Annotated in this window: 97 protein-coding genes and 4 tRNA genes (1 of these 101 running past the window's edge); 56 read left to right on the top strand and 45 right to left on the bottom strand. The window is 45.8% G+C overall.

The features are described 5' to 3' along the window. The 3 genes in view from OH460_RS11025 to pilM are tightly spaced (each overlapping or abutting the next) and all read right to left on the bottom strand, a layout consistent with a single transcriptional unit that may run on beyond the window. Positions 1-196: the 5' portion of a type 4a pilus biogenesis protein PilO gene (locus OH460_RS11025; RefSeq protein WP_269997070.1), read on the bottom strand. The gene continues 416 nt to the left of window position 1, outside the view; the window shows 196 of its 612 coding nt (coding positions 1-196); it begins with the start codon at positions 194-196; the stop codon falls past the left edge of the window. Continuing rightward, entirely contained in the window at positions 189-788 is a 600-nt protein-coding gene (locus OH460_RS11020) for a PilN domain-containing protein (protein WP_269997068.1), read from the bottom strand. Before OH460_RS11020 ends, OH460_RS11025 begins: the two co-directional genes overlap by 8 nt. Then, positions 772-1,797, bottom strand: a complete 1,026-nt coding sequence (pilM, locus tag OH460_RS11015; RefSeq protein ID WP_269997066.1) for a type IV pilus assembly protein PilM — start codon at positions 1,795-1,797, stop codon at positions 772-774. The genes OH460_RS11020 and pilM overlap by 17 nt, the downstream gene beginning before the upstream one ends. 151 nt (positions 1,798-1,948) lie before the next feature. Between pilM and OH460_RS11010 the strand changes: the two genes are divergently transcribed. Continuing rightward, positions 1,949-4,510, top strand: coding sequence for a penicillin-binding protein 1A (locus tag OH460_RS11010; RefSeq protein WP_269997064.1), 2,562 nt, complete (start codon positions 1,949-1,951; stop codon positions 4,508-4,510). 92 nt (positions 4,511-4,602) lie between these two features. Here OH460_RS11010 and oxyR read toward each other — a convergent pair whose 3' ends face one another. Further along, complete coding sequence (oxyR, locus tag OH460_RS11005) at positions 4,603-5,496, bottom strand: DNA-binding transcriptional regulator OxyR (protein ID WP_004737158.1); 894 nt, start codon at positions 5,494-5,496, stop codon at positions 4,603-4,605. Between the two features lie 220 nt (positions 5,497-5,716). Between oxyR and OH460_RS11000 the strand changes: the two genes are divergently transcribed. Together OH460_RS11000 and OH460_RS10995 are read left to right on the top strand one after the other, a co-directional pair. Beyond that, on the top strand, positions 5,717-6,445 hold the full coding sequence (locus OH460_RS11000) for a glutathione peroxidase (protein WP_004737157.1): 729 nt from the start codon (positions 5,717-5,719) through the stop codon (positions 6,443-6,445). Positions 6,446-6,651: 206 nt separating this feature from the next. Then, positions 6,652-8,118 carry a dihydrolipoyl dehydrogenase gene (locus OH460_RS10995; RefSeq protein WP_269997057.1) on the top strand — a complete coding sequence of 489 codons (1,467 nt, stop codon included), beginning with the start codon at positions 6,652-6,654 and terminating at the stop codon, positions 8,116-8,118. Positions 8,119-8,710: 592 nt separating this feature from the next. Here the strand turns inward: OH460_RS10995 and OH460_RS10990 are convergent. Continuing rightward, positions 8,711-9,058, bottom strand: coding sequence for a RidA family protein (locus tag OH460_RS10990; protein ID WP_004737155.1), 348 nt, complete (start codon positions 9,056-9,058; stop codon positions 8,711-8,713). 87 nt (positions 9,059-9,145) lie between these two features. Here OH460_RS10990 and OH460_RS10985 point away from each other — a divergent pair, with 87 nt between their 5' ends. Then, entirely contained in the window at positions 9,146-9,394 is a 249-nt protein-coding gene (locus OH460_RS10985) for a DUF3624 domain-containing protein (RefSeq protein WP_269997054.1), read from the top strand. 233 nt (positions 9,395-9,627) lie between these two features. Here OH460_RS10985 and argH read toward each other — a convergent pair whose 3' ends face one another. From argH to argC, 4 genes are all read right to left on the bottom strand, one after another. Next, a complete protein-coding gene (gene argH / locus OH460_RS10980; protein ID WP_004737153.1) occupies positions 9,628-11,502 on the bottom strand; it encodes an argininosuccinate lyase in 1,875 nt (624 codons plus the stop codon). Between the two features lie 346 nt (positions 11,503-11,848). Beyond that, complete coding sequence (locus OH460_RS10975; RefSeq protein WP_269997052.1) at positions 11,849-13,060, bottom strand: argininosuccinate synthase; 1,212 nt, start codon at positions 13,058-13,060, stop codon at positions 11,849-11,851. Between the two features lie 113 nt (positions 13,061-13,173). Further along, positions 13,174-13,962 carry an acetylglutamate kinase gene (gene argB / locus OH460_RS10970; RefSeq protein WP_008219686.1) on the bottom strand — a complete coding sequence of 263 codons (789 nt, stop codon included), beginning with the start codon at positions 13,960-13,962 and terminating at the stop codon, positions 13,174-13,176. 12 nt (positions 13,963-13,974) lie between these two features. After that, on the bottom strand, positions 13,975-14,979 hold the full coding sequence (gene argC, locus OH460_RS10965) for an N-acetyl-gamma-glutamyl-phosphate reductase (protein WP_269997051.1): 1,005 nt from the start codon (positions 14,977-14,979) through the stop codon (positions 13,975-13,977). Positions 14,980-15,133: 154 nt separating this feature from the next. Here argC and argE point away from each other — a divergent pair, with 154 nt between their 5' ends. From argE to OH460_RS10950, 3 genes are all read left to right on the top strand, one after another. Beyond that, positions 15,134-16,270 (top strand): acetylornithine deacetylase, encoded by a 1,137-nt coding sequence (gene argE / locus OH460_RS10960; RefSeq protein ID WP_269997050.1) that lies wholly within the window; start codon positions 15,134-15,136, stop codon positions 16,268-16,270. A 251-nt stretch (positions 16,271-16,521) separates the two neighbouring features. Continuing rightward, positions 16,522-19,158 carry a phosphoenolpyruvate carboxylase gene (ppc, locus tag OH460_RS10955; protein WP_171731011.1) on the top strand — a complete coding sequence of 879 codons (2,637 nt, stop codon included), beginning with the start codon at positions 16,522-16,524 and terminating at the stop codon, positions 19,156-19,158. Between the two features lie 349 nt (positions 19,159-19,507). Beyond that, complete coding sequence (locus OH460_RS10950) at positions 19,508-20,047, top strand: PadR family transcriptional regulator (RefSeq protein WP_008219678.1); 540 nt, start codon at positions 19,508-19,510, stop codon at positions 20,045-20,047. Positions 20,048-20,163: 116 nt separating this feature from the next. On the opposite strand, the gene metF is transcribed toward OH460_RS10950, so the two are convergent. The 3 genes from metF to OH460_RS10935 all read right to left on the bottom strand — a co-directional run bounded on the left by metF (position 20,164) and on the right by OH460_RS10935 (position 24,935). Then, complete coding sequence (gene metF, locus OH460_RS10945) at positions 20,164-21,063, bottom strand: methylenetetrahydrofolate reductase (RefSeq protein WP_269997049.1); 900 nt, start codon at positions 21,061-21,063, stop codon at positions 20,164-20,166. 276 nt (positions 21,064-21,339) lie between these two features. Beyond that, entirely contained in the window at positions 21,340-23,751 is a 2,412-nt protein-coding gene (locus OH460_RS10940) for a bifunctional aspartate kinase/homoserine dehydrogenase II (RefSeq protein WP_061033613.1), read from the bottom strand. Between the two features lie 2 nt (positions 23,752-23,753). Then, entirely contained in the window at positions 23,754-24,935 is a 1,182-nt protein-coding gene (locus OH460_RS10935; protein ID WP_269997048.1) for an O-succinylhomoserine (thiol)-lyase, read from the bottom strand. Positions 24,936-25,143: 208 nt separating this feature from the next. Here OH460_RS10935 and metJ point away from each other — a divergent pair, with 208 nt between their 5' ends. Continuing rightward, positions 25,144-25,464, top strand: coding sequence for a met regulon transcriptional regulator MetJ (gene metJ, locus OH460_RS10930; RefSeq protein ID WP_004415993.1), 321 nt, complete (start codon positions 25,144-25,146; stop codon positions 25,462-25,464). A 181-nt stretch (positions 25,465-25,645) separates the two neighbouring features. On the opposite strand, the gene OH460_RS10925 is transcribed toward metJ, so the two are convergent. Beyond that, positions 25,646-26,935, bottom strand: a complete 1,290-nt coding sequence (locus OH460_RS10925; protein WP_008219668.1) for a malic enzyme-like NAD(P)-binding protein — start codon at positions 26,933-26,935, stop codon at positions 25,646-25,648. 333 nt (positions 26,936-27,268) lie between these two features. Further along, positions 27,269-27,487, bottom strand: coding sequence for a 50S ribosomal protein L31 (gene rpmE, locus OH460_RS10920; protein ID WP_004737142.1), 219 nt, complete (start codon positions 27,485-27,487; stop codon positions 27,269-27,271). 331 nt (positions 27,488-27,818) lie between these two features. Here rpmE and priA point away from each other — a divergent pair, with 331 nt between their 5' ends. From priA to rraA, 7 genes are all read left to right on the top strand, one after another. Beyond that, complete coding sequence (priA, locus tag OH460_RS10915; RefSeq protein ID WP_269997047.1) at positions 27,819-30,020, top strand: primosomal protein N'; 2,202 nt, start codon at positions 27,819-27,821, stop codon at positions 30,018-30,020. A gap of 240 nt (positions 30,021-30,260) precedes the next feature. Further along, a complete protein-coding gene (gene cytR / locus OH460_RS10910) occupies positions 30,261-31,265 on the top strand; it encodes a DNA-binding transcriptional regulator CytR (protein WP_008219665.1) in 1,005 nt (334 codons plus the stop codon). 122 nt (positions 31,266-31,387) lie between these two features. Beyond that, positions 31,388-31,927 (top strand): cell division protein FtsN, encoded by a 540-nt coding sequence (gene ftsN / locus OH460_RS10905; RefSeq protein ID WP_032498450.1) that lies wholly within the window; start codon positions 31,388-31,390, stop codon positions 31,925-31,927. A 201-nt stretch (positions 31,928-32,128) separates the two neighbouring features. Further along, positions 32,129-32,677, top strand: a complete 549-nt coding sequence (hslV, locus tag OH460_RS10900) for an ATP-dependent protease subunit HslV (protein ID WP_004737138.1) — start codon at positions 32,129-32,131, stop codon at positions 32,675-32,677. Positions 32,678-32,733: 56 nt separating this feature from the next. Then, the gene (hslU, locus tag OH460_RS10895; RefSeq protein ID WP_269997046.1) at positions 32,734-34,074 is read left to right on the top strand and encodes an HslU--HslV peptidase ATPase subunit; all 1,341 of its coding nucleotides are present in this window, start codon (positions 32,734-32,736) and stop codon (positions 34,072-34,074) included. A gap of 189 nt (positions 34,075-34,263) precedes the next feature. After that, entirely contained in the window at positions 34,264-35,181 is a 918-nt protein-coding gene (locus OH460_RS10890) for a 1,4-dihydroxy-2-naphthoate polyprenyltransferase (protein ID WP_061033609.1), read from the top strand. A gap of 73 nt (positions 35,182-35,254) precedes the next feature. Next, on the top strand, positions 35,255-35,773 hold the full coding sequence (gene rraA, locus OH460_RS10885; RefSeq protein WP_004737135.1) for a ribonuclease E activity regulator RraA: 519 nt from the start codon (positions 35,255-35,257) through the stop codon (positions 35,771-35,773). Positions 35,774-35,868: 95 nt separating this feature from the next. Here the strand turns inward: rraA and zapB are convergent, their stop codons facing one another. Continuing rightward, on the bottom strand, positions 35,869-36,111 hold the full coding sequence (gene zapB, locus OH460_RS10880; RefSeq protein ID WP_008219652.1) for a cell division protein ZapB: 243 nt from the start codon (positions 36,109-36,111) through the stop codon (positions 35,869-35,871). Positions 36,112-36,435: 324 nt separating this feature from the next. Between zapB and glpX the strand changes: the two genes are divergently transcribed. The 3 genes from glpX to OH460_RS10865 all read left to right on the top strand — a co-directional run bounded on the left by glpX (position 36,436) and on the right by OH460_RS10865 (position 38,714). Continuing rightward, the gene (glpX, locus tag OH460_RS10875; RefSeq protein ID WP_269997045.1) at positions 36,436-37,443 is read left to right on the top strand and encodes a class II fructose-bisphosphatase; all 1,008 of its coding nucleotides are present in this window, start codon (positions 36,436-36,438) and stop codon (positions 37,441-37,443) included. A gap of 179 nt (positions 37,444-37,622) precedes the next feature. Further along, positions 37,623-38,249, top strand: a complete 627-nt coding sequence (locus tag OH460_RS10870) for a helix-turn-helix transcriptional regulator (RefSeq protein ID WP_061033608.1) — start codon at positions 37,623-37,625, stop codon at positions 38,247-38,249. 117 nt (positions 38,250-38,366) lie between these two features. Next, positions 38,367-38,714, top strand: coding sequence for a DUF3135 domain-containing protein (locus OH460_RS10865; RefSeq protein ID WP_269997044.1), 348 nt, complete (start codon positions 38,367-38,369; stop codon positions 38,712-38,714). Positions 38,715-38,779: 65 nt separating this feature from the next. On the opposite strand, the gene OH460_RS10860 is transcribed toward OH460_RS10865, so the two are convergent. Both OH460_RS10860 and OH460_RS10855 read right to left on the bottom strand, forming a co-directional pair. Beyond that, complete coding sequence (locus OH460_RS10860; RefSeq protein ID WP_269997043.1) at positions 38,780-39,202, bottom strand: DUF805 domain-containing protein; 423 nt, start codon at positions 39,200-39,202, stop codon at positions 38,780-38,782. A 63-nt stretch (positions 39,203-39,265) separates the two neighbouring features. Next, entirely contained in the window at positions 39,266-39,613 is a 348-nt protein-coding gene (locus OH460_RS10855) for a 5-carboxymethyl-2-hydroxymuconate Delta-isomerase (RefSeq protein ID WP_269997042.1), read from the bottom strand. A gap of 235 nt (positions 39,614-39,848) precedes the next feature. Here OH460_RS10855 and tpiA point away from each other — a divergent pair, with 235 nt between their 5' ends. After that, the gene (gene tpiA / locus OH460_RS10850; RefSeq protein WP_061033606.1) at positions 39,849-40,619 is read left to right on the top strand and encodes a triose-phosphate isomerase; all 771 of its coding nucleotides are present in this window, start codon (positions 39,849-39,851) and stop codon (positions 40,617-40,619) included. Between the two features lie 149 nt (positions 40,620-40,768). Here tpiA and pfkA read toward each other — a convergent pair whose 3' ends face one another. From pfkA to OH460_RS10835, 3 genes are all read right to left on the bottom strand, one after another. Continuing rightward, on the bottom strand, positions 40,769-41,731 hold the full coding sequence (gene pfkA, locus OH460_RS10845; protein WP_008219637.1) for a 6-phosphofructokinase: 963 nt from the start codon (positions 41,729-41,731) through the stop codon (positions 40,769-40,771). 316 nt (positions 41,732-42,047) lie between these two features. After that, positions 42,048-42,956 (bottom strand): CDF family cation-efflux transporter FieF, encoded by a 909-nt coding sequence (fieF, locus tag OH460_RS10840; RefSeq protein WP_269997041.1) that lies wholly within the window; start codon positions 42,954-42,956, stop codon positions 42,048-42,050. A gap of 163 nt (positions 42,957-43,119) precedes the next feature. Continuing rightward, positions 43,120-43,629, bottom strand: coding sequence for a CpxP family protein (locus OH460_RS10835; RefSeq protein WP_269997040.1), 510 nt, complete (start codon positions 43,627-43,629; stop codon positions 43,120-43,122). 180 nt (positions 43,630-43,809) lie between these two features. Here OH460_RS10835 and OH460_RS10830 point away from each other — a divergent pair, with 180 nt between their 5' ends. The 4 genes from OH460_RS10830 to trmL all read left to right on the top strand — a co-directional run bounded on the left by OH460_RS10830 (position 43,810) and on the right by trmL (position 47,129). Further along, positions 43,810-44,499: a response regulator gene (locus tag OH460_RS10830; RefSeq protein ID WP_269997039.1), complete on the top strand. Its 690-nt coding sequence runs from the start codon at positions 43,810-43,812 to the stop codon at positions 44,497-44,499. Further along, positions 44,499-45,878, top strand: coding sequence for an envelope stress sensor histidine kinase CpxA (gene cpxA, locus OH460_RS10825; protein WP_269997038.1), 1,380 nt, complete (start codon positions 44,499-44,501; stop codon positions 45,876-45,878). Before OH460_RS10830 ends, cpxA begins: the two co-directional genes overlap by 1 nt. A gap of 76 nt (positions 45,879-45,954) precedes the next feature. Beyond that, entirely contained in the window at positions 45,955-46,572 is a 618-nt protein-coding gene (locus tag OH460_RS10820) for a superoxide dismutase (protein ID WP_269997037.1), read from the top strand. Between the two features lie 77 nt (positions 46,573-46,649). Continuing rightward, positions 46,650-47,129, top strand: coding sequence for a tRNA (uridine(34)/cytosine(34)/5-carboxymethylaminomethyluridine(34)-2'-O)-methyltransferase TrmL (trmL, locus tag OH460_RS10815; protein WP_004737121.1), 480 nt, complete (start codon positions 46,650-46,652; stop codon positions 47,127-47,129). A gap of 131 nt (positions 47,130-47,260) precedes the next feature. Here the strand turns inward: trmL and OH460_RS10810 are convergent, their stop codons facing one another. Beyond that, a complete protein-coding gene (locus OH460_RS10810) occupies positions 47,261-47,785 on the bottom strand; it encodes an FxsA family protein (RefSeq protein ID WP_102426101.1) in 525 nt (174 codons plus the stop codon). A gap of 284 nt (positions 47,786-48,069) precedes the next feature. Here OH460_RS10810 and aspA point away from each other — a divergent pair, with 284 nt between their 5' ends. From aspA to OH460_RS10755, 11 genes are all read left to right on the top strand, one after another. Further along, the gene (aspA, locus tag OH460_RS10805; RefSeq protein WP_061033599.1) at positions 48,070-49,521 is read left to right on the top strand and encodes an aspartate ammonia-lyase; all 1,452 of its coding nucleotides are present in this window, start codon (positions 48,070-48,072) and stop codon (positions 49,519-49,521) included. A gap of 180 nt (positions 49,522-49,701) precedes the next feature. Continuing rightward, positions 49,702-51,009: an anaerobic C4-dicarboxylate transporter gene (locus tag OH460_RS10800; protein ID WP_239938035.1), complete on the top strand. Its 1,308-nt coding sequence runs from the start codon at positions 49,702-49,704 to the stop codon at positions 51,007-51,009. Positions 51,010-51,517: 508 nt separating this feature from the next. After that, positions 51,518-52,966, top strand: a complete 1,449-nt coding sequence (locus tag OH460_RS10795) for a YfcC family protein (protein WP_105057666.1) — start codon at positions 51,518-51,520, stop codon at positions 52,964-52,966. Between the two features lie 767 nt (positions 52,967-53,733). Continuing rightward, on the top strand, positions 53,734-54,957 hold the full coding sequence (gene arcA / locus OH460_RS10790) for an arginine deiminase (protein ID WP_061033596.1): 1,224 nt from the start codon (positions 53,734-53,736) through the stop codon (positions 54,955-54,957). Between the two features lie 71 nt (positions 54,958-55,028). Next, the gene (gene arcC / locus OH460_RS10785) at positions 55,029-55,940 is read left to right on the top strand and encodes a carbamate kinase (RefSeq protein WP_008219582.1); all 912 of its coding nucleotides are present in this window, start codon (positions 55,029-55,031) and stop codon (positions 55,938-55,940) included. Between the two features lie 141 nt (positions 55,941-56,081). Beyond that, positions 56,082-57,092 (top strand): ornithine carbamoyltransferase, encoded by a 1,011-nt coding sequence (locus OH460_RS10780; protein ID WP_004737112.1) that lies wholly within the window; start codon positions 56,082-56,084, stop codon positions 57,090-57,092. 486 nt (positions 57,093-57,578) lie between these two features. Next, positions 57,579-58,508: an aspartate carbamoyltransferase gene (gene pyrB / locus OH460_RS10775; protein WP_269997036.1), complete on the top strand. Its 930-nt coding sequence runs from the start codon at positions 57,579-57,581 to the stop codon at positions 58,506-58,508. A gap of 15 nt (positions 58,509-58,523) precedes the next feature. Further along, the gene (pyrI, locus tag OH460_RS10770) at positions 58,524-58,988 is read left to right on the top strand and encodes an aspartate carbamoyltransferase regulatory subunit (protein ID WP_004737110.1); all 465 of its coding nucleotides are present in this window, start codon (positions 58,524-58,526) and stop codon (positions 58,986-58,988) included. A gap of 327 nt (positions 58,989-59,315) precedes the next feature. Continuing rightward, entirely contained in the window at positions 59,316-59,804 is a 489-nt protein-coding gene (locus tag OH460_RS10765) for an arginine repressor (RefSeq protein ID WP_004737108.1), read from the top strand. A gap of 174 nt (positions 59,805-59,978) precedes the next feature. Beyond that, positions 59,979-61,808, top strand: coding sequence for a protein-disulfide reductase DsbD (locus OH460_RS10760; RefSeq protein ID WP_269997035.1), 1,830 nt, complete (start codon positions 59,979-59,981; stop codon positions 61,806-61,808). 210 nt (positions 61,809-62,018) lie between these two features. After that, positions 62,019-62,648 (top strand): response regulator transcription factor, encoded by a 630-nt coding sequence (locus OH460_RS10755; RefSeq protein WP_076655813.1) that lies wholly within the window; start codon positions 62,019-62,021, stop codon positions 62,646-62,648. Here the strand turns inward: OH460_RS10755 and OH460_RS10750 are convergent. Beyond that, entirely contained in the window at positions 62,645-64,396 is a 1,752-nt protein-coding gene (locus tag OH460_RS10750; protein WP_269997034.1) for a potassium/proton antiporter, read from the bottom strand. The two genes, OH460_RS10755 and OH460_RS10750, sit on opposite strands and share 4 nt — an antisense overlap. A 401-nt stretch (positions 64,397-64,797) precedes the next feature. Here OH460_RS10750 and OH460_RS10745 point away from each other — a divergent pair, with 401 nt between their 5' ends. From OH460_RS10745 to OH460_RS10730, 4 genes are all read left to right on the top strand, one after another. Beyond that, a complete protein-coding gene (locus OH460_RS10745) occupies positions 64,798-65,064 on the top strand; it encodes a DUF4212 domain-containing protein (protein WP_008219570.1) in 267 nt (88 codons plus the stop codon). A 10-nt stretch (positions 65,065-65,074) separates the two neighbouring features. Beyond that, positions 65,075-66,778 (top strand): sodium:solute symporter family protein, encoded by a 1,704-nt coding sequence (locus OH460_RS10740; protein WP_061033590.1) that lies wholly within the window; start codon positions 65,075-65,077, stop codon positions 66,776-66,778. A 202-nt stretch (positions 66,779-66,980) separates the two neighbouring features. After that, positions 66,981-67,367 (top strand): hypothetical protein, encoded by a 387-nt coding sequence (locus OH460_RS10735; protein ID WP_269997033.1) that lies wholly within the window; start codon positions 66,981-66,983, stop codon positions 67,365-67,367. Positions 67,368-67,379: 12 nt separating this feature from the next. Further along, a complete protein-coding gene (locus OH460_RS10730; RefSeq protein WP_239938032.1) occupies positions 67,380-68,765 on the top strand; it encodes a class II fumarate hydratase in 1,386 nt (461 codons plus the stop codon). 79 nt (positions 68,766-68,844) lie between these two features. Here the strand turns inward: OH460_RS10730 and OH460_RS10725 are convergent, their stop codons facing one another. Then, complete coding sequence (locus tag OH460_RS10725; protein WP_269997032.1) at positions 68,845-72,276, bottom strand: hybrid sensor histidine kinase/response regulator; 3,432 nt, start codon at positions 72,274-72,276, stop codon at positions 68,845-68,847. A gap of 130 nt (positions 72,277-72,406) precedes the next feature. Continuing rightward, positions 72,407-73,588, bottom strand: a complete 1,182-nt coding sequence (locus OH460_RS10720; protein WP_269997031.1) for a 3-phenylpropionate MFS transporter — start codon at positions 73,586-73,588, stop codon at positions 72,407-72,409. A gap of 232 nt (positions 73,589-73,820) precedes the next feature. Between OH460_RS10720 and OH460_RS10715 the strand changes: the two genes are divergently transcribed. The 9 genes from OH460_RS10715 (at position 73,821) to fis (ending at position 83,642) form a co-directional block, all read left to right on the top strand. Next, positions 73,821-75,653: a DUF294 nucleotidyltransferase-like domain-containing protein gene (locus OH460_RS10715; RefSeq protein ID WP_269997216.1), complete on the top strand. Its 1,833-nt coding sequence runs from the start codon at positions 73,821-73,823 to the stop codon at positions 75,651-75,653. Positions 75,654-75,664: 11 nt separating this feature from the next. Then, the gene (locus OH460_RS10710) at positions 75,665-76,297 is read left to right on the top strand and encodes a 3'-5' exonuclease (protein ID WP_269997030.1); all 633 of its coding nucleotides are present in this window, start codon (positions 75,665-75,667) and stop codon (positions 76,295-76,297) included. 222 nt (positions 76,298-76,519) lie between these two features. Beyond that, entirely contained in the window at positions 76,520-78,469 is a 1,950-nt protein-coding gene (gene acs, locus OH460_RS10705; protein WP_061033585.1) for an acetate--CoA ligase, read from the top strand. 319 nt (positions 78,470-78,788) lie between these two features. Further along, a complete protein-coding gene (gene aroQ / locus OH460_RS10700; protein ID WP_008219552.1) occupies positions 78,789-79,238 on the top strand; it encodes a type II 3-dehydroquinate dehydratase in 450 nt (149 codons plus the stop codon). A gap of 72 nt (positions 79,239-79,310) precedes the next feature. Then, positions 79,311-79,778, top strand: a complete 468-nt coding sequence (gene accB, locus OH460_RS10695; protein WP_061033584.1) for an acetyl-CoA carboxylase biotin carboxyl carrier protein — start codon at positions 79,311-79,313, stop codon at positions 79,776-79,778. Positions 79,779-79,793: 15 nt separating this feature from the next. Continuing rightward, on the top strand, positions 79,794-81,137 hold the full coding sequence (gene accC / locus OH460_RS10690; protein ID WP_008219548.1) for an acetyl-CoA carboxylase biotin carboxylase subunit: 1,344 nt from the start codon (positions 79,794-79,796) through the stop codon (positions 81,135-81,137). 189 nt (positions 81,138-81,326) lie between these two features. Next, positions 81,327-82,214 carry a 50S ribosomal protein L11 methyltransferase gene (prmA, locus tag OH460_RS10685; protein ID WP_008219546.1) on the top strand — a complete coding sequence of 296 codons (888 nt, stop codon included), beginning with the start codon at positions 81,327-81,329 and terminating at the stop codon, positions 82,212-82,214. Positions 82,215-82,353: 139 nt separating this feature from the next. Beyond that, positions 82,354-83,322 (top strand): tRNA dihydrouridine synthase DusB, encoded by a 969-nt coding sequence (dusB, locus tag OH460_RS10680; RefSeq protein ID WP_008219544.1) that lies wholly within the window; start codon positions 82,354-82,356, stop codon positions 83,320-83,322. Positions 83,323-83,345: 23 nt separating this feature from the next. Beyond that, complete coding sequence (gene fis, locus OH460_RS10675; protein WP_004729744.1) at positions 83,346-83,642, top strand: DNA-binding transcriptional regulator Fis; 297 nt, start codon at positions 83,346-83,348, stop codon at positions 83,640-83,642. A 129-nt stretch (positions 83,643-83,771) separates the two neighbouring features. On the opposite strand, the gene zntR is transcribed toward fis, so the two are convergent. Continuing rightward, the gene (gene zntR / locus OH460_RS10670; RefSeq protein WP_008219537.1) at positions 83,772-84,203 is read right to left on the bottom strand and encodes a Zn(2+)-responsive transcriptional regulator; all 432 of its coding nucleotides are present in this window, start codon (positions 84,201-84,203) and stop codon (positions 83,772-83,774) included. 325 nt (positions 84,204-84,528) lie between these two features. Between zntR and purH the strand changes: the two genes are divergently transcribed. Next, a complete protein-coding gene (gene purH / locus OH460_RS10665) occupies positions 84,529-86,121 on the top strand; it encodes a bifunctional phosphoribosylaminoimidazolecarboxamide formyltransferase/IMP cyclohydrolase (protein WP_004737088.1) in 1,593 nt (530 codons plus the stop codon). Positions 86,122-86,404: 283 nt separating this feature from the next. Next, positions 86,405-87,694: a phosphoribosylamine--glycine ligase gene (gene purD / locus OH460_RS10660; protein WP_116871566.1), complete on the top strand. Its 1,290-nt coding sequence runs from the start codon at positions 86,405-86,407 to the stop codon at positions 87,692-87,694. A 158-nt stretch (positions 87,695-87,852) separates the two neighbouring features. On the opposite strand, the gene OH460_RS10655 is transcribed toward purD, so the two are convergent. Beyond that, positions 87,853-88,557: a DUF1481 domain-containing protein gene (locus OH460_RS10655; protein WP_239931104.1), complete on the bottom strand. Its 705-nt coding sequence runs from the start codon at positions 88,555-88,557 to the stop codon at positions 87,853-87,855. A gap of 47 nt (positions 88,558-88,604) precedes the next feature. Continuing rightward, positions 88,605-88,877 carry a nucleoid-associated protein HU-alpha gene (gene hupA / locus OH460_RS10650; RefSeq protein ID WP_004729753.1) on the bottom strand — a complete coding sequence of 91 codons (273 nt, stop codon included), beginning with the start codon at positions 88,875-88,877 and terminating at the stop codon, positions 88,605-88,607. Between the two features lie 270 nt (positions 88,878-89,147). Here hupA and OH460_RS10645 point away from each other — a divergent pair, with 270 nt between their 5' ends. Further along, positions 89,148-90,299, top strand: a complete 1,152-nt coding sequence (locus OH460_RS10645; RefSeq protein ID WP_269997029.1) for a CNNM domain-containing protein — start codon at positions 89,148-89,150, stop codon at positions 90,297-90,299. Between the two features lie 80 nt (positions 90,300-90,379). Here OH460_RS10645 and OH460_RS10640 read toward each other — a convergent pair whose 3' ends face one another. Further along, a complete protein-coding gene (locus OH460_RS10640; RefSeq protein WP_061033578.1) occupies positions 90,380-90,967 on the bottom strand; it encodes a YjaG family protein in 588 nt (195 codons plus the stop codon). Positions 90,968-91,038: 71 nt separating this feature from the next. On the opposite strand from OH460_RS10640, the gene OH460_RS10635 reads away from it, so the two are divergent. Together OH460_RS10635 and OH460_RS10630 are read left to right on the top strand one after the other, a co-directional pair. Beyond that, entirely contained in the window at positions 91,039-91,965 is a 927-nt protein-coding gene (locus OH460_RS10635; RefSeq protein ID WP_269997028.1) for a D-2-hydroxyacid dehydrogenase, read from the top strand. Continuing rightward, positions 91,965-92,558, top strand: a complete 594-nt coding sequence (locus OH460_RS10630) for a uracil-DNA glycosylase family protein (protein ID WP_269997027.1) — start codon at positions 91,965-91,967, stop codon at positions 92,556-92,558. Before OH460_RS10635 ends, OH460_RS10630 begins: the two co-directional genes overlap by 1 nt. Before the next feature lie 106 nt (positions 92,559-92,664). Here OH460_RS10630 and hemE read toward each other — a convergent pair whose 3' ends face one another. Both hemE and nudC read right to left on the bottom strand, forming a co-directional pair. Further along, the gene (gene hemE, locus OH460_RS10625; protein WP_061034321.1) at positions 92,665-93,732 is read right to left on the bottom strand and encodes a uroporphyrinogen decarboxylase; all 1,068 of its coding nucleotides are present in this window, start codon (positions 93,730-93,732) and stop codon (positions 92,665-92,667) included. Between the two features lie 299 nt (positions 93,733-94,031). After that, entirely contained in the window at positions 94,032-94,841 is an 810-nt protein-coding gene (nudC, locus tag OH460_RS10620; RefSeq protein WP_269997026.1) for an NAD(+) diphosphatase, read from the bottom strand. Between the two features lie 165 nt (positions 94,842-95,006). Between nudC and OH460_RS10615 the strand changes: the two genes are divergently transcribed. Beyond that, positions 95,007-95,504: an Rsd/AlgQ family anti-sigma factor gene (locus OH460_RS10615; protein ID WP_032498791.1), complete on the top strand. Its 498-nt coding sequence runs from the start codon at positions 95,007-95,009 to the stop codon at positions 95,502-95,504. 267 nt (positions 95,505-95,771) lie between these two features. On the opposite strand, the gene rpoC is transcribed toward OH460_RS10615, so the two are convergent. The 13 genes from rpoC to OH460_RS10550 form a co-directional block, all read right to left on the bottom strand. Continuing rightward, entirely contained in the window at positions 95,772-99,974 is a 4,203-nt protein-coding gene (gene rpoC / locus OH460_RS10610) for a DNA-directed RNA polymerase subunit beta' (protein WP_061034323.1), read from the bottom strand. A gap of 92 nt (positions 99,975-100,066) precedes the next feature. Continuing rightward, entirely contained in the window at positions 100,067-104,095 is a 4,029-nt protein-coding gene (gene rpoB / locus OH460_RS10605; RefSeq protein ID WP_008224041.1) for a DNA-directed RNA polymerase subunit beta, read from the bottom strand. A gap of 234 nt (positions 104,096-104,329) precedes the next feature. Next, positions 104,330-104,698 carry a 50S ribosomal protein L7/L12 gene (gene rplL, locus OH460_RS10600; protein WP_061034324.1) on the bottom strand — a complete coding sequence of 123 codons (369 nt, stop codon included), beginning with the start codon at positions 104,696-104,698 and terminating at the stop codon, positions 104,330-104,332. A gap of 57 nt (positions 104,699-104,755) precedes the next feature. Next, positions 104,756-105,250, bottom strand: coding sequence for a 50S ribosomal protein L10 (gene rplJ, locus OH460_RS10595; RefSeq protein ID WP_004737075.1), 495 nt, complete (start codon positions 105,248-105,250; stop codon positions 104,756-104,758). Between the two features lie 238 nt (positions 105,251-105,488). Continuing rightward, on the bottom strand, positions 105,489-106,193 hold the full coding sequence (gene rplA / locus OH460_RS10590; protein ID WP_061034325.1) for a 50S ribosomal protein L1: 705 nt from the start codon (positions 106,191-106,193) through the stop codon (positions 105,489-105,491). Positions 106,194-106,197: 4 nt separating this feature from the next. Continuing rightward, the gene (gene rplK, locus OH460_RS10585) at positions 106,198-106,626 is read right to left on the bottom strand and encodes a 50S ribosomal protein L11 (RefSeq protein WP_026084318.1); all 429 of its coding nucleotides are present in this window, start codon (positions 106,624-106,626) and stop codon (positions 106,198-106,200) included. A 212-nt stretch (positions 106,627-106,838) separates the two neighbouring features. Next, positions 106,839-107,387, bottom strand: coding sequence for a transcription termination/antitermination protein NusG (gene nusG, locus OH460_RS10580; protein ID WP_032549909.1), 549 nt, complete (start codon positions 107,385-107,387; stop codon positions 106,839-106,841). Between the two features lie 13 nt (positions 107,388-107,400). Continuing rightward, complete coding sequence (secE, locus tag OH460_RS10575) at positions 107,401-107,778, bottom strand: preprotein translocase subunit SecE (protein WP_004737071.1); 378 nt, start codon at positions 107,776-107,778, stop codon at positions 107,401-107,403. A gap of 223 nt (positions 107,779-108,001) precedes the next feature. Beyond that, the gene (gene tuf / locus OH460_RS10570) at positions 108,002-109,186 is read right to left on the bottom strand and encodes an elongation factor Tu (protein WP_105057636.1); all 1,185 of its coding nucleotides are present in this window, start codon (positions 109,184-109,186) and stop codon (positions 108,002-108,004) included. A 95-nt stretch (positions 109,187-109,281) separates the two neighbouring features. After that, positions 109,282-109,357, bottom strand: a tRNA-Thr gene (locus tag OH460_RS10565). Positions 109,358-109,370: 13 nt separating this feature from the next. Beyond that, positions 109,371-109,445, bottom strand: a tRNA-Gly gene (locus OH460_RS10560). Positions 109,446-109,484: 39 nt separating this feature from the next. After that, positions 109,485-109,569, bottom strand: a tRNA-Tyr gene (locus OH460_RS10555). A gap of 43 nt (positions 109,570-109,612) precedes the next feature. Beyond that, a tRNA-Thr gene (locus tag OH460_RS10550) sits at positions 109,613-109,688 on the bottom strand. 210 nt (positions 109,689-109,898) lie between these two features. Here OH460_RS10550 and coaA point away from each other — a divergent pair. After that, a complete protein-coding gene (gene coaA, locus OH460_RS10545) occupies positions 109,899-110,822 on the top strand; it encodes a type I pantothenate kinase (protein ID WP_105057681.1) in 924 nt (307 codons plus the stop codon). Positions 110,823-110,829: 7 nt separating this feature from the next. Here coaA and birA read toward each other — a convergent pair whose 3' ends face one another. Continuing rightward, on the bottom strand, positions 110,830-111,795 hold the full coding sequence (gene birA, locus OH460_RS10540) for a bifunctional biotin--[acetyl-CoA-carboxylase] ligase/biotin operon repressor BirA (RefSeq protein WP_269997025.1): 966 nt from the start codon (positions 111,793-111,795) through the stop codon (positions 110,830-110,832). After that, positions 111,792-112,838: a UDP-N-acetylmuramate dehydrogenase gene (gene murB, locus OH460_RS10535; protein WP_269997024.1), complete on the bottom strand. Its 1,047-nt coding sequence runs from the start codon at positions 112,836-112,838 to the stop codon at positions 111,792-111,794. The genes birA and murB overlap by 4 nt, the downstream gene beginning before the upstream one ends. A gap of 66 nt (positions 112,839-112,904) precedes the next feature. On the opposite strand from murB, the gene OH460_RS10530 reads away from it, so the two are divergent. Then, the gene (locus OH460_RS10530; protein WP_061034337.1) at positions 112,905-113,336 is read left to right on the top strand and encodes a GNAT family N-acetyltransferase; all 432 of its coding nucleotides are present in this window, start codon (positions 112,905-112,907) and stop codon (positions 113,334-113,336) included. Between the two features lie 91 nt (positions 113,337-113,427). Next, on the top strand, positions 113,428-114,768 hold the full coding sequence (gene pssA, locus OH460_RS10525) for a CDP-diacylglycerol--serine O-phosphatidyltransferase (protein ID WP_239940706.1): 1,341 nt from the start codon (positions 113,428-113,430) through the stop codon (positions 114,766-114,768). The last annotated feature ends 575 nt before the right edge of the window (positions 114,769-115,343 follow it).

The following is a 115,343-nucleotide window of genomic DNA, read 5'->3' as shown; positions in this document are numbered from 1 at the left end:
TTGCTTTCAAGGTCTGCTCTTGTTGCTTCATCTGTTGTAGCTCATCATCCAAAGGCAAAATATAGAACCAGGTTCCCAGCCCTTGAATGAGCGCCACCAGCAATAGAATCACCAATAACTGAGGCAACAGTGGCCACTCGGTGATCTCATCGATATCAAGCTCTTGCAGGCTCATCATGCTTTGAAGGCTAGCCATGGTTAGCCCCCTTATCCTTTCGATGTGCAGTTGTGCTTTCTAATGACACTGGGCTAAACACGAAAGACACCTTGAAGGTCTGAAACTCTTTATTGAAGCGCTTACGGTTATGGACAATAGAGTGCATCTCGACTCCTTTGAGGGATTCAGAGCGTTCTAAGTTATCCAGCATGGTGGCGAGACGAGCGGTACTGTCACTGATGCCCGCCATTTCAATCTCTTGACCGTTCATCTTTATCTTGTCGACATACACGCCCTCAGGAATCAGCTCCGGCATCAAGTTCATAAAGTCGGTGGTTTTATTACGGCCGAGCTGCAAAGATTCCACCACATCAAGTCGAGTCAAAATGGCTTTGTGCTCTTGCTCTGCAACTTTTAGCGACTGAATCTGTCGGTCGAGCCCTGCAATGTATTGGTTAAGATAATTTAGGCGAGCTTGCTGTTTGGCTTGTTGATCGTGGAAATAGTTTCCGACTGCCCATTGCCCTACCCCAGCCACAATCACGCCAAGGATAACTAAATGAATAAAACGCTTTCGGTGCTGAGCACGAATCTCATCACGCCAAGGTAGCAGGTTAATTTGATGCAACATGCTTCTCTCCCTGCCATTTAAGTCCGCTCATCGCCATGCCCGCAGCAATACCAAAATGTTGCCAATCCATTTGCAGGCGGCGCTTCCTCGCGACCTTATTCTCAAACAGGGATAAAGGATTCAATGATTCACAGCTCAACTGAAAATGTCGTTCAAGCTCTTCGGCCACCATTGGTGTGCTGGCGCCCTCGCCCATTAACCAGATGCCTGAGATAGGTTGGTGAGCATTCACCGAGGAATAGAGCTGCAACTGACGTTTGAGCTTTTCAATTAAGTTAACGATAAATTGATGAGTATCCTGAGCACTGCCAAACGCAGCCTCGATATCATTGGGGTTTTCGATACTGCAAAGGTCTTGAGTGCCAAAGGCGATGTCTTTATAGAAAGGGGCTGCTCCCTGAGGAATGATGCCCATCGAGGTTTGATCAACGCCAATGTCCACCAACAGCCAATTACTTTTCTCTGGGTATAAACGTGAGGCAAGCTGCCAAACATGAAGTAAACCATGCGCCTGCGTATCTACCACCACAGGTTTAAAACCAGCCTTAGTTAATGCATCCGCTCGGCTATCAACGACTTCTTTACGAGTGGCATAAACCTGATAGCTGCTTGTCGAACCTTTACCAAATCGTTTGTCTTCCAGCTTCACAAAATCTAAACTCAGCTCCTCGATGGGAAAAGGAGATTGATGGGCGAAGGTTTGGTAGATCGAAAACTCTTTCTCTCTATCTTCGAGTTCACTCTCAATTTGCAGTACCTTGCTGATCACCGTGTTATCAGGTACCGAAATGGCGACGTTACGACAGCCGAAAGGCAGCCCTTTCCTAAGTTCTTTGAGTTTCTTAACAGTTTTCTGATACTCCAAAGTATGGTTAGCTGTAAAAATGTCGTCCGAAATCGGCAGCTCTTTGTATCCCACTAGGGCGTACAATTCCCCCACGGGTTTTAGCACCACAGCTTTGATGCTGTGGTGATTTATATCTATACCTGTAATTAATGATGAACCCATGTGACCTAGCTCCTGAAGTGCCAAGCATTTCGTTGATTATCTAGGGGTTGTGATTATTAGTTAAATAAGCGTTAATAAACGAAAGCTAGTTTTTTAGCCTAGAGTACAAGGGTTTGCTGCTTATCAGCCTTAACTAATCAGGGATTATCCGGTGAAGTTCATAAAGCGATTATTCATATTTACATTGATTTGCATGATTCTTGGAGTCAGTACAATTTTTGGGTTTTATTACTACGTAAAACCAGAGTTGCCTGATGTTGCCACTTTGCGCGACGTAGAACTCCAAACTCCAATGCAGGTCTTCAGCCAAGACGGTAAGTTGATCTCCCAATTTGGTGAAAAACGTCGTATTCCAGTGACTTATGACGAGATCCCTCGCCACTTAGTTGAGGCTTTGATTGCTACCGAGGATAGCCGTTTTTACGAACACCCTGGTATTGACCCAATCGGCATTACTCGTGCAGCTATCGTAGTAGCGATGTCAGGTTCGGCAAAACAAGGTGCGAGTACCATTACTCAGCAGCTTGCGCGTAACTTCTTCTTATCTAACGAGAAAAAGATCATGCGTAAGATTAAAGAGATCTTCATTGCGATCCATATTGAGCAACTGCTTAGCAAAGAAGAGATCATGGAGCTTTACGTTAACAAGATCTTCCTTGGTCACCGTTCGTATGGTTTTGGCGCAGCAGCACGAGTTTACTTTGGTAAAGATCTTCCGGATCTTACATTGAGTGAAATCGCGACTCTGGCTGGTATGCCGAAAGCACCATCAACCATGAACCCTATCTACTCTATTGAGCGTGCGACTAACCGTCGTAACGTTGTATTACGTCGTATGCTCGACGAGAAATACATCACTCAAGCCGAGTTTGATGAAGCAAGCAATGAACAGCTTGTATCAAAGTACCACGGTGCAGAGATCGAACTGAGCGCACCATACGTGGCAGAAGTAGCTCGTGCTTGGATGGTTGAACGCTACGGTGAAGATGCATATACCTCTGGTATGAAGGTCTACACAACCGTTGATTCGAAGCTGCAAAAAGCGGCAAACCAAGCTGCGATTAAGAACCTACTTAGCTACGATGAGCGTCACGGCTACCGTGGTGCTGAAAAAGTACTTTGGCAAACCGCTCAATCGGCTTGGGATCACGACAAGATCGTTAAACACCTTAAGTCTCAACCAACTTATGGTGACCTAGTTCCTGCAGTAGTGACTGCTGTTGATTCGAAAAGCGCTAAAGTATGGGTGAAGAATCAAGGCGAAGGCACTATCGAATGGCAAGGTATGAATTGGGCGCGTAAGTTCCTAACAGACGACCGCCAAGGTCCGGCACCTTCTCAAGCAAAAGAGATTCTTGCGGTTGGTGAACAAGTTTGGGTACGTCATGAGGCGATCACAGGTGACGAAGTCTCTGAGGAAGCAACAGAAGAGTCAGTAACAGCAGAATCTGACACTCCAGTAGTTTGGCGCCTAAGCCAAGTACCAAATGCCAACACTGCATTTGTGGCAATGAATCCGAACAACGGCGCTGTATTGTCGATGGTTGGTGGATTTAACTTCGTACACAACAAATTCAACCGTGCGACGCAATCTATTCGTCAAGTGGGTTCTGGTATCAAGCCTTTCATTTACTCAGCTGCAATTGAAAAAGGTTTAACGCTAGCTTCTCTTATCAACGATGCGCCAATCAACCAATGGGATAAGAGCCAAGGTACGGCATGGCGACCAAAGAACTCGCCACCAACTTACGTCGGCCCTACTCGTTTACGTATTGGCTTAGCTCAATCGAAAAACGTAATGGCGGTACGTGTACTGCGTGAAGTAGGCTTAGATGACACTCGTAACTACCTAACTCGCTTTGGTTTTGATATCGATGAAGTGCCTCGTTCTGAAACTATTGCGCTAGGTGCTGGTAGCTTAACGCCAATGAAAGTAGCGCAAGGTTACTCAGTATTCGCTAACGGTGGTTACTACGTTGAACCTTTCTACATCAGCCGCGTTGAGACTCCATTTGGCGAGACTGAGTTTGAAGCAACACCAAAAGTTGTCTGTAAAGAAGATTGCAAACAGACCATCACAACCGATCCAATGGCGGATGAGTTTGCCGAGCAAGATGTGGATGCGAAAGTTCAATACGCTCCTCAAGTTATCTCTGAGCAGAACGCATTCCTAGTTCGTGAAATGATGTACAGCAACATCTGGGGCGGCGGTGATTGGAGTGCGGGCACAGGTTGGAACGGTACAGGTTGGCGTGCCCAACCACTAAAACGTCGTGATATTGGCGGTAAAACCGGTACAACTAACGACTCGAAAGATACTTGGTACAGCGGCTATGGCCCAGGCATGGTTGCAACGGTATGGGTTGGTTTTGACAACCACAATCGTAACCTAGGTCGTACTAAAGCGAACTCTAACCTTGGTAAGAACCAGATTACAGGTGCGGAAGCTGGTGCTAAGACAGCAGAACCTGCATGGGTAGACTTCATGGGTACGGCATTGGCAGGCGTTCCAGCACAACGTAAAGAGATTCCAGAAAACATCGTTCGTGTTCGTATTGACCGTGATACAGGCTTACTGACCAACAAGTACGATAGCTCATCAATGTTTGAGTACTTCGAGAAAGGCACTGAGCCAACTGAGTACATCACTGAGCGTTTCAATGATGATATCTACTCCACCTCTTCAGGTGAAACGGTAGAAGAACTGTTCTAAGCAGTTCTTTAAACCTAGCAACATAAGCAAATAAAAAGGGTTGATATGAATTCATATCAACCCTTTTTTGTATCTGCTATACGGAGGTTAAGCTAAACGACCTTTTCCAACTGAGTGCGAATCGTCTCCGCCAGTTGCTCAAAGCGTCCTTTCAATGGAGAGCCCGGACGGTACGCAACCACGATACGACGTGAAGGCGTTGGGTTGACCGCAGGCACGTAGCACACGCCATCTTTCTGCTTTTCTTTTGGTACTGATAATTGAGGCAGCAAGGTAATCCCCGCGCCTGCCGCGACCATGTTACGCAGCGTCTCTAAGCTGGTCGCTTTAAAACGCTCATCATCTTTTGCACCCGCAGCAAAACAGAACCCTAGGGCTTGGTCTCTTAAACAGTGACCATCACCAAGTGCTAAGACTGTCTGTCCATTGAGTTGAAGCATATCTACCGTGTCTTGTTGAGCCCACTCATGGTCACATGGAACCGCGACACTTAATGGCTCGTCATACACATCAATCTCTTTGAATACCGCCGTTTCATCAACTGCAGCCAGTACCAAGCAGTCAAGCTTGCCATCTTCCAATTGGCTCACTAATTGATGAGTTTGCGCTTCATGCAGGTACAGTTCTAACTCGGGAAAGCTCTCTTTAAGATGAGGGACAATCTTAGGCAGAATGTAAGGACCCACGGTTGGAATGAAACCAATATGCATTGGTCCGGTCATCGCTTCACCGTGTCCACTCGCCATATCCTTAAAAGTTTTCACTTCGTTGAGAATACGCTTGGCTTGTTCAACAAGTTGTAACCCTGATTCTGTAAATATGACCTTCCTTGGACTACGCTCGGTTAACTGAAGTCCGATTTCATCTTCTAGTTTGCGTATTTGACCGCTTAGTGTTGGCTGACTGACAAAGCACGCTTCTGCCGCTTTTCGGAAGTGTTTGTGCTCTGCGAGCGCCACCAAGTATTCAAAGTCACGAATGTTCATGATCAGTATCTTACCTCAGGTTTAATAAGAACAAGGGTTTTCATAGCAACATTTAAAAGAAAAATGCTCTTGATAGAATCTACCTATCAAAACCATAACATCAAACGATTAGAGCTATCAAAGAATTTATCTAATAATGGGCTCAACAAAACGAAACAGAGCAGCGAAAAGCGTTAAGCTCTACTAGAACAAAATTAAAATATCATTTAAGGAAATCAATATGTTTGCATCTAAAGAAGGTCAATCAATCCCTCAAGTAACATTCCCAACTCGCCAAGGTGATGCATGGGTTAACGTAACAACTGAAGAGCTATTCAAAGACAAAACAGTGATCGTATTCAGCCTACCAGGCGCGTTTACGCCAACTTGTTCGTCAAGCCACCTTCCTCGTTACAACGAACTACATTCAGTGTTCAAAGAGAACGGTGTTGATGACATCCTTTGTGTTTCTGTAAACGATACGTTCGTAATGAACGCATGGAAAGCAGACCAAGAAGCAGAAAACATCACATTCATCCCAGATGGTAACGGTGATTTCACAGATGGCATGGGTATGCTAGTTGAGAAAAACGACATCGGCTTCGGCAAACGTTCATGGCGCTACAGCATGCTAGTTAAGAACGGCGTGGTAGAGAAAATGTTCATCGAAGAAGACGTACCAGGCGACCCGTTCAAGGTTTCTGATGCAGATACTATGCTGAACTACATTGCTCCAGAGCACAAAGAGCAAGAGTCAATTACAGTATTCACTAAGCCTGGCTGTCCTTTCTGTATGAAAGCGAAACAGAACCTAATCGACAAAGGTCTAAACTACGAAGAAGTAGTACTAGGTAAAGACGCTACTACTGTAAGCCTACGTGCAATCTCTGGTCGCACAACGGTTCCTCAAGTATTCATCGGTGGTAAACACATCGGTGGTAGCGAAGAGCTAGAAGCTTTCCTAGGCTAATCACTGCCAAAAGGCTAACCCACTCACTTGTGGGTTGGCTAACCCTATCGGGTGAATCAAGCTTGTGGCTCGCATTAACCACAGTCACAAGCTAAACCTAATAAAACAGAACCACAAAACTGACCCACTATCCTGACTCACTAAAAACATCGCATGAGTTGGAGGGGTTCGTTCAAACTAAATTTAGCCATTGCGAGAAAATTATTATGAAACAAGTCAATGTAGATGTAGCAGTTATCGGGGGCGGTACGGCAGGTCTAGGATCATACCGCGCTGCAAAAGCACACACTGACAGTGTCGTGATAATTGAAGGCGGCCCTTACGGCACAACCTGTGCTCGTGTTGGTTGTATGCCATCTAAACTGCTTATTGCAGCTGCGGAGAGCGTACACCAAATCGAGAAAGCTCCGGCTTTTGGCGTTCACCCACAAGGCGATATCGTAATTAACGGCCGTGAAGTAATGGACCGAGTTAAGTTTGAACGTGACCGTTTTGTTGGTTTTGTTTTAGAAGGCGTCGGTGAAATCCCAGAGCAAGATAAGATCTCTGGCTACGCAAAATTCTTAGACGACAACACACTTCAAGTTGATGACCACACGGTAATCACGGCAAAGCGTATTGTTATCGCAACTGGCTCTCGCCCTGCATACCCTGCCGTTTGGAATGAACTTGGCGACCGCCTAATCATTAACGATGACGTTTTCAGCTGGGATGATTTACCAGAATCAGTTGCCGTATTTGGCCCAGGTGTAATTGGTCTAGAGCTTGGTCAGTCGCTACATCGCTTAGGTGTGAAGACAAAACTGTTCGGTCTGGGTGGTCAAGTTGGCCCAGTAACTGACCCTGAGATCATGGCTTACGCAGATAAAGCCTTCAATGAAGAGTTCTATCTCGATGCCGACGTAAAAATCGAAAGCATGAAGCGTATTACCATTGAAACGGGTGAGCCACGAGTCGAAATCCAGTTCATCAATAAACAAGGTGAGCTAGAAACCAATATCGTTGAGTACGTATTGGCAGCAACAGGTCGTCGTCCTAACACCGACAAACTTGGCCTAGAGAATACCTCTCTTGAGCTTGATGAGCGTGGTGTTCCAATCGCTGACCACTACACGCTTCAAACATCGCTTCCATCAGTATTCATTGCGGGTGATGCAAGCAACCAACTGCCTCTATTACATGAAGCAGCAGACCAAGCACGTATTGCGGGTGATAACGCAGGTCGCTTCCCTGAGATTCGTGCAGGCCTACGCCGATCTAAAATATCAGCGGTATTCTCTGACCCGCAAATCGCGATGGTTGGTGAAACGTACAAAGAGATCACTACCCGCTTAGGCACATGTGGTTGCTTCGCAACGGGTGAAGTGTCTTTCGAGAACCAAGGCCGCTCACGAGTGATGCTACGTAACAAAGGCATTCTGCACGTTTACGGCGAGCAAGGTACAGGTCGCTTCCTTGGTGCTGAAATGATGGGACCAAACGCAGAACACTTGGCGCACTTATTAGCATGGGCACACCAAAACAAGATGACGGTTTCTGAGATGCTAGACATGCCGTTCTACCACCCAGTAATCGAAGAGGGTGTACGAACAGCGCTGCGTGACCTCAACGCGAAACTGCACCTAGGTCCAGAGATGGTGAAACACTGTCTAGACTGTGGTCCTGGTTGTTAATCTCGGTGGATTGAGACAGAACGCATAGATTAGATACTAAAAAGGAAAGCCGTTGGCTTTCCTTTTTGTTTTTGGCTAAACGCGTCAGTAAGTCAAACTCGTCATTCTAGAACTGAAGAACGAGGTATCTGAAATCTCTTACAAACATAGCCAGAGATTCCCAACTACGCTCCTTCGTCGCTATCGGGAATGACGTTGCTTTTATTACACAGCAAACCCGAAGACATATAAGAACAACGAATCAACGAATCAACGAATCAACGAATCAACGAATCAACGAATCAACGAATCAACGAATCAAACTTTAAATCGTCATTCCAGAATCGAGGAACGAGATGTCTGGAATCTCTTATCAAACATAAACAGAGATTCCCGACTACGCTCCTTCGTCACTATCGGGAATGACGTTGGTTTAGTTAAGCAACTAAACCTAAACTTAATCCGTCATTCCAGAACTGAGGGACGAAGTATCTGGAATCTCTCGTCACACATAAACAGAGATTCCCGACCACGCACCTTCGTCATTCCAGAACCGAGGGACGAGGTATCTGGAATCTCTTAAAACCGTTACTTATAGCTAAATGCGAGAGAATTACTTCTCAGCGGCAATCACAGAGATCTCAACTAATAGCGCTTCACGAGCCATGTCGCCAGTCACACATGCGCGAGCTGGAGCGTGACCTTCTGGTACCCATGCATCCCATACTGCATTCATTTCTTGGAAATCTTTCATGTCTTTCAAGTAAATGGTTGCTGACAGCATGTGCTCTTTGTCGCTACCAGCTTGCTCAAGTAACGCTTCTACTTTATCTAGCATCGTCTGTGTTTGCTCTGTAATGCCTTTTGTTGCATCCGCACAAACTTGGCCACATAGGTAGATAGTACCGTTGTGTTTAACAATACGGCTCATGCGTTGCTTGGTTTCTTGGCGCTCAATCATCGATCTTCTCTCTCTATGTCACCGTGATCCAATATCTTGTGACGTGGTATTATCAGGGCAACAAGCATAACGCGAATCAAGCCCAAGATGACATGTCTTCATTGCAATAAAAATGAAAAAATCTTCAACAAACTCGGTCGCTGCCAACGTTGTATGAATCAGCTCACAGTGTTGTCGATATTAAGTTGGGGAGTATGGTGGCTGTTTTTCAAAGAAGACCCAAAAACCATCAATGCCATCGCTTTGATAATGGCGGCTTTCGCGTTTAGTGGCTTATTGTCGCTGCATTGGATAATGAAGTTTGTGGTGCTGCCTTTAAGGAACAAAAAGCGTTAGCAGAAGTGTTTGTTGGATAGGCGACAATAGTTAGATACTAAGTTCAATTATCGAGCTCTAACCTTTCGCCAAACGGCAGATAGAAAAAAGCCCCAAAACCAATCGGTTTTGGGGCTTTCTTAGAAAATTCTAAGAAAAAGCAGTGGTACTTTAATAGACCGGGCTTTTCTTAGTTTGTTCCCAAAAAAGATCGGATTTTTGATCTTTTTTTTAGGGACCATAAAATCAATGCCTTATGCAACATTAACCTTAGCAATGATCTGCTCGACCAAGTTCACTTCCAAAGCCACTTCATCACACGCATGTTGACGAGGACACTGGTCGCAATCTTTCAGTACCTTCTCAGGTAGCAGAGATTTCGATGTTGGTAAGAAATCATGCTTCATAAAGAACTCAGGCGTACGAGTCAGTACAAACACTTTCTTAATCGCCATTTGGCGTGCTTTCTCAACCAAGTGCTGAACAATCGCGGTGCCCTGCCCTTGACCTTGCCAGCCAGCTTCGACCCCCAGTGAACGGATTTCCGCTAAACCAGAGTCATACACATAGAGCGATGCACAACCAGTCACTTCACCATGATGTTCTGCGACGGCGAAGGAGCCGATATCACGCACCAGTTCATTACGAGAACGAGGTAGGTTTTCACCCATGTTCGCCCAGTAAGCCACCATGCCTTCCAACGCTTCAATGTCAGTCAAACGAGCAGGACGAACCTTAACGATGGAGGTATCACGCTGTGCCAAACGCTTCTCAGCTTGGTCCACCGCGTAAGCCACTTGCTTCGGTGACACACCACCTAGCGCACTACGTTTTTCAAGACATGATTCAATGGTCAGGATGTCGTACACATCCTCTTCTATCACCTCAGAGAACTCTTTCATCTCTGCGATGGTTAATTCTTCTAATGCACAGCCTTTCGCGATCGCCGCAACGACGGTTACACCGACAATATGGTGAGCTTCACGGAAAGGAATGCCTTTCGCTACTAGGTAATCAGCTAGCTCCGTAGAGTTTGCATAACCTTGCTTCGCTGCTTCAAGTGTACGCTCGCCGTTCACTTTGATGCCGTCAAAACACAGCGCCGCCATTTCCATACAGTCATTCCAAGTGTCTAAAGCGTCGAACAGACCTTCTTTATCTTCTTGCATGTCTTTGTTGTACGCCAAAGGCAGTGCTTTCACTGTCATCATCATGCCAGCAAGTGACCCGTATACACGGCCTGTTTTACCACGGATAAGCTCTAATGCATCCGGGTTTTTCTTCTGTGGCATCAGAGATGAACCTGATGTCACGGTATCCGCTAACTCGATGAAGTTTGATTCACCAGAGTTGTAGAAAATCATATCTTCCGCAAGACGTGAAAGGTGAAGCATAGAGATAGAAGCGATCGACATCAGCTCCATCACATGGTCACGGTCAGATACTGAATCTAGAGAGTTGCGCGTTGCACGACGGAAACCTAAGTTGTGAGCTAACTCTTCACGGTCCATCGGGTAAGCGGTTCCCGCAAGGGCACCAGAACCCAGCGGACATGTATCTAGACGCTTAATCGCATCATTCAAACGCGAGTAATCACGCTCAAACATTTCAACGTAAGCCAAACACCAGTGAGCAAACGTTACTGGCTGAGCACGTTGTAAGTGAGTGTAGCCAGGAAGCACAGTACCTTGATGCTGAGAAGCAACATTAACCATCTGACTCTGCAGACGATCAAGCGCTAGCAGCAGTTGGTTACCTTGCTGACGACACCATAGTTTCAGGTCTGTCGCCACTTGGTCATTACGAGAACGGCCAGTGTGAAGCTTTTTACCCAAATCACCGACTTTGCCGATAAGTTGTTGCTCAACCCAGCTGTGAATGTCTTCTGCATCAGAACGTAGAATCTGTTCAGGATCTTCCATCACCTCAAGTTTTAGCTCATTCAGCGCTAACTCAAGCTTCTGTTGTTCTTCTTCTGTTAATACGTTGACCGACAGTAGAGCTTTAGACCAGGCAATTGAGCCCACAATGTCTTGCTCAGCCAATCGGTAATCAAAACGAAGAGAATCGTTAAAATCTTTGAACCGGGTGTCTGCTGCTTGGGTAAATCTACCGCCCCATAATGCCATTGTGTATCTCCTAATTGCACAGTGCTCACTGTTTTTGCAAATGATAATTCTGATTAAGATTCAGTATTTTTCTGATGGTTTAAACTTACGGCAATTCAAAATGAAAATAAAGTATTAATTCATTTTTTTCACATATTTATTCACCAAAAGACTCATCCATGATTCTTTACAGCCTAGAGCGCGAATTATATGCCATCCAATAGTAAAAACCGAAGCTGATTTATTAGGCGATTAGAAAGTAAAAAGCCCACTCACTAATCAATAGTGAGTGGGCTTTGCATAATCATGTCTGTTTACTGGCCTTCAACATTTCAGTGAAGGCTAGCTCACTAACTGATTGTTAGTATTACTTTTGGCTATTCAAAGCACGGATACGGCTTGATAGCGAGTAAAGGCGGATGAAGCCTTCAGCATGGCTTTGGTCGTAAACTTCATCTTCACCAAAGGTTGCAAACTCTTCTGAGTATAGGCTGTTGTCAGAACGCTTCTGAGTCACCGTTGCGTGACCTTTGTATAGCTTAACAACCACCTCACCGTTAACGTCTTGCGCTAGTTCTTCTGTCGCTGCAAGAATTGACTTACATAGTGGAGTGAACCAACGACCATCGTATACAAGGTGAGAAGCTTTAACACCTAGCTCTTCACGGAATTCGAATGCCGCTTTATCAAGAACCAGTTGCTCAACTGCACGCAGAGCTTCCATCATGATAGTGCCACCCGGAGTTTCGTAACAACCACGCGACTTCATACCAACAAGACGGTTCTCTACGATATCGATACGACCAACACCGTGCTTAGCACCCTTCTCGTTCAGGTAAACCAGTGCGTTGTATGGCGTCATTGTTTCACCGTCAACAGCAACCACTTCACCTTTTTCAACTTTAAGCGTTACTGTTTCAGATTCGTTTGGTGCTTGCTCAGGATCCACTGTCCAAGCCCAGCAATCTTCGTTTGGCGCATTCCATGTATCTTCGAGAACGCCACCTTCTGTAGAGATGTGCCATGCGTTTGCATCACGCGAGTAAATCTTAGTCAGAGATGCAGTACAAGGGATGTTGCGCTCAGCTAGGTAATCCAGACACTCTTCACGGCTCACTAGATCCCACTCACGCCATGGTGCAATTACCTGTAGGTCTGGTGCTAGTGCTGCGAATGCACCTTCAAAACGAACTTGGTCATTACCTTTACCAGTACAACCGTGACACAGTGCGTCTGCACCTACTTTACGTGCGACTTCAACCTGTGCTTTAGCAATGATTGGACGCGCCATCGACGTACCTAGTAGGTATTTACCTTCGTAGTAAGCGCCCGTTTTCAGCGTTGGGAAGATGTAATCAGCAACCATCTCTTCTTTAAGGTCTGCTATGTAACACTCAGATGCACCAGAAGCTTTTGCTTTCTCTTCAATGCCTTCTAGTTCTTCAGCGCCTTGACCAACATCCGCGACAAACGCCACCACTTCACAATCATAGTTCTCTTTCAACCATGGAATGATTACTGATGTGTCAAGACCGCCAGAGTAGGCTACTACAACTTTCTTTACGTTAACTTTGCTCATTTTCTTTCTCCTAGTTTCCATACTGCACATGGCGGTCAGCGTTGGAAATGACTTCATAATTATATGTTTATTTAATTTGTCTAAATTCTTTAAGTAGCGACTCGCTGTGAGACCTACTGAGGTAAAAACTGTGTTCCTATGCTTTTACCTGAAAACAGTTGAGTTAGCTTTTCTGGGTATCGCCACGTCGCGACTTCGATTGGTCGTCCAAGGTCGTTGGCTGCTTCTAGTGCGGCTTGAACCTTAACGATCATGCCGTCAGTAATTACTTTACCTTCGATAAGGTCATCAGCTTGCTGTTGGTTAAGGCTTGGAATTAAGTGACCTTTGCCATCTAGTACGCCGCTTACATCAGAAAGCAGTACCAGTTCAGCATCAAGTGCACCAGCTACAGCAACCGCAGCTTGGTCTGCATTGACGTTCATCAGCTGACCTTGTTCAGTCAAACCAATTGAGCTAATGATTGGCAGAGCGCCCGCATTAAGAATCGCTTGCAGAACGGTTGAGTCGCCCGGCTCCGCTTTTCCTACCGCGCCCAGTTCAGGGTTCAGTTCGCTCACTTTGCATAAACCACCATCTGCAAGGCTCAAACCAACGGCATTGATACCGTCTTTAATCGCCTGACCTTGAAGTAGTTTGTTGGCCGTGCCCGCTAATGCACCAGCGATCACTGGGATCTGGTCATAAGGAGTAACACGTAGCCCTTCTTTCTTAACGGTTTCGAGATTCAACTTATTCATCAAGTCATCAACAAGGTAACCGCCGCCGTGAACAATCACGATTGGTCGTTGTGCTTGTTGTTGGTAAGCAGAGATCGCACCAAATAACTTGCTAAGTGTTTCACCACAAGATAGCGCAGCGCCACCTAACTTTATGATTAATGGTTGATTATTAAGGCTCATATCTAGATTTCCTTACACTAACGCAGTTAATGGCGCAAAACCATAACGTAAATTTAAACACTGCATCGCTTGGCTAGATGCACCCTTTAATAAGTTATCAATCGCTGAAACAACGATGATGTGTTGACCTTGAACCTTCCAACCTAAATCGCAGAAAGGTGTCTGTTCTACATCTTGAATTCTTGGCAATGTCTCTTCGAGTAACCTTACGGCTGGCTTGCCTTGGTAAGCTTGTTCAAAGGCATCTTGTACCTGTTGTTCTGTCACGCCCTGAGCCAGCTTCATAGTAATGGTCGCTAAAATGCCGCGCTTAAAGTTGCCTAGGTGCGGAGTGAAAATCACATCACATCCTAAATGTGCTGCCATTTCAGGTTGATGACGGTGGTTAAATACACCATAAGCTTGCAGGCTCACTTCGCAGAAGCTGTTGACCATGGTCGCCTTACGACCCGCTCCAGTAACCCCGCTGGTCGCGTTAATCACAGGCCACTGGTTCTCGTCCAGTAACTTAGCTTCAACTAAAGGCTTAATCGCCAGTTGTGATGCCGTTGGGTAACAACCTGCGACTGCAACAAGCTGAGCTTCTTTAATCTCTTGCTCATTCCATTCCGCTAAACCGTAAGCCGCTTTATCTAGCCACTGTTCATATTGGTGTTCAAAGCCGTAAAACTCTTGGTAGAAGTTTTCGCCTTTAACTCTAAAAGCACCTGATAGGTCGAATACTTGGCAATCATTCTCTAGAAAGATAGGAGCTAGGTCATGACTCACTTCATGTGCTGTCGCTAGGAAAATCACATCAGACTGCTTTGCCACTTCTTCTGGATTCGTTAATGGCTGTACTGGCATATCAATCAAGCCCGCTAACTTACCGTGCAGTGCTGCAATAGGTTTACCTGCGTCTACACTATTGGCTGAGACATACAAACCTGATAGCGTGAGCTCAGGGTGTCTGTTTATCATTAGAGCCAGTTCTGCTCCTGTGTAGCCGCTTGCGCCAATGATCGTGGTTTTCAACATCTCAACACATCCATTTCTGAGGTAAGTTACATTTCAAAATTTGACTATTCATACTTAATTTTTAGCCTTATTTGATTTCTTATGCATTAAATATGATTTAATATGTGTTTTACCGACTTATAGTTTTCCTGTCAATAGTAGAAGTGAAGATATTATGCAATTACCGAGTTTCCTTGAGGTCTATAAAGGCCTAATTTCCACAGACTCTATTAGCTCGACCGATCCAAGCTGGGATCATGGCAACGAGAAAGTGATCGAAAAAATGGCTCAATGGTTTAAAGACGTAGGCTTTAGCGTAGAAGTCGTGGAAGTTGAGCCTGGCAAGCATAATATGATCGCAAAAATGGGCTCAGGCGAAGGCGGCTTATTGCTGGCTGGACATAGTGATACCGTGCCATTTGATGAAGGGCGTTGGAATTTCGACCCTCACGCACTGACAGAACACAACAATCGCTTCTACGGATTAGGTACTGCCGACATGAAAGGCTTTTTCGCCTTTATCTATGAAGCAGTAAGAAAGATGGATTGGAGTAAACAGGCGAAGCCACTTTATGTATTGGCAACCTGTGATGAAGAGACCACCATGCTAGGTGCGCGTCATTTCACTGAAAACGCACCGTTTAAACCGGATTACTGCATCATTGGTGAACCGACCAGCCTAGTACCGATTCGCGGGCACAAAGGCCACGTGGCGAATGCAGTGCGCGTAACCGGTAAATCAGGTCACTCTTCAGATCCAGCATTAGGCGTTAACGCTATCGAAATCATGCATGAAGTGCTGTTTGCTTTGATGCAGCTGCGCGACAAATTAATTAAAGAGTACCACCACCCAGGGTTCGCTATTCCAAGCCCGACACTAAACCTAGGTCATATTCATGGTGGTGACAGCGCTAACCGTATTTGTGGTTGTTGTGAACTGCACTACGACGTGCGCCCTTTACCGGGTATCAGCTTAGACGGTTTAGATAACATGCTGCGCAGCGCACTCAAAGAAGTGGAAGCGAAGTGGCCGGGCAGAATTGAGATTACGCCACTGCACGAACCTATCCCAGGTTACGAGTGTCAGCACGACCACCCATTTATCGGCGGCATGGAATCCGTTTGCGAAACTGAATCACAAACCGTGAACTACTGTACCGAAGCACCTTTCCTTCAAGAACTTTGCCCAACCTTAGTTCTGGGTCCGGGCTCAATTGACCAAGCTCACCAACCGGATGAATTCTTAAGCTTTGATTTTATCGACCCAACGATTGACGTACTGAGTAAATCTATTCGTAAATATTGTTTCTAGTTATTGCCACCCTTGCGATACTTTTTTATAAAAGCTGCCCTAAAAGGTGGCTTTTATTCTGTTATCCCTTCCAAAGCCTGATCTTGTAATTAAATTTCACTTTATTCCGAAGTCTTGGAAAATTTACTTCTCCCGCATTTCGAAAACTAATAATTGCAAACTTAGAATGCTTTATTTGACTAGATACAGCAGTTTTCGCTAGATTGTGTACTTAACAAGGAACAATGGATGTAATTTTTTTACGAGGCAGGATGACAATGAACGAGAAATACGCCGCTCTCAAGAGTAACGTAAGCATGCTGGGACGCTTGCTAGGTAACACAATCCAAGATGCACATGGTGACGTTATCTTAGAGAAAGTGGAAACTATCCGTAAACTTTCCAAATCCGCCCGCGCAGGCAACAAAGCTGACCGTGACAGCCTAGTTGAAGAAATCAAAAACCTGCCGAACGAACAACTCACTCCTGTTGCTCGTGCATTTAACCAATTTCTCAACCTCACCAACATGGCAGAGCAATACCACACCATCTCTCGCCACTGTGAGGAGCATGTTTGCGAACCAGACGTGCTGCAATCTCTATTTTCCAAATTAAACCAAAACGACATCAGCAAGCTAGATGCAGCTCAAGCTGTTCGCGACCTGAACATTGAGCTCGTTTTGACTGCACACCCAACAGAAATCACTCGTCGCACCATGATCAACAAGCTGGTGAAGATCAACGAGTGTCTGTCTAAATTAGAATTAAGCGACCTATCACACAAAGAGCGCGTGAAAACCGAGCGTCGCCTAGAGCAACTTATCGCTCAAGGTTGGCACTCTGATGTGATTCGTCAGCAACGCCCTACGCCACTCGATGAAGCGAAATGGGGCTTTGCGGTTGTAGAAAACTCGCTATGGGAAGCCGTGCCTGATTTCCTACGTGAAATGGATGGTCGACTTAAAGGCTACCTTGGTGAAGGCCTGCCGATTGATGCACGTCCAGTTCACTTCTCATCTTGGATGGGCGGTGACCGCGATGGTAACCCATTCGTAACGCACACTATTACCAAAGAGGTTCTGCGCCTATCTCGCTGGAAAGCGGCAGACCTTTACCTAGGCGATGTTAATGAGCTGATTACCGAACTGTCGATGACTAAGTGTAATGATGCGGTTCGTGAACTAGCCGGTGATGAACACGAAGCTTACCGTGCAATCCTGAAGAACCTACGCACTCTACTGAACAACACGCTAGAAGTGCTGGATGCAAAACTGCATGACACCGAGGTTCCGAAGAAAGAAACACTACAGAACATCGACCAACTTTGGACTCCGCTTTACGCCTGTTACCAATCGCTGCACGAATGTGGCATGGGCGTAATCGCAGACGGTTCTCTGCTTGATACTCTGCGCCGCTTAAAAGCATTCGGTGTGCACCTAGTACGTCTCGATGTTCGTCAAGAAAGTACTCGTCACTCAGATGTACTGTCTGAACTGACTCGCTACTTAGGCATTGGTGATTATGACCAATGGAGCGAGCAAGACAAGATTGCTTTCTTAACCAATGAATTGAGCTCTAAGCGTCCACTGCTTCCACGCGATTGGGAGCCATCTGAACAGGTCAAAGAGGTTTTAGACACCTGTAAGGTCATTGCTGCTCAACCTCGTGAAGCCTTCGGTGCTTACGTAATTTCAATGGCTCGCACTGCATCAGATGTACTGGCTGTTCACTTGCTACTGCAAGAATGTGGCTGCCCGTACCGCATGGACGTGTGTCCACTGTTCGAAACGCTAGACGACTTGAACAACTCAGAAGCAGTAATGAAACAGCTAATGAGCATCGACTTGTACCGTGGCTTCATCCAGAATCACCAAATGGTGATGATCGGATACTCTGACTCAGCGAAAGATGCGGGCGTAATGTCTGCAGGTTGGGCTCAATACGATGCAATGGATAAGCTAGTTAAGGTTTGTGATGAAGAAGGCATTGAACTGACTCTATTCCACGGTCGTGGCGGTACGGTTGGTCGTGGTGGTGCGCCAGCGCACGCAGCCCTTCTTTCTCAGCCACCGAAGAGCTTGAAAGGCGGCTTACGTGTAACTGAGCAAGGTGAAATGATCCGCTTTAAGCTTGGCTTACCAGACGTTGCGGTAAACAGCTTCAACCTTTACGCAAGTGCGATTCTAGAAGCGAACCTTCTGCCGCCACCAGAGCCAAAACAAGAGTGGCGTGACCTAATGGAAGTGCTGTCTCAAGTCTCTTGTGAGGCTTACCGTAACGTGGTTCGTGGCGAAGAGAAATTTGTTCCTTACTTCCGTCAAGCGACACCTGAACTGGAGCTAGGCAAACTGCCTCTTGGTTCTCGCCCTGCTAAGCGTAACCCGAACGGCGGCGTAGAAAGCCTACGTGCAATCCCATGGATCTTCTCTTGGAGCCAAAACCGTTTGGTACTTCCGGCATGGCTAGGCGCTGGTGAAGCGATTCAATACTCAGTAGACCAAGGGCATCAAGCCCTACTGGAAGAGATGTGTCGTGAATGGCCGTTCTTCTCTACCCGTCTAGGTATGTTGGAAATGGTGTACTCGAAGTGCAACATGGAAATCGCTAAGTACTACGACCAACGTCTTGTTGACGAAGAGCTATTACCGTTAGGTGAATTGCTGCGTGAACAGCTACAAAAAGATATCAAAGCAGTGCTGAATGTTGAGAACAACGAGAACCTAATGCAGAGCGACCCTTGGGGGCTTGAGTCGATTCGCCTACGTAACATCTACGTAGAGCCATTGAACATGCTTCAAGCTGAGCTGCTGTACCGTACTCGTAAGTGCGAAACACCACCAGCTGAGTTAGAAGAGGCGCTAATGGTGACTATTGCAGGCATTGCTGCAGGCATGCGAAACACCGGTTAATTAGTGATTTCTACTATAAGATAGACAAAAGGTCGCCTCGTGCGACCTTTTTATTTCAACAAAATGACCATGATGAGTTTTTTATCAGTTTTTTGGGTTATTTTATCCATGTATTCTACTTTATGCTTATTATTTAGATATACTACTGCTCCGCTGCGGAAACACTCAAAAATCATAATCTGCAGTACTTTGACCAATAAACTGGTCGACCTAGGTGATAAACGGCTTTGTAAGGTGACATAACCAACCCATGAGTTGGTACAACTTAAACATAACCAATATAACGTGCCACTAGAAGCACACTTGATGTTTAAGTATTTGTTTACTGTTTACCATTTGGATTTCAGACATGTCATTACCACACGTAATTTTAACCGTTCTAAGTACACGCGACGCTACTGGTTACGATATCACAAAAGAATTCTCTGCAAGCATCGGTTACTTCTGGAAAGCTAGCCATCAACAAGTTTACCGTGAGCTAAATAAAATGGCTCAGAACGAACAGGTAACTTGCGTGCTTGAACCTCAAGAAGGCAAACCTGATCGTAAAGTTTACTCTATCACCGATGCTGGCCGTAGTGCTCTGGGTGAATGGTTTGAACAGCCGACTGCACACCCAACGGTTCGTGACGAATTCTCAGCTAAGCTAATGGCTTGTGCTGTACAACCTTCTGACGCGTACCGTGTACAACTTTCTGAACTTGTAGAAGAATCTCGCAAATTGGTTTCTCATTACCGTGAAATCGAAGCGGCTTACTACGCAACACCAGCAACGCTAGACAAGCAAGCTCGTCTTGAGCGTCTAACGCTTCGTCGTAACCTACTTATCCGTGAAGCATGGATTGTATGGGCTGAAGAAGTACTGCTTGAGCTTGGTGCTATCGCTTAAGCAGAAGCTAGAAGCTGATAGAAAAATAAAAGGCTTGAACTCTTAGAGTCCAAGCCTTTTTTGTATCTGTAGGATTTGAATTAAACAGCGATGCTTTACAGGAGCTTAAGCTTTACTTAAAGCGCAGCAACTTGCGGACGAACACCTAACGTGTGGCAAAGTGCGTAAGTCATTTCTGCACGGTTTAGCGTGTAGAAGTGGAAGTCTTTCACACCTTCACGGCTCAGTGTACGAACCATATCAATCGCTTGGCTAGCACCAACAAGCTGACGAGTCGTTGGATCATCATCCAAGCCTTCAAATTGCTTCGCCATCCAGCCTGGTACTTTTACGTTATTCATCGCAGCAAAGCGAGACGCTTGCTTAAAGTTAGAAACTGGTAAGATACCCGGTACAATCTCAACATCAACGCCAGCCGCTACACAGCGGTCACGGAAACGTAGATAGCTCTCTACATCAAAGAAGAACTGAGTGATGGCACGGTTTGCACCGGCATCCACTTTACGTTTTAGGTTGATAAGATCTGATTGAGCGCTTTTCGCTTCAGGGTGAACCTCTGGGAATGCCGCCACTGAAATATCAAAGTCGTGACGAGATTTGAGTAGCTCAACGAGGTCAGATGCGTACATTTCTGGTGCACCACCACCTGGTGGAATATCACCACGCAGCGCAACAATGCTCTCAATGCCATTCGCCCAGTAATCGTCAGCAATTTGAACCAGCTCTTCGCGGCTCGCATCAATACACGTTAGGTGCGGCGCAGCAACTAGGCCTGTTTGGTTCTTGATTTCTTTGATGATTGAGTGGGTACGGTCACGCTCACCCGAGTTTGCACCGTAGGTCACTGATACAAATTTTGGTTGAAGCGTTTTAAGACGGTGAACAGAATTCCACAGGGTCTCTTCCATCTTTTCACTGCTTGGTGGAAAAAACTCAAATGACACATTGATGTTGTCAGAAAGCTCAGCGATATTCTGATTTAAAGCGTCGATATGACTAGCGTGTGTGTATCCCATCTTACTCTCCCTGTGGCAAAAGCAACCACTAAAATCTCAAATCCTCAAACGACGTTTAGACGTCTATATGTCCACAGAATGTATTGAATACGATTTAATGTCAACAGATCCATTATGAATTTTTTTCAAGTAGATCGTGAGTAAAACTCAAGTCGTTAGATGGGTCGCAAAGCAGAAATAAGGAAGAAAAAAGGCTGAGAAACACATCGTGCTTTCAGCCTTATTTATCTTAGTGAATAGTATGCTATTTAAGTACCATAGCAAATGATCTGAGTATTAGAACAGGCTCGACATTCGGTTCAAATCAGACTGAATTGCACCAGCCGTCACTTCGCGTCCAGCACCTGGGCCACGAATAACCAATGGGTTATCTTTGTACCATTTACTCTCAATCGCAAAGATATTGTCGCAAGGCAGCAAGTTCGCCAGAGCGTGCTCTTTCGATAACGCTTCAACACCTACGGTTGCTTTGCCGTTCTTCTCTAAACGCGCGACGTAACGTAATACCTTTTGCTGAGAATGCGCTTTCTCCAAACGCTCAGCCAACTCCTCACTCAGCACAGAAGCTTTGTCAAAGAAGTCATCCACCGATAGGTCTTGCAGCTCTTCAGGGACCAGTGATTCCACTTTTACGTTTTCAGGTTCGATATCTAAGCCCGACTCACGAGCCAGAATCACCAACTTACGCATCACGTCTGAACCATCGAGGTCAGCACGAGGGTCTGGTTCTGTCAGGCCTTGTTGCCATGCTAAATCCACCAGCTCGCTGAACGGCACCGTGCCATCAAACTGCTGGAACAACCAAGACAAAGTGCCTGAGAAGATACCCGACAGCGCAATAATGTCATCGCCACTTTCGCGCAGGTCACGTACCGTGTGGTTAATCGGTAAGCCTGCACCAACGGTCGCGTTGTACAACCAATGACGACTGATCTTAGCAAACGCATCTTGTACCTGATGGTAATACTCGCTTGATGCGGAGCCTGCCACCTTGTTCGCCGAGATCAAGTGAATGCCTTGCTGAGCAATCTGTAGATACTTTTCTGCAAGAGCTTGGCTGGCAGTAACATCCAAAACCACAGCTTCGTCGTAGCCCTGAATAGAGCCTAAACGCTCCAGCCAGTCGTTTCCATTGTTAGCAATCGCTTCGTCATCAAAGCGCTCACCGACAGAGGTTGCATCAATACCTTGGTCGTCGAACCAATAGGTTTGGCTATCAACCACAGCAACCAATTCAAAGTTCATTCCGCGACGCTTTTCGAGCTCAGCTTTTTGCTCAGCAAACAGGCTTAACCAGCTTGAACCAATGTTACCCTTACCACACAAGGCAATCGCAACACGCTTCTGCGCTTGGAATAGTTGAGAGTGAATGCCCTTCACTAGGCTCGATGTTTCACTCTTACGAATCACTGCCACTAAACTCAGACCAGAGTTCGCTTCAGAGATAAACTCAACCGATGAACTCTTTAGCTGCTGATAAAAACCGTAGCAGTGGTTCGGGTTCTTCGTTACGCCCGCACCTACAGCAGCAATAAGAGAGAAGCCCTCTTTCAGCTTAATCTCAGCTTCAATCGCGTGATCTTGCAGGTACTCTAGAGCGCCGCCAGCGATCTCTTCTGTATACGCGAGACGCAAGCAGTGTTGATCTGGTTCTAGCTCATAAGCCAGCGGCTCTAGTTGAGCACGCTTAAGCCCTTCAAGCACCTCACTTTCTAGACGGTCGAAATCGTGCCCGTGACCAAACGTCAGTTGCACAATCAGCACTTCATCCAGAGAGGTAATGATTTTTGCACCGCGACCCGATGCCAGAACACGCTCAATCTGAGTCGAACCAGATTCTGGCTGATAGCTGCAACGTAAGCTCAGATCCATCGCACTTTGCGCGACTGGCTGTAGTGTGCGGCTATGAAGCACAGGTGCGGCAAGACGAGCGAGTTCACTTGCTTCATCAAGACGAAGTAGAGGCAGTAAACACGCATCCGACACCAAGCGAGGGTCAGCACTGTATACGCCTGCTACATCACTCCAAATCGTTACGCGATCCACTTCAGCTAAAGCGCCAATCACGGTTGCTGAATAGTCTGAACCATTGCGACCAAGTAATACGGTTTCACCTTCAGTGTTTTGCGCCATAAAGCCGGTAATCACCACACGACAATGGGCATGTTGCGCTAACGCTTCTTTAATCAGAGGATAAGAACGAGCACGATCCACTTCAGGCTGAGCGCCCACTTCTGCACGTAAGAAAGCACGAGCATCTTGTGCGACTGCTTGTAAATCATGTTGGCACAACAAAGCAGCTAACAGACGTGAAGACCAAACTTCACCGTGACCTAGGACTTGTGCTTTTTGTGCTTCGCTTAGAGGAGCCGTTAGCTCGCCCAAAGCGGTAAATTCTTGTTGGATAGTCGCCGTAAGTTGCTCTGCAGGCTCACCTTCAAGCAGTGCTTCAATCAGTTCAAGCTGGAACTGGCGAAGGGTTTGTAGGCACTCATGAGCAATACGCCCATCTTTATCAAGCGCTTCTACAAACTCAATCAAACGGTTAGTGGTTTTGCCTGCTGCCGAAACAACCACTAAGTCTGTTGCTGATGAATACTCTCTAAGAATGTTGACCACGCGTAAGTAACACTCAGGGTCTGCTAAACTGCTACCACCAAATTTATGTAGCTGGCGAAAGGTTGCCATTGTTACCCCTCCCCTTCAGCGATAAAGCCTTGTGTTTTTTCAAACGCTTGCATGAGGTCATCAATCAAGTCTTCAGCATCTTCAAGGCCAACAGAAAGACGCAGCAACTGTTGAGAAACGCCCGCTTCTGCCAGTGCTTCTTCACCCATCGCACGGTGCGTCATCGACGCAGGGTGACAAATCAAGCTTTCAACACCGCCCAGCGACTCCGCCAAAGAGAACAGCTCTAACTTATCGACAAAGTACTTAAGCGCCTCGAATGAGCCCGCAAACTCAAAACTCAGCATTGAACCAAAGCCAGACTGCTGCTTCTTCGCGATATCATGACCTGGGTGTTCAGGAAGGCTTGGGTGGTAAATTGTACCAACGAGATCTTGCTGCTGCAGAGACGCCAGAATTTCACGTGAACTCTCTTCGTGAACTCGCATACGAGCACCTAACGTACGAATGCCACGTAGCGTCATGTAGCTATCAAATGGTGTGCCGGTCGCACCAATACAGTTACCCCACCATGCTAGCTCTTCAGCGTGCTCTTCTGTTTTAGTGATCACCACACCACCAATCACATCTGAATGTCCGTTGATATATTTAGTAGTTGAGTGGATAACAAAATCCGCACCCAACTCTAAAGGCTTTTGGAACACTGGTGTCAAAAATGTATTGTCGACAGCAACCAGAGCACCAACCTCTTTCGCTTTACGGCAAGTTTCTGCAATATCAACTACACGAACTAAAGGATTCGATGGTGTTTCAATTAAGATCAACTTTGGCGTAAGCGCGATCGCCGCATCCAGTGCCGCTTGATCCGATTGATCAACAAACAGAACTTTGAAGTCACCTTTTAGTGAGCGAGTGTTAAACAGACGGTAAGTACCACCATAGCAGTCGTGTGGTGCGACAATCAGATCATCACTGCCTAAGAAAGCGGAAACCCATAAGTTAAGTGCAGAAGTACCGCAGTTAGTAACCACTGCACCTTTGCCCGATTCAAGCTCAAACAGTGCCGTTTCTAATAAACCGCGGTTTGGGTTACCTGAACGGGTGTAATCGTACTTTGGCACTTCACCAAAAGCGGGAAACCCATAGTTAGTCGAAAGATAAATAGGTGGGACAACGGCATGGTGTTGCGTGTCTGACTCGATACCAGTACGTACTGCGATTGTTGCTGGCTTCCGGCTGCTCATAGGTGCTTCCTTACAAGTTTTGCGTCTGAGAGTCACAGCTGCTTGTCGGCATTTTGCGGCTGTGTTAGATATATGTTATTCACTTTACTTTCATAAACGTGAGACGTCAACACTTCTAGACGTCTATATGTCTTTGCTTATGGCGGTAAATCCCGCTAAAATCACCACTATTAATTTAATCTAACAACTAAAGTGATGAAGGTACGCAATGGCCGACTGGAATGGTGAATACATAAGCCCATATGCTGAGCATGGAAAGAAAAGCGAACAAGTAAAGAAGATTACAGTTTCTATCCCTTTAAAAGTGCTAAAGGTTCTTACTGACGAGCGTACTCGCCGCCAGATCAACAACCTGCGCCATGCAACAAACAGTGAGCTACTGTGTGAAGCTTTTCTACATGCGTACACAGGCCAACCACTGCCAACAGATGAAGACCTTCGTAAAGATCGTCCTGACGATATTCCTGCTGAAGTGAAAAAACTGATGACAGAGATGGGCATCGAGTTCGAAGCGTTTGACGAAGAATAACAATAACTCAGTCACTGCCTTCAATATTGATTCGCTTTAGCTGAATGTTCACATTACTGATTCGTCTTATCAGTATTCTGTGAATAAGAGACATAAAAAAAACCGACTCCAGATGAGTCGGTTTTTTATTATTTGTGCTCTATGGAGCAACCGCTATAACAAGCGACTACGCCATATGCTGTTATGCCATGTAGTTAGCAGGCATCTCGATACGCGCAACGCCAGATTCAACGGCCGCTTCTGCTACTGCTTTCGCTACGCGAGGAAGTAAACGTGGGTCCATTGGCTTAGGAATGATGTAACCCTTACCGAACTCAAGTGACGTCTCACCCGCTGCTTTTAATACTTCCGCTGGCACTTCTTCTTTCGCCAGTTCACGAATGGCTTTAACCGCTGCTAGCTTCATTTCGTCATTGATTTCGCTTGCACGCACATCAAGTGCACCACGGAAAATAAATGGGAAACAAAGTACGTTGTTTACTTGGTTAGGGTAATCACTGCGGCCTGTACCCATGATAAGGTCAGAACGAACTTCGTGAGCAAGCTCTGGCTTGATCTCTGGATCTGGGTTTGAACATGCAAATACAACTGGCTTATCAGCCATTAATGTTAGTGCTTCTGCCGGTAGCAGGTTAGGACCTGATACGCCCAAGAATAGATCAGCACCTTCGATAACATCTTCAAGCGTACGCTTATCTGTGTTGTTTGCGAATAGCTCTTTGTATTCATTCAGGTCGTCACGACGAGTGTGGATCACACCTTTACGGTCAAGCATGTAGATCTTCTCACGCTGAGCGCCACACTTAATCAGTAGCTCCATACAAGCAACCGCCGCTGCGCCAGCACCTAAACAAACGATCTTACACTCTTCAAGCTTCTTACCTTGAAGCTCGATCGCGTTCAGCATACCAGCTGCTGTTACGATCGCTGTACCGTGTTGGTCATCGTGGAATACAGGTACATCACAACGCTCAATCAGGCGACGTTCAATTTCAAAACAGTCTGGTGCTTTGATGTCTTCTAGGTTGATACCGCCGAATGTATCTGCGATGTTCGCAACTGTATCGACAAACTCATCGATTGTGCGGTGTTTTACTTCAATATCGATAGAATCTAAACCAGCGAAACGCTTAAACAGTAGCGCTTTACCTTCCATTACTGGTTTAGAAGCAATTGGACCAAGATTACCTAGGCCAAGAATCGCAGTACCGTTAGAGATAACTGCAACCATGTTGCCTTTACCTGTGTACTTATAAACGTTATCAACGTTCTGTGCGATCTCACGAACTGGCTCAGCCACGCCTGGGCTGTAAGCAAGTGCTAGGTCTTCTGCAGAGTTTGCAGGCTTCGTCAGCTCAATGGCAATTTTGCCTGGAATTGGGAACTCATGATAATCAAGAGCTTGCTGACGGAATTGTTCTTGAGGTGATAATTCTTGAGAGGATTGATCTTGGCGGCTGTCTTCAGACATAGGTGTAGGTTCCTAGGATATTATTATTTGGGGGATCTTGTTCATGTTAATGGATGTACTTCAAAGTTCCTAGGTGGTAAAAGCCTCTGTCTCATTAAAAAACGAGATTTCACTACTAATAAGACCAGTGAGCAGTTGAAATTACTATCGCTTGTTGAACTTTCGTGCGGATTTACAGTGGTGAGCGATAAGCCAAGAATGACCCGATAATATTCAGTTAAGCTGCTTATTGTTGAAGAGAGTGAAAGCTTGAGGTGAAAGTCTGTGTTTTATCGGATTTCAGGCAACAAAAAAGGACACCGAAGTGTCCTTTTTATGTCTAAATAGCGAGAATTACTTCTTGCTAGAAAGAGCACCGAAACGCTTGTTGAAGCGATCAACACGGCCGCCTGTATCTACGATACGTTGCTTACCAGTGTAGAACGGGTGACATTTGTCACATACGTCTAGGTGGATTGATTCTTTTGCTAGCGTTGAGTTGAACTCAAAAGTGTTGCCGCAAGAACAAGTAGCAGTAACTGCTTTGTATTCTGGGTGGATTCCAGCTTTCATGGGATAACCTCAAGTAGGCCGTGTCGCTATACGATTCTAAGCCGCACACCACACGTAGTTTAAAAAAGAAATAAAGACACCGCTCATCACTAAAGCGCGACGAAGCCATACCTTTAAGGCGCAGTATAGTAATGAATCTGTGAAGTAGGATCAACTGATTTGATACATTTTTCGCCAATATCGGCATTATTTCCTTTGCTGACTGTGATTCTTGGCTTGGCCCCAACCTCACCCGCTTCTCTGCCACATCACATTCAAACTGCTTCTCGAATTTAACCGCCTTATCCTTTAGACTGTTCGCTCTCGTCAATTCAGATAAAGCCGTCCCTTTATGCGTCCAATAATTGCCCGTGTGGCGCTGCCTGTTCCACTCGACAAGCAGTTCGATTACAAGATTCCAAACCACCTATTCCCGATTATTGGTGGTCGAGTCTCTGTGCCTTTTGGACGACAAACCTTAACTGGGATTGTCACGGCTCTGGTTAACGAATCAGAATTCGAGCTAGATAAGCTCAAGCCAATAAAAGCGCTATTGGATAACCAACCTGTTTGGCCTGAATCTGTCTACTCACTATTAATCTGGTGCAGTCAGTTCTATCAGTACCCTCTTGGCGAAACCTTTGCTAATGCCCTACCAAGTGCTTTACGCAAAGGCAAAGCAGCAGACTTCGCAACACTCGTCGAATGGCAGCTAACGCCATCAGGCCGCGACCAACTGATGCAAGGATTTGGTCGCGCCGTTAAGCAAGCCAAAGTGATGCACATGCTTGAGCACGGTCCCGTACCTCATCAAGAGTTCATTGATGAAGAAGTGGCTAGCGCCGTACTCAAGACGCTAGAAGAAAAAGGCTGGATTGAATCGGTTGAGAAAAAGCCGAAGCGCCAACCTTGGCCTGCCGACCTCGAAAACGACCAAGACAAACCTAAGCTCAATGAAGAGCAAGCCATAGCGATTGCAACAGTAAATAGTCAAAACAACTTTGGTTGCTTCCTTCTCGAAGGTGTCACAGGTTCAGGCAAGACGGAAGTCTACCTAAATATGATTAAGCCGATTCTCGACCAGGGTAAACAAGCGTTAGTGCTGGTACCAGAGATTGGCCTAACACCACAAACCATTAACCGCTTTAAGCGACGCTTTAATGTGCCTGTTGAGGTTATCCACTCAGGCCTAAACGATTCAGAACGCCTAAATGCGTGGTTATCGGCTCGCGATAAAATTGCCGGCATTGTGATTGGTACCCGTTCAGCTCTGTTCACGCCGTTTGCGGATTTGGGCATTATTATTGTCGATGAAGAGCACGATGCCTCTTATAAGCAGCAAGATAGCCTGCGCTACCATGCTCGAGATGTGGCGATCATGCGTGCGCACAAAGCGCAGATACCAGTGGTATTAGGCTCAGCAACCCCAGCTTTCGAAACACTGCACAACGCGCAAATAGGTAAGTACAGCCACCTGACTCTGACCTCACGTGCCGGTGTCGCGCTGCCAACCACCAATAAAGTGTTGGATGTAAAAGGTGAATACCTAGAAAGCGGCTTGTCTGCGTCACTCATTGCCGAGATGCAACGACACCTAAAATCTGGCAACCAAGTGATGTTGTTCCTCAACCGCCGAGGGTTTTCTCCGGCATTGATGTGTCACGATTGTGGTTGGACAGCCGAATGTAAGCGTTGTGATGCCTACTACACCTATCACCAATACAGTAATGAAATGCGCTGCCACCACTGTGGCTCGCAACAACATATTGTGCATAACTGCCAAGGCTGTGGTTCAGCAAACTTGGTTACGGTTGGTGTAGGTACCGAACAGTTGGAAGCACAACTGGGTCAGCTATTCCCGGAATACAAAACCATTCGTATTGACCGCGACAGCACTCGCCGTAAAGGCAGCCTAGAAAGCGCACTCGAATCGATTCGCAAAGGTGAGTACCAAATTCTTATTGGCACTCAGATGTTGGCTAAAGGTCACCACTTCCCTGACGTGACACTCGTGGCGTTATTAGATGTCGATGGCTCTTTATACAGCAGTGACTTCCGAGCCTCAGAACGTCTTGCTCAGCTGTTTATTCAAGTGGCAGGCCGCGCAGGCCGTGCGAGTAAGCCTGGTGAGGTGATCTTACAAACGCACCACCCAGAGCACGGATTACTGCAAGCACTGCTGCACAAAGACTATAACCACTTTGCTCAAACGGCCTTAGCGGAGCGTAAACAAGCGATGTTGCCACCTTACACCTTTATGACGCTGTTCAGAGCAGAAGCGAACGACACGCGCTTAGTGGAAGAGTTCTTACGTCAGGTACGTCATACACTGGAATCCCATCCACTGTTTGACCAATATTGCATGGTATTAGGGCCAACTCCTGCACCACTGGCTAAGCGAGCGGGTAAAGCTCGATGGCAGTTAATTCTGCAAACACAGACTCGCTCATTAATGCAGAAGCTATTAATGAGTGCCAAGCCAGCAATTAATATGTTACCCGCTGCGAAAAAAGTTCGTTGGTCACTCGATATTGAGCCGCAGGATTTGAGCTAAACCCCTTTGGGTTAAAACTAATGATAAGTTTGTTCACAAATATTTCATATTTCTCGTGAGCAAGTTCACACGAGTCATGCGATTTTTGTTAATCTAGCCGTAACTTTACGCAGATGAAACGAATAAAATATTGCAATAAAAAAAGTGTTAGCAACACTTTCATAATATCTATTCGATTACATTTATTATTCACGCCTTAGATACTTAGGCAACAAAGGAACTTAAAAGAGGGTTTAATTTATGGCGACAATGAAGGATGTTGCCCAGCTAGCAGGCGTCTCAACGGCTACCGTATCACGAGCTTTGATGAATCCTGAGAAAGTCTCAGTTTCGACTCGCAAACGAGTGGAAACAGCCGTACTTGAAGCTGGATACTCACCTAATACATTAGCTAGAAATTTACGTCGCAACGAATCAAAAACCATCATTACTATCGTTCCTGATATCTGTGACCCGTATTTCGCGGAAATCATTCGTGGTATCGAAGATGCTGCTGTAGAAAATGATTACCTTGTTCTACTAGGTGACAGCGGTCAACAGAAGAAACGTGAGTCTTCGTTTGTTAATCTCGTCTTCACCAAACAAGCGGACGGCATGTTACTACTAGGCACCGACCACCCATTCGATGTCAGTAAGTCTGAACAAAAGAACCTGCCTCCTATGGTAATGGCATGTGAGTTCGCTCCAGAACTTGAACTGCCTACAGTACACATCGATAACCTTACTTCTGCATTCGAAGCCGTGAACTACCTTGCTCAATTGGGTCATAAACGTATCGCTCAAATCTCCGGCCCAATGTCAGCAACCCTATGTAAGTTCCGTCAGCAAGGTTACCAACAAGCGCTGCGCCGTGCGGGCGTGTCAATGAACCCAGCCTACAGCACCGTCGGTGATTTTACGTTTGAAGCGGGAGCTCAAGCGGTTCGTCAACTGTTAGCGCTACCAGAGCAGCCAACCGCTATCTTCTGCCATAATGATGCAATGGCCATTGGTGCGATTCAAGAAGCGAAAAAACTCGGCTTACGAGTGCCTCAAGACCTATCCGTTGTTGGCTTTGATGATATCCAATTCGCGCAATACTGCGATCCACCGCTAACCACCATTTCTCAACCTCGTTATGAGATTGGACGCCAAGCAATGTTGATGATGCTAGACCTACTAAAAGGCAACGATGTGCAAGCAGGTTCGCGTCTACTAGAAGCCAGCTTAGTGGTTCGAGGCAGTACTGCACCACCTCGAATGTAAGTCTTCCAAATACCCATATAAATCTGCGGCACATTTTGATGTGCCGCTTCCATTTCTACACTATTATCCTCGCGCAATCTGGATTACCATGAGAGCAGAATTACCAACTACTGAATTGTCTTGTGGCTAATAGAGATTATGTGAAGCGTGGTCGTGGCACGAAAAAACCGACCAAAAAACAAGCCCCTCGCCGTAAACCATGGCGTAGTGGTCTTTTGGCGATCCTCCTTGTTGGCGGGTTTGGTTATGGACTTTACTTATTGAGTAATGATCCTGAGCCACCAGCACCGGCTCCAGTAGTGAGTAAACCAACACCGAAGCCAAAACCAGCCAAAGTGATTCCACCACCTCCAGAAGAGAAATGGGACTACGTTGAAACGCTGCCAAGTCGCGAAATCGAAGTAAAAGCCAAAGAGCAAGAGATCTCTAAGATCCCTTACATCATGCAATGTGGCGCTTACAAAACGTCAGCACAGGCAGAAGCACGTAAGTTGGATATCGCCTTCCAAGGTATCTCGAGTGAAATCCGTAAGAAAGATGGCAGCAGCTGGTACCGCGTGGTACTAGGACCATACAAGCTTAAGCGTGATGCAGAGCGAGACCGCCACAAGCTGCAGCGTGCTAAAATCGAGCCTTGCGCTATCTGGAAAGACACCGAATAATTCCAGTAAAGCAGTCGCAACAAAGACAAACAGCGAAAGCCTCCCATTGTGGAGGCTTTCTTTTATTCATCGCTTTTTCTATCTTCTTTCAAACTTACACCGATAAGTTGCACGACATCACTCGCGGTTCCTTGAATTATCCGAGCACCATCCTCATATACTTTTTATACCCAAAGATAAGAACATTAAGAGGCCCTACTCGTGACTACCATAGTATCTGTACGTCGTAATAATAAAGTCGTCATCGCGGGTGATGGACAAGTATCTCTAGGCAACACGGTAATGAAGGGTAATGCCCGTAAAGTGCGTCGCCTATACAATGATAAAGTACTGGCTGGTTTTGCTGGGGGTACCGCTGATGCTTTCACGCTATTCGAAAAATTTGAAAGCAAGCTGCAAATGCACCAAGGCCACCTGACCAAAGCTGCCGTTGAGCTAGCGAAGGATTGGCGTAGTGACCGTGCTCTACGTAAATTAGAAGCACTACTCGCGGTAGCTGACGAAACCGCTTCACTGATCATCACAGGTAACGGTGATGTTGTTCAACCAGAGAACGACCTAATCGCTATCGGTTCAGGCGGTAACTTCGCTCAAGCAGCGGCTACGGCACTATTAGAAAATACTGATTTAGATGCACGTGAAATCGCAGAAAAGTCGCTGAATATTGCTGGCGATATCTGTGTGTTCACCAACCATCACCACACTGTTGAAGAGCTAGAAAGCACTGTTGAACTGCCAAAGCCAGAATAACAAACGCTTCTACCCAAAACTTGTATCAACAGTGATTAAAGAATTAAGGAAAAACCATGTCTGAGATGACTCCTCGCGAAATTGTTCACGAACTCAATCGCCACATTATCGGTCAAGACAACGCTAAGCGTTCAGTTGCTATCGCACTGCGTAACCGCTGGCGTCGTATGCAGCTTGAAGAGAGCCTGCGTGTTGAAGTATCACCAAAAAACATTCTAATGATCGGCCCTACGGGTGTTGGTAAAACAGAGATTGCTCGCCGCCTAGCGAAGCTAGCAAATGCACCGTTCATCAAAGTAGAAGCGACTAAGTTCACCGAAGTTGGCTACGTAGGTAAAGAAGTTGAGACCATCATCCGCGACCTAACGGACGTTGCGATCAAAATGACGCACCAGCAAGCGATGAAGAAAGTGCAATTCCGCGCTGAAGAGCAAGCGGAAGAGCGCATTCTTGATGCCCTACTACCACCAGCTCGTGATGCTTGGGGTCAGAATGAGCAATCAAGCGAAGACACAACCTCTTCAAACACTCGCCAAATTTTCCGCAAAAAATTGCGCGAAGGTAAGCTAGACGACAAAGAGATCGAAGTCGATGTAGCAGCACCACAAATGGGCGTTGAAATCATGTCACCTCCAGGCATGGAAGAGATGACTAACCAGCTACAAGGTATGTTCCAAAACCTAGCTGGCGACACCAAGAAAAAGCGTAAGATGAAAATCAAAGACGCATTCAAAGCCCTAACGGAAGAAGAAGCCGCTAAGCTTGTGAACCAGGAAGAGCTGAAAGAAAACGCGATCTTCAACGCTGAAAACAACGGTATCGTATTCATCGATGAGATCGATAAAATCTGTAAGCGTGGCGACAGCTCAGGTCCAGACGTATCTCGTGAAGGCGTTCAACGTGACCTACTGCCTCTTATCGAGGGCAGCACAGTATCAACTAAGCACGGTATGGTGAAAACGGACCACATCCTATTCATCACATCAGGTGCATTCCAAGTGGCTAAGCCATCGGACTTAATCCCTGAGCTACAAGGTCGTCTACCAATTCGTGTAGAACTTGAAGCGCTTTCAGCGAATGACTTCAAACGCATCCTAACTGAGCCAAAAGCGTCTCTGACAGAGCAATACATTGCCCTAATGAAGACAGAAGGTGTGAACATTGAGTTTACTGAAGACGGCATCAACCAGATCGCTGATGCAGCATGGCGCGTAAACGAAACCACTGAGAACATCGGTGCACGTCGTCTACACACTGTGATGGAACGCCTGATGGATGAGATTTCATTCGATGCAACAGACAAAGCAGGCAGCACGCTCGTGATCGACCAAGCTTACGTAAACTCGAAGCTGGGTGAATTCGTTGAAGACGAAGACCTAAGCCGCTTCATCCTGTAGCACACGAAACTCCAACTTATTGCTCTATCTCAAAGAAATAGCAGCTAATAAGCGAATTCAAGGCCCACTTTCGAGTGGGCTTTTTATTACCTGAAAAATGGGCGTATACTCAAATCACCGCATGAAACCAATACTTACAATATAGGCGCCCTGCTAATCAAGGCGTCCTTACAACGAACTAGACTTACGATGAAACAATCTCTAATGATTTGGCTTGATGCCGCACGACCAAAAACTCTGCCTCTCGCACTCGTCTCTATTCTTACAGGAAGTAGTTTAGCGTTCGCCAACGATCAGTTCTCTTTATCGATCGCTCTGTTGGCCTTTTTAACCGCCACCCTATTACAGATTTTGTCGAACTTGGCGAATGACTACGGTGATGCCGTAAAGGGAACAGACAATGAAAACCGCTTAGGCCCAATGCGTGCCATGCAGTCGGGTGCGGTAACCGCCAAAACCATGAAGCAGGCGATCATCCTCAACATCGTGTTTACTGTGATTGCTGGTCTGATTCTGATTTTTCACGCCTTAACCTCGATTGAAAGCATTCTTTCTTTCATTGCGTTAGGTGTACTGGCCATTGTTGCCGCTATCGCTTACACAGTGGGTAATAAGCCTTATGGCTATATCGGCCTTGGCGACTTATCGGTATTTATCTTCTTTGGCTTATTAGGCGTTTCAGGTACTTACTTCCTACACACTGGTCATGTGGAACCAAGCCTCTTCCTTCCTGCGTTAGGCTGTGGATTGATGGCGGTTGCAGTACTTAATATCAACAACATGCGTGATATTGAAAACGACAGTGAATGTGGCAAACGCACAATGGCGGTTCGCCTTGGACAACGCAAAGCCAAACATTACCACTTTGCGCTACTTGGGTTAGCACTGGTCTCTTTTGCTATCTACCTACTGATTCAAGAGAAACCGGTCTGGATCAGCCTGCCATTTTTGTTGAGTATTGTGATTGTCTACAAGCATGGCAAGGCCGTTTGGGAAACCGAAAAACCAGCTCAAATAGCACCTATGATGCCTGTGATTGTGAAATGCTCGCTGGTTACTAACCTATTGTTTGCAGGGGTTGTCGTAGCTCAAACTCTATTGAGTTAATTAAGACTAATCATTGCAAAGGGATCAAGCACCGATATACTCAAAGTAAGCTCATTGTTCAAAAGGTATACTAATGGAATACAACACTTCAGCACTGTGCGACATATATTTGGATCAAGTTGATGTCGTGGAGCCAATGTTCAGCAACTTTGGTGGACGTGCCTCTTTCGCAGGACAAATCACGACATTAAAGTGCTTTGAAGACAACGCTCTGATCCGCTCGGTATTAGAGCAAGATGGTCTAGGGCGTGTGTTGTTAATCGATGGCGGCGGCTCACTGCGTAAAGCGCTGATCGATGCTGAAATGGCCCTACTTGCCGAAGACAATGAGTGGGAAGGTATTGTGGTATATGGCTGCGTTCGCGAAGTCGATGAGCTGGAAGACATGAACCTAGGCATTCAAGCACTGGCTTCTATTCCTGTTGGAGCAAGCCAAGATGGTGTCGGTGAGCTAGACGTACCTGTTAACTTTGGTAGCGTGACCTTCTTACCGGAAGATTACCTCTACGCCGATAACACGGGCATTATTCTTTCAGCCGAACCTTTAGACGTTGAGCTTGATCTCGATGCTGATGAAGAAGAAGTCGAGTAGTTCTAGCTCTTCATAAATCACTCACAATAACCAAGAGCACAAACAAAAACGCCCGCTACTGAGTAGCGGGCGTTTTTTTAAATCTGAAGAGTGAATTACTCTACTTCATCCATTTTACCAAGAAGGTTACGGATGCGATCTTGCCATGCTGAATGCTCTTCTTGCATCTGCTGAGTTTTTTGCTCTAACTCGTGACGGCTTGCTTTAAGCTCACCAGCTTCAGTTGCTAGTGCTTGTTTCTCTTCTTTAAGCTCTTCCACTTCCATTTGAAGAAGTGCAATCGTATCTACTGCTGTTTGAATTTTTGCTTCTAGTTGCTCTAGTACTTCAAAAGACATTCTGGCCTACCTTTAAGTTATCCATTTGATGGTGAAGGTTCACTCCACTTATTTCCCCATTCTACTCAGCAGAGCAAGGATAAACACTCAATATATTCGATATTTTGCGCCATTCGATGAAAAAAACAGCGCTTTTTACCGAATATTGACGTTAATTCTTACAGTCACACTCGCAAGTCAATTATTTTGATGAATATTAGTAGTTTTTCACTGCTCATTGATCAAAAGCAATCTCCAAAAAGCAAAAAGGCAAACGTTTCCTTTTGGATATGGTAAAATCCGCCGCGAAATTTCTATTCCCCCTTTGAAAATTTTGGAGTCCGCATGAAACGCGATTTAGCAATGTCATTCTCTCGTGTCACAGAAGGTGCTGCACTGGCTGGTTACAAGTGGCTTGGCCGTGGCGACAAAAACGCTGCAGATGGCGCTGCTGTAGAAGTCATGCGTAGCCTACTCAACAAAACCGAAATCAGCGGTGAGATTGTTATTGGTGAAGGTGAAATCGATGATGCACCTATGCTTTATATCGGCGAAAACGTAGGTGTAGGCGGCGACGCTGTCGACATCGCTGTTGACCCAATTGAAGGGACACGCATGACAGCAATGGGCCAATCAAATGCATTGGCAGTATTGGCTGCAGGCGAAAAAGGCAGCTTCCTTAAAGCGCCTGATATGTACATGGAAAAGTTAGTTGTAGGCCCGGGCGCGAAAGGCGTTATCAACCTAGAGCTACCACTGAAAGAAAACCTAGAAAACACTGCCAAGGCACTAGGTAAAACACTGGATACACTGGTTGTTACGACACTGGCTAAACCACGTCACGACCAAGTGATTGCAGAGATGCAAGCGATGGGCGTTCGTGTTTTCGCAGTGCCAGACGGTGATGTTGCAGCTTCTATCCTAACCTGTATGCCAGACAGCGAAGTAGACGTAATGTACTGCATCGGCGGCGCACCTGAAGGTGTAGTTTCTGCCGCAGTAATTCGCGCGCTAGACGGTGACATGCACGGTCGTCTTCTGCCTCGTCACGAAGTGAAAGGCGATACAGAAGAGAACCGTAAACATGGTGAACTTGAGCTAGAGCGTTGTGCTGAAATGGGCGTAACCGCTGGTATCGTGTTAAAGATGGAAGACATGGCTCGCAGCGACAACGTTGTATTCTCAGCAACGGGCATCACTAAGGGTGACCTGCTAGAAGGCATTTCTCGTCAAGGCAATATCGCGACCACCGAAACGCTACTTATCCGTGGCCGCTGCCGCACGATTCGCCGCATCAAATCAATCCACTACCTAGAGCGTAAAGATCCTGAAGTAGTTGGTCACATCCTGTAATCCTCATATCGAGTGAAACAGAATATTCAAAGGCTGATACCAAGTATCAGCCTTTTGTTTTATTGCCCTGTCAGGTTCTCACCATTGCGATTGATAGGTCAGTAACTGTCAAAATAGTAAATGGTTTGCTTTATAAACACCTTGCCTCATAATAGTAAGGTTCATGAGGTAGGGATAGTATGAAAACAAGCGACAAAATCTTACAGACCATTAAGCGTCAAGGCGCGGTAACGGCCAAACAGCTGTCAGAAGAGTTTGGCATGACGACAATGGGTGCAAGGCAACATCTGCAAAGCCTGGAAGATGATGGCATTCTCGCGTTTCATGATGTCAAAGTGAAAGTCGGTCGTCCGACTCGTCACTGGTCTCTTACTCAGCACGGCCATAGTCAGTTTTCAGACCGTCATGGTGAACTTACGATTCAAGTCATTGATGCCGTAGAGAATCTATTCGGAAAAGAAGGCTTAGCTAAAGTCGCTGCCGAGCGTGAACAACACACCTTAAAACAGTATCAATCTGCCCTGTCTGATTGTGAAAATCTAATCAGTAAGCTGGAAAAGCTCACCCAACTTCGTGAAGAAGAGGGCTACATGGCAGAACTGAAAGAACACGACGATCACTACATCTTGATTGAAAACCACTGCCCTATTTGTAAGGCTGCGACTCGTTGCCCGAGCTTGTGTCAATCTGAGCTCAACGTGTTCACCGAGCTACTAAAAGATGAGTGCCACGTCAGCCGAACTGAGCATATTATTGCTGGCGAACGACGCTGTACCTACACCCTAGTACCTGTCGCCACTGCTTAACGCTAAGTGATTGATCTTGTCTCAATATTGAGAAATCAAAAGATCGAACAAAATTTATACAGAAATCTTTCTTAAGCTTAAAGCATATGAAACATGCTTAATGCTAAGGAAGGAATGATGGCACATCCACAACCAGAGCAGAAACTGCCTCCTTTTGATGAACTGGTTCAACTTGCTCAAAACGATCCCAAAGCATTCAACCAATTCAAACACGATATGTGTGAACAGATGATCTGCTCCGCTTCTGAAAGTATGCAAGGCAGACTTCGAGCTCAGCAAAGCCATCTCGATTTAGTCGTCAGCCGTTGTAAAAATCCTCACCACGTCAATGTCGTGTTGATGCAAGAGCTGCGCTGCCAGGTTTGCAAGTTCCAAGACGCGCTCCAAGGGCACTGTACCTTAGAAGAGCCTCAGCCTGAAAATGTGGTTCCATTCAGACCTAACACTGAACCCAAAATGTACTAGATCAGACAGCTCCAGAAAGCAAAAAGGGAGCCTAATGCTCCCTTTATATTAACTGCTGAAAACTCTTATACTGGATCTTCACCGTAATCGTTGCGGCCTTCTGTGCCTTTCAACAAACCACATTCAATCAAAATCCATAAACCACACACTAATGCTGCAACCGTTGCCACCATGTGCATTGGTGATACCGAGTCCGCCGATGTTGCAGCGACAGGCGAAGCTAAACGCCCTAATACTAGCGGTACATTCAGTAGTAACCAGTAGTTAGACTTGTTACGGTCATGCCAACGCTTAGCGGTCACCGCTAAGTCTGGGATTACGAGTAGCAACAAGAAGATTGGCAGTAAAATATAGGAGTAGGCAGGAAACAGTGCCGAAATCCCAGAAGCAAAACCCGTGATCGCGACATAGTAGAAAATGTTCCACATCCAGTAAGTCTTACGACCAATTCTCCCTTTGAAAGAGAGCAGTAAATCTTTCATCGACATCTAAAAATACTCAAAAATTAATACACTACCAAAAAGTTAGCAGCAAATACTTTATTACACGAATCAGTTAATCACTTTCTGAAAACAACTTTTGTCCATATCGCGAATATTAACCGTTAGGCTTCGAACATGGCTCGCCTGTTCTTGTAAGATTTGCATTAACGAACGTGACAATTCCCGTTTCTGTTCTTCGGTACGCCCAGAAAGTAATTCAAAGCTGATATGAATAAAGTCCACACTGTCCTCTTCATCACCCACTAGCCAGTTATGACAACGTAGAGAGCGTGATTTCACAGACGGAATATCAAGCAAGCCACAGTTTAATGTAACTTGATGAAGATCTTCTAGTAAACCTTGGATATTCACTCGCTCGTCCACTGAATTTGAGTACTCTAGAACTAGATTTGGCATTATTACTTCCTATTGTTAACGCAAACGTTTGTCCCTTAATACCAACTAACGATGAAAAATCCGAGAAGTTAGCTATTATTCTGTCTGTCGGATCACTGATATACGATCGTTATCTACTCTGACCAATCGATAAGATCCCATAAAGACATGACCACAATCATGATCTAACGCGTTTTATCTGTTATATTCTTACGAAGATTTTTTACATTAATTGATTAAATACGGAGATATTCCTATGCGTCGTCCTGTAGTGATGGGTAACTGGAAACTTAACGGTAGCAAAGCAATGGTAACTGAGCTGCTAACTGGTCTTAACGCTGAACTTGAAGGCGTTGAAGGTGTAGACGTAGCAGTAGCTCCACCAGCACTTTACATCGATCTAGCTGAGCGTCTAATCGCTGAAGGCGGTAACAAAATCATCCTAGGTGCTCAAAACACTGACCTAAACAACAGCGGTGCTTTCACTGGCGACATGTCTCCAGAAATGCTGAAAGACTTCGGTGCAACTCACATCATCATCGGTCACTCTGAGCGTCGTGAATACCACAACGAATCAGATGAGTTCATCGCTAAGAAATTCAAATTCCTACAAGAGAACGGCCTGAAGCCAGTTTTCTGTATCGGTGAATCTGACGAGCAAAACGAAGCAGGCGAAACTGAAGCAGTATGTGCACGTCAAATCAACGCAGTTATCGACGCTTACGGTGTTGAAGCTCTAAACGGCGCAATCATCGCTTACGAACCAATCTGGGCTATCGGTACTGGTAAAGCAGCAACAGCTGAAGATGCACAACGCATCCACGCTTCTATCCGTGCAATGATCGCTGAAAAAGACGCAGCAGTAGCTGAGCAAGTAATCATCCAATACGGTGGTTCTGTTAAGCCTGAAAACGCTGAAGCTTACTTCGCACAACCAGACATCGATGGTGCTCTAGTTGGCGGCGCAGCTCTAAACGCAGCTGGTTTCGCAGCTATCGCTAAAGCAGCAGCTAAAGCAAAAGCTTAATTTAGACATCACGGTTTAAATTGAATGAAAGGTCAACTTAGGTTGGCCTTTTTTATTGTCTATCATTTCTCAAGCCTAATAAGCAGGCATAAAAAAACCGCTGATAAATCAGCGGTTTTTAAATTCGTTAAGCTTACGCTAGGCGTTGCTTAGAATAACTCTTCTGCTACGCGGAACAGCTCAGAACGGTCTGGGTTCTGCATGTTCTCGATACAGTCGATGATGTCGTGGTGAACAAGCTCTTCTTTCTCGATACCAACACAACGACCACCGTGGCCTTCTTGTAGAAGATGAACAGCGTAGTTACCCATGCGAGAAGCAAGGACACGGTCAAACGCAGTAGGACGACCACCACGTTGGATGTGACCAAGAACCGTTGCACGAGTTTCACGACCCGTTGCAGCTTCGATCTCTTTCGCCAGTTCGTTCGCGTCCATCATTAGCTCAGTTAGAGCGATGATTGCGTGCTTCTTGCCTTTAGCAATGCCATCTTGGATGTTGCCGATTAGCTGCTCTTTATCTAGGCCAGTCTCTGGAGTGATGATGTACTCACAGCCACCTGCGATTGCTGACATAAGCGTAAGGTCACCACAGTGACGGCCCATGATTTCAACAATAGAAATACGTTGGTGAGAAGAAGACGTGTCACGTAGACGGTCGATTGAATCGATAACAGTGTTAAGCGCTGTTAGGTAACCGATTGTGTAGTCAGTACCTGCGATATCGTTATCAATTGTGCCTGGAAGACCGATACATGGGTAACCCATTTCAGTCAGCTTCTTAGCACCCATGTAAGAACCGTCACCACCGATAACAACAAGTGCTTCGATACCGTGCTCTTTAAGGTTCTCGATGCCTTTCTCACGAACAGCAACGTCTTTGAATTCAGGGAAACGTGCAGAACCTAAGAAAGTACCACCACGGTTGATCACATCAGATACGCTTGAACGGTCAAGCTTCTCGATACGGTTTTCAACAAGGCCTTGGTAGCCATCGTAAATACCGTAAACTTCAATGCCAACTGATAACGCGGTACGAACTACGCCGCGAACTGCTGCGTTCATACCCGGAGCGTCACCACCACTGGTCAAAACACCGATCTTCTTAATCATGCTCACCCTCGATTTTTGGGAATCTATTATTCAATTCTTGTTCTTGCTGATTGTATATCAACAAGATTTTAAATCTATATTTGTGCGTTATGTTACATTTCCTCAACAGGAATAGCACTTAAATCGCGTAAAATTATGTAACATTTCTACTTCTGTAAGAGTATTACAGTTTTACTCAGTAACTTTGTTGATTCACATCAGAATCAACATTAATTGTTACTAAGGTGGTTTTTGAATCACCAAAGCGTTCGCAATTTCTACTCACTCTAGTTCAAAAGCCACCCACTTACCATTTGCTGCCTAGTTTTCGTGCTCATTACCACGAATGAAACTTTTGTTGTTTCTCTGGCCCAAACACCACCGAATACGGATCTTGATGAATTAATACATCAGCATCAGGGAACACAGAGATAAGCTTAGCCTCTACTTCATCAGAAATGCGATGCGCTTCAATAAGTGGCATCTCATCTTCAAGTTCTAAGTGCAATTGAATGAAGCGAATTGGCCCCGAACGACGCGTTCGTAATTGATGTACACCCAACACGCCTTCGATGCTCAACGATGCCTCTTTAATCTGTTTTAGCTCTTCATCCGGTAGCTTATGATCAAGCAGAGATTGAATCGCTTCCATCGCCATTTGATAAGCACTGTAAAGAATGTAGATGCCGATACCCACCGCGAATACAGAGTCCGCTTGGCCAATGCCAAACCAGCTCAATGCTAGGGCCAGCATGATGGCCGCGTTCATATAAAGGTCAGATTGATAGTGTAGTGAATCCGCGGCAATCGCCTGGCTGCCTGTTTTCTTGACCACGTGTTTTTGGAATCGAACCAGGCCAAACGTCATCATTATCGCAAACAAGCTGACGTAAATACCGATTTCCGGCGAGTTGAGCTCATGAGGTCTAAAGAAACGCTCGACACCATTAAGAATGAGGAAACAAGCCGAGCCTGAGATAAACATCGCTTGTGCTAATGCAGCGAGTGATTCTGCCTTACCATGACCAAAGGTATGTTCTTTGTCGGCAGGCTGAAGAGAATAGCGAACAACCAATAAGTTAACGACCGAAGCGGCGATATCCAACATTGAATCGACTACGGAAGCCAACAGACTCACCGAACCTGTCACCCACCAAGCTGCGACTTTTACTATCAACAAAATAGTGGCGATGGTGGTCGCTGCCCAAGCGGCCAGCGTAACTAAACGTGCGTATTCTTGTTTCATAACTTGGCTATAAAGTGACTAATAGCACAAAGTATAACCTGCAAATAATCAATTGAATATGACAGCCATGATGTAAGACATTCATTTTAAGAGATCAAAAAAAGCGGCACACGGCCGCTTTTTTCTAAATACTTTCATTCAAAGCTGCTTAATCAAGCTCGAATTACTTGTCTTTGTTCATGCGTTTTTCCATTTTTTCAGCACACTTAGTCATGCGCTCTTGTTGGATTTCTTTCAGTTGAGTTTTTTGCTCAGCCGTTAGTACGCTCATCATTTCATGTTGCTTCTTCAACATTGCCACGCGACGCTCAGTTTGCTTCTCAACCATTTGGCTTGCTAGATCATTTGCCGCTGCTTCATCGAAGTTGTCAGCTAGTACCAACGCTTGAACTTTCTCGTGGTGCGCTTTCATTTGCGCCATTTTATCTGACTTGTTGCCCGCGTGTTTTGCTTTCATCTCAGCACGGTTCGCTTCACGCATCTCTTTTAACTGTTCTTTTTGTGCGTCAGTTAGGTCTAGTTGACGCATCACTTTCTTGTCGAAGCCACCACATTTACCGTGCATGCCTTTGTGGTCGCCCTTGTCACCGCCGCCAAATGCGTACGCACTTGCTGTACCTAACATAAGTGGAAGTGCCGCAGCTGCTAGTACAAGTTTCTTCGTCATTTTCATAATTGTTGCCTCAATTCGGTATAATAAGTCATGTATTGCGTCTGTATCTCAGCGCTTGAATATAGATTAGTCTTTCCCTCGTAAAGTGACGTTTAGAAAGCGTAAAGAATCGTAAAGAGTGAAAGCTGACGAATAATTAGCAGTATTATTAACCTGTAACTAACCGATTAAGGCTTTCCCATGGCGAACATTCTTCTTATTGATGACGACACTGAGCTAACGAGCTTACTTAAAGACATTCTTAGCTTTGAGGGCTTCACCGTTTCTGAAGCCAATGATGGCTACGCAGGGCTCGAAGCGGTCAATGATGAGATCGATTTGATTCTTTTGGATGTAATGATGCCGCGTCTGAATGGCATGGAAACACTCAAAAAGCTAAGAGAACATTGGGAAACGCCTGTGTTGATGCTGACGGCGAAAGGGGAAGAGATCGACCGTGTTATCGGCCTGGAGCTTGGTGCGGATGATTACTTACCAAAGCCGTTTAGCGACCGCGAATTACTCGCACGTATTCGCGCCATCTTGCGCCGTACGCAAACCACGAGTACTCCAAAAGCCGCCAGCGATAGGATCCAATATCAAGACATTGAGGTCTTCCCGGGTAAGCAAGAAGCTTACTGTAATGGTCAGCTCATCGACCTTACTACCACCGAGTTTGCTCTATTGAGTCATCTGATTCAAAACCCGGGTCAAGTGATCACCAAGGAAGCGTTAAGCTTAGATGTATTGGGCAAAAGGCTTGCAGCATTTGACCGTGCGATAGACATGCACATCTCTAACCTACGTAAAAAGATTCCAGAACGTAGCGACGGTAAATCACGCATCAAAACCTTGCGTGGTCGTGGCTACCTATTGGTAGAGGAGGATTAATGCGCATCCCTAAAATCACTAGCTTATATGGACGTATCTTTGCCATCTTTTGGTTCACCATGTTACTGGTGCTTTTATCCGTACTCTCGCTACCACATCTCGACCCGCGAGTAGCGCGCGATGTGCCCGCCGATCACCTCAATAAATTAGAACGTATCGCCAAGGCTACAGAGAAACGCTACGCCAAAGAGCCTAATCTCGGCAAAATTGTCTTTCAACTTGAAGCACCACGCAGCCGCAAAGACTCTCGTGCACGTATCTATCTGACCGATCTTGAAGGTGCCGTTCTGACCTCGAAAAGACATTCAGACTACAAACTTAAGGCGATTCGCAACTTTGTAACCTCAATTGATAACCCAGAAGTGCCAAAACAGAAGCTTTACGGGCACTACATGGTTGCCGGCCCTGTACCAATAAAGTTAGCAGGTGAAGAGCTGCTGATGTACGCCGGAGTAAAATGGAACCAACCACCGCCGTTCTTGCTTAGACTATTTGATAGACCACTGCAGCTGTTGCTTGCTGTGATGCTAGCCAGTACCCCACTATTACTTTGGTTAGCTTGGGCACTCAGCCAGCCAGCTCGCCGACTTGAGCGTGCTGCACAACGTGTAGCGAAAGGCGAGTTCGAGGTCGATCCAACCCTTGAAAAAGGCACATCAGAATTCAGACAAGCGGGTGAAAGCTTTAACCAAATGGTTGAGGCGGTAAACCAGATGATCTCAGGGCAACAGCGCTTGCTTTCTGATATCTCACACGAGCTACGTTCGCCTTTAACACGGCTTCGTATGGCCAACGCACTGGCGATTCGTAAGCAAGGAGAGAGCCCAGAGCTCGAGCGTATTGATACAGAAGCGCAACGCTTAGAACAGATGATCAGTGAACTACTGACCCTCTCACGCATGCAGGTTGATAGCCACATTACTCGTGAAGTTCAGCCGATATCTAGCTTGTGGGAAGAAATCTTAAAAGACGCGCAGTTTGAAGCAGAACAGATGGGTAAAGAGCTGACATTCTCAGAAATCCCTGAGCGTTCAATTTCAGGTAATCCTAAGCTACTGATGAGTGCCTTAGACAACATTACGCGCAACGCCATTTACTACGGTAAAGACCAAGTCGATGTGCAATTCCATGTAGTGCAAGATCAGCTGACCATTTGCGTCAATGACAACGGTGATGGCGTGCCTGATGATGAGCTCGACTCTATCTTCAGACCTTTCTACCGTGTTTCTACCGCTCGTGACCGTAATTCTGGCGGCACAGGGCTTGGGCTGACCATTACCGAGAGTGCGATTCGTCAACATAGCGGAACGATTACCGCGAGCCGCAGTAAACTCGGTGGATTACAGCTCGAAATTACTCTGCCTATCCTGCCACTGTAATACCCCCACAAAGATCACAGTTGATAATGATTGTTATTATCATTATGGTAAATCCTCTAATTAAGGAGGATTTACCATGTCTCACATTTTCCCTGAACTGCCCTACGCCTACGATGCTCTAGAACCCTACATCGATGCAAAAACGATGGAAGTGCACTACAGCAAGCACCATAGAACTTACTATGACAAGTTTGTCGCTGCGGTGTCTGGTAGCGAGCTTGAACAGCAATCTCTCACTGAAATCTTCGCTAATATTTCTCAACACAGCCCCGCCGTGCGCAACAATGGTGGCGGCTACTACAACCATATTTTGTATTGGAACTGTATGTCTCAAGACGGTGGCGGAGAGCCGACAGGCGAGCTTGGTGAAGCGATTAAAAGCACATTCGGAGATTTCACAACATTCCAAGATCAGTTCGCTCAAGCCGCTATTAATACCTTCGGCTCTGGCTTCGCTTGGTTAGTCGTAGAAGAAGGACAACTGAAGATCATCTCAACCTCAAACCAAGACAATCCTTGGATGGATACGGTGGCCAGCAACGGTGAACCGATACTTGCGTTAGATGTGTGGGAACATGCCTACTACATCAGCTATCAAAACCGCCGACCTGACTACATCAACGCTTGGTGGAACGTAGTCAACTGGAGCGCAGTATCAGAAAACTACGCGCAGGCACTCTCCAACCAAGCCTAAGTGGATGGTGGCAAACTGTACTCACACAGCTTGCCACCGTATACTCTGGCTATCTTTGATTACTCTTGTGAACCAACATGTTTGATATCGCTCTATACGAACCTGAAATTGCACCCAATACGGGTAACATCATCCGCCTATGTGCCAACTGCGGCGCAAACCTGCATTTAATTGAACCACTTGGCTTTGATTTTGAAGAGAAGAAAGTTCGTCGTGCTGGCTTGGATTACCACGACCTAGCGCGAGTGAAACGTCACAAGAACCTAGAAGCTTTTATTGAGTATCTAGAGAACGAACGTGAAGGTGACTACCGTATCTTTGCGTGTACCACCAAGACCACAGGTCATCACGTGGATGCCAAGTTCCAACAAGGTGATGTGTTGATGTTCGGCCCTGAGACACGCGGCCTACCTGCTGAGTTCATCGAAAGCATGCCGATGGAACAACGTATTCGTATTCCAATGATGCCAGACGCACGCAGCCTGAACCTATCCAATGCTGTAGCAATCATCGCATTTGAAGCATGGCGACAAATGGGCTTTGAAGGCGCGGTATAACCAACCCCTTAAACACCTATTATCCGTAATCGCTAATACGCAATAAAAAAGGCTCTTACCATTATCTCTTTCTTACGAAGGATAAAGGTAAGAGCCTTTTCAGTTGTTGTCTTTCTATCCAAGTAAAAGGGTTAGTTTAAGCGGTTACGATCGTTATCGTCGTCTTTCTTCTCAAACTCACCTTCAAAGGTGTTGCCGCCTTTTGATTGGTCAAATGGGTCGCGGTTAAATGGATCATCTCCAAATGGACTCTGACCAAAACCAGCTTGTCCGCCAGCGTGGAAACCGCCAGACATGTTTTTAACGACCATTTTTTCCATCATTTTCTTAGCAATCATGGCTCTTGGTGCTGGCAACAATACCAACATACCCAGAGCGTCTGTCATAAAGCCTGGAGTCAACAGCAGTACGCCAGCCACCGCCAGCATCACACCTTCAAGGATCTGCTGTGCCGGCATCTCGCCTTGCTGTAGTCGACCTTGAACAGACATCAGTGTTTGAATGCCTTGGCTACGAACCAGCGATGCTCCGACAAATGCCGTGATCAAAACCAATGCAATAGTTGGCCACAATCCTAAGAAGCCACCAACTTGAATAAATAGCCCAATCTCAATGATGGGTACGAAGATAAATAGTAATAATAAGATAGGAAACACACGCCCTCCTTTGTTACTTTCAGTTTACGCTGAAAGGTCTACCAATCTCAAATTTATCCTGTAAATAAGCGTGTTTATTGACCCAAATTAACTTTGCAAAATATTGACTAAACAAAAGCGAAAAAGGTGATCAACTTACTATTTTTATGCGCTAGGTACAGTATCATGTGCCACATAAGTCAGGACGGATTTATCAGCCCAATATTCTAGCGAACGGAGTATTTGCACACAGAATAGGCTAATAACTAACTATATAATCAGAATTATTCTCTAAGGATCCTGTTATGGCTACTCTATCAGAAGCACAAGTTGATGCTCCTCAAGCTACTCGTCTCGAAGAAGATCTTTTAGGTCAACGTCATGTTCCGGCTGATGCTTACTACGGCATCCACACTCTACGCGCAGTTGAAAACTTCAACATCTCAAATGTAACGATCTCAGATGTACCTGAATTCGTTCGCGGTATGGTGATGACAAAAAAAGCAGCGGCTTTAGCAAACAAAGAGTTAGGTGTAATTCCTAGCGAAGTGGCTAAATACATCATCCAAGCTTGTGACCTCATTCTAGACACTGGTAAGTGTATGGATCAGTTCCCATCGGACGTTTTCCAAGGTGGTGCTGGTACTTCTGTAAACATGAACGCGAATGAAGTGGTTGCGAACGTGGCACTTGAGCTTATGGGCAAAGAAAAAGGCCAATATGAGTTCATCAACCCGAACGACCATGTAAACCGCAGCCAATCAACTAACTGTGCTTACCCAACTGGCTTCCGTATCTCTGTTTACAACAGCGTACTAAAACTGATCGATGCGATTGAATACCTTAAAGGTGCATTCGAGCTTAAGAGCCAAGAATTCAACAACATTTTGAAGATGGGTCGTACTCAACTTCAAGATGCAGTTCCAATGACGGTTGGCCAAGAGTTCCACGCTTGGGCGGTAACCATCAATGAAGAAATCAAAAACCTAGAATACACATCTAAGCTACTGCTTGAAGTTAACCTAGGCGCAACAGCTATCGGTACTGGTCTGAACGCAGCACCTGGTTACCAAGGCCTAGCAGTGAAACACCTAGCTGAAGTAACTGGTCTAGAGTGTGTTCCAGCAGAAGACTTAATCGAAGCAACGTCTGACTGTGGCGCATACGTGATGACGCACGGCGCACTTAAGCGCCTAGCAGTTAAGCTATCTAAGATCTGTAACGACTTGCGTCTGCTTTCTTCAGGTCCACGTACTGGTTTGAACGAGCTAAACCTACCTGAACTGCAAGCAGGTTCTTCAATCATGCCTGCTAAAGTAAACCCAGTTGTACCTGAAGTAGTAAACCAAGTTTGCTTCAAAGTTCTAGGTAACGACAACACGGTTTCTTTCGCTGCGGAAGGTGGTCAACTTCAACTAAACGTAATGGAACCTGTTATTGCACAAAGCATGTTTGAGTCGCTAGACATCCTAACTAACGCTTGTGTGAACCTACGCGACAAATGTGTAGACGGCATTACGGTAAACAAAGAAGTATGTGAAGCGCACGTATTTAACTCTATCGGTATCGTCACTTACCTAAACCCATACATTGGCCACCATGAGGGTGACATTGTTGGTAAGATCTGTGCAGAAACAGGTAAGAGTGTTCGTGATGTGGTTCTAGAGCGCGGTTTATTGACCGAAGAAGAACTTGATGACATTTTCTCTGTTGAAAATTTGAAGCATCCTCAGTATAAAGCGAAACGCTACGAGTAAAACTCGCGAGACAGGGCTCCAAACGGAGCCCTTTTTTAGGCTCCAATACGGTTAACCCTGTTTATTTTGTGGTTTTCTGTGTGTTGCACTTTTGCTTAATTGAATCTAAACCATAGAACTATTATCTGAACATTCGAACAACGAGTGGTCACATAATAAAATCTAAATGAGGTGTTAATTATGATTGCAGTAGAACTGTTTATCGTCCTGCTCTTTATCTTCTTAGGGGCCAGAATTGGCGGCATCGGTATCGGCTTTGCCGGTGGTGCTGGTGTTATTGCTCTTTCACTTATTCTTGGCGTTCCAACAAGCCAATCTTTCATCCCAATCGATGTCATCTTGATCATCATGTCAGTTATCACTGCAATCGCTGCAATGCAGGTTGCTGGCGGTATGGACTGGTTGGTACAAATTGCAGAAAACTTTTTGCGTAAACACCCAGAACGCATCACCTTTTACGCGCCAATCGTGACCTTTTTAATGACACTAATGGCGGGTACTGGTCATACAGCATTCTCAACTCTGCCCGTTATTGCGGAAGTAGCGAAAGGCCAAGGTGTGCGTCCTTCTCGCCCACTATCTATTGCTGTTGTTGCTTCTCAAATTGCTATCACGGCTTCGCCAATCTCAGCAGCGGTTGTGGCTTTCGCAGCAATGCTTGCACCATTTGGTGTTGATTACCTAACACTATTGATGGTTTGTATCCCAACAACCTTCATCGCTTGTATGGTTGGCGCGATTGTCGCGAATTACATGGGTAGCGAACTGAAAGATGATCCTGTTTACCAAGAACGTCTAGAGAAAGGCCTAATCAAACTAGCGACAGATGAGAAACGCGAGATCCTGCCAACAGCGAAGAAAGCAACTTACATCTTCCTAGCAGCAATTGGCTTCGTGGTTTGTTACGCAGCGGCTATCTCTAGCTCTGTTGGCCTAATCGAAAACCCTGCACTAGGTCGTAACGAAGCGATCATGTCGGTAATGTTGGCAGCAGCAGCGGCAATCGTAATGTTCACTAAAATCGATGCAGCGAAAATTTCTTCAGCACCGACATTCCGCTCTGGTATGACGGCGTGTGTCTGTGTACTTGGTGTGGCTTGGTTAGGTTCTACGTTTGTAAACGCTCACGTTGCTGAAATCAAAGACGTTGCAGGTGCACTACTGGCTGACTACCCATGGATGCTGGCTCTTGTTCTGTTCTTCGCTTCTATGCTGCTTTACTCTCAAGGCGCAACAACGGTTGCATTAATGCCAGCAGCACTAGCAATTGGCGTAGCACCACTAACAGCCGTTGCTTCTTTCGCTGCGGTAAGTGCACTGTTCGTTCTTCCAACTTACCCTACGCTACTGGCTGCAGTTGAGATGGATGACACAGGCTCAACGCGTATCGGTAACCTAGTATTCAACCACCCGTTCTTCATTCCAGGTGTGGTTACAATCAGTACTGCCGTAGCACTAGGCTTCGCATTCGGTGGTCTGTTTATCTAAAAACCACTGATGATATGACTCTAAAAGGAAGCTTCGGCTTCCTTTTTTGTTTGTGGGTTAATGTGATTTTTGATGCCCGTCAAATAACCATGACAAACTTTAAAACTCGCTCAAAAATAAAGTTTGAATAAAATTCCAAGACTATCCAACCCATTCACCATCGATACCTATCAAATCAACCCTCCCCTATTTACCAACTAACCAAACCGAATATTAATCCAAGCTAATTAACCAAAAAACCTTACGATTTTTCTCACATTTTTTAGCCCTTTTACTGGCCACTATTTTTGTGAACAGCACCAAACTTAAATGATTAAGTAAAGAATAAAATAACCGCAGCTAAATTAAATACAACTTCATCTGGATTAGTAAATATCAAATAACTTTAATTTAAAGCCCGCAAATTTATATCGTTGGGTAATTTATAAGTCTCAGTGTATTTACAGTCTATAAATCATTAGTCGCTAATTCACATCACTTTTATTTAAGATGATGTAAGGAGATAGCCATGACAACTCAAACGATACCAAGCGAGAAAAAAAAGGGCGGCTTCTTTGCCAACTTTAAATTCCCTTCTGCTTATACCATTCTATTTATTTTAATTGCATTCGTTGCTCTACTGACCTGGATTGTTCCAGCGGGCCAATACGACCGAGCAATGAATGAAGAATTAGGCCGAGAAGTGCCGGTAACCGGAACCTATCAAGCAGTTGAAGGTAACCCTCAGGGCGTGATTGACGTACTGTTAGCGCCGATTGACGGCTTCTACGACCACAATAGCTATGAAGCGGCTGCAATTGACGTTTCTCTGTTCATTCTGATCATTGGTGGCTTCTTAGGGCTAGTTACCAAGACTGGTGCAATTGATGCTGGTATAGAACGCGTCACCGCGCGCCTCGAAGGGCGAGAAGAGTTGATGATACCAATACTGATGGCACTGTTTGCCGCTGGCGGTACTGTCTATGGCATGGCGGAAGAGTCACTCCCATTCTATACGCTTCTTGTACCTGTCATGATGGCGGCTCGCTTTGACCCTCTAGTGGCAGCAGCGACTGTACTTCTGGGCGCTGGCATAGGGGTGCTAGGTTCCACCATTAACCCGTTCGCAACGGTTATCGCTGCTAACGCCTCTGGCATCCCATTTACCGACGGTATCGTGCTACGTGTAGCAATGTTGATTATTGGTTGGGGTATCTGTGTCGCTTACGTCATGCGTTACGCAAGAATGGTGCAAGCTGATCCAAGCAAGTCGATTGTGTATGACAAGTACGAAGAAAACAAAGCGCACTTCCTTGGTAACTCAAGCGGAGAAAAACTGGAATTCACTGCAACTCGTAAGCTGATTCTGACTATTTTTGGTGGCTCATTCGCAGTAATGATTTACGGCGTATCCGTTGCTGGATGGTGGATGGCAGAGATCTCAGCAATGTTCTTAGCGGCGACCATCATTGTCGGTATTGTGGCTCGCATGAGCGAAGAAGAGTTTACCTCAAGCTTCATTGACGGTGCACGTGACCTGCTCGGTGTAGCGCTAATCATAGGTATTGCGCGTGGTATTGTGGTGGTGATGGACCGCGGTATGATCACCGATACGATTCTGTTCTCTGCAGAGCAGATGGTCACCGGGCTCTCATCCGTTATCTTTATTAACGTGATGTTCTTCCTAGAGATTCTACTGTCATTCTTAGTGCCATCGACATCTGGCCTAGCGGTACTGACCATGCCTATCATGGCGCCATTGGCTGACTTTGCAGGCGTTGGCAGAGACCTTGTTATCACCGCTTACCAATCGGCTTCAGGCTTAGTAAACCTCATTACCCCAACCTCTGCTGTGGTAATGGGTGGCTTGGCGATAGCTCGTGTACCTTACGTACGCTGGGTGAAGTGGGTCATGCCATTAGTTGGTATCTTAACGGTGTTCTGCATCATCGTACTGAGTATTGGTGCGCTTATCTAGGCATCTCTTCAACAAACATACTCCCATTCAAAGCCGCTTCCATAGCGGCTTTTTTAGCTCTATCGCTCGCTCAGCCAGTTTTGTCATCACAGCAGACCATAGCGAACTCACCAATTCCCTAGAAGCCCCATATCAACACTCCAACTCATCTGCAAACATCAGAGGCGGAGCTAACAATACAGCGCATTATTTACCAAAGAGATATATGGCAAAATATTTAGTCATTTATTAGCGCTAATTATATTTAACGTTTTATCAAAAGTAACAGTAAAAGATAAGCAAACGCCTAAAACTAATTAAAAACCCCTTCATAAGTCCTATTTTAAAATGTGACCTCAATAACTTTATACGAATTTAATTTGTTAACAGATAATTAATTCCACATTCAAAATTAAATATATAAATAAAAACACTGCATACTTCCACTTTAAGCTCACTTTTATCAATTAAAGTATATTGCATATAAACCCCTACTATTTGGAGTTTACTAACCTGGATTAGAAAAACATGAATAATATTCCCAAAGGATTAACTATTTAGAAGCAATAGATGATAGTCCAAAGTGCATAAAATTTGTTAAAACCCTTATTTTTAAAGGGCTGCGGGATAAAAAATGATTTGTGATAGATCTCTAAGAATACCTGAGCAGCAGGCGTAATATTAATTCCAGACAAGAGATATGAATAAATAATTCATTCTTCTCAACTGAAAATAAATAATTACTCTTAGCAATAAAAGTAATTCAAATATATAAGAGAGAGACGATCATGAGTAAGTTCTATGTAGGTTCTGAAATAGGTCAATTGCGTCGTGTTCTAGTTCATCGCCCAAGACGCGCACTGACTCACTTAACACCATCTAACTGTCACGATTTGCTGTTTGATGACGTACTGGCTGTTGAGCGTGCAGGTAAAGAGCATGACGTATTCACTCAAACACTGCGTGATCAGGGTGTTGAAGTTCTTCTTCTTACTGACCTACTAGCAGATACGCTAGCCGTGCCAGAAGCGAAAGATTGGCTACTGAACTGCCAAGTGTCTGATTACCGCTTGGGTAAAACTTTTGCTAACGACGTACGCTGCTACTTGGGTGACTTACCAAACCTAGAGCTTGCAAAAATCCTAACCGGCGGTCTGTCTTACGCTGAAATGCCTATGAAGTCTTCTTCAATGATGCAAGGCATGTTCACACCAACCGACTTCATTATTGAGCCTTTACCAAACCACCTATTTACTCGCGACACCTCTTGCTGGGTTTACGGTGGTGTATCGATCAACCCAATGGCGAAACCAGCACGTCAACGCGAAACCAACCACGTGCGTGCGATTTACCGCTGGCACCCAACTTTCGCAGGCCAAGACTTCATTAAATACTTCGGCGATGAAGAGAGCATCAACTACGACAACTCAACGATTGAAGGTGGTGACGTTCTGGTTATTGGCCGCGGCACAGTGCTTATCGGTATGTCGGAGCGTACCACGCCACAAGGTGTCGAGCATTTAGCGTCGAGCCTGTTCAAACACGGTCAAGCGAAGCAAGTTATCGCTATGCAGCTACCAAAACACCGCTCTTGCATGCACCTAGACACGGTAATGACACATATGAACGAAGATACGTTCTCTGTTTACCCTGAAGTGGTGAGTAAAGATGTGAAGTGCTGGAACCTAACCGGCGATGAGTCTGGTGCCGTGAAAGTGAAAGAAGAAGGCTACTTCGTTACCGCTATCGAAAAAGCACTGGGCGTAGACAAGCTAAACCTGATCACCACTGGTGGTGACAACTTCCATGCAGAACGTGAGCAGTGGAACGATGCAAACAACGTACTGACCGTTAAACCTGGTGTCGTTGTTGGCTACGAAGGTAACACCTACACCAACGAGAAATACGACAAAGCTGGCATCACAGTACTGCCAATTCCTGGAGACGAGCTTGGTCGTGGCCGCGGTGGCGCACGTTGCATGAGCTGCCCAATCGAGCGTGATGGTATCTAATCACTAAGACGAAACGGCCAAGTTGAAGCACTCAAATAACCTCAACTTGGCCACAATGAGAGAACACAATTATGACGAAACAAACTGTTGTTGTTGCACTCGGTGGTAACGCCCTACTTCGTCGCGGTGAGCCGTTAGAAGCTGACGTTCAGCGCCGCAATATTGAAACGGCGGTGAAAACCATCTCGGAAATCGCCAAAGAGTACAACGTGGTGTTAGTGCACGGTAATGGCCCACAAGTTGGCTTACTTGCTCTGCAAGGTTTGGAATACAAAAAAGTAAATCCATACCCACTGGATGTATTGGGCAGCGAAACTCAAGGCATGATCGGTTACATGCTGATGCAAGAGTTCAAAAACTATCTGCCAAACCGCAACATCTCATGCATGTTGACCCAAATGACGGTTGATCCAAACGATCCTGCATTTGCCGATCCAACCAAACCAATCGGCCCAATCTACGAAGAAGCAGAAGCGCGTGAATTGGCAGAGAAGTTCCACTGGATCGTAAAACCAGACGGCCAGCACTTCCGTCGTGTAGTGCCAAGCCCAAGACCAACCGGCATCGTTGAACATGAAGCAATCACCCAGCTTATCGAAGCGGGTCACCTAGTGATCTGTACTGGCGGTGGCGGCATTCCAGTGAAAAAAGAGCATGGCAAATTGGTTGGTGTCGAAGCGGTTATCGACAAAGACATGTCTGCCGCTTTCCTAGCGAAACAATTGAATGCCGATGCACTACTGATTCTGACCGACGCAGACGCGGTTTACCTAGATTGGGGCAAGCCGACTCAACACGCACTGCGCAGCACTACACCAGGTGAACTAGCGAAGTTTGAATTTGATGCCGGCTCGATGGGACCAAAAATTGAAGCATCGTGCGAATTCATCCAACAAGGCGGCAAAGTCGTCGGTATCGGTGCGCTCGAAGATGGTTTGCAAATTCTGCAAGGCCAAGCGGGTACCAACATCACCAAAGATTAACCCACTCGCGAGCTTTTCAAAGCTTGCGAGAAAACTGAATCACCGTTTGAACTGAAATTAATACACAAAAATTGAATCGCGCTTTCTTGAATTTTCTTTCCCTGTAACAGGAAAGCGCCTAAATCTAAGAAGGAATACATCATGGCTTTTAACCTACGCAATCGTAACTTCCTAAAACTACTAGATTTCACTCCACGCGAAATTCAACACTTGTTAGATCTTTCAATGGAGCTTAAAAAAGCGAAGTACAACGGTTACGAACAGCCAAAACTAACTGGCAAAAACATCGCACTTATCTTTGAGAAAACCTCAACTCGTACTCGCTGTGCATTCGAAGTAGCAGCATTCGACCAAGGTGCTCGCGTCTCTTACTTAGGCCCATCTGGTTCTCAAATTGGCCACAAAGAATCGATGAAAGATACCGCTCGCGTTCTTGGCCGTATGTACGATGGCATTGAATACCGCGGCTTCGGTCAAGAGATTGTTGAAGAGTTAGGCGCTTACGCTGGTGTACCTGTATGGAATGGTCTGACTGACGAGTTCCACCCAACTCAAATCTTGGCAGACTTCCTGACCATGACCGAATACGGCCGTGGCAAACAGCTGCATGAAATCAAGTTTGCTTATCTAGGCGATGCTCGCAACAACATGGGTAACTCTCTAATGGTTGGCGCAGCGAAAATGGGCATGGACATTCGCCTTGTTGCTCCTAAGCAATTCTGGCCAGAAGAAGGGCTATTGGCTCAATGTCGTGAAATCGCAGAGCACACTGGCGGCAAAATCACCCTAACTGAAGATGTTCAAGAAGGCGTGCAAGGTTGTGACTTCCTATACACCGACGTTTGGGTATCGATGGGTGAAGCGAAAGAAGCATGGGCTGAGCGCATTAACCTAATGATGCCTTACCAAGTGAACATGGAAATGCTCAAAGCAACAGGCAACCCACACGTTAAATTCATGCACTGTCTGCCAGCTTTCCATGGCGAAGATACCACGGTAGGCAAACAGCTTGCGGCTGAATATCCACAGCTAAAAGACGGTGTGGAAGTGACTGATGAAGTTGTCGAGTCTGAATACTCTATCGTGTTCGATGAAGCTGAAAACCGCATGCACACCATCAAAGCTGTGATGGTTGCTACGCTAGGCAGTTAACAAACGAAACAGTTAATAAAACATAGAAGCAGAGCACTCTCTTATTTACATACAAGTCGATAAGTTGAGTGCAATAACAGGGAAATGCGGGTGGCGTGCATGGGAATTTCCCCTTGGATAAAACCCGCATTTTTTTTCATTCGTTTGAAAAGATTATTGCCGAAAAAAGTCGAAGTTCCTCAGCCCCAACAAAGGCTTAAAAAGAAGTGAAAATGCAGGCCAATTTGGCATAAATATCCATTAAATGAATACTTTACGGAAAGCATTGCATGGCCTTTTTATCTGAGTATAATCCTCCGCAATTTGTCTAAAGAGAGCAAAAAATGAACCGCAATTCTGTCGCACATAATTGTCAAACTACACGCCAAAGAGTGGCGTTGGTGTCATTTTTATTTTGCTCTATTGATCGTTTCGAAGCCTCCTATTTTTAGGGGGCTTTTTTTTGTCCGCAATTTGACTGTATGCATAGAAAAAGGAAGACCCGTTATGGCGCATTCGTTATTTAACAAGCACATCATCTCCATTCCAGAGCTCTCTCGTGATGAACTGGAGCTTATCGTCGATACTGCAGCAAGACTCAAAGCAGAGCCAAATCCAGAACTGCTAAAAAATAAGGTAGTGGCGAGCTGCTTCTTTGAGCCGTCAACTCGAACTCGCCTTTCATTTGAAACCGCAGTTCAACGTCTAGGTGGCACGGTCATCGGTTTTGATAATGGCGGTAACACATCGCTGGCTAAGAAAGGTGAAACACTTGCCGATTCAGTGCAGGTGATTTCTTCTTACGTTGACGCCTTTGTGATGCGCCACCCACAAGAAGGCGCGGCACGTTTAGCCTCTGAATTTTCTAACGGTGTTCCGGTGGTGAATGGCGGCGACGGTGCCAACCAACATCCAACTCAAACCCTACTTGACCTGTTCTCGATTTACGAAACGCAAGGCACACTCGACAACCTCAATGTGGCGTTCGTCGGCGACCTTAAATATGGCCGAACCGTGCACTCGCTGACGCAAGCACTATCAAAATTCAATAACGTACGTTTCTTCTTTATCGCTCCAGAAGTATTAGCAATGCCGGATTACATCTGTGAAGAACTGGAAGAGATGGGCATTCAATACAGCACCCACAGCAGTATTGAAGAAGTGGTACCGGAACTGGATGTGCTGTACATGACTCGCGTACAGAAAGAACGCTTTGATGCGTCAGAGTACGCACACATGAAATCGGCTTACATCCTCACTGCCGACACATTGAAAGACGCTCGTCAAAACATGAAGGTGCTTCACCCACTGCCACGCATCGACGAGATCACCACCGACGTTGATAAAACACCACACGCTTACTACTTCGAGCAAGCTGAAAATGGTGTATACGCTCGCGAAGCCCTATTAGCCCTAGTTCTAAACGACACTTTATAAGCAGGAGACTCAGTCATGGTTAAACAAACTCAGCTACAAGTAGAAGCGATCCGTAACGGCAGCGTCATTGACCACATCCCTGCTCACCTAGGTATCAAAATCCTCAAGCTGTTCAAGATGCACAAAACCGAACAGCGCATCACCATGGGATTAAACCTGCCATCGTCCGCACTGGGGCACAAAGACCTGATCAAGATTGAGAACATCTTTCTAACCAAAGAACAGGCGAACCAATTGGCTCTGTATGCGCCACAGGCAACGGTCAATCAGATTGAAGAGTACAAGGTAGTGAACAAACTGACGCTTGTACTGCCAGAGCAAATCAACAGCGTCTTCTCATGTCCAAATAGCAACTGTATTTCACACGGTGAACCCGTTGAAAGTAGCTTTAAAGTACAGCTAAAACAGGAAAATGTGCAGCTAAAATGCCATTACTGTGAAAAAGTATTCTCTCGCGAGATCATGAGTGAAATTCGCTAGCCCTTATCTTCATTAACACCAAGGTTAAAACCTTTAAAAATACATGGATATTTATTCCCAATGCGGAATAAATATCCACTCCTCATAAGAATAAAGCACCAAAATACAAGCAAATAACCAGAATTTTGTTTGGTGATCGCCTTCAAAAAGATAACTATCCTTTAGTGGTAGACTAAATGAATAGATGATCATACATCTCGCATACCCGCCCTTCTTTACTTCAGGATTCGTCGGTAAGCCCTAATTAACAAATCGTACTCTACGGCTTTGGGAGTGCGCACGACGCTACGGACAAGCGGTATCACTGTTGACCTTAAGGAGTTGTTCATGAACCCGATCACTGAGCACGGTTGCTTGTATTCAGCTGAAGATAAAACACTGACTGCAGCGTGCAAACGCTTACTACAACAACAAAGCTTCTCAACCCAAAACCAGCTGCGCGAAAAGCTGGTCGAGATCGGCTATACCGGTATTAGCCAATCGACAGTATCTCGTATTTTGTCACAGCTCGGCGTAGTCAAAATCCAGAATGCCTGTGGTAAAAAAGTCTACTGCATTACGGTTGAAAGCGCGCCTGTACGTGTCGATGCGTCCATCTCTTCGCAAATCGAATTAATCACTCATAACCAAGCTATGGTGATAGTTAAAACCCACCCAGGTTGTGCACAGTTAGTTGCAAGATTAGTCGATATCGACCCGCATACTGAGATTATCGGTACTGTTGGTGGCAACGACACCGTGTTAATTATTCCAAAAGACACAACCAACATCGATGCTTGCGAGCAAGTCGTAAAAGCACGCTTAGGTGTGGCTTAAATGGGTTACTGGCAAGGGCTCCCTATGCCTGCTGCAAGGCTGACCCTATCTCGATTACCTAAGAAAGTGGATTTCCCGCCCTAAGGGATATTTGCTAGCCAATGAAACTAATAGCAAACTATTACGGTCTGATTGAGTTAAGATACCCATAACTCCATTAAATGACTAAATAGTATGCGACGACTTGCCACATTACTTTTTGTTTGTATTTCCCTGTTCACCCAGCCTGCGTGGGCGCTTTTTGGAAATGACAACGCCGAGCCAAGCTTCGGAGGCAATAACAACGGTTTTGTTCCTGTAGACCAAGCTTTCCCTTTCAATTACTACCAGCAAGACGGCAAGGTGCTTCTCGACTGGCAGGTAAAAGAAGGCTACTACCTCTATCAACATAGCCTCTCTTTTAGCGGCCAAAATCTCGCTATCGGTAATGTTGAGTTAGAAGATGGTAAGCCACATCAAGATGAATTCTTTGGTGAGGTGAGTGTTTATACTCAGCCGCTATTCGTACAAGTTCCCCTACAAAGTTACCAAGATGGCTCGCAGCTGATCGTTAAGTATCAAGGCTGTGCTGAGGCTGGCTTCTGCTACCCCCCAGAAACTCGCATCATCGACATTGCACCGTTTGAAGCGACGGGTTCAAGCGACACTGCTGCTAAAACTACCAGTAACCAAGCGAACACCTCACCACAAGTTGCTTCTCCAAAAGCAGATGTGGCAAATAACACAACACCACAATCAAGCGCACCTGTTTCAAAAGAAGCGAGCCTAGCCGATAAACTCGGTGACAGTTGGTGGACCCCATTACTGTTCTTGGCGCTCGGTGTTGGCTTAGCCTTCACACCGTGTGTTCTGCCTATGTATCCAATCCTAACGGGCATCGTGTTAGGTGGTGGCAAGCTCAGCCAAGGTCGCGCGTTGATGTTGTCCTTCATCTACGTGCAAGGTATGGCGCTCACCTACACACTACTAGGTTTAGTGGTTGCGTCTGCGGGTATGCAATTTCAAGCTGCGATGCAACATCCTTACGTGTTGATTGCGTTGAGCGTTCTGTTCGTAGCGTTAGCGATGTCGATGTTTGGCGTGTATAACCTACAACTGCCGAGCAGTGTCCAAACCTGGCTCAACAACCAAAGCAACAAACAGCAAGGCGGCAATACCTTGGGCGTATTCGCGATGGGTGCTATCTCTGGCTTGGTGTGTTCACCATGCACCACCGCTCCACTCTCGGGTGCGCTGCTGTATGTTGCTCAAAGTGGCGACCTATTTACCGGTGCGATTGCTCTGTATGCATTAGCTATGGGTATGGGCATTCCGCTAATCTTGGTTGCGGTATTTGGCAATAAGCTACTGCCAAAAGCAGGCAGCTGGATGGATAAAGTGAAGGTCGTATTCGGCTTTATCTTGTTGGCAGCACCTATCTTCCTACTAGAGCGCATTATCCCTGAATTATGGGCAACCGTGCTTTGGTCTGCCCTTGGCTTCATCGCCTTCGGTTGGCTTTACCATAGCAAGAATGCATTGCCATTCGGTGGTTGGAAGCAGAGCGCTGTGGGCATCATCGCAATGCTTGGTCTGTTTGCTTCTGCTCAACCTGCACTAAATTACTGGTTTGCAGAAAAGAGCGTTGTAGTGGAACAACAGATCCAGTTTGCTCGTATCAACACCGTTGAAGAGCTTGAAATCCAGCTCATCGAAGCGAAGAAACTAGGCAAGCCAGTGATGCTCGACTTCTACGCTGATTGGTGTGTGGCGTGTAAAGAGTTTGAGAAGTACACCTTCCATCAAGCAGACGTCGAGAACAAGCTGTCTGACTTCGTGTTACTTCAAGCAGACGTGACTCGAAACATGCCCCAAGACATTGAATTGCTGAAGCAGTTGCAGGTACTTGGCTTACCAACCATTGAGTTCTGGGATAGCGAGGGTAACCATGTTCCAAATGCTCGTGTGACTGGTTTTATGCCTGCCGATGTATTCTTAAAACACATGCAAGACCACCAGCTATAACGGCAACATTGGTCTGAATGTAACATCAGACAAAGCCGCACCGCACCTCATAACGAGATGGCAGTGCGGCTTTTTTGTGATTATAGGAAACACTTTCCAAGAACAGGGATAAAAGTCGATATGGTTCAGACTTTTAATGCATAGATATTGTCCACATACTCAATCAGGATGATAATAAATATTAACTAAATTGTTAAAAGTATGGACGTCATGGACTCGACCTACACCATCATCATTGCTGATGACCACCCTCTCTTCCGCAACGCCCTATTTCAGTCGGTTCATATGGCGATCAGCGGTGCGAACCTACTTGAGGCCGACTCTCTCGACGCGTTACTGACTCTGCTTAAAAAAGAAGATGAACCCGACCTACTGCTGCTCGACCTGAAAATGCCGGGAGCCAATGGAATGTCTGGTCTGATTCAACTTCGTGCGGAATACCCGGATCTACCGATTGTCGTGATCTCAGCGAGTGAAGACGCTAGCGTGGTCACTCAAGTGAAAAGCCATGGTGCATTTGGCTTTATTCCAAAGTCGAGTGACATGCGTGAATTGGTAAGTGCACTGAATCAAGTGCTGAATGGCGACCCGTTCTTCCCTGAAGGGCTGATCACTAACAATGCGGCTTGTAGCGACCTTGCGGAAAAAATTGCCACACTGACGCCACAACAATATAAGGTGCTAGGAATGCTTTCCGACGGACTGCTGAACAAGCAAATCGCCTATGAATTGAATGTTTCGGAAGCGACCATCAAGGCGCACATGACAGCCATCTTCCGTAAACTGGATGTAAAGAACCGAACTCAAGCGGTTATCTTACTGCAAGAAGTCCATAATTAAGCGCCACTGATATCCTCTTCTAAAGTCGTCTTAGGCAAACATAAACCCAGCTTGACGACTTTATGATCCTCTATCTCTGCAACCACCCAATTGATGTCATGCCACTCGAAGCTATCACCCAATACTGGATGAGGGCCAAGTTCGCGTTCAGCCAGTTGTTTTAGCGTCATCTCACGCTCTTCTTCAGAACCAAGCTCGATGCCATAACAGTCACTCACCGCAGCAATCGACAAGCCAACCTCTAGGAAGAAATCACCAAAGAATCGCGCAGCCTCTTCAGCCTCAGGCGCTTCACTGAACAACTCACTTAAGCTATCTAAGTCTTTGTCTTGACCAAGCACACAAAGAATATCGTTCGCTTCCAATACTGTACTGCCCGATGGATGAAGCAAGACGTCCTGTCGAAACAGTGCGGTAATACGTGTTCCTTCCGGCATCGATAAGCGCTTAAGCGGCTCACCGACACACCACTTCTCTTCTTTCAACTTGTAGACAAACATCTCCCACTCACTGGTCGGGTAGATCTCGATACCAGTGCGTGAAACAGGTGTCGGCGTTGGAGGCAGCGTCACTTGAGCCAATCTCGCGACTTTCATTAAGCTGCCGCCTTGAACAATCAGCGACACCATAACCACGAAGAAGGCGATATTGAAATACAGCTGAGCATTAGGCAGGCCAGCCATCATCGGGAACACCGCCAAAATGATCGGCACCGCGCCACGTAACCCAACCCAAGAAACAAACCAACGCTCCTTGGTGGTAAAGCTTCTAAACGGTAGCAAGCCCAACCAAACAGACAGTGGGCGTGCAAACAAAATCATACCGAAAGCCAATGCTAGCGCAGGCAGAGCAATATCCATCAGTGTCGATGGCGTCACCAGTAAACCCAACACCAAGAACATCACGATTTGGCTTAACCAGGTCATGCCATCAAGGACATTGAGAATCGAGTGTCGAGAGCGTGTTGGACGATTACCAATAAACAAGCCCACAAGGTAAATAGACAAGATACCACTGCCGCCAAGCATGTTAGAGAAAGCAAACAGAGCCACACCGCCGCTCAGTACCAGAATCGAGTAAAGACCATCAGCCAGCTGCACTCGGTTGATGAGACTCCACAGAACCCAACCACCACCAAGGCCGATAAGCGTGCCAACACCAAATTGCATCGCGAAACTTTTCAGCAGGAAGTTCATCCCCACCTCGGCATCTGGGGTGCCAAGTAGTGCGATTAAGGTCACCGTTAAGAAGACCGCCATAGGGTCGTTGGTACCCGATTCGATCTCTAGAGTTGAGCCAACACGCTCGTTGAGGCTCTGCCCTTTGAGCAGAGAAAATACCGCCGCTGCATCGGTTGAGCCCACAATAGCGCCCACTAGAATGCCTTGCATCAGTGATAGATCGAATAGCCAAGCCGCCATTAAGCCGGTGAGAGTGGCAGTACAAGCCACACCTATCGTGGCTAACGACAGCGAAGGCCAAAACGCAACCTTGAAACTCGCCACCTTGGTGCGCATACCGCCATCCAGTAAGATCACAGCAAGTGCAAGGTTACTCACCAAGTAAGTTAATGAATAATCATCAAAATTGATGCCGCCGGGACCATCTTCACCCGCCAACATACCAACAAACAAAAAGATCAAAAGAATCGGAACGCCCAATCGTGAGGACACTTGTGAGAAAAGCACACTGATGGCGATGAGCACGGCACCAGTTAAAAATAAGTGATTAATAGTTATTGCGTCCAATTCATTCCCCCAAAGAATAAAACTCGTGATTTAAGCATGTCGAATTTCTGCCATTAAGCAAGAAAAGGGCTCTAAAAGCAGCGTAATTACTATAACAAACTTATATTTCCCTTAGTGTCATAAGCAGGACTAAATACTGGTTATCTGTCATTTAGTTGTTAAATTTTATTACTCACTCATTAATTCACCCCTTTTTGTTAGACCTTTGGCTAATTTAACAACCTTGTAACATCACATTTTTATATGGTTTTGTCTCCCGACTCCCATATTTCAGTGGATTAGAGCTAAAACTGTCCCGACTAAAGTTGCACAGATCCCTTGACTTATCCTTGCTACATTTCAAATCGTAACATTACGTTAACACAACGACATTCTACGGAAACGGAATAAAGGAGAAGGCAATGGCGTTCGAATCTACGGAACATGCTCAAGCCTACTGGAAGGAAAACTTGGGAATTATGGGAACACTGCTCGCGATCTGGTTCGCAGTGTCTTACGGCGCAGGCATCTTATTTGTTGATGCCCTCAACACCGTTCAGTTTGGCGGGTTTAAGCTCGGCTTTTGGTTCGCTCAACAAGGTTCGATATACACCTTCGTGGCGCTGATATTCATTTACGTTGTCCGCATGAATGCGCTCGACAAAAAATACAACGTACAGGAAGACTAGAGGCTAGAACATGGATATTCAAACTTGGACGTTTATTCTCGTCGGTATCACTTTCGCACTGTATATCGGCATCGCAATCTGGGCTCGCGCAGGGTCTACGAGTGAATTCTACGTTGCGGGCGGTGGTGTACACCCAGTAGCAAACGGTATGGCGACAGCCGCTGACTGGATGTCGGCAGCGTCATTCATCTCAATGGCAGGTATCATCTCATTCGTTGGTTACGACGGTGCGGTTTACCTAATGGGCTGGACAGGTGGTTATGTACTACTTGCGCTATGTTTAGCACCTTACCTACGTAAGTTCGGTCAGTTTACGGTTCCTGATTTTATCGGCGAGCGTTACTACTCGAAAACAGCACGTATGGTAGCGGTATTCTGTGCAATCTTCGTATCATTCACATACGTTGCAGGTCAAATGCGTGGTGTGGGCGTAGTATTCTCTCGTTTCCTAGAGGTCGACATTAACCTAGGTATCATCATTGGTATGGGTATTGTGTTCTTCTACGCAGTACTTGGTGGCATGAAAGGCATCACTTATACGCAGGTAGCTCAATTCTGTGTCCTCATTTTCGCCTTCCTTGTTCCAGCAATCTTCACGTCAATCATGATGACAGGTAACCCGCTTCCACAAGTTGGTATGGGTTCAACGATTTCAGGCACAGACGTTTACCTACTCGATAAACTGGATGGACTGACTGAAGAGCTCGGATTTACCGCCTATACCGAAGGTAACAAGAGCATGGTGGATGTATTCTTCATCTGTGCAGCTCTAATGGTGGGTACTGCAGGTCTTCCACACGTAATCATCCGTTTCTTCACAGTACCTAAAGTACGTGATGCTCGTATCTCAGCAGGTTGGGCACTACTGTTCATCTCATTGCTATACACAACAGCACCAGGCGTTGCAGCATTCGCTCGTGTAAACATGATTGAAACGATTAACGGCCCAGACATGCAAGGTGTCGCAGCAGCAGACGCACCTAGCTGGTACAAAAACTGGGAAAGCACTGGTCTAGTAGGTTGGGAAGATAAGAACGGCGATGGCAAAATGTTCTACTCGGGCGATGAGCGCAACGAGATGAAGATTAACCGTGACATCATCGTACTGGCTTCTCCAGAACTAGCAAAACTACCAAACTGGGTTGTAGCGCTACTGGCAGCCGGTGGCCTAGCAGCCGCACTATCAACAGCCGCTGGTCTACTATTGGTAATTTCAACATCGATTTCACATGACTTGTTGAAGAAAGGCTTCAGACCAAACATGACCGACAAGCAGGAACTACTAGCCGCTCGTTTGGCAGCAATGGTCGCAATTATCGGTGCAGGTTACTTGGGTATTAACCCTCCAGGCTTCGTAGCTCAGGTAGTTGCGTTTGCCTTCGGCTTAGCCGCAGCATCCTTCTTCCCAGCAATCATCCTAGGTATCTTCTACAAGAAGATGAACAAGGAAGGTGCGATTGCAGGTATGTTGACAGGTATTGCCTTCACAGCAAGCTACATCATCTACTTCAAGTTCGTTAACCCAGCAGCAAGCACACCTGAAAACTGGTGGTTTGGTATCAGCCCAGAAGGCATCGGTACGCTAGGTATGTGTCTAAACTTCGTAGTTTCAATTGCGGTAAACAAGGTAACTGCTGAAGTACCACAAGACGTACAAGAGATGGTTGAAAACATCCGTTACCCGAAAGGTGCAGGTGAAGCTCACGACCACTAAGCATGACCTCGAAACAAAGATGTTTAGCAAAAAATGAATCAGTACTTACATTGTAGGGATTAGGTACTGAATCTCAGAAAGCCGATACGTTATGTATCGGCTTTTTTCTTTTGCCTACCGTTTTATAAAAACAGAAACAAAGGGTTGTTTTTAAAGTTTCATTTGATAATAATTATCATTAACATCCAATAAAGAGATGAAAATGATGGTGAAAGAGCAGCAGGTTCTCTATTCGAGGTTCTACAAAGCGCAGGATCGCTTTACCTCCTCAGAGCAAGTTCACGGGCACGAGCCGTTTGTAATTCGAGACTACATCGAGTGTGCACAAACGCTTGCCGCCTACTATGAAAAACACGCCGCCCAAGAAAACATCTTGCTGTGCGAACTGTACCTGCGCCAAGTTTTCTTCCATCTGATTGAAGCGATTGAGTCACCTGAGCGCAGTTTTACCTTTCGTCATATCTGCCTAGACTCAATTCACTCACCATTATTTTATCTAAAACGCCACTACTGCCAGCAACCACATGGCCAAGCGCGTTTTTTGAATCTCAGCCAGACACTACAACAAGTCCAAGCCCCACTTGGCTAACAAGGATAGAAGATGACCCTACAATATCGAATTGAAAAAGACAGCATGGGGGAAGTAAAAGTCCCTGCTGATGCGCTATACCAAGCACAAACTCAACGTGCCGCAGATAATTTCGCGTTTAGCTCCCACAAGATGCCCACCAGCTTCATTCAAGCACTGGCACTAATCAAACAAGCAGCTGCTGATACCAATGCTCAACTGGGCTTATTAGAAGGTGATATTGCCAATGCGATCGCCGATGCGAGCCAAGAGATCATCGATGGTAAACATCTCGATCAATTCCCGATCGATGTCTACCAAACCGGCTCTGGTACTAGCTCCAACATGAACGCCAACGAAGTGATTGCGACACTCGCATCAAGAAGTTTGCAAGGCGACGTGAACCCAAACGATCACGTCAATATGGGACAAAGCAGTAACGATGTGGTACCAACCGCGATCCAAGTCAGTGTCGCACTGATGGCTGAAAACAAACTGCTGCCTGCATTAACTCACCTTTCTGAAGCACTTACCGTTAAACAGCAAGAGCTGGCTGAGGTCGTGAAAACCGGCCGTACTCACCTAATGGATGCGATGCCGATTACCTTTGCTCAAGAATTAGGTGGCTGGAAGTTCCAGATTGAACACGCTAAGCAAGCGATTGAAAGCACCCTGCCCGCTATTAAAGCGCTTGCTCAAGGTGGAACGGCGGTAGGTACAGGCATCAATGCTGACCCTCGCTTTGCCGATAAGTTTGCAAGTAACCTGTCGCAGTCGACAAAGATCAGCTTTAACTCGAGTGAAAACTTCTTTTTCAACCTCAGCAGTCAAGACGCGATCGTTGCCTTTTCGGGTCAGCTCAAAACTGCAGCAGTTGCGATCATGAAGATCGCAAACGATCTTCGCTGGATGAACTCTGGTCCATTAGCTGGCTTAGGAGAAATTGAATTGCAGGCGCTACAACCAGGCTCATCTATCATGCCGGGCAAAGTGAACCCTGTAATACCAGAAGCTGCAGCGATGGCGGCAGCGCAGGTGATTGGTAACGACACCACCATTACGGTAGCGGGCCAATCTGGCAACTTCCAACTGAATGTGATGCTACCAGTGATTGCTCATAACGTATTAGAAAGTATCGAGCTTTTAGCTAACAGTTCAGTCGCGCTAGCAGATAAAGCGGTTGCAACCTTCACGGTGCGCCAAGACAATCTGGATTTAGCGCTTTCAAAGAATCCAATTCTGGTGACTGCACTTAACCCTGTGATTGGTTACCTAAAGGCAGCAGATATTGCCAAGAAAGCCTACAAAGAGGGTTTGCCAATCCTTGATGTTGCCGAGCGAGAAACCGATCTAAGCCGAGAAGAACTCAGCAAGTTGCTTGACCCAACCGCGCTCACTCAAGGTGGTATCGCAGGTTAAAACCAGTAACTCATAACAAGTCGATCGGATCAAAAAAGGCCTCATCAGAGGCCTTATTAGGATCTAATAATGACTTAAATTAACTCACACGATTCAACACTGCTCTGAGTTTTAGTGGTTTCACTGGCTTGGCAATAAAGCTAAAGCTGTTGGCCTTTATCGCCGCCAACATGTCATCGGTTCTATCGGCACTAATGATGACCCCTTCAAAGGAATCTCCAAGGCGCAAGCGACACTGCTGCAACACCTCAAGCCCTGTTCGCCCATTATCAAGACGATAGTCCGAGAAGATCACGTCCGGCTGCCAATCATTGTCTAGACACTTCAAGCTTTCGACCAGATCAACTGCCGTTTTAACCTCACAACCCCAGCGGCCAATCAGGTTCTCCATACCAACCAAAATCTCTCGTTCATTATCAACACACAAGATTTTAAGGTGCTCGATGTCACTGCTCGCCACTGGCGCAGCAGCTTGCACAACCGGAGCCACTTGTTCCGCTCTTGCTAAGGTTATAGAGAAAACACTGCCTTGCCCCGGCCATGAGCGCATCGATATTTGATGACCAAGCACATGAGCAATACCTTTAGAAATCGCAAGACCAAGCCCTAAGCCTTGATCGGAACGCACTTGGCTACCACGAGTAAACTCTTCGAAGATCTCTTGTTGCTTGTCCTCATCAATACCAGTTCCGTTATCCCACACATCGATTCGCACCTGCCCGTTGACTCGTCTTGCTCCCAGCACCACTTTCCCCTCTGGGTTATAGCGGAAAGCGTTAGTCAAAAAGTTCTGAATCACACGCCTTAACAGCTTAGGGTCAGAATGAATAAACAGGGATGATGGGATCATCTTGAAATCAATTTTTTGCTGCGTCGCTAAGGCGCTAAATTCAGCATTCAAGTTAGCGAGCACATCATGCACCGCAATGGCGTGAATGTTAGTTTCCAGCTTGCCGGACTCTAATCGTGAGATATCCAACAAATCACCAATCAAGTCCTCTGCCGCACCCAGTGCACTTTCAATATGGGATGAAAGCTGCTTCACCTCTTGCTCTTTTGCTACCTCCGAAAGTGACGAAGCAAACAAGCGCGCCGCATTAAGTGGCTGCATCAAATCGTGGCTTACTGCCGCCAAGAAACGACTCTTAGATTGCGATTCTTGATCAGAAATTTGTGTCGCCTTGACCAAGCGATGATTGAGTTTTTCGAGTTCTTGAGTTCGTTCGTGCACTCTTGATTCCAAGCTTTCATTGGCGTCTTTTAGTGCCTGTTCTGCTTGTCTGAATACCGTGATATCGGTAAAGCTCATCACAAAGCCGCCGCTTGGCATTGGATTGCCTTGCACCTCAATCACTCGACCATCAGGACGAATGCGAGAAGAAGTGTGTCGTGTACCCTGTTCCAAATGATAAACACGGCGACGCACATGATCTTCCGGGTCACCCGGACCACACAAACCTTGCTGCGCATTATGGCGAATCACATCGGAGATCGGCCTGCCCACTTGTATCAAGCCAGCAGGGAATTCAAACAGTTCTAAGTAACGCTGATTCCATGCCACCAACCTCATCTGTTTGTCCACCACCGCAATTCCTTGGCCAATGTGCTCAATCGCCCCTTGCAGTAAGCCACGGCTGAAATCGTACAACTCAGAGGCTTCATCAACGATGGTCGCCACTTCTTCAAGCTGCATATTTCTGCCCTGTAGAGCAGAAGTGAGTACCAACTTAGCAGAGGAAGCTCCAAACACACCCGCCAGTACACGCTCAGCATGTCGAATCAAGCTTGCTGGCGCTTGTTGATTAGGAAGCAGCGGTTGACCGTGTTGCTGCCAGTAACTTTGGATAGCGCTTTTCGCTCGCTTGCGACCGACAAACCGAGATGCCAACATCTCTAGTTCAGCCACGGTTACACGGCTTTGATAAAGGCTAATGTTCTCATTTTCAGGTAGCGGCGTACCAACAAATGCCGCCGATTGTAAGCGCTCACTTAGGCTTGGCCTGGTCGAAATAGAAACCACGGCATAACACAAAGTATTGAGCACAATACTCAGCACTATCCCCCAGTTTGAACTGCTAATATCCCAACTACTGAGTAACTCTGGTGGTGTGATGATCCACAGCAGCAAGTTACTTTGACTGTCGCCAGCCAACATACTGGTTTGACTCATCAAGGTAATGAGCCAAATCACCGAGCCAACCATTAAACCGACATAAACACCCTTGCGATTACCCGGACGCCAGTACAAACCACCAATCAGTGCCGGAGCAAATTGAGCAATCGCCGCAAACGAAAGGAAGCCAATCGCAGACAAGGAATGAATGGTATCGAGCGCCTGATAGAACAACCAAGCACCAAGTAGAAGCAATAAAATAAGCCCGCGACGAATCACCAATAGCAACCCAGAGAAGTGGCGATGAGTCCTTTGGGTAAGGCGCATACGGCGCAGCAATAGCGGCATCACTAAATCGTTCGACACCATGATCGCCAACGCGATGGTCGACACAATTACCATACCACTGGCAGCAGATGTACCGCCAAGGAACGCAAGCAAGGCAATGTGATTCGCACCTTCAGCCATCGGAAGGCTAATCACATACGTATCTGCAGGCATGCTTGGAAGCAGCCCTTGCCCCGCCCATGCAATTGGCAGAACAAACAGCCCCATCAAAATCAGATAAAGCGGAAATAACCAGCGAGCGGTATGCAGATCTTGAGGGCGTTCATTCTCAACAACCATGGTATGAAACTGGCGTGGTAAACAGACAATCGCCAACATGGTCAAAACAGTATGGATAATTAAGGTCGGAATATTCGGCGACTCATAAGTGCTCGCTGCCACGTCTAGCAGGTCAATCTTGTCGCTGCTCATCGCCAGATACATAATAAACAAGCCAACAATCAGAAATGCCGCCAACTTAACTATGGACTCAAACGCCACCGCCATCATCATGCCGCGGTGATGTTCCGTGTTATCGATGTGCCTTGTACCAAACAGCATGGTAAAAATGGCCAGCGCACCGACCACAAACCAAGAAACATGGTAATCCTGATAGCCAAAATCTTGAGCCAGACTCGGGGCAACGATATCCAACCCCATGGTGATACCACGCAGTTGCAAGGCGATATAAGGCAGAATACCGATCACAGCGATAACCGTCACCGCTACCGCTAAACCTTGAGATTTACCATAGCGAGCCGCAATGAAATCGGCAATTGAGGTAATATGTTCCCGCTTCGCGATCAGAATCAGTCGCGCTAAGATCCGCCACCCAAGGGTGAAGACCAAAATCGGTGCAAGATAGATGGGTAAGAAAGACCAAGGGTTATTGCTCGCTTGACCCACCGTTCCATAGAAGGTCCACGAGGTACAATACACCGCAATAGAGAGGCTATAGATCCACGGTCGCCAACGCGATAGCCAACGAACCTGCCTGTCTCCATACCAAGCGATCAGAAATAACACGCCCAAGTAGGCTAAAGAGACTGGAATTACTACCCATCCTTGCATTGAAAACCCTTTCTTCATCCATAAAAAACCTCTCCATAAGGGAGAGGTTTCATTTAACTAAGGATGAGTCATTAACTCAATCGCATCGCTTAAATTCTGTGCTTTAGACTCTAATAATCACTATTGGTTATCAGCTATGAGCTTCTGACTCGGGGTGATTAACTTCAACCACAGAGCTTCTTTCATCAAGCTTGATAAACAGGGCAATTGCACCCATCGCAGCCATTCCCCAGAAGATATTCGCACCCCACAATTCGTAGCCCCAGCCACTTAGGGTCGTCATTAATGCGATAAAGGCGCCAAGTGGTATCGCATTGTACAGAGCCTGCAATGCCACCATTTTGTTCGACTCTTGAGACTGGATGTATTGAATCGCAGCGATGTGTGCCATGGCAAATGTCACGCCGTGCAACAGCTGAGCCACTATCAATACTGGAATCGTAGTCGTTGATGCGGTGATCCCCCAACGAGCCATGACCCCGATGCCAGCAATCACAAACAGAGTGCGCAATGATAATCCAGCAAACAGTCGCTTACTCAGAGCAAATACTGCCACCTCAGCAACCACAGCCAAGCTCCACAGATAACCGATGATCGCCTCAGAGTGCCCCGCCTCTTTCCAGTAAATCGCACTAAAGCTGTAATACGCAGCGTGGCTTCCTTGAAGCAGTGCCATCAATGCAAGAAACTTCACTACCGATGATTCACGTAATAGTTGACCAAGTTTAGGTCTTTCAGCCACTTGCTCTGATTCTGTCACCGGCATTACGTTCGGGTTTCTCATCGCGAGCAACAGAGAAACCAACACCCCAGCCAGCGCAGTATACAAAATCATATCCGTGCCAAATTCAGCCACCAGATAACCAACCACGGTAGAACCCGCAATAAATGCCACTGAACCCCACAAGCGTGTACGTCCGTAGTCGAGCATCTTGAGACGGCTGTAATGGTTCGCCATTGCATCAGAAAGCGGAATAATCGGTCCATAGCAGAGGTTGAACATTACCGTTGCTAGCAGCATCAATAAAAAGCTACCACCGGTAAAGAAATGGAAACCAACAAATAATAGCGCGACAAAACTGAGGCAACGCAATGCTGGCATTAAATGCTCAACTTTATAGATACGTGGTGTTATCACAAAGTTGGCAACACAACGCGTAGCCAAACCCACACCAATCAATACGCCAATGTCCCCCGCAGAAACGCCTTGGTCTTCAAACCACAGCGCCCAAAATGGCAGATAAACGCCATAGGCAAAAAAGAAACCAAGAAAATACTGGGATATCCAGCCATAAGGGGAAGGATTAAACATAGGCGACCTATAAAAATGTGTGGAACAAGGAAGCGCCAATTATGCCTAGGTCACAAAAGATGAAAAAGGGAATTATTGCGGGGATAGCATTCCCATATTCAATAAATATCTCTGTCGTATTTAACTCAAAAATCCAACGTGCAAAAGTCACAACTCTCTCATTTAGACTAAAGTCGTCTGGAGCTTCGCTGGTAATTTGTCACACTAAAAAGAGACTCTCACTCCCTTGCGATTGCTTATGCCTGACAAATTTAATATGCAGCACCCGCCCTTTGATAGCTTGTCTGAAGCGGAACAGTTAACGCTACGCTCAGCTTTAGATGTGGTTTACTACCGAGCACACGAAGTGATATTGGAGGCCGACCGCCCGAGCCGCCACCTGCATATTCTGATTAAAGGGGCTGTCGAAGAGCGCGCTAGCAGTGACGGAGAGATCTATGCACACTATGCCAATGACGATATTTTCGATGTGCGCAGCCAGTTTGAGCCTCACACCAAACATCAATATATCGCACTGGAAGACACACTAAGTTACCTATTACCAAGCGACGTTTTTCTTGAGCTATACCACGCTAACGGCCAATTCGCCGCTTACTTTGATAGCAACCTCTCGACCCGAAAAGCATTGATTGAAGCCGCTCAGCAACAGCAGAACCTTGCCGAGTTCATACTGACCAAAGTCGATGATTCGATTTATCACCCACCACTGATACTTGAACCCGACCAGCCTATCAATCAAGTGACTCAAACCCTTAAAGAACAAGGCTTAGACTCGGCCTTGGTTCATTTGGAACATGATGATCCAAAAGCTTTTGGATCATCACGTTCCTTTCCGTACGGAATCGTCACACGGACCAATTTATTACACGCGGTGATGCTTGATGATCGCCCGCTCGATACACCTGTCGGCGAGATAGCAACCTACCCTGTTTTGCATGTTAATCATGGTGACTTCTTGTTTAACGCCATGATCACCATGACAAGGAATCGTGTAAAAAGGCTGATGGTTTGTGATGGGTTAAATGCGGTCGGCATGGTGGATATGACGCAAATACTCAGTGCGTTCTCCACTCACTCGCATGTTCTTACTTTGCGTATCGCTCGAGCCACTAGCATTGAAGAATTGGCCATGGCTTCCAACAAGCAGCGTCAATTGGTCGAAAGCCTACTCAGTAATGGCATTCGTACACGCTTTATCATGGAGCTAATTTCAGCCGTAAATGAACAGATTATTGAAAAGGCATTTGAACTGGTTATTCCCCCTGCACTACACAACCATTGCTGCCTCATCGTGCTGGGTTCAGAGGGACGCGGAGAACAGATACTCAAAACCGATCAAGACAATGCGTTGATCATTCAAGACGGATTAGAGTGGCACCAATGCCAAAACGCCATGAATGATCTCACTCATACGTTGCAACAGTTAGGTTATCCACTGTGTCCTGGCAACGTCATGGTCAACAACCCGAAGTGGGTTCACTCAGAACAAGAATGGAAACAAACTCTCACCAGTTGGGTAAGAAAAGCGACGCCAGATACGGTGATGGATATTGCGATCATGGCGGATGCACATGCTGTTGCAGGCAATAGAGACCTGTTACTCCCCGTTAAGCAGCACTTGAGTGATTTGATGCTCGGACAGGAATTAATTCTGACCGAGTTCTGCCGCCCTGCCCTTAACTTCTCAGTTCCCCTGACCCTGTTTGGTAATGTGAAACAGTCCAAGTCCGGACTCGACATCAAACAAGGTGGTATTTTCCCTATAGTGCATGGTGTTAGAGCACTGAGCCTTGAACACGGCGTGACGGTCAATAACACCTTTGAACGCATTGAGCATCTCGTGAGTAAGAAGGTACTAGAGCAAAGCACCGCGGATAACCTCAGTGAAGCGCTCAAGCAGTTTTTTAAGTGGCGTTTATCACAACGCCTGTCGCAACAGCACAGCAGCAATAAAATCGACGTCAAACTAATGGAGCGAGCAGATCGAGATCTGCTTCGTCATAGCCTGCACGTGGTTAAGAAATTCAAGCAATGGCTCGGCTACCACTATCAGATAAGGGACTAGGCGATTGCACGATGAATAGACTGGTTCGCTATTACTGGCATCACAAGCTCAAAGGCTCTTCTTATCAGCCTCTGTTTACTGCGCCTGTTCATCAAGAATATGTCTCACTCGATTGTGAAACCACCAGCCTCGACCCTAATCAGGCTGAACTGGTGACCATTGCCGCGACCAAGATCATCGGTAACCGCATCATCACCAGCAACCCCTTCGAAGTGCGGCTACGAGCCCCTCAATCGCTCGATTGCAATTCAATAAAAATCCACCGCATCCGCCATCAAGATCTCAAACACGGAATCGAAGAGAAACAAGCCCTAATTGAACTGCTAAGCTTCATTGGTAATCGTCCTTTAGTCGGCTATCACATCCGCTATGACAAAAAAATTCTCGACCGCGCCTGTTTAAAGCAACTCGGATTTCCGCTGCCTAACCGATTAATCGAAGTGAGCCAACTCTATCAAGACAAACTCGAAAGACAGCTGCCCAATGCCTATTTCGACCTCAGCATGGATGCGATTTGTCGCCAGCTCGACTTACCAATTCCAGTCAATAAACATGATGCATTACAAGATGCTATCTCTGCTGCGCTGATCTTTGTCCGCCTGAAACATGGTGATCTGCCCCGCTTCAACTCTTCGTACACCTAATTCAACCCTTGCAGCTCGACATAGAGAGCAACATCTCAAAAATGAACTTAACTCGCTATTTTGTAAGTGAAAAGCGGCGTCTCATCCTAAAGTCTAATTGTGGAAATCGCCGTCCTAACCGAGAGTGATAACACAAAGACGGTTCTGTAATAGACCTAGAAACTGAACGAACACAAAGGAAGTTGCCAGTTCATTAGGAATGTAGGCACAAGGAGAGATGCAATGAGTGAAGCCCACGTTTATCCGGTAAAAGAAAATATTAAATCAACCACACACGCGGATAATGACACTTACCTAGCCATGTACCAACAATCTGTTTCTGACCCAGAAGGCTTTTGGGGTGAACACGGAAAAATCGTGGATTGGATTAAACCTTTCACGCAAGTAAAAAATACCTCTTTCGACCCAGGCCACATCGATATTCGCTGGTTTGAAGATGGCACGCTTAACGTTTCGGCTAACTGTATTGACCGCCACCTTGCTGAGCGCGGTGATGAAGTCGCAATCATCTGGGAAGGCGATGACCCTGCTGATGATAAAACCCTAACTTTTAATGAACTGCACAAAGAAGTATGTCTGTTCTCTAACGCTCTAAAAGAGCAAGGCGTACGTAAAGGCGATGTGGTTTGTTTATACATGCCTATGGTTCCTGAAGCTGCAGTTGCTATGCTGGCGTGTACTCGTATTGGTGCGGTTCATACCGTGGTATTTGGTGGTTTCTCACCAGAAGCACTGTCAGGTCGTATTATCGATTCGAATGCTAAAGTCGTTATCACTGCCGATGAAGGCGTGCGTGGCGGCCGAGCTGTCCCTCTTAAGAAAAACGTCGACGAAGCACTGACCAACCCAGAAGTGAAAACCATCGAAAAAGTGATGGTGCTTAAGCGTACTGGCGGTGAGGTTGCATGGCATGAGCACCGTGATATTTGGTGGCATGAGGCGACAGCAAACGTGTCAGCAGACTGCCCACCAGAAGAGATGAATGCGGAAGACCCACTATTCATCCTTTATACATCAGGCTCAACAGGCAAACCAAAAGGTGTAATGCACACTACCGGTGGTTACCTTGTTTATGCCGCGATGACCTTTAAATACGTATTTGATTACCAAGAAGGCGAAACCTTCTGGTGTACTGCAGATGTGGGTTGGATTACTGGCCACACATACCTTGTATACGGACCACTGGCTAATGGCGCTAAGACAATCCTGTTTGAAGGCGTGCCAAACTACCCGAACACAAGTCGAATGAGTGAAGTGGTGGATAAGCACCAAGTCAACATTCTTTACACTGCACCAACGGCTATTCGTGCATTGATGGCGAAAGGCAATGAAGCGGTTGAAGGCACATCTCGTGACAGCTTGAGAATCATGGGCTCGGTAGGTGAACCTATTAACCCAGAAGCGTGGGAGTGGTACTACAAAACGATTGGTAACGAGCAGTCTCCTATTGTTGATACATGGTGGCAAACCGAAACGGGCGGTATCCTAATTGCCCCACTACCAGGCGCTACCGACCTAAAACCGGGTTCAGCGACTCGTCCATTCTTCGGTGTACAACCTGCGCTAGTAGATAATATGGGTAACATCATTGAAGGCGCAACCGACGGCAACCTAGTCATTCTAGACTCGTGGCCAGGTCAAATGCGTACTGTTCATGGCGATCATGACCGTTTTGAGCAGACATATTTCTCTACGTTTAAAGGCATGTACTTCACCAGTGATGGCGCTCGTCGTGATGAAGACGGCTACTACTGGATTACTGGTCGTGTTGATGACGTGCTGAACGTATCTGGTCACCGTATGGGTACTGCAGAGATTGAGTCAGCGCTCGTTGCATTCGATAAGATTGCAGAGGCTGCGATTGTCGGTATTCCTCACGACATCAAAGGCCAAGCGATTTACGCTTACATCACGCTTAATGATGGCGAGTTCCCAACCGCAGAGCTTCATAAAGAAGTGAAAGACTGGGTGCGTAAAGAGATAGGCCCTATTGCGACACCAGACGTGCTGCACTGGACCGATTCATTACCGAAAACACGTTCAGGTAAGATCATGCGTCGTATCCTGCGTAAGATCGCAACGGGCGATACTGGCAACCTTGGTGATACTTCAACGCTAGCAGACCCAAGTGTGGTTGATAAGCTGATTGCAGAGAAAGCTGAATTGGCATAATAGCTATCACACCAGAATCACTGTTTAAAACAGATCATTTCCAAACCGTCACCTATGTGGCGGTTTTTTTATGGCTGATCTTGCTCTCAAATATCCATACCACAATTAAGGTAATAACGCTTTTTTGTTAAGTTAGTAACAATTTCACTTGCTATCAATAGGAGATTAGACCAGTAAATTGCTGCGATTTGCGCTGAATTAGCTATAATCTGGTTCTAATTTTTAAATTTGGGTTTTTCTCACTGGAAATTAACCCCAAATTTTCAATAAAATGGCAACATTCACGGTCGTAATCACGATAAAGGAAGATAGCCCCACGATGTCTACAAAGTTTCGCATTCTAGTTTTAAATGGCCCAAACCTTAACCTGTTAGGCCTAAGAGAACCGGCACACTACGGCTCTCAAACACTTGACCAGATTATTAGCTCACTAACAGAGCAAGCGAAAACACAAGATGTTGCGCTATCTCACTTACAGTCAAATCGTGAGTATGAACTGATCGAAGCTATCCATAGTGCATATCAAGATATTGATTTCATTATCATCAACCCAGCGGCCTTTACACATACCAGTGTGGCGTTGCGTGATGCACTACTTGGCGTAGCGATCCCATTTATTGAAGTGCACCTATCGAATGTTCACGCACGTGAACCTTTTAGGCACCACTCTTACCTCTCAGATAAAGCCGAAGGGGTAATCTGTGGCTTAGGCGCACAAGGCTACCAATTTGCTTTGACTGCTGCGATTCACAAGTTGCAGTCAAAATAACGAACATAACCGAACTAATAGACACCAGCTCTAGTCATAGAGCATGGTTAATTAACAAAAGAGAAAGAAACGATGGATATTCGCAAAATCAAAAAGCTAATCGAATTGGTTGAAGAGTCTGGTATCGCAGAACTAGAAATCTCTGAAGGTGAAGAGTCAGTACGCATCAGCCGCAACGGCACTGCACCTGTAGCAGCACCAATTCAATACGCAGCAGCTCCGGCTCCAGCAGCGGCACCAGCTCCTGCAGCAGCACCAGCTCAAGCGGCAGCTCCAGAAGCAGCAGAAGCTCCAGCAGCACCTGCAGGTCACCAAGTTCTTTCTCCAATGGTTGGTACGTTCTACGGCGCACCAAGCCCAGACGCAAAACCATTCGTAAAAGTTGGTCAACAAGTTAACGCTGGCGACACACTATGTATCGTTGAAGCAATGAAGATGATGAACCAAATCGAAGCTGATAAGTCTGGTGTTGTAACTGCAATCCTTGTTGAAGACGGCCAACCAGTTGAGTTCGATCAAGCTCTAGTAATTATCGAATAATAGAGAAGCCTCATTATGTTAGATAAATTAGTAATCGCGAACCGTGGTGAGATTGCACTACGTATTCTGCGAGCATGTAAAGAGCTAGGCATTAAAACGGTTGCTGTTCACTCAACAGCTGACCGTGACCTTAAGCACGTACTGCTAGCAGACGAAACCATTTGTATCGGCCCTGCTCGTGGTATCGATAGCTACCTAAACATCCCTCGTATCATCAGTGCAGCTGAAGTTACAGGCGCTGTTGCTATCCACCCTGGCTACGGCTTCCTATCTGAAAACGCAGACTTCGCTGAACAAGTTGAACAAAGCGGTTTCATTTTCGTTGGTCCTAAAGCAGAAACTATCCGCATCATGGGTGACAAAGTTTCAGCAATCACGGCAATGAAGAAAGCAGGCGTACCTTGTGTACCTGGTTCTGACGGCCCGCTAAACGACGACGAAGCAGCAAACAAAGCACATGCTAAGCGCATTGGCTACCCAGTGATCATCAAAGCGTCTGGCGGCGGCGGTGGTCGTGGTATGCGTGTTGTTCGCACTGAAGGTGAACTAACAGAAGCAATCGCAATGACACGTGCTGAAGCAAAAGCATGTTTCAACAACGACATGGTTTACATGGAGAAATTCCTAGAAAACCCACGTCACGTTGAAGTTCAAGTGATTGCTGACGGTCAAGGCGGTGCTATCCACCTTGGTGAGCGTGACTGTTCAATGCAACGTCGCCACCAAAAAGTTGTTGAAGAAGCGCCAGCTCCAGGTATCACTGAAGAGATGCGTAAGTACATCGGTGAGCGTTGTACTCGTGCATGTCTAGAAATCGGCTACCGCGGTGCAGGAACATTTGAATTCCTATACGAAAATGGCGAATTCTACTTCATCGAAATGAACACTCGTATTCAAGTAGAGCACCCAGTAACAGAGATGGTAACTGGCGTTGACCTAATCAAAGAGCAACTACGTGTTGCTGCTGGTCAACCTCTATCTTTCACGCAAGACGATATCAAGATCAAAGGTCACGCGATCGAATGTCGTATCAACGCGGAAGATCCAGAGAAGTTCCTACCTTCACCAGGTAAGATTGAGCGCTTCCACGCTCCTGGTGGTATGGGCGTTCGTTGGGACTCTCACATCTACACGGGTTACACAGTTCCACCACACTACGATTCAATGATCGGTAAGCTAATCACTTACGGTGAGAACCGTGATGTTGCGATTTCTCGTATGAAGAACGCACTAGGAGAGATGATTGTAGAAGGCATCAAAGTAAACATCTCTCTACAAGAAGCAATCATGAACGACGAAAACTTCCAACACGGTGGTGCAAACATCCACTACCTTGAGAAGAAGCTTGGTCTTCAATAGAAATTAGCCTCGTGTAATTTGTTCTTAAATGAACAAAATAAAATGCTCACTTTGGTGGGCATTTTTTGTTTTTAAGCGTCCAAAAAACGTAATCAATATTCCCCATGATATTCCTTGGGGTTTTGGTGAATTTGCTCATATTTTCTGCTAGACTCGCCATCCAATTTTTCTCATATAGAAGATTCAGCCATGCCTTGGATTCAAATCAAGCTTAATGCTACCAATGAAAATGCCGAACAAATCGGCGACATGTTAATGGAAGAGACTGGTGCTCTTTCTGTAACTTTCCTGGATGCACAAGATACCCCTGTATTTGAGCCTCTGCCGGGTGAAACTCGCCTTTGGGGTGACACTGACATTCTTGCGCTTTACGACGCTGAGATTGATACAGGTGTCGTTCTAGCGCAGATTAAAGCAAGCAACATGTTCCCTGCAGACTTTGCTCATAAAGTTGAGCAAATTGAAGACAAGGATTGGGAACGTGAATGGATGGACAACTTCCACCCAATGAAGTTTGGTGAGCGTTTATGGATCTGCCCTAGCTGGCGCGATATTCCTGAACCTGACGCGGTAAACGTAATGCTAGACCCTGGCCTTGCATTCGGTACCGGTACTCACCCAACAACAGCATTGTGTCTTGAGTGGCTTGAAGGATTAGATCTTACAGGCAAAACCGTCATCGACTTCGGTTGTGGCTCAGGCATCCTAGCGATCGCAGCGATCAAACTAGGCGCAGAAAAAGTTATCGGGATCGACATTGATCCTCAAGCACTACTTGCATCAAAAGATAACGCAGAGCGCAATGGCGTTGCTGAGCAACTTGAGGTGTTCTTACCACAAGATCAGCCTGAAGGTTTACTAGCAGACGTTGTTGTTGCCAACATTCTTGCCGGTCCACTGCGCGATCTTTCAGGCATCATCAAAGGCTTAGTTAAGCCAAATGGTGTGCTGGCGATGTCGGGTGTTTTAGATACACAAGCGGAAGATGTTGCGACTTATTATCGTGATGAGCTTCACATTGATCCGATTATCGAGCAGCAAGAGTGGTGTCGAATCTCTGGTCGCAAGCAAGGCTAGACAAGACTTTGGGTGCTAATTGATTGAATTTTATGCAAATTACAAAAACAAATTGTAAATGCTCAAATATTAGTCTTTTCACGCAGCGAAAAAATGCGTAAAATGCGCGCCCTTGCTGGTACAGAACTGTGATGACGTTTTGAAAATCGGAAATTATCAACTTAAGAACAATCTAATCGTCGCTCCAATGGCTGGCGTAACGGATAGACCATTCCGTGAGTTGTGTCTTCGCTACGGTGCGGGGATGGCAGTCAGTGAAATGATGTCCTCCAATCCAAAGGTTTGGAAAACGTCGAAGTCTCAGCAGCGTATGGTACATGAAGGCGAATCGGGCATTCGTTCAGTACAAATCGCTGGTGCAGATCCACAGCTTATGGCCGAGGCTGCGCAATTCAATGTCGATAACGGTGCGCAAATCATCGATATCAACATGGGTTGTCCAGCCAAAAAAGTGAATAAGAAGCTTGCGGGCTCTGCCCTACTTCAGTATCCAGACCTCATTGAAGAGATCTTGAAAGCTGTGGTAAACGCAGTCGACGTTCCAGTAACGTTAAAGACTCGTACAGGCTGGGATACAGATAACAGAAACTGTGTCCAAATCGCTAAAATAGCCGAAGACTGCGGCATACAGGCACTTGCCCTTCACGGGAGAACTCGCGCTTGTATGTACAAAGGTGAGGCAGAATACAAACACATTAAAGCGGCGAAACAAGCTGTATCTATTCCGGTTATTGCTAACGGTGATATCGATAGCCCGGAAAAAGCTAAGTTTGTGCTGGAGTACACCGGCGCTGACGCTTTGATGATTGGTCGTCCTGCCCAAGGTCGTCCATGGATTTTTAACGAAATCCTACACTATTTGGAAAACGGCACCACGATGGATCCACTCCCGGTTTCGGAAGTGAAAGACATCATGCTTGGCCATGTTCACGCTCTACATGAATTTTATGGAGAGTTTTTAGGCCCTCGCATCGCTCGTAAGCATGTGGGTTGGTACCTAAAAGAGCATGAACAAGCGAGTGAGTTTCGCCGTACCTTCAACGCACTCGAAGCAGGTGATCTGCAGCTTGAGGCGCTAGAAGGTTATTTTGATAACGTTGCACCATAATTACGAGAAGAGCTAGACCGAATATGTTCGAACAAAATCTGACTTCAGAAGCATTGACAGTGACTACAGTAACATCACAAGACCAAATCACGCAGAAACCACTACGTGATTCAGTGAAAGCATCATTGAAAAACTACCTTGCTCAATTAAACGGTCAAGAAGTCAGCGAGTTATACGAACTAGTATTAGCTGAAGTTGAACAGCCACTACTAGACACCATCATGCAGTACACTCGCGGTAACCAAACTCGCGCAGCAACTATGATGGGTATCAACCGCGGTACTCTTCGCAAGAAACTTAAAAAATACGGCATGAACTAATCGTTCTTTCGTAATTAATTGAATTGAAAGCCAAGCTCATTGATTGAGTTTGGCTTTTTTTTGGTTTGTAGATTAGAGAACAGATAAATTGGTACTAATGGATAGGTTACCCATTTACCAGAGCGCCTGTTAGCTGCAGCAGCGCCCTTTTTCAACATTAGCTGAGTCTAACGCTGCCAGAATTGAACAATGGCTAGCATCGTCGTCTATATGGCCACAACACGCATCGTTAATCTTTTTAAGCGCGGTGCGAATCTTGGTTAATTCAGTAATCTTCTCATCGATCATCTCCAACTTGGCAGTGGTGATGGACTTCACTTCGGCACAACTATGTTGTGTTGCTTCTAGGCGAATCTCGAGCAATTCTTTAATCTCATCTAAACTCAGCCCCAACTCTTTGGATTTGAGGATAAAGGTCACCTGTTTTTGGTTATTTTCATCATATAGGCGATAACCCGATTCACTACGGCTCGCTGGTGCAATCAAATTATTTTTTTCGTAGAAGCGCAAGGTATCGGCTGTCACACCGCATCGTTTCGCCAATTCACCGATCTGAAACATGTTTTTCCCTATTCCTTCATCCATTTCACAATTAACCTTATCGTTACTTTTTAGGCTGAAATGGCACTTTTCATAATTATTTTTGAGATGCCAAACGATTGCGCGAGCTTTTTTGTAATAAATTAGTTAGAATCTGCGCCATCAAATTTGGAGTTGGTTATCTTATAGCTTAATCGTAAGACTAACCTCAAAGGTCTTTACCAAAACTGGCCAATATTTTATCTCTTACTGGAATCTAAAATAATCCACGTTGAGAAGATAGAAACAAGTTCTTTTTTGGCAAATATCTTTATTTTAACCCCATGAATTTGAGGAAGATGGAAGCATGAATAACGCTCGTCCAATTCGCCGCGCTCTAATCAGCGTATCAGACAAAACTGGTATCGTTGAATTTGCACAAGCTCTTGCTAACCGTGGTGTAGATATCCTATCTACCGGTGGCACTGCTCGCCTGCTTGCTGAAAAAGGCATCTCTGTTACAGAAGTATCTGACTACACTGGTTTCCCAGAAATGATGGACGGCCGTGTTAAGACTCTGCATCCAAAAGTTCATGGTGGTGTCCTAGGCCGTCGCGGCCAAGACGATGACGTGATGGAAACTCACGGTATCAACCCTATCGATATGGTTGTTGTAAACCTATACCCATTCGCAGAAACCGTTGCTAAAGAAGGCTGTACGCTTGCTGATGCCGTTGAGAACATCGACATCGGTGGTCCAACAATGGTTCGCTCTGCAGCGAAAAACCACAAAGACGTAACTATCGTTGTGAACGCTCACGACTACGACCGCGTTATCGCTGAAATGGACGCGAACGAGAAGTCTCTAACACTAGAAACGCGCTTCGACCTAGCTATCGCAGCTTTTGAGCACACAGCTTCTTACGACGGCATGATCGCAAACTACTTCGGCACTATGGTTCCATCTTACGGTGAGAACAAGGAAGGTGATGAAGAGTCTAAGTTCCCTCGCACGTTCAACCAACAGTTCGAGAAAAAACAAGACATGCGCTACGGTGAGAACAGCCACCAAGCGGCAGCATTCTACGTTGAAGCAAACCCTGAAGAAGCGTCTGTTTCTACTGCTCGCCAAATCCAAGGTAAAGCACTTTCTTACAACAACATCGCTGACACTGACGCAGCACTTGAGTGTGTGAAAGAGTTCGATGAGCCAGCATGTGTGATCGTTAAGCACGCTAACCCATGTGGTGTAGCACTAGGTGAAGACATCCTAGAAGCTTACGACCGTGCATTCAAAACAGACCCAACGTCTGCATTTGGCGGCATCATCGCATTCAACCGTGAGCTAGACGCAGCAACAGCAACCGCTATTACTGAGCGTCAATTCGTTGAAGTTATCATTGCTCCTTCTGTTTCTGCTGAAGCAGTAGAAATCGTAGCGGCTAAGAAAAACCTTCGCCTACTTGAGTGTGGTGAGTGGACAACTAAGACGACTGGCTTTGACGTGAAACGCGTTAACGGCGGCCTACTGGTTCAAGACCGCGACCAAGGCATGGTGTCTGAAGATGACCTTAAAGTGGTTTCTAAGCGTCAACCAACCGCTGAAGAGCTAAAAGATGCCCTATTCTGCTGGAAAGTAGCGAAGTACGTGAAATCTAACGCGATCGTTTACTCGAAAGGCGACATGACTATCGGTGTGGGCGCAGGCCAAATGAGCCGTGTTTACTCTGCGAAAATCGCAGGCATCAAAGCTGCAGACGAAGGTCTACAGGTTGAAGGTTGTGTGATGGCATCAGATGCATTCTTCCCATTCCGTGACGGTATCGACGCGGCGGCAGAAGCGGGCATCAAGTGTGTTATCCAACCAGGCGGCTCTATGCGTGATGACGAAGTTATCGCAGCAGCAGACGAGCACGGCATGGCGATGATCTTTACTGGCATGCGTCACTTCCGCCACTAATTTCCTCTTCGTATTTGGCACTGTGGCGTCGTTAGCTGCTTTCGCCCACCCCGGTCACATAGCGAGCTATGTGACCGGGGATGGGCTCAATTGCTGCCTAGCCACATCACCAACTACTTTGAGCAAAACTTATAATTTTGTTTTTTTAAATATTCCGATATTTGAAATACGTAGAGCAAGTCAGTGACTTTAGTTCAAGGTAAACACGCGGAGCTTATGACTATAAGTGAGCATGTTTGACACAGAAATAAAGATTCTGAAGCAGCTATAAGGATTTTAAAACATGAATGTATTGATTATTGGTGCCGGCGGTCGTGAGCATGCACTAGGTTGGAAAGCAGCACAAAACCCAAACGTTGAAACAGTATTCATCGCTCCAGGTAACGCAGGTACTGCACTTGAGCCAAAGCTTGAGAACGTAAACATCGGTGTTGAAGACATCGCTGGTTTAGTGGCGTTTGCTCAAGAGAAAAAAATCGAACTGACTATCGTTGGCCCTGAAGCGCCATTGGTTATTGGTGTGGTTGACGCGTTCCGCGAAGTGGGTTTGCCTATCTTTGGTCCAACTCAAGCAGCAGCACAGCTGGAAGGCTCTAAAGCATTCACTAAAGACTTCCTAGCTCGTCACGACATCCCAACAGGTTCTTACGCGAACTTCACTGAGATTGAGCCAGCTATCGCTTACGTTCGTGAGCAAGGAGCACCAATCGTAGTTAAAGCTGACGGCCTTGCGGCTGGTAAAGGCGTTATCGTTGCGATGACTCTTGAAGAAGCAGAAGACGCAATCAAAGATATGCTAGCAGGCAACGCATTTGGCGAAGCAGGCAGCCGCGTGGTTATCGAAGAGTTCCTTGAAGGCGAAGAAGCAAGCTTCATCGTGATGGTTGACGGCTCTAGCGTTCTACCTATGGCCACCAGCCAAGACCACAAACGTGTTGGCGACAAAGACACTGGCCCTAACACGGGCGGCATGGGTGCTTATTCTCCGGCTCCTGTAGTAACGCCAGAGATCCACAACCGTATCCTTGAAGAAGTTATCTACCCAACGGTACGTGGCATGGATGCAGAAGGCGCACCTTACACTGGTTTCCTTTACGCAGGCCTAATGATCGATGCTGACGGCACTCCGAAAGTTATCGAATACAACTGCCGCTTCGGCGATCCAGAAACGCAACCTATCATGATGCGCATGGAGTCAGACCTTGTTGAGCTTTGCCTAATGGCTATCGACGAGAAACTAGACCAAGCTGAGTCTAAGTGGGATCCACGCGCTTCAATTGGTGTTGTTCTTGCAGCTGGCGGCTACCCTGCTGACTACGCAAAAGGTGACGTAATTTCACTACCAACAAGCGAAGTTGAAGGCCAAAAGGTTTTCCACGCAGGAACTGCAAATAACGAAGCTGGCGACGTGGTGACAAACGGTGGTCGTGTACTTTGTGCAACAGCACTGGGTAACACAGTTTCTGAAGCTCAGGAGCGCGCATACGCGTTAACGAAGCAAGTGAGCTGGAATGGTATGTTCCACCGCAATGACATTGGTTACCGTGCGATTGCGCGCGAGCAAGAGCAGTAATCAAGATTGTCACTCGCTTACTATCCAATAACAGTAAGTAAATGACAGCAGCGAAGAACGAAAAAGGCGCCTTAGTGGGCGCCTTTTTTATTGTCCAACGTACACATGTACAGACTAAAGAGCATTTGGCCTACAGTAGGCCAAATGCTCTTAATGATTTATTCGCTGCTCTTCAGCAATGATGGTCTTACGACACAATCGTGGCTTTCTTCCGCTAACATCAATAGCTCTTCTACAGTGATTTTTCCGAGTGAATCACTACCAAGAAACGCAGCATAGCTTTCTACTGACGCTAAGCGATTAATCACAAAGTTTGGTAAGGCTTGATTAATATCGATACTTGAAAACTCTTTACCCGAGCAAGTTTCGAAAGATTGACCATTCCAATAGCCTTGGATCAACTTGAAGCCTTCGTCATTCTGCTTAGCCGTGGTATCTAAGGTCTGTGAGGCTTCATTCTTGTAAGTTTCAAGCTGCTTAGCGCGGATTGGTAGGATTTTACCGTCAATCCGGTACTGCTGATACACAGCTTCGCCTGATTTGTTGAAACGTACATGAACCCGAAATGGAGCCAGTTCATTTGATGCGTTGCGCTGCTCACCTTCACGAATAAATTCACGAAGCACACCATCCGACCATGCATAGTCAGTTTGATACCAGCCATAATCACCCATAGTGACGTAGTCTGCTGAAGTATGAGGTTGTGTGAGCTTGTTAGTCACCCAGTAGAAACTTGTCGCGTCGCCCATGACTTGGCCGCCGGTGTAGGTTTCAAATTGCTCTAGGTTTTTGCGAGGGCTTGTTGAAGAACAGCCAATAAGAAATGTAGATAACAGTGAAACGAGAAGAAATGCTTTTTTCATAAAAACCTGTACCGAGGTGGAATACGACTACCTCGGTACAGTTTAGATTATTTCACTGAATCTTTCAGCGCTTTACCTGCAACAAATGCTGGAACGTTTGCAGCAGCGATTTGGATCTCATCACCAGTTTTTGGGTTACGACCAGTGCGAGCTGCACGGTGGTTTACTTTAAAAGTACCAAAACCAATTAGCTGAACTTGATCGCCATCTTTAAGAGCATCTGTTACACCACCAAGAGTCGCTTCTAGAGCAGCTTTAGCTTGTGCTTTAGAAAGGTCCGCTTTTTCAGCAATAAAGTCGATTAATTGAGTCTTGTTCATTTTAGGTTTCCCTTCTTTGTATTTTTGAATTCAATTCACTCTAAAACATAAATGCCCCATCTGGCAAAGGTTTGTCGTCGATCTTTGACTCTAATGCCGTAGTTTTAGCCATAATATGAGTAATAACTCACAATTTGTTACTGATTTATTTAAGCAAGCCCTTGTTTAAAAGGGGCTGAGCGCAAAATTAATGATGACCTAGCCACTACTTTTTCTCTATAATCCACGCTGAATCGCTGATAAAGCGTACAATTTAATTTAAGGGCAAACATGCTGCTGCTAACTATTTACGTCTCCATCGCCATTGGAGTTTCTTTCATTTGTTCTGTTTTGGAAGCTGTACTTTTGAGTATTAGTCCGAGCTACATCGCTCAACTAAAACAAAATGGGCATCCTGCAGCAGAGTCATTAGACAAACTGAAAACAGACATCGACCGCCCACTGGCGTCAATTTTAACGCTTAACACCATCGCGCATACAATCGGTGCTGCGACAGCAGGTGCACAAGCGGCGGTGGTTTTTGGTAGCCAATGGCTAGGTGTATTCTCTGCCGTGCTAACTCTAGGTATTTTGGTACTGTCTGAGATTGTTCCAAAAACCATTGGTGCAACTTACTGGCGTCAACTTGCGCCAGCATCGGCGAGCGTGCTTCGTTGGATGGTGTTCTTCCTAACACCGTTTGTTTGGTTCTCTGAGCAGATCACTAAGCGCCTAGCTCGTGGTCACGAAGCACCAAAAATGCGTGATGAATTGTCTGCGATGGCGATTTTGGCAAAAGAGAGTGGTGAATTTGCAGAAGGCGAATCGAAAATCCTAAGCAACCTACTTGGCATTCAAGATGTACCTGTGACGCAAGTAATGACACCACGACCAGTAGTATTCCGTGTCGATGCTGAGATGAGTATCAATCAGTTCCTAGCGGATCATAAAGATACGCCATTCTCACGTCCGTTGGTTTACAGCGAGCAGAGTGACAACATCATCGGTTTTGTGCACCGCTTAGAGCTGTTTAGGCTTCAACAAGCTGGCAGCGGAGAGAAATCTCTAGGTGACGTGATGCGCCCTATTCATGTATTACTGAACAACTTGCCGTTACCAAAAGCGTTTGACCAAATGATGGCTCAACGTTTACAGCTATCTCTCGTGGTTGATGAGTACGGCACAATCCAAGGCATCATTACCCTAGAAGATATCTTTGAACACCTTGTTGGCGAAGAGATCGTTGACGAAGCGGATAAGACGACCGACATGCAGGAACTGGCATTTCAGCGTTGGGAAAAGTGGAAAGAGACCCACGGTGTGATCGAAAACCGCGACGAAGAAGACGAGCTAGAGCAAGAAGCTACAGCAGAAGACGATAACTCAGATTCAAAACCAGCGGATGAAGAGCACACGTCAAAAGCAGATAAAAAAGACGCTTAATCGTAATTTGCTATCAATAGATACAACAAAGGCTCCCAAGGGAGCCTTTGTTTTTATTCGTACTTTGGTGCGATGTTGAATTACAAAGCAACACCAATGTTACTAACGGGTTCTTCACGCAGTTCATGACGTAGGTCTTTAATCAACTCGATGTCACGCTCCGTCGTTTCACGCAATGGTCGGAAGATAGCCCACTGAACGTCCCACTCTTCACATACCGCTTCGTTTTCTTTCTGGTTTTCGTTAGTCACTTCTTCAGCACCCTGAGCAAACTCAAGCTCAGCAACCGTCTTCACCGACTGTTGGCTCACTTTAATCACAGCTTCAAACATGTGCTCGCGGTCAAGCAGGCCATGAACAAGCGTTGCCAAACCTTGGCAAGCGTCCATTGCAGGGTAAACACCATAGAAGTCAAAATCGTCTGCGCTAGGGAAAAGCTCTTCAACTTTCTCTAATTGGCGTTCAAAGTTCACCTTTGCCGTTTTTACCGTTAGGATTTCCCAAATGCTATCCAAAACATCACGATAGATGCGAGCTTCGGCAAATTCTGTATTCTCACAAAACATGGCATAGTTAGGGTACATACGCTCACACAGACACGCCATAAAGGTAATTTGTTGCCAAGGTTCTAACTTTTCAAGACGAACCTGCAGTGGATTCTGAAGCATAGTCACTCAATAATTGCAGAAAAAGACAGCGAAAGTGTACTTGATAAACTCTGGGGGGAAAAGGTAAGCCGATGAACAATTTTACGAATAAGCTCTATATTATGACTGAGCATGACGATACCTATACGCAACTGATTCTAAACCGGGATTTACCCGACCTAGAAATCACTCAAAACCCCGAGTTAGCTGAGATTATATTAGGGTCGCCTCCCCTGATAGCCGAGCGTCTTAACGAGTTTAAAGCGCTTGAGTGGGTACAAAGCACCTACGCTGGCATCAATAAGCTCACTCAACCAGAACTTCGTCAGGATTACACGCTAACCAATGTAAAAGGTATCTACGGCCCTGCTATCGCGGAGTACGTTTTAGGTTACGCAATCAGCCACTTTAGACACTTTCCTCACTACCACCAGCAACAACAGCAACGAAACTGGCAGCCACAGCTTTATTCTAGCCTAACTGACAAAACTATGGTGATTTTAGGCACAGGGTCTATCGGCAGCCATTTAGCAAAAACCGCTGCGGCGTTTGGCATTCATACCATTGGTGTCAACCGTACTGGTATCCCATCGAAGCAAGAAACCTTTAAAGACACTTTCCATATCAATGAACTTGAGGCGGCTCTCAAGCAAGCAGACATTGTGGTCAACACCTTGCCATCGACCGCTGAAACCTATCAACTGCTCAACCAAACGACCCTTGGTTATTGTTCTAACGTACTGCTATTTAATGTTGGCAGAGGCGAAAGCATCGACAACAAAGCGCTGTTGCTGGCGATTAAAAACCGTTGGGTTGAGCATGCATTTCTTGATGTGTTTGAAAGCGAGCCCCTTTCGCAAGATCACCCTTTCTGGAAGCTACCACAAGTCTCCATTACGCCACATATCGCTGCACTCAGTGAACCGAGACAAGTGGTAGAGATCTTTGCTGAGAATTACCAACAGTGGCGAGATGGCTTTACCCTAAACCATGTCATTGATTTTGATAAAGGCTACTGATGTCCTCTTCACTACTTAAAGAGATACGACAATGCACTGCGTGTGAGCCTCATCTCTCACACGGTGCCAACCCTGTCATTCAAGCACATCCAAACGCGCGCTTGTTGATCATTGGTCAAGCGCCGGGTATCAAGGTGCATGAGTCATCCATCCCATGGAATGATGCCAGTGGGGAAAGATTAAGAGAGTGGCTAGGGATAGGCAGCGATACCTTTTATGACGAACAAAAGGTCGCGATTGTGCCTATGGGTTTCTGCTACCCAGGTAAAGGAAAGAGTGGCGATCTACCACCACGCAAGGAGTGCGCAGAGCTCTGGCATAAGAAAGTACTGCAATCACTGCCCAATATTCAAATGACACTTTTGATTGGTCAGTATGCGCAAAACTATTACTTGAAGCAAAGAACCACCAATACACTGACAGAGACCGTCAAAAACTGGCAGGCTTGGGCACCAGAGTTTTTACCACTTCCCCACCCTTCACCACGTAATAATATCTGGCTCGAGAAGAACCCGTGGTTTGAAACTGAGGTTATTCCTTACATCCGCAAACACATCTCAGAACATTTGGCCTACCATGATCCAAATGCCTAATGAACTGCACACAACCGAAATTAAACGAGTATAGAATTACCAATCTGAAGGCAATAAAAAAGCGCTGCTGGTTACCCAGCAGCGCTTTCAATTATCTTACTCAGAACTACTTATGGTAAGGCTTAGACAGTTCGTGAACAGCGTCAACGAACACACCAGCGTTTTCTGGCGGCACATCTAAGTGAATACCGTGGCCTAGGTTAAATACGTGGCCAGTACCCGCATCACCAAAGCCTTCAAGGATAGTCGATACTTCTTCACGGATACGCTCTGGAGAAGCATAAAGCATTGAAGGATCCATGTTACCTTGCAGAGCAACCTTATCACCCACACGCTTAACTGCGTCTTGGATGTTGATAGTCCAGTCTAGGCCAACTGCATCACAGCCCGTTGCTGCGATCTGCTCTAGCCACATGCCACCGTTCTTAGTGAATAGTGTTACTGGTACACGACGACCATCGTTTTCACGGATCAGACCGTCAACGATTTTGTGCATGTATTGCAGTGAGAATAGGTTGTAATCACGAGGAGTCAGTACACCACCCCATGTATCAAATACCATCACCGATTGAGCACCCGCTTTGATTTGCGCGTTTAGGTATTCGATGACACTGTCAGCCAGCTTATCTAGAAGTAGGTGCAGCGTTTGTGGTTCTGCGTACATCATCTTCTTGATCTTAGTGAACGCTTTAGAGCTTCCACCTTCAACCATGTAAGTCGCTAGAGTCCATGGGCTACCAGAGAAACCAATCAGTGGCACTTCGCCTTTCAGATCTTTACGGATCTGACGTACTGCGTTCATTACGTATTGAAGCTCACCTTCTGGATCTGGCAGGCCAATTTTTTCTACGTCAGCTTTACACGTGATAGGACGCTCAAACTTAGGACCTTCACCTGTTTCAAAGTACAAACCTAGGCCCATAGCATCAGGGATCGTTAGGATGTCAGAGAACAAGATTGCCGCATCAAGCGGGAAACGACGTAAAGGTTGAAGGGTTACTTCTGATGCAAGTTCCGCGTTTTTGCACAAAGACATGAAGTCGCCTGCTTCAGCACGCGTTGCTTTGTACTCTGGAAGATAGCGGCCAGCTTGGCGCATCATCCATACCGGCGTGTAATCAACAGGCTGCTTTAAAAGTGCGCGTAAATAGCGATCGTTCTTTAATTCGGTCATTCCGTTAAATTCCAATTCAATCTTGTCTAGTTTTGATAGCAAGTATTCTAACACTGATTGAGGGGTAAAAGCTGTGTGCTTTGCAACCTAGATCAAGTTATTAACTTTTAAATCAATGCTTAATTTGCACCCAATTAAGGGAGCATGTTAAAAATTTGTTCGCTAGCGAAAATTACAATTATAACACCTGAGTAGTCACTACTCAGCATCTCATAACGACATCTTACTTACCCCCTCCACTTGTGGAGGGTTTTTTTTAGCTTTTGACCACCCATAGGCCAAATACTACTGTAGGCAATTTAGTGCTCCAATGCTTGTTTAGCTGCGCCTGCTTTAATCACGTCATCAACCGTTTTCTCTATCAGTTGTCTAGCAATGGTGCCCACTGGCGCCACATCTGGCAGAGTCGTCACGTCAAACCATTGCGCGTCAGATAGCTCGCTATAATCTGGCTTGAGCGTTCCACCAGCATAGTCAGCAAGAAATCCCATCATCATACTCGACGGGAATGCCCAAGGTTGACTGCCAAAGTAGCGAACATTCCCTACATCAATCCCCGTTTCTTCTTTCACTTCGCGTGCTACGCACTGTTCTAAGGTCTCTCCGACCTCTAGAAAGCCCGCTATAACGGTATACATGCCCGTTTTATGTCTTGGGTGCTGCGCGAGTAATATCTTGTTGTCGTTTCGTACAGCGACAATGATGCATGGGAAAATGCGCGGGTAATGCAGTGTACGACAGTCTCCACACTGCATCGCCACTTGATTGTGGTTTAGGTGATTGCGACCACCACACTGCGGGCAGAAACGCATGCTCTGGGTCATATGGCCATATTGGATGGCTTTACTTGCAGTAAGAAAACTCGATTCAGGCCAGTGCAATAACTCTCTTAGGTTGACCATCGTCAGCTCGCGCTCAACATCACAGTCGTTCAACCAATACACTTTGCGACCTTGATGCTGACCAATGTAGATTGCGTGCTCAACACTGAGCCCAAGTTCATCAGCGGAGCCGAAAGGAAACTGGTCATTATCGACCCAAATATCACTACCGGAAACGACGCACCAATAAGCTTGCTCTGTCATTTTCTTATCACTTTTTTTTAACATCCCTATGCCTCATTGCTTGCAGTTCGTTCATTTTACTGGCAATCTAATTTCATACTAGAGTTGTGGCAGAGAATATTTCAAGCTATTACTTTTAGTAGATATCGATAAACGGACCCTGCTTAGGCAATTTCAATGATCACAAGGTTGTGATCAGATCATGAGGACATGGTCATGCTAAATAAATTTAAACAAATACAAGAACAATGGGGTGGCTCAAGCGAGGTCATCGATCATTGGCTCGAAACTCGACAAGCTCTCATCGTCGAATATTGCAAGCTAGGTGCCTTGCAGCCAGCTAGCAACGGGCAATCAAACGTTGTTGAACTCCCTTCTCCCAAAGAAATAAGCTCATTCTGCGATCATGTTGTCGATTATATCTCAGAAGGCCATTTTAAGATCTACGATATGGTCATGAAGAAATGGCAAGCAACAGGCTTTAAAACCAATGACGAGATTGATACAACTTACGCGAAGATCGTACTCACAACCGAGCCGCTTCTAGAGTTCAATGATAAGTACGTTAAAGTAAGTGCAAACGATGAGTTGCCTAGCTTCGAAGGAGATATGTCGAAAGTAGGTGAACTACTCGAAGTGCGTTTTGAAGTAGAAGATACTCTTATCCAGCTTATTGCAGACAGCTTAGCGATTCCACCAGGCGCTTAGTTAACTGAACCCTTAAGAAGCTTGCCTCTGTGCAAGCTTTTTATTTTGCCCATAATTCCCCTACCCACTCAACTTTGTTGAAGCCTAAGTACCACCAGCAAACCACCAATCCGTATCTACGACTCATCCACGATTATCCTCTTTCCACCAATGCTTGTGATTCACCGGCTAGCATCAGTAAAAGCAGGCCTAAACCCATACACCAATAACCCAAACGCCAGATACAAAAAAGGCACCCGAAGGTGCCTTTTTGTTATCTCTTAGAGATTACTCTTCTGAAGAGAAACCTGCATTTAGAAGTGCTGCAAGGTTGTCAGTAGCTTGTTCAGCTGATGGACCTTCTTGCTCTTCTTCACGCTTAGCTTGACGCTCTTGGTGGTATGCGAAACCAGTACCAGCTGGAATCAGACGACCAACAATTACGTTCTCTTTCAGACCGCGAAGGTCATCACGCTTACCAGAAACCGCAGCTTCTGTTAGTACGCGAGTCGTTTCTTGGAACGATGCAGCTGAGATGAATGACTCAGTTGCAAGAGACGCTTTAGTAATACCTAGTAGATCACGTTCGAAACGTACTAGTTCTTTACCTTCAGCTTCTAGCTTACGGTTAGCAATCTTCACGTTGTGGTACTCAACTTGTTCGCCAGGTAGGAACTGAGAGTCACCAGAATGTGTGATTGTACACTTACGTAGCATTTGACGAACGATAGTCTCAATGTGCTTATCGTTAATCTTAACGCCTTGTAAGCGGTAAACTTCTTGAACTTCGTTCGCGATGTACTGAGTTACTGCGTGGATACCACGTAGACGCAGGATATCGTGTGGAGTTTCAGGACCGTCGGCGATTACATCACCACGTTCAATCTTCTCACCTTCGAACACGTTCAATTGACGATGCTTAGGAATCATCTCTTCGTAAGTGTCACCACCTTCGCGAGTGATTACTAGACGACGCTTACCTTTCGTTTCTTTACCGAAAGACACAGTACCTGTGTGCTCAGCAAGGATCGCAGGCTCTTTTGGCTTACGAGCTTCGAATAGGTCTGCTACGCGTGGTAGACCACCGGTGATATCTTTGTTACCGCCAGATTTCTGAGGGATACGAGATAGTGTGTCACCAATGCCAACTTCAGCGCCATCTTCAATGTTTACAATCGCTTTACCAGGTAGGAAGTAGTGAGCTGGCATTTCAGTACCAGGGATCATTACATCGTTACCTTGCTCGTCAACAAGTTTGATAGCTGGACGCATATCTTTACCTGCTGCTGGACGAGCCGCTGCGTCTGTAACTTCAGAAGAAGAAAGACCAGTTAGATCATCCGTTTGACGAGAAACAGTTACGCCATCGATCATATCAACGAACTGGATGCGACCTGCCACTTCAGTGATGATTGGCATAGTGTGCGCTTCCCAGTTAGCAACAACTTCGCCAGCTTCTACTGCGTCGTTGTCCGCTTTGCTCAGTACAGAACCGTAAGGAAGTTTGTGCTTCTCTTTAGTACGACCGAACTCATCAATAATCGTCATCTCAGATGCACGAGAAGTGATAACTAGCTTCTTGTCTTTGTTGATTACGAACTTAGCGTTGTGAAGTTTCACAGTACCAGTTGTCTTAGCTTGGATGCTGTTCTCTGCTGCTGCAGTAGATGCCGCACCACCGATGTGGAACGTACGCATCGTTAGCTGTGTACCCGGTTCACCGATAGATTGTGCAGCGATAACACCAACTGCTTCACCTTGGTTCACTAGGTGACCACGTGCTAGGTCACGACCGTAACACTGTGCACAACAACCGAAGTCTGCATCACAGGTAACAACAGAACGCACTTTCATGCTATCTACAGAGTTGTCTTCCATGATCTGACACCACTTCTCATCAATCAGAGTATTACGTGGGATCAGTACATCTTCAGTACCAGGCTTAAGAACGTCTTCAGCTACTACACGACCTAGAGCAAGCTCAGAAAGTGCAACTTTAACGTCACCACCTTCGATGTGAGGCATCATGTCGATACCTTCGTGCGTGCCACAGTCATGTTCGTGTACTACAACGTCTTGAGCAACGTCTACTAGACGACGAGTTAGGTAACCCGAGTTCGCTGTTTTCAGTGCCGTATCCGCAAGACCCTTACGAGCACCGTGCGTTGAGATAAAGTACTGAAGGACGTTTAGACCTTCTTTAAAGTTCGCTGTGATCGGCGTTTCGATGATTGAACCATCTGGACGCGCCATCAGACCACGCATACCTGCTAGCTGACGAATCTGAGCTGCAGAACCACGTGCGCCCGAGTCGGCCATCATGTAGATGCTGTTGAACGATTCTTGCTGTTCTTCTTCGCCGTCACGGTTGATAACTGTTTCAGAAGATAGGTTATCCATCATCGCTTTCGCAACGCGGTCATTCGTAGATGCCCAGATATCGATAACTTTGTTGTAACGCTCACCCGCAGTAACAAGACCAGATTGGAATTGCTCTTGGATTTCGCGAACTTCTTCTTCAGCAGATTCAATTTCATCGTATTTCGCTTGAGGTACAACCATATCGTCGATACCTACAGAAACACCTGAAAGTGCAGCGTATGCAAAACCTGCGTACATGATTTGGTCAGCGAATACTACTGTGTCCTTAAGACCAAGCTTACGGTACGCTTCGTTAAGTAGGTTAGAAATTTGCTTCTTACCTAGCTTTTGGTTAACGATGCTGTACGGTAGGCCTGCTGGAACGATTTGCCATAGCATTGCACGGCCAACTGTTGTGTCAACCAGCTTCGTTTCAGTAGTGCTGTTACCATCTTCGTCTACTACGGTCTCAGTGATACGAACTTTAACGCGAGCGTGAAGCTCAGCAGTCTTAGTACGGTATGCCTTCTCAGCCTCTTCAGGGCCAGCAAGGTACATACCTTCGCCTTTCACGTTGATCTTTTCACGAGTCATGTAGTAAAGACCCAATACAACGTCCTGAGAAGGTACGATGATCGGATCACCTGACGCTGGCGACAGAATGTTGTTTGTCGACATCATCAGTGTACGTGCTTCAAGCTGTGCTTCTAGAGTTAGAGGCACGTGTACCGCCATTTGGTCACCATCGAAGTCGGCGTTGTATGCCGCACACACTAGTGGGTGAAGCTGAATCGCTTTACCTTCGATTAGTACTGGTTCAAACGCTTGGATACCTAGACGGTGAAGTGTAGGTGCACGGTTAAGTAGTACTGGGTGTTCACGGATTACTTCGTCTAGGATATCCCAAACGATAGCTTCTTCGCGCTCTACCATCTTCTTAGCAGCTTTGATTGTCGTAGCCATGCCACGAGTCTCTAGCTTGCTGTAGATGAACGGCTTAAATAGCTCAAGTGCCATCTTCTTAGGAAGACCACACTGATGTAGACGAAGGTATGGACCTACTGTGATTACAGAACGGCCAGAGTAGTCTACACGTTTACCTAGAAGGTTCTGACGGAAACGACCTTGTTTACCCTTGATCATATCAGCAAGAGATTTCAGAGGACGCTTGTTCGAACCTGTGATTGCACGACCACGACGACCGTTATCTAGAAGTGCATCAACAGACTCTTGCAGCATACGCTTTTCGTTACGTACGATGATGTCCGGAGCAGCTAGCTCTAGAAGACGCTTCAAACGGTTGTTACGGTTGATCACACGACGGTAAAGGTCGTTCAGATCTGAAGTCGCAAAACGACCGCCGTCTAGTGGTACTAGAGGACGTAGATCTGGCGGAAGAACCGGAAGTACAGTCAGAATCATCCATTGCGGATCGTTACCCGATGCAATGAACGCTTCAACTAGCTTCAGGCGCTTAGTGATCTTCTTACGCTTAGTTTCAGAGTTAGTTGTTTCCAACTCTTCGCGCATTTCTTCCACTTCTTGATGAAGGTCCATTGTTGCAAGCAGATCTTTGATCGCTTCTGCACCCATCTTAGCAGTAAATTCATCACCCCACTCTTCTAGGCGATCTAGATACTCTTCTTCAGTAAGCATCTGAGATTTTTCTAGATCAGTCATACCTGGTTCAGTTACTACGTACATTTCGAAGTAAAGAACACGTTCGATATCACGTAGAGGGATATCCATTAGTAGACCGATACGAGACGGTAGCGATTTTAGGAACCAGATGTGAGCAACTGGTGAAGCAAGCTCGATGTGGCCCATACGGTCACGACGAACTTTAGTTTGTGTAACTTCTACGCCACACTTCTCACAGATAACACCACGGTGTTTCAGACGCTTGTATTTACCACAAAGACATTCGTAGTCTTTAACTGGACCAAAAATACGCGCACAGAACAGACCATCGCGTTCAGGTTTGAACGTACGATAGTTGATCGTTTCAGGTTTTTTAACTTCACCGAAAGACCATGAACGGATCATGTCTGGTGAAGATAGACCGATTTTGATTGCATCAAATTCTTCGGTCTTATGCTGCGCTTTTAGAAAGTTTAATAAGTCTTTCACAATCAGCTCCTGTAAGGAGTTAAAAGGGGCTCACCCGCAAAAGTGAGCACCTTCAACCAAATAATCTCTTTTCTCTAGAAAGAAAGAAGGGATTACTCTTCGTCTTCTAGCTCGATGTTGATACCTAGCGAGCGAATCTCTTTCAACAGTACGTTGAACGATTCTGGCATGCCAGGTTCCATGCTGTGGTTGCCGTCTACGATGTTCTTGTACATCTTAGTACGGCCGTTAACGTCATCCGACTTAACTGTTAGCATTTCTTGAAGCGTGTAAGCAGCACCGTATGCTTCTAGTGCCCATACTTCCATCTCACCGAAACGCTGGCCACCGAACTGAGCTTTACCACCAAGTGGTTGCTGAGTTACTAGGCTGTACGAACCAGTAGAACGAGCGTGCATCTTGTCATCAACAAGGTGGTTCAGTTTCAGCATGTACATGTAACCTACAGTTACAGGACGCTCAAACGAGTCACCAGTACGACCATCAAACAGTTTAAGCTGACCAGATTCTGGCAGATCACCCAGTTTAAGTAGTTCTTTGATTAACGCTTCAGAAGCACCATCGAACACAGGAGTAGCAATCGGTAGACCGCCACGTAGGTTCTTGATCAGTGTACGAACTTGATCATCAGACAGTTCAGCAATATCAACTTTCTGACGAGTATCACCAAGATCATAAACCTTCTGTAGGAACTCACGGAACTTATGAAGTTCTTGTTGTTCCTTAACCATTTGGTTGATCTTGTCACCGATACCTTTCGCTGCCAGACCTAAGTGTACTTCTAGGATCTGACCGATGTTCATACGCGATGGTACACCCAGTGGGTTAAGTACGATGTCTACAGGCTGACCTTTCTCATCGTATGGCATGTCTTCAACAGGGTTAATCTTAGAGATTACACCTTTGTTACCGTGACGACCCGCCATCTTATCACCAGGCTGGATACGACGTTTAACCGCTAGGTAAACTTTAACAATCTTAAGAACGCCAGGCGCTAGGTCATCACCTTGAGTGATCTTACGACGCTTAGTTTCAAACTTCTTATCGAAGTCTGCTTTTAGCTCATCCCACTGCTCAGCAAGTTGCTCAAGCTGTGTTTGTAGCGCATCGTCTTCTAGAACTTGCTCTAGCCATTGCTTACGACCGATCGTATCAAGCTTAGCTTCAGAGTAACCACCAGACAGAAGTACAGCTTTAACACGGTTAAGAAGGCCACCCTCAAGAATTTGGAACTCTTCAGTTAGGTCTTTCTTAGCTTCTTTAAGCTGCATCTGTTCGATTTCAAGTGCACGCTTGTCTTTCTCTACGCCATCGCGAGTGAAGACTTGTACATCGATGATAGTACCCGAAACAGAGTTTGGTACACGTAGAGAAGTATCTTTAACATCAGATGCTTTCTCACCGAAGATTGCACGTAGTAGCTTCTCTTCAGGAGTCAGTTGAGTTTCACCTTTAGGTGTTACTTTACCAACTAGGATGTCGCCACCCTTAACTTCAGCACCAATGTAAACGATACCTGACTCGTCTAGTTTAGACAGAGCAGACTCACCTACGTTTGGAATATCAGCTGTGATCTCTTCAGAGCCCAGCTTAGTATCACGAGCCACACAAGATAGTTCTTGGATGTGGATTGTCGTGAAACGGTCTTCTTGAACTACGCGCTCAGATACTAAGATCGAGTCTTCGAAGTTGTAACCGTTCCAAGGCATGAACGCGATACGCATGTTTTGACCAAGTGCTAGCTCACCAAGGTCTGTTGAAGGACCGTCAGCTAGTACGTCGCCACGTGATACAGGTTCACCCGGTAGCACTGTAGGACGTTGGTTGATACATGTGTTCTGGTTTGAACGCGTGTACTTAGTTAGGTTGTAGATGTCGATACCAGCTTCGCCAGGTACTAGCTCATCTTCGTTAACCTTAACTACGATACGAGAAGCGTCCACAGACTGAATCATACCGCCACGTTTAGCAACCGCCGTAACACCAGAGTCAACTGCGATGTTACGTTCGATACCAGTACCTACTAGAGGCTTATCAGCCTTAAGTGTTGGTACCGCTTGACGTTGCATGTTCGCACCCATCAACGCACGGTTCGCATCATCGTGTTCTAGGAACGGGATAAGCGATGCAGCGATAGATACTACTTGGTTTGTCGCAACGTCCATGTAGTCAACGTGGTCGCGAGGGTGAAGACCAGATTCACCTTTTTGACGAGCAGTGATTAGCTCATCTGCGAACGTACCTTCTTCAGTAAGAACGGTGTTCGCCTGCGCGATTACAAATTGACCTTCTTGGATTGCAGACAGGTAATCAACTTCGTCTGTTACTACGCCATCTACTACACGACGGTACGGAGTTTCTAGGAAACCGTAATCGTTACAACGTGCAAATGCAGATAGTGAGTTAATTAGACCGATGTTTGGACCTTCAGGCGTTTCGATCGGACATAGACGACCGTAGTGAGTTACGTGAACGTCACGTACTTCGAAGCCTGCGCGCTCACGAGTAAGACCACCAGGACCTAAAGCAGAGATACGACGCTTGTGCGTAACTTCTGACAATGGGTTGTTTTGGTCCATGAACTGTGAAAGCTGTGAAGAGCCAAAGAATTCTTTAACTGCAGCAGAGATAGGCTTAGCGTTGATTAGATCTTGAGGCATGATTGCATCAAGGTCACCAAGGCTTAGACGCTCTTTAACGGCACGTTCTACACGAACTAGACCAACACGGAATTGGTTTTCTGCCATTTCACCTACAGAACGGATACGACGGTTACCAAGGTGGTCGATATCGTCCACTTCGCCTTTACCGTTACGGATGCCGATCAGTTTCTTCATCACTTCGATGATGTCTGATTCATCCAGAGTACCGCGCTCTTCTTCTTCTTCACGCTCGATAGAGCTGTTGAACTTCATACGGCCTACAGTTGATAGGTCGTAGCGTTCTTCTGAGAAGAATAGGCTTTCGAATAGAGACTCTGCAGCTTCTTTCGTTGGTGGCTCGCCAGGACGCATCATGCGGTAGATTTCTACCAATGCAGAGATGCGATCTACTGTGCTATCTGCACGTAGAGTGTCTGACATGAATGGACCATGGTCTAGGTCATTCGTGAACAGTACTTCTAGAGCTTTGTGACCTGCTTGAGATAGGTTAGCAAGTGCCTCTAGGCTGATCTCTTGGTTTGCGCCAACGATGATCTCGCCAGTTGCTTCGTTGATGTAATCTTTAGATGCAACTTTACCAACGATGTACTCTACAGGTACTTCGATGTGCTCAACGCCATCTTTCTCAAGTTGACGGATGTGGCGAGCAGTAACACGACGACCAGTCTCAACGTAAACTTTACCGTTTGCTTCGATGTCGAATGACGCAGTTTCACCACGTAGACGATCAGGAACCAACTCCATAAGAAGAGTTTGGTCTTTCACTTCGAAGTTCACCTTGTCGAAGAACAGATCTAGGATCTCTTCAGTTGACTTACCTAGTGCACGAAGGATGATTGAAGCTGGTAGCTTACGACGACGGTCGATACGTACGAATAAGTTGTCCTTAGGATCGAACTCAAAGTCTAACCATGAGCCACGGTAAGGAATTACACGTGCGTTATAAAGAACTTTACCAGATGAGTGGGTCTTACCCTTATCACTGTCGAAGAACACGCCTGGGCTTCGGTGCAGCTGGGATACGATAACCCTCTCGGTACCATTAATTACGAAAGTACCATTGTCTGTCATAAGCGGAATTTCGCCCATGTAGACTTCTTGTTCTTTAATGTCTTTTACAGTACCTGCTGGCGCATCTCGATCAAAGATAACTAGACGTAGTTTAACGCGTAGTGGCTTTGAGTAAGTTACACCACGGATTTGACATTCTTTAACATCAAAAACTGGCTCACCAAGACGGTAGCTAACGTATTGCAGCTCAGAATTGCCGTTGTAGCTCTGAATTGGGAATACAGAACGAAAAGCAGCCTCAAGACCGTATTGACCTTCTGGATCCTGTTCGATGAATTTATCGAAAGAATCAAGCTGGATCGATAACAGGTATGGAATGTCCAAAACTTGTGGACGAGTACCAAAGTCCTTACGGATGCGCTTTTTCTCGGTATAAGAGTAAACCATGGGGTTCCTCAGCTCGCTGATAAGTGACCCAAACTACCCAAAACACTCCTCAGAGGGGGTAGTGACTAACAGCTGTTTAATGTAGTGAACAATCATATCGAAAACATGACTGTTTTTTTGCTCGGGTTATGACGCTTAAACAGCGGAAAATTCGTCATAGCCCTACAGCGCAAAAAGGCCGGTGGTTAAATAACCACCAGCCATTAGCCTTGCGGCTAAGAAATTAAGTAATAATTACTTAACTTCAACAGAAGCGCCAGCTTCTTCTAGCTGTGCTTTAAGAGCTTCAGCTTCAGCTTTGTCAACGCCTTCTTTTAGAGGTGCTGGAGCTGAGTCTACAAGACCTTTAGCTTCTTTAAGACCTAGGCCAGTTGCGCCACGTACAGCTTTGATAACTTGTACTTTGTTAGAACCAGCAGAAGTTAGGATAACGTCGAATTCAGTTTGCTCAGCAGCAGCGTCGCCGCCAGCAGCGCCACCAGCTACAACTGCAGCAGCAGCTGATACGCCGAATTTCTCTTCCATAGCTTCGATAAGCTCAACAACTTGCATTACAGACATTTCTGCAACTGCGTCTAGGATTTGCTCGTTAGTAATAGACATAACAATTCTCTTTTAAGTCAACAATAAGTTTAATTTGCAACCAGTGAAAAGCAAGGCTTAAGCCGCTGCTTCTTCTTTTTGGTCACGTAGTGCAGCGATAGTACGAACCAGCTTGCCAGCAGAAGCTTCTTTCATGCACATCATTAGGCGTGCGATAGCTTCGTCGTAAGTTGGTAGTGTCGCTAGTACTTCAGCATCAGTAACTGCGCCTTCAAATGCAGCAGCTTTGATCTCGAAATCTTTGTTCTCTTTAGCGAAGTCTTTGAAAAGACGCGCTGCAGCACCTGGGTGCTCGTTAGAGAACGCGATCAGAGTTGGACCAGTGAAAGTGTCAGTTAGACACTCGTAGTCTGTACCCTGAACCGCACGGCGTGCTAGTGTGTTACGAACAACTTTCATGTAAACACCCGCTTCGCGAGCTTGTTTACGTAGAGAAGTCATTGCGCCAACTTCAACGCCACGAGAATCAGCTACAACTGCAGAAAGTGCACCATTAGCTGCTTCGTTGACTTCAGCAACAATTGCTTTTTTGTCTTGAAGATTTAAAGCCATTTGGATTAACCTCTGGTTGTGATTACAGCACCCATTACAGTGTGTAATGAGCGTTTACGATGCTAATAAATATGAATCACTTCATTTAAATTAGGCACCGCCTACGTAGGTTTTATTAAGCTGTAGCTCCGAAAAGTACAGCGCCTACGGTCTTGGGATAGATAATTTGAATTGCTTCAAATCACCCAACCACAAATATTAGGCGCAGAAGTATACACTAAATCTGCGCCTAAGCAAATTAGTTTGCTTGAGTGTTCAGGCTAGCCTGATCAACAGCAACACCAGCACCCATAGTAGTAGAGATGCTTACTTTCTTCAGGAAAGTACCTTTCGCTGAAGAAGGCTTAGCTTTCTTAAGAGCAACTAGAAGAGCTTCTAGGTTCTCTTGAAGCTGGTTAGCTTCGAAAGATGCTTTGCCGATAGTAGTGTGGATGATGCCGTTCTTGTCGTTACGGTAACGAACCTGACCAGCTTTAGCGTTCTTAACCGCTTCAGCAACGTTAGGAGTTACAGTACCAACTTTAGGGTTTGGCATAAGGCCGCGTGGACCTAGGATAGTACCTAGTTGACCAACAACGCGCATTGCATCTGGAGAAGCAACAACAACGTCGAAGTTCATTTCGCCTTTCTTCACTTGCTCAGCAAGATCTTCCATACCAACAACATCTGCGCCAGCTGCTTTAGCTGCTTCTGCGTTTGCACCTTGAGTGAACACAGCAACGCGGATTTCACGGCCAGTACCGTGAGGTAGCACAGTTGCGCCACGTACGTTTTGGTCAGATTTACGAGCATCGATGCCTAGGTTAACAGCAACGTCTACAGACTCAACGAATTTAGCAGTCGCTAGTTCTTTAAGAAGTGCAACAGCTTCGTTGATTTCGTATTCTTTAGTCGCGTCAACTTTGTCGCGGATTACGCGCATACGCTTAGTAAGTTTTGCCATCTTATTAACCCTCTACCACTAGGCCCATTGAACGAGCAGTACCAGCGATTGAACGCTTCATTGCTTCGATGTCAGCACCAGTCATATCAGCAGCTTTAGTTTCTGCGATTTCTTGGATTTGAGCGTCAGTTACAGTACCCACTTTTTCAGTGTTTGGACGACCTGAACCAGACTTAACGCCAGCAGCTTTCTTAAGAAGAACAGCAGCAGGTGGAGTCTTAGTTACGAACGTGAAAGAACGGTCGTTGTATACAGTAATAACTACTGGAGTCGGTAGACCTTTCTCAACAGATTCTGTTTTTGCGTTGAACGCTTTACAGAATTCCATGATGTTAACACCGTGTTGACCTAGAGCAGGACCAACCGGTGGCGACGGGTTTGCCATACCAGCTGCAACTTGCAGTTTGATATAAGCTTCAACTTTCTTAGCCATGATATTTCCTAATATTTGGGTACATGCGCTAGCCGTAAGGCAAGCTCCCCATAAATTCAATTAACGCTTTTTACTTCCATAGAAGCAAAAAGGCGCGAAATTATAATCATAATTCGCGCCTTTAACAACCCTAAAAAGGTGATTTTTTATACTCTTTTATTTTGAACAAGTTGCTAATAAGTTATCCACAACTTAGTTCAATTAATCGAGTCTTAGTCCAGTTTTTCAACCTGACCAAATTCAAGCTCAACCGGTGTTGCACGACCAAAGATCGATACAGATACCTTAATGCGGCTCTTCTCGTAATCTACTTCTTCAACAGTACCGTTGAAGTCAGCAAATGGACCATCGTTAACACGAACCACTTCACCTGCTTCGAACATAGTCTTAGGACGTGGAGCTTCGCTCGCTTTCTCTAGACGGTTCAAGATAGCATCAGCTTCTTTATCAGTGATTGGTGCTGGACGATCAGAGGTACCACCAATGAAGCCCATAACACGCGGAATGCTGCGTACTAAGTGCCATGATTCATCATTCATGATCATTTGAACTAATACGTAGCCAGGGAAGAATTTACGTTCACTTTTACGACGTTGTCCAGCACGCATTTCCACTACTTCTTCAGTAGGTACTAGCACATCGCCAAATAGTTCTTCCATGTTGTGCATTTTAATATGCTCGCGTAGCGATTGTGCAACACGACCTTCAAAACCAGAAAAGGCTTGAACTACATACCAACGTTTTTTTGGAGCTTCACTCATGAATCAGAACCCTCTACACCCCAGTCGCTAGAGAAACTAAACGGACCATAATGCCGTCAATTCCCCAAAGCACTAGAGACATAACAATACATACAGCTAAAACGATCAATGTAGTTTGCATAGTTTCTTGGCGAGTAGGCCAAACCACTTTACGAATCTCCATGCGAGATTCTTTTGCAAAATCGATCGCAGCTTTACCTTTAGTTGTTGTTGCTGCAACGCCTAGTGCGGCAGCAATCAGCACAACTACACCTGCAGCGCGAATTACAACAGACAATTCACCATACAGGTAATTACCCACAACAGCAGCGGCTAACAGTACAAAAGCGACTACCCACTTCATTGTATCTGCTGCACTTGAGCTATCAGGAGTTTCAGCGTTTGCTTTCATAAAACCAACCTGTGATAAGTCTTAAATATAGACGACAATAACCCCGCTGTTGCAGGGCACATTCCTTTGCGTTGCAGAACAACACATCTAACAGTCATTTTAGTCAAAAAGACTGTTTAATTCTTTACTAAGAGCTGAAATTGATGCCAATTCGTTCAACTCTTTTTTTAGCGCAGAAAAAGGGCATCAAATGATGCCCTTTTTACTAGTGGTTCGTCAAATCTTATGCAAAGATTTTAGCTACAACACCAGCACCAACTGTACGGCCACCTTCACGGATAGCGAAACGTAGGCCTTCGTCCATTGCGATTGGAGCGATTAGCTCAACAGTCATTTGAACGTTGTCACCTGGCATTACCATTTCTACGCCTTCTGGTAGAGTGATGTCGCCTGTTACGTCAGTTGTACGGAAGTAGAACTGTGGACGGTAACCTTTGAAGAAAGGAGTGTGACGGCCGCCTTCGTCTTTAGAAAGTACGTATACTTCAGACTCGAACTTAGTGTGTGGGTTGATAGAACCTTTAGCAGATAGTACTTGGCCACGTTCAACTTCGTCACGCTTAGTACCACGTAGAAGTGCACCAACGTTCTCACCTGCACGACCTTCGTCAAGCAGTTTACGGAACATTTCAACACCAGTACAAGTAGTAAGAGTAGTCTCTTTGATACCAACGATTTCTACTTCGTCACCTACACGTAGGATACCACGCTCGATACGACCAGTTACAACAGTACCACGACCTTGGATCGAGAATACGTCTTCGATTGGTAGTAGGAACGGTTGGTCAACTGCACGCTCTGGCTCAGGGATGTAAGAATCTAGTGCTTCTGCAAGCTCAACGATCTTGTCTTCCCACTGCTTCTCGCCGTTTAGTGCGCCAAGTGCAGAACCTTGGATAACTGGTAGGTCATCACCTGGGAAGTCGTACTCAGAAAGAAGTTCACGAACTTCCATTTCTACTAGCTCAAGTAGCTCTTCGTCATCAACCATGTCACATTTGTTCATGAATACGATGATGTAAGGGATACCAACTTGACGACCAAGTAGGATGTGCTCACGAGTTTGAGGCATTGGGCCGTCAGTCGCAGCAACAACTAGGATACCACCGTCCATTTGCGCAGCACCAGTGATCATGTTTTTAACATAATCCGCGTGTCCTGGGCAGTCTACGTGTGCGTAGTGACGTGATGGAGTGTCGTACTCAACGTGAGAAGTAGCGATTGTGATACCGCGCTCACGCTCTTCTGGAGCGTTATCGATAGATGCGAAATCTTTAGCAACACCACCGTACACTTTTGCAAGTGTAGTACAGATAGCAGCAGTTAGAGTTGTTTTACCGTGGTCAACGTGGCCGATAGTACCAACGTTTACGTGCGGTTTCGTACGTTCAAATTTTTCTTTAGACATGGGGTGTCCCTCTAGGTACGGATTAGGTGGCTTAAAATAAGACCACGCAACCAAAAAAAATGGTTTTCTTTATTAAAGGAGAAGAAGCTTTAGACTGGTGCTAATACCCAGAGTCGAACTGGGGACCTCACCCTTACCAAGGGTGCGCTCTACCGACTGAGCTATATCAGCACACAAAATGAGTTGGAGCGTGCAGCGGGAATCGAACCCGCATCATCAGCTTGGAAGGCTGAGGTAATAGCCATTATACGATGCACGCAACACGTAACTCTGTTTGAGCTATTTAACCTTTAGAATATGGTGGAGAGGGACGGATTCGAACCATCGAAGGCAGTGCCAACAGATTTACAGTCTGCTCCCTTTGGCCACTCGGGAACCTCTCCAAATTTTTGAGCTTTCTCTCGCTGCCTTAAAGGAGGGAGAAAGTGGTGCCGACTACCGGAATCGAACTGGTGACCTACTGATTACAAGTCAGTTGCTCTACCTACTGAGCTAAGTCGGCACAAGTGGGGCGCATTTTATTGAATGATTTTCCACCTTGCAATAGCAAATTGAAAAAAAGTGCAAAATTCTCTGCTCAAACTTCTACATACGACTATTTAGCTCAAGGTTTCCGTCTTTAACCCGCATCTAGTACAGGAAGATATTTTATTTATCTAGCGCTTGATGTATTTTCCATGCACTTGTTTTGTTATCCACTATAGAGTTTTGTATGAGCCCATTTATGTCATTTGACCGTACACATTGGTCTGAACTAAGGAATTTAGTTCCGATGACACTTTCTGAGAGCGACTTAAAAGAGCTTCAAGGCATCAATGAAAAGCTCACCATGGAAGAAGCTGTGGAGATCTACCTGCCGCTTTCTCGTCTATTGAACCTCTATGTGGCAGCCAGACAAAACCGCAATTCAGTTCTTCATCAGTTCCTCGATAAAAAAGAGAAAGCACCACCATTTATTATTGGTATTGCTGGCAGTGTTGCGGTAGGTAAAAGTACAACCGCCCGTCTACTTAAAGCCCTGCTCTCTCGTTGGGAAAACCACCCAAAAGTTGAGCTCGTCACCACTGACGGTTTCTTATATCCAAATGAAGTATTGGAAGAGAAAGGCTTGATGAGTAAGAAAGGCTTCCCTGAGTCTTACGATATTAAGCGTTTAGTTAATTTTGTCTCAGACGTCAAGGCGTGCAAAAGAAACGTCACCGCGCCAGTATACTCGCATCTAACCTACAACATTACTGATGATGTTAAGTGTGTTGACCTACCTGACGTGTTGATCATTGAAGGCCTAAACGTATTGCAGAGTGGAATGAACTACCCACACGAGCCACACCGTGTGTTCATTTCTGACTTCCTGGACTTTTCACTCTATGTGGATGCAGACAGCCAGCAAATCAAAGAGTGGTATATCAACCGCTTTATGAAGTTTAGAGAAGGGGCATTTACCAAGCCGGGCTCTTACTTTAGTCATTACACTAAATTATCGAACCAAGCGGCATTGGATAAAGCAGAAGGGATCTGGAGTTCAATCAATGGGTTGAACCTAGAGAAGAACATCCTTCCAACCAGAGAGCGGGCGCACCTAATTCTAAGAAAAGGTGCAGATCACATGGTTGAAGAAGTACTACTAAGAAAATAGGAAGGTCTTAGCTACCTTTCCTTAGTGAGATTTCACCGCCGATATAACTTTCGATACCATTTTCGGTTTTGAGTAACACAGCACCCTGCTCATCAATACCTTGTACGACACCTTCAATTTCTCTAGGTCCAATAATCAGCTTCACATTGCGACCTAAGAAATTATCCAAGCGGTTCCAACGCTCTACAAAATTCGACATCCCTTTCATTTCGTAATCAACCAGCGCCTTATCCCATGCGTTTATTAGGGTCTGTGCTAATTGGTTACGATCTGAGACTTGACCATCACACACCTCTTTAAGCGAGGTCCACGGCTGACCAATACCTGAGGTAGCAGGATCCATAGAGAGATTAAGCCCTAAACCAATCACAATATGAGCAGCACCGCCAGATTGCCCCGACAGCTCAACTAAGATTCCCGCAAGTTTCTTATCGTTATGGTAAAGGTCATTTGGCCATTTGAGCTTCACGCCTTCAACACCCATTTCTTCCAGAGCCTCAACAACCGCAACTCCGACAACAAGACTTAGGCCCATCGCAGCTGCCATCCCAGCGTCGAGTCTCCAGTACATCGAAAGGTATAAGTTGGCTCCAAATGGTGACACCCACTCTCTGCCACGACGACCGCGACCAGAGGCTTGGTATTCAGCAACACAAACCGAGCCAGATTCTAGCTCATTGGTGCGATCTAACAGGTGTTGGTTGGTCGAACCTATAATAGGGATCAGTTCAAGAGATGCGTTGCTATTAGCAGCAGATAGTCGCTCATGGTCCAGCATGTCCAATCGGTCCGCTAGCTTGTAGCCTTTACCCTGTACACGGTAGATATCCAAACCCCACTCTTGAATACCCTTGATGTGCTTGCTTATAGCGGCTCGAGATACCCCAATCACCTCACCGAGGTCTTCACCAGAATGAAACTCACCATCAGCAAGGCATTTTAACAGTGCTAGCTTAGTGCTATGCTCTCTCATACTAACGCCTCCAAAGCCTTGTCGAGATTTGTCTCACCATCTCTTCCCATAAAGCGAACCTCATGTTCCAGGCGAATATCGAATTTATCTAGCACAGCCTGACGAACTCGTTCTGCTAACTTAAGCACATCAACGGCCGTCGCCTCATCATAGTTGATGATCACAAGTGCTTGATTTGGATGAACCTGAGCGCCACCTTGATTAACACCTTTAAACTGACATTGATCGATCAGCCAACCAGCAGCGACTTTGATCATATTCTCACTCGCATAGCCCACAATCGTTGGATACTCAGACTGCAAGCGATCAAAATGATCTTTACTGATCATCGGGTTTTTAAAGAAGCTGCCAGCATTACCCTGAACAGAAGGGTCTGGCAATTTGCTCGAGCGGATAGCACATACTTCATTAAATATCGTTTGAGGTGAAAGTGTCTCTTCAGACAGACTTTTCAAGGGGCCATAGTGATTACATGGCTGCCATGCTTTCGCTAAAGTTAAGCCAATCGCGACCACAATAGCTTTGCCGTACAGGGCGTGTTTAAAAATCGAATCTCGGTAACCAAAGAGACATTCCTCTTTGCTTAATCGCTTAACTGTATAAGTATCCAGACAAAGAATATCGACGTATTCACATATATCCTGTAGCTCAACTCCATAAGCACCAATGTTCTGGATAGGCGCTGAGCCAGAACAACCCGGAATCATGGCTAGGTTTTCTAACCCACCAAGACCTTGCTCAACGGTCCATTTAACTAAGCTTGGCCAATCCTCACCACCATTAACATGGAGTAAATGATTGTTATCCGACTCCGTTAAGGTAATACCAGACAGCTTATTGATAATGACAAGGCCTGCAAAATGCTCAGTGAAAAGCATGTTACTGCCCTTTCCTAGCATCAGCTTAGGCGTAGATTGCCATTTAGGGTCCTGATAAACCGAGACCAACTCTTCAATTGTGGTCACTTCAACCAAAGCATCACAACTTTGATCAATAGAAAAGGTATGAACGTTTTTTAAACTAGCATTGAGATGGAATTGCATGGCGATATTCAATTAACTTACACTGCGTTCATTCTACAGCAGATAAACCAGTGGCGCAGTGACTGAATGAACAATGTCATCATTACTCAATTAGACCCAGTAAAGGTTCCCCTTGTTAAACGCTTCTATAAAGAGCACTACCCAACAGGGAAAGCCAATAAAAGTGAGTTAATTTATTCACTCTTACTTGATGACGAACTTTGTGGTGTCGTCCGTTTCCGTACGATAGAAGACTCGCGCTTACTGACAGGTATGGCGATCTCGAAGCAACATCGCGGCAAACAGTTAGGTTCCCAGCTAATGGAGTACTGTGCAAAACACACACTCACAGAGAACGATTACTGCTTTGCCTATGCGCACCTTACGAGCTTCTACACTCGGCACCAATTTGTGCAGATCGATTCTAAACAGCTACCGAACGCCTTACGGGTTTTATATGAGCGTTATTCAAATAGCGGAAAAGATCTCATTCCTATGCAATATCAGCAAAATTGTTAGAGAATGCCTCGATTATCTAGTATTTGGGGCTATGCCTTTGGTAAAATTAAAGGTTCGCAATTTTGCATATTTTTAAGGTAAAACAGTCAATATGATTGCCAGTAGGAATCCATTCATACAGTTGCCAACCATAGCGCAGAATCCTGATAAGTTTGAAGTACTACTATCAGCGCAAGAGTTTCGAATTCGTCTACTTGATGAGATAGCTCGCGCAACGACTCGTATTAGTTTAGTCGCTTTGTATCTTGAAGATGATGAGGCTGGCCGTGAGATCCTAACTGCCTTATATGAAGCAAAACAAAAGAATCCAGATCTAGATGTGAGCGTTTGTGTTGATTGGCACAGAGCTCAACGCGGATTGATTGGTGCAGAGTCTTCTGAAGGCAATGCAGCAATGTACAAAGAGTTTGCTGAAAAATATCAACATTCAGTTCCTGTCTACGGCATTCCTGTCCGTGGTAAAGAAGTCTTTGGCGTATTGCACTTAAAGGGCTTTATCGTTGATGACAGCGTGATATACAGTGGTGCAAGCCTCAATAATATCTACCTGAACTATCACGACCGCTACCGCTTTGACCGCTACCATGTTTTAAACAACGCGACACTGGCAGATTCAATGTTTGCCTACGTGCATGAACAAATGATCTCTGACAGCGCTGTTTACGACTTAGCTGATAAAAACAAGCCAGCGACTAAAGAGCTAAAGCCAGCGATCCGCCAGTTTCGTGCCTCTCTAGCCAGATCTCAGTATCAATTTGATGGTCAGGAAGTATCACCAGAGCAAGTTGCCGTAACACCGCTAGTAGGCATCGGCAAACGACGTAATCGTCTTAACCAAGGCATCAATCAACTGGTCGCTCAGGCTAAAGACGAGATATTCATTTGTACCCCTTACTTTAACTTTCCTCCTAGCCTAGCTAAAGAAGTGAAGAAAGCACTCAAACGTGGAGTAAAGGTCAGCATTGTGGTTGGTGATAAAACCGCGAATGATTTCTTCATCTCTCCAGAGGAAGAGTTTAAAACGATTGGTGGTCTACCATATCTTTATGAGATGAACTTACGTCGCTTTGCTAAAGCTAATGAAGCTCATATTGCAAGCCGCAATCTATCGATTCAACTTTGGCGACACGACTCTAACAGCTTCCACCTGAAAGGCATTTGGGTCGATAAGCGCTATATGCTGCTTACTGGTAATAACCTAAACCCTAGAGCTTGGAAACTAGATCTAGAGAACGGAATCTTTATTCAGGACAACTATCACCACCTAACTGATAAGTTCCAAGCTGAAGTAGATAACATTCTTCAACACACTCAGCTTATTTGTACTTATAAGCAGTTAGACAAAGTAGATAGCTACCCAGAAGAAGTTCAAAAGCTGATTCGCAAGATCACTCGAGTCAAAGCTGACAGAGTACTTAAACAAATACTCTAGTGAACATACGCAAGATATGATTTACCAACGCCTAGCAAACGCTAGGCGTTTTTGTATTCATAAGTCGCCTCTCTGTAAGCACTCGCAAACATAGTGAGTAACTAGATCAATCAATACTCGCACATATAATTTTAGGTGTTCAGCGCCATTGAACACCAGAGAATAGCTTAGGTCGAAAGTAGCGAGGACTTGTTATTTGAAGAGCAAAAGACCATTACCTGGAAACGACGAAGGCCTAGTAGTAAGGCTAGGCCTTCTGATAAATGACGAAAGGCGGACATACCTAGTTCGTTCTTTGTGGAATCGGTAAACCTTTTGAGAGACGCTCTCTACCAAAAGGCGAATACAGAGATTCAAATGTAAAAAGAGCCCAAGAAGTTGTACTTGGGCTTAGTATGAATAGCTGAACTGGTGTAGAAGACCAAATTATCGCATTCTAGAAACGACGAAGCCTAGTCGTAAGACTAGGCTTTCTAAAGGTTTGATGTAGTTGAGTTGTCATTCTATCTATTCGCCAATTGATTACTAAATATACATTTTTGATAGATGTAAAAAAGCCCTGCTATTTCTAGCAA

It is taken from the genome of Vibrio sp. Makdt, assembly GCF_027587015.1.
GTDB classification, from domain to species: Bacteria; Pseudomonadota; Gammaproteobacteria; order Enterobacterales; family Vibrionaceae; genus Vibrio; species Vibrio chagasii_B.
The sequence above is the reverse complement of the archived record's forward strand: the minus strand, read 5'-3'. Positions and strand labels throughout refer to the sequence as shown.

Coding starts and splice junctions, on each gene's coding strand:
- OH460_RS10710 (WP_269997030.1), top strand. CDS start 75,665: ATGAATAGACTGGTTCGCTATTACTGGCATCACAAGCTCAAAGGCTCT.
- OH460_RS10730 (WP_239938032.1), top strand. CDS start 67,380: ATGACCCTACAATATCGAATTGAAAAAGACAGCATGGGGGAAGTAAAA.
- birA (WP_269997025.1), bottom strand. CDS start 111,795: ATGAGAGAGCATAGCACTAAGCTAGCACTGTTAAAATGCCTTGCTGAT.
- OH460_RS10940 (WP_061033613.1), bottom strand. CDS start 23,751: ATGGCAACCTTTCGCCAGCTACATAAATTTGGTGGTAGCAGTTTAGCA.
- OH460_RS10800 (WP_239938035.1), top strand. CDS start 49,702: ATGATTGCAGTAGAACTGTTTATCGTCCTGCTCTTTATCTTCTTAGGG.
- OH460_RS10765 (WP_004737108.1), top strand. CDS start 59,316: ATGAACCCGATCACTGAGCACGGTTGCTTGTATTCAGCTGAAGATAAA.
- OH460_RS10975 (WP_269997052.1), bottom strand. CDS start 13,060: ATGAGCAAAGTTAACGTAAAGAAAGTTGTAGTAGCCTACTCTGGCGGT.
- OH460_RS10925 (WP_008219668.1), bottom strand. CDS start 26,935: ATGTCTGAAGACAGCCGCCAAGATCAATCCTCTCAAGAATTATCACCT.
- fis (WP_004729744.1), top strand. CDS start 83,346: ATGTTCGAACAAAATCTGACTTCAGAAGCATTGACAGTGACTACAGTA.
- coaA (WP_105057681.1), top strand. CDS start 109,899: ATGAGCCCATTTATGTCATTTGACCGTACACATTGGTCTGAACTAAGG.
- cpxA (WP_269997038.1), top strand. CDS start 44,499: ATGCGCATCCCTAAAATCACTAGCTTATATGGACGTATCTTTGCCATC.
- cytR (WP_008219665.1), top strand. CDS start 30,261: ATGGCGACAATGAAGGATGTTGCCCAGCTAGCAGGCGTCTCAACGGCT.
- pfkA (WP_008219637.1), bottom strand. CDS start 41,731: ATGATTAAGAAGATCGGTGTTTTGACCAGTGGTGGTGACGCTCCGGGT.
- OH460_RS10865 (WP_269997044.1), top strand. CDS start 38,367: ATGGCACATCCACAACCAGAGCAGAAACTGCCTCCTTTTGATGAACTG.
- OH460_RS11020 (WP_269997068.1), bottom strand. CDS start 788: ATGTTGCATCAAATTAACCTGCTACCTTGGCGTGATGAGATTCGTGCT.
- aroQ (WP_008219552.1), top strand. CDS start 78,789: ATGTCTACAAAGTTTCGCATTCTAGTTTTAAATGGCCCAAACCTTAAC.
- murB (WP_269997024.1), bottom strand. CDS start 112,838: ATGCAATTCCATCTCAATGCTAGTTTAAAAAACGTTCATACCTTTTCT.
- purH (WP_004737088.1), top strand. CDS start 84,529: ATGAATAACGCTCGTCCAATTCGCCGCGCTCTAATCAGCGTATCAGAC.
- pilM (WP_269997066.1), bottom strand. CDS start 1,797: ATGGGTTCATCATTAATTACAGGTATAGATATAAATCACCACAGCATC.
- OH460_RS10735 (WP_269997033.1), top strand. CDS start 66,981: ATGATGGTGAAAGAGCAGCAGGTTCTCTATTCGAGGTTCTACAAAGCG.
- OH460_RS11000 (WP_004737157.1), top strand. CDS start 5,717: ATGTTTGCATCTAAAGAAGGTCAATCAATCCCTCAAGTAACATTCCCA.
- zapB (WP_008219652.1), bottom strand. CDS start 36,111: ATGTCTTTTGAAGTACTAGAGCAACTAGAAGCAAAAATTCAAACAGCA.
- zntR (WP_008219537.1), bottom strand. CDS start 84,203: ATGTTTCAGATCGGTGAATTGGCGAAACGATGCGGTGTGACAGCCGAT.
- pyrI (WP_004737110.1), top strand. CDS start 58,524: ATGGTTAAACAAACTCAGCTACAAGTAGAAGCGATCCGTAACGGCAGC.
- OH460_RS10755 (WP_076655813.1), top strand. CDS start 62,019: ATGGACTCGACCTACACCATCATCATTGCTGATGACCACCCTCTCTTC.
- OH460_RS10890 (WP_061033609.1), top strand. CDS start 34,264: ATGAAACAATCTCTAATGATTTGGCTTGATGCCGCACGACCAAAAACT.
- OH460_RS10870 (WP_061033608.1), top strand. CDS start 37,623: ATGAAAACAAGCGACAAAATCTTACAGACCATTAAGCGTCAAGGCGCG.
- trmL (WP_004737121.1), top strand. CDS start 46,650: ATGTTTGATATCGCTCTATACGAACCTGAAATTGCACCCAATACGGGT.
- rpmE (WP_004737142.1), bottom strand. CDS start 27,487: ATGAAAGCTGGAATCCACCCAGAATACAAAGCAGTTACTGCTACTTGT.
- prmA (WP_008219546.1), top strand. CDS start 81,327: ATGCCTTGGATTCAAATCAAGCTTAATGCTACCAATGAAAATGCCGAA.
- OH460_RS10995 (WP_269997057.1), top strand. CDS start 6,652: ATGAAACAAGTCAATGTAGATGTAGCAGTTATCGGGGGCGGTACGGCA.
- argE (WP_269997050.1), top strand. CDS start 15,134: ATGCAATTACCGAGTTTCCTTGAGGTCTATAAAGGCCTAATTTCCACA.
- rplJ (WP_004737075.1), bottom strand. CDS start 105,250: ATGGCTTTAAATCTTCAAGACAAAAAAGCAATTGTTGCTGAAGTCAAC.
- OH460_RS10725 (WP_269997032.1), bottom strand. CDS start 72,276: ATGCAAGGATGGGTAGTAATTCCAGTCTCTTTAGCCTACTTGGGCGTG.
- metJ (WP_004415993.1), top strand. CDS start 25,144: ATGGCCGACTGGAATGGTGAATACATAAGCCCATATGCTGAGCATGGA.
- tpiA (WP_061033606.1), top strand. CDS start 39,849: ATGCGTCGTCCTGTAGTGATGGGTAACTGGAAACTTAACGGTAGCAAA.
- OH460_RS10645 (WP_269997029.1), top strand. CDS start 89,148: ATGCTGCTGCTAACTATTTACGTCTCCATCGCCATTGGAGTTTCTTTC.
- acs (WP_061033585.1), top strand. CDS start 76,520: ATGAGTGAAGCCCACGTTTATCCGGTAAAAGAAAATATTAAATCAACC.
- OH460_RS10855 (WP_269997042.1), bottom strand. CDS start 39,613: ATGCCAAATCTAGTTCTAGAGTACTCAAATTCAGTGGACGAGCGAGTG.
- argH (WP_004737153.1), bottom strand. CDS start 11,502: ATGGCATTATGGGGCGGTAGATTTACCCAAGCAGCAGACACCCGGTTC.
- rplL (WP_061034324.1), bottom strand. CDS start 104,698: ATGTCTATTACTAACGAGCAAATCCTAGACGCAGTTGCAGAAATGTCT.
- OH460_RS10720 (WP_269997031.1), bottom strand. CDS start 73,588: ATGTTTAATCCTTCCCCTTATGGCTGGATATCCCAGTATTTTCTTGGT.
- OH460_RS10745 (WP_008219570.1), top strand. CDS start 64,798: ATGGCGTTCGAATCTACGGAACATGCTCAAGCCTACTGGAAGGAAAAC.
- pyrB (WP_269997036.1), top strand. CDS start 57,579: ATGGCGCATTCGTTATTTAACAAGCACATCATCTCCATTCCAGAGCTC.
- argC (WP_269997051.1), bottom strand. CDS start 14,979: ATGTTGAAAACCACGATCATTGGCGCAAGCGGCTACACAGGAGCAGAA.
- OH460_RS10830 (WP_269997039.1), top strand. CDS start 43,810: ATGGCGAACATTCTTCTTATTGATGACGACACTGAGCTAACGAGCTTA.
- rplK (WP_026084318.1), bottom strand. CDS start 106,626: ATGGCTAAGAAAGTTGAAGCTTATATCAAACTGCAAGTTGCAGCTGGT.
- fieF (WP_269997041.1), bottom strand. CDS start 42,956: ATGAAACAAGAATACGCACGTTTAGTTACGCTGGCCGCTTGGGCAGCG.
- aspA (WP_061033599.1), top strand. CDS start 48,070: ATGGCTACTCTATCAGAAGCACAAGTTGATGCTCCTCAAGCTACTCGT.
- oxyR (WP_004737158.1), bottom strand. CDS start 5,496: ATGAACATTCGTGACTTTGAATACTTGGTGGCGCTCGCAGAGCACAAA.
- OH460_RS10935 (WP_269997048.1), bottom strand. CDS start 24,935: ATGAGCAGCCGGAAGCCAGCAACAATCGCAGTACGTACTGGTATCGAG.
- OH460_RS10530 (WP_061034337.1), top strand. CDS start 112,905: ATGAACAATGTCATCATTACTCAATTAGACCCAGTAAAGGTTCCCCTT.
- hupA (WP_004729753.1), bottom strand. CDS start 88,877: ATGAACAAGACTCAATTAATCGACTTTATTGCTGAAAAAGCGGACCTT.
- pssA (WP_239940706.1), top strand. CDS start 113,428: ATGATTGCCAGTAGGAATCCATTCATACAGTTGCCAACCATAGCGCAG.
- OH460_RS10780 (WP_004737112.1), top strand. CDS start 56,082: ATGGCTTTTAACCTACGCAATCGTAACTTCCTAAAACTACTAGATTTC.
- OH460_RS10740 (WP_061033590.1), top strand. CDS start 65,075: ATGGATATTCAAACTTGGACGTTTATTCTCGTCGGTATCACTTTCGCA.
- ppc (WP_171731011.1), top strand. CDS start 16,522: ATGACAATGAACGAGAAATACGCCGCTCTCAAGAGTAACGTAAGCATG.
- OH460_RS10615 (WP_032498791.1), top strand. CDS start 95,007: ATGGTCATGCTAAATAAATTTAAACAAATACAAGAACAATGGGGTGGC.
- argB (WP_008219686.1), bottom strand. CDS start 13,962: ATGAGCCTTAATAATCAACCATTAATCATAAAGTTAGGTGGCGCTGCG.
- OH460_RS10985 (WP_269997054.1), top strand. CDS start 9,146: ATGACATGTCTTCATTGCAATAAAAATGAAAAAATCTTCAACAAACTC.
- OH460_RS10655 (WP_239931104.1), bottom strand. CDS start 88,557: ATGAAAAAAGCATTTCTTCTCGTTTCACTGTTATCTACATTTCTTATT.
- purD (WP_116871566.1), top strand. CDS start 86,405: ATGAATGTATTGATTATTGGTGCCGGCGGTCGTGAGCATGCACTAGGT.
- rraA (WP_004737135.1), top strand. CDS start 35,255: ATGGAATACAACACTTCAGCACTGTGCGACATATATTTGGATCAAGTT.
- OH460_RS10630 (WP_269997027.1), top strand. CDS start 91,965: ATGTCCTCTTCACTACTTAAAGAGATACGACAATGCACTGCGTGTGAG.
- hemE (WP_061034321.1), bottom strand. CDS start 93,732: ATGACCGAATTAAAGAACGATCGCTATTTACGCGCACTTTTAAAGCAG.
- rplA (WP_061034325.1), bottom strand. CDS start 106,193: ATGGCAAAACTTACTAAGCGTATGCGCGTAATCCGCGACAAAGTTGAC.
- arcC (WP_008219582.1), top strand. CDS start 55,029: ATGACGAAACAAACTGTTGTTGTTGCACTCGGTGGTAACGCCCTACTT.
- accC (WP_008219548.1), top strand. CDS start 79,794: ATGTTAGATAAATTAGTAATCGCGAACCGTGGTGAGATTGCACTACGT.
- OH460_RS10635 (WP_269997028.1), top strand. CDS start 91,039: ATGAACAATTTTACGAATAAGCTCTATATTATGACTGAGCATGACGAT.
- OH460_RS10820 (WP_269997037.1), top strand. CDS start 45,955: ATGTCTCACATTTTCCCTGAACTGCCCTACGCCTACGATGCTCTAGAA.
- glpX (WP_269997045.1), top strand. CDS start 36,436: ATGAAACGCGATTTAGCAATGTCATTCTCTCGTGTCACAGAAGGTGCT.
- OH460_RS10950 (WP_008219678.1), top strand. CDS start 19,508: ATGTCATTACCACACGTAATTTTAACCGTTCTAAGTACACGCGACGCT.
- arcA (WP_061033596.1), top strand. CDS start 53,734: ATGAGTAAGTTCTATGTAGGTTCTGAAATAGGTCAATTGCGTCGTGTT.
- OH460_RS10760 (WP_269997035.1), top strand. CDS start 59,979: ATGCGACGACTTGCCACATTACTTTTTGTTTGTATTTCCCTGTTCACC.
- tuf (WP_105057636.1), bottom strand. CDS start 109,186: ATGTCTAAAGAAAAATTTGAACGTACGAAACCGCACGTAAACGTTGGT.
- rpoB (WP_008224041.1), bottom strand. CDS start 104,095: ATGGTTTACTCTTATACCGAGAAAAAGCGCATCCGTAAGGACTTTGGT.
- nudC (WP_269997026.1), bottom strand. CDS start 94,841: ATGTTAAAAAAAAGTGATAAGAAAATGACAGAGCAAGCTTATTGGTGC.
- accB (WP_061033584.1), top strand. CDS start 79,311: ATGGATATTCGCAAAATCAAAAAGCTAATCGAATTGGTTGAAGAGTCT.
- nusG (WP_032549909.1), bottom strand. CDS start 107,387: ATGAGTGAAGCTCCAAAAAAACGTTGGTATGTAGTTCAAGCCTTTTCT.
- OH460_RS10860 (WP_269997043.1), bottom strand. CDS start 39,202: ATGTCGATGAAAGATTTACTGCTCTCTTTCAAAGGGAGAATTGGTCGT.
- OH460_RS10795 (WP_105057666.1), top strand. CDS start 51,518: ATGACAACTCAAACGATACCAAGCGAGAAAAAAAAGGGCGGCTTCTTT.
- OH460_RS10835 (WP_269997040.1), bottom strand. CDS start 43,629: ATGAAAATGACGAAGAAACTTGTACTAGCAGCTGCGGCACTTCCACTT.
- priA (WP_269997047.1), top strand. CDS start 27,819: ATGCGTCCAATAATTGCCCGTGTGGCGCTGCCTGTTCCACTCGACAAG.
- OH460_RS10640 (WP_061033578.1), bottom strand. CDS start 90,967: ATGCTTCAGAATCCACTGCAGGTTCGTCTTGAAAAGTTAGAACCTTGG.
- secE (WP_004737071.1), bottom strand. CDS start 107,778: ATGAAAGCAAACGCTGAAACTCCTGATAGCTCAAGTGCAGCAGATACA.
- hslU (WP_269997046.1), top strand. CDS start 32,734: ATGTCTGAGATGACTCCTCGCGAAATTGTTCACGAACTCAATCGCCAC.
- metF (WP_269997049.1), bottom strand. CDS start 21,063: ATGGGATACACACACGCTAGTCATATCGACGCTTTAAATCAGAATATC.
- OH460_RS10990 (WP_004737155.1), bottom strand. CDS start 9,058: ATGATTGAGCGCCAAGAAACCAAGCAACGCATGAGCCGTATTGTTAAA.